Here is a 115,343-nt window from a genome sequence, read left to right on the forward strand (position 1 = left end):
TGAAAAAGGCAAAAATTAAGCACAGCGTTCTAAATGCTAAATTCCACGAAATGGAAGCAGAGATCGTTGCACAAGCTGGTATGCCGAGCGCTGTAACTATCGCAACTAACATGGCTGGTCGTGGTACCGATATCGTGTTAGGTGGTAGCTGGCAGGCACAAGTTGAGAAGCTAGATAATCCAACCAAAGAGCAGATCGAGAAGATCAAAGCTGACTGGAGAGTAATCCACGATAAAGTACTTGAGTCTGGTGGTCTGCACATCATTGGTACTGAGCGTCATGAATCTCGTCGTATCGATAACCAGCTACGTGGCCGTTCTGGTCGTCAAGGTGATGCGGGTTCTTCTCGTTTCTACTTATCAATGGAAGACTCTCTGCTACGTATCTTCACATCGGATCGTATGGCTGGTCTTATCCAAAGTGGTATGGACGAAGGCGAAGCGATTGAATCTAAGATGCTTTCTCGCTCAATTGAAAAAGCACAACGTAAAGTGGAAGGTCGTAACTTCGATATTCGTAAGCAGCTTCTTGAGTACGATGATGTAGCTAATGACCAACGTAAAGTGGTTTATGAGCTTCGTGACGAACTGATGAGTTCTGACGACATCAGCGAGATGATCGAACACAACCGTGAAGATGTACTGGCATCAGTGATTGATGAATACATCGCACCTCAGTCTCTTGAAGATATGTGGGATATCGCGGGTCTGCAAGATCGTCTGAAGAATGACTTCGATCTAGACTTTGATATTCAAGGTTGGTTAGACGAAGACGACAAGCTTTATGAAGAAGCATTGCGTGAGCGTATTCTTGCTATGGCGGTTGATTCGTACAAACAGAAAGAAGAAGTGGTTGGTGCTCAAGTACTGCGTAACTTCGAGAAATCTGTGATGCTACAAACGCTAGACGGTCTTTGGAAAGAGCACCTGGCTGCGATGGATCACCTTCGTCAAGGTATCCACTTACGTGGTTATGCTCAGAAGAACCCGAAACAAGAGTACAAGCGCGAGTCGTTTGAACTGTTTGAAGGCCTACTAGATGTACTAAAAACAGACGTTGTTACCATCCTTTCTAAAGTTCGCGTTCAGCAACAAGAAGAAGTTGAAAAGATGGAAGCTCAACGTCAAGCTCAAGCTGAAGAAGCGGCGCGTCGTGCACAAGCACAACATGCAACGGCTGAAAACCAGCTAGCTGACGATGAAGCTGAAGCGGCATCTCCACAAACGGTAGTACGTGATGAGCGTAAAGTGGGTCGTAACGAACCATGCCCATGTGGAAGCGGCAAAAAATACAAACAGTGTCACGGTAAAATTGACTAATGCTTTGCTGTAGTGGCTGATAACTACGTCGGCGATGCTCATTTACACTTGTAAACTCCGCGTCGCCTCCTCGTTCTCAACCAATACAGCTTTGCCTTAATATAGTTTTGATAAAAAGAGTCGCTTAGGCGGCTCTTTTTGTATGTAAATTTCATGGCTTACTTTGTTACGCAAGGAAGTCGTCATTCCCTATAGCGAGGAACGAGTGTAATAGGGAATCTCGTTTAGTTAGGCTCATATTGTTTTAGATACCCAACTCAGTCGTTCCTCCTTCTTGAGGATGACGTATTCAGGGACTGTGTGAGCGAAGTGCTTTATTAAGGAACACCAACACATGAAAAGAATCCACATAGTAGCGGGCATTATCTTCAACCAAGATAAGTCGCAGGTATTTATCACTAAACGTCCGGACGACAAACACAAAGGCGGTTTCTGGGAGTTTCCTGGTGGCAAGGTTGAAGTGGGCGAAACCATTGAACAAGCAATGACTCGTGAACTTGATGAAGAGATTGGCATCAAGGTGACAGAACAGTCTCTGTTTGAGCACCTTGAATTTGATTACACCGATAAGTCGCTTAAGTTCGACTTCATCCTTGTGACCGACTTTGAAGAGCAGCCTTATGGTAAAGAAGGTCAACAAGGTGAATGGGTAAGCCTAGAATCATTGAATCAATACGCCTTCCCTGAGGCAAATGTGCCAATTTTAGAGCGAGTAATAAAAGAGTTTTCGTAATTGCTAGCCTGAGTTTGAGATTGTTGTTAGTTTAAAGAGATTAATCGATTGAACGTTGCTGCAAGAGATAAGTGGCAACGGTAACCAAAACAATGGAGATATTCGCAGTGGTAAGAATTGCAATTGCAGGAGCAGCGGGCCGTATGGGTCGCAACTTGGTGAAAGCCGCTCATCATAATTCAGAAGCAAGTGTTGGAGCTGGTTCAGAGCGTCCAGAGTCATCTTTGGTCGGCGTAGATGTCGGCGAGTTATGCGGTGAAGGTCGTTTTGATGTTGCTTTAGTCGATGATTTGTCTAAAGCCATCGAAGAGTTTGATGTGATTGTCGATTTTACAGCCCCTGTTAGCACATTAGCGAATATTGAACTTTGTAAACGTCACGGTAAAAAACTGATCATCGGTACGACGGGTTTCTCTGAAGAAGAGAAGCAGGTGATTGATGCGGCTTCAAAAGAGATGGCGATCGTAATGGCACCTAACTACAGCGTTGGTGTAAACCTGGTCTTTAAGCTGCTAGAGAAGGCCGCTAAAGTGATGGGCGACTATTGTGATGTCGAGATCGTTGAGGCTCATCACCGTCATAAAGTCGATGCACCGTCAGGTACTGCGATTGGTATGGGCGAAGCTATTGCGGGTGCGATGGGTAACGAACTGAACGATGTAGCTGTATGGTCACGCGAAGGTATTACTGGCGAGCGTACTAAAGATGAGATTGGTTTCGCGACGATTCGTGCCGGTGACATTATTGGTGAACACACCGCTATGTTTGCTGATATCGGTGAACGAGTGGAAATTACCCATAAAGCCACTGATCGAATGACCTTTGCTAATGGCGCAATCAAGGCCGCGGTTTGGTTAAATGATAAACCAGCAGGCTTTTATACCATGACGGATGTGCTTGGTTTGAATGACCTGTAAATAGATATTTATGCGCTGGCAATTGCCGGCGCTTTCTTTATTTGGTGCCTTTTCCTTAGTAATCTCTCTTCTACTACCTTCCTTCTACTTTCTTATTATCGTCATTTTTCCTCTATTTCTATGTTGTTTATGTGGTCTTTGGTGTGTTTTTTGTTTTAGATCTTTAAATTGCCATGTTTTCTCTTGGTATTTATCGATTGCGTTTTGTTGCTGATATTTTTGTCACTCTATGGTTGGTTAAAATGAGGGGTGAAAATTAGAAAATCGTAATATTCGAGCTAAATGCGTATGAAAGTTGAACTTTTGGGGCTTTGAGGGGGTAAATTGAATTAGTCCTTACAAATGTTTAATTTCTTTTGAGTTAAATGTTGACACGTATCACGCAGATCACTAAAATACCGCCAATTTGTCTAATTTCCATAAACACGCAGTTTTTGGTGTTGCAGGAAGGTAGATTTGCAAATTAAATCAATTTTAATGCATTTTTATTTCTGGAGGTTGTCTTGAAGAAGTCAGCACTACTCGTCCTAGAAGATGGGACAGTATTTCACGGTGAAGCCATTGGCGCTGTAGGTTCTGCAGTTGGTGAAGTCGTTTTTAATACCTCGATGACGGGGTACCAAGAAATCCTCACTGATCCTTCCTATTCTCAACAAATCGTTACCCTTACTTACCCTCACATTGGCAATACCGGAACCAATTCCGAAGACGAAGAATCTTCTTCAATCCACGCTCAAGGCCTTGTGATTCGCGATCTCCCTCTAATCGCTTCTAACTTCCGTAATGAACAATCCCTTTCTGATTACCTTAAGTCGCAAAACGTTGTTGGTATCGCTGATATCGATACTCGTAAGCTGACGCGTATTCTTCGTGAAAAAGGCGCACAGAACGGTTGTATCGTAGCGGGTAACAACCTAGACGAAGCTTTGGCTCTAGCTAAAGCAAAAGAATTCCCTGGCCTGAAAGGTATGGACCTTGCGAAAGAAGTTACAACAAAAGAAGCGTATCAATGGAAACAGGGTTCGTGGACGCTTACGGGTGGACTTCCTGAAGCGAAAGCAGACTCAGAATTGCCATACCACGTTGTTGCTTATGACTTCGGTGCAAAACGAAACATCCTACGAATGCTTGTTGACCGCGGCTGCCGCCTAACGGTTGTTCCTGCTGAGACTTCAGCTGAAGAAGTACTTGCTCTGAACCCAGACGGTGTTTTCCTTTCAAATGGCCCTGGTGACCCAGAACCATGTACTTACGCAATTGAAGCGACAAAAGTGTTCCTAGAAAAAGGTTTACCGATCTTCGGTATCTGTCTAGGCCACCAGATTCTTGCTCTTGCGTCAGGCGCTAAGACAGTGAAGATGAAGTTTGGTCACCACGGTGCAAACCACCCGGTTAAAGATTTAGATCGTGATGTTGTGATGATTACTTCGCAAAACCACGGCTTTGCTGCTGACGAAGAAACCCTTCCAGAGACACTACGTGCAACGCACAAATCACTATTTGATGGTTCTCTACAAGGTATTCACCGTACAGACAAACCAGCATTCAGCTTCCAAGGTCACCCTGAAGCAAGCCCAGGTCCAGAAGACGCAGCGCCGTTATTCGACCACTTTATTGAACTAATCAAACAGCACACAGCGTAATTCGGAGTAGTAGACAATGCCAAAACGTACTGACATTAAAAGTATTCTTATTCTAGGTGCTGGCCCGATCGTTATCGGCCAAGCATGTGAGTTCGATTACTCTGGTGCTCAAGCTTGTAAAGCGCTTCGCGAAGAAGGTTACCGAGTTATTCTTGTAAACTCGAACCCAGCGACAATCATGACTGACCCAGATATGGCAGATGCAACTTACATCGAGCCTATCCAATGGGAAGTTGTGCGTAACATCATCGCTAAAGAGAAGCCTGATGCAGTTCTACCGACTATGGGTGGCCAAACTGCATTGAACTGTGCTCTAGACCTAGAAAAGCACGGCGTTCTTGAAGAGTTCGGTGTTGAAATGATTGGTGCAACGGCTGACGCTATCGATAAAGCAGAAGACCGTTCACGCTTCGATAAAGCAATGAAAGCAATTGGCCTTGAGTGTCCAACTGCTGATACAGCGAAAACGATGGAAGAAGCTTACAAAGTTTTAGACATGGTTGGCTTCCCTTGTATCATTCGTCCATCGTTCACAATGGGTGGTACGGGTGGCGGTATCGCTTACAACAAAGAAGAATTTGAAGAAATCTGTCGTCGTGGTTTGGACTTATCTCCAACAAACGAACTTCTTATCGATGAATCACTTATCGGTTGGAAAGAGTACGAGATGGAAGTGGTTCGTGACAAAAACGACAACTGCATCATCGTATGTGCGATTGAAAACTTCGACCCAATGGGTATTCACACGGGTGACTCAATCACCGTGGCTCCAGCTCAAACGCTGACAGACAAAGAATACCAACTAATGCGTAACGCATCTCTAGCAGTACTACGCGAGATTGGTGTTGAAACAGGTGGTTCAAACGTACAGTTTGGTATCAACCCGAAAGATGGCCGTATGGTTATCATCGAGATGAACCCACGTGTATCTCGCTCTTCTGCACTAGCATCTAAAGCAACAGGTTTCCCAATCGCTAAGATTGCAGCGAAACTGGCTGTTGGTTTCACGCTAGACGAGCTAATGAATGACATCACAGGCGGCGCAACTCCAGCATCATTCGAACCAACAATCGACTACGTAGTAACTAAGATTCCTCGTTTTAACTTCGAGAAATTTGCAGGTGCTAACGACCGTCTAACGACGCAAATGAAGTCGGTTGGTGAAGTTATGGCTATCGGCCGTAACCAACAAGAATCTCTACAAAAAGCACTTCGCGGCCTAGAAGTTGGCGCGACTGGTTTTGACGAAATGGTAGACCTAGACGCACCAGATGCTCTAACGACTATCCGTCACGAACTGAAAGAAGCTGGCGCAGAGCGTATTTGGTACATCGCTGACGCATTCCGTGCTGGTATGTCGGTAGACGGTGTATTCAACCTAACGCAAATCGACCGTTGGTTCCTAGTTCAAATCGAAGACATCGTTAAGCTAGAGCAAGAACTTAAAGCGAAAGGCTTTGCTGGTCTAAATAAAGACGAGCTAAACAAGCTTAAGCGTAAAGGTTTTGCTGATGCGCGCCTATCTAAGATTCTAGGTGTAGCAGAAAGCGAAATCCGTCGTCTACGTGACCAGTACGATATCCACCCGGTGTACAAGCGTGTAGATACGTGTGCGGCTGAATTCTCTTCAGATACGGCTTACATGTACTCATCTTACGATGACGAGTGTGAAGCAAACCCAACAGACAAAGAAAAAATCATGATTCTAGGCGGCGGTCCAAACCGTATCGGCCAAGGTATTGAATTTGACTACTGTTGTGTACATGCATCACTAGCGCTACGTGAAGATGGCTATGAAACTATCATGGTTAACTGTAACCCTGAGACTGTTTCTACAGACTACGATACGTCTGACCGTCTGTACTTCGAACCAGTAACTCTGGAAGACGTACTGGCAATCGCTCGTGTTGAGAAGCCAAAAGGCGTTATCGTTCAGTACGGTGGTCAAACACCACTTAAACTGGCTCGTGCTCTTGAAGCAGCTGGTGTACCAATCATCGGTACTAGCCCTGACGCAATCGACCGTGCAGAAGACCGTGAGCGTTTCCAAGTTGCTGTAGACCGTCTAGGCCTACTTCAGCCAGAAAACGCAACAGTAACAACAATGGAGCAAGCGGTAGAGAAATCTCGTGAAATCGGCTTCCCACTGGTTGTACGTCCTTCTTACGTACTTGGTGGTCGTGCGATGGAAATCGTATACGACGAGCAAGACCTACGTCGCTACTTCAACGAAGCAGTTAGCGTATCAAACGAATCTCCAGTACTACTTGATAGCTTCCTAGATGACGCTGTTGAAGTTGACGTAGATGCGATTTGTGACGGCGAGCGCGTTGTAATCGGCGGTATCATGGAGCACATCGAGCAAGCGGGTGTTCACTCAGGTGACTCAGCATGTTCTCTTCCTGCATACACGCTAAGCCAAGAAATCCAAGACGTAATGCGCGAGCAAGTTGAAAAGCTAGCGTTCGAGTTGGGTGTTCGTGGTCTGATGAACACGCAGTTTGCTGTTAAGAACAATGAAGTGTACCTAATCGAGGTTAACCCTCGTGCAGCACGTACGGTTCCATTTGTATCTAAAGCAACTGGCGCGCCAATCGCTAAGATTGCTGCTCGTGTAATGGCGGGTCAATCTCTAGAGTCTCAAGGCTTTACGAAAGAAATCATCCCTCCTTACTACTCAGTGAAAGAAGTTGTACTTCCATTCAACAAGTTCCCTGGTGTTGACCCACTGTTAGGCCCTGAAATGCGCTCTACTGGTGAAGTTATGGGTGTTGGTGCGACGTTTGCTGAAGCATACTCTAAAGCTGAATTGGGTTGTGGCAACATCTACCCAGAAGGCGGTCGTGCACTTCTTTCTGTTCGCGAAGGCGACAAAGAGCGTGTTGTTGACCTAGCATCTAAGCTATCTAAGCTTGGTTACCAGCTAGACGCAACGCACGGTACTGCGGTTATCCTTGGCGAAGCGGGCATCAACCCACGTCTAGTAAACAAGGTACATGAAGGTCGTCCTCACATTCTTGACCGTATCAAGAACAACGAGTACACGTACATCGTGAACACTGCAGCTGGCCGTCAAGCGATTGAAGATTCTAAAGTTCTTCGTCGTGGTGCACTTGCTGAGAAAGTTAACTACACGACTACGCTAAACGCTGCATTCGCGACTTGTATGGCGCACACTGCAGACGCGAAAACGTCAGTAACTTCAGTTCAAGAGCTACACGCTCAGGTTAAAGCTTCTCAAGCTTAATCGCCTAAAGTGTATCGCTGATAAGCGGATATAAATGCTCAAAGCCCACTCTTCGGAGTGGGCTTTTTTATGTCTGTTATTCCGCGGTAACTTAATGATGAATATTTGGAATAGGTTAGAATCTTGTGTTTCGTTATTGCTCGTCTGCCGTGAGTGGTAACTTGTCGCTACACAGGACATTAAGGCGTTGGGTATATGGAAATCACTCTAGAAATATTGGCTATCTTGTTTGTTGTTGCAACGGCAGCAGGCTTTATTGATGCAATGGCTGGCGGCGGTGGGTTACTGACTCTACCTGCATTGCTAGCGGCTGGAGTTCCACCGACGCAGGCATTGGCAACTAACAAACTCCAAAGCTCATTTGGCAGCTTCTCTGCGAGTTGGTATTTCGTGCGCAACGGTATCGTCAGCATCAAAGAGATGCGCCTTGCTATCTTTTGTACCTTTATTGGCTCTGCAATTGGCGCTGAGTTAGTCCAGCACATTGATGCGAGCCTACTGACCAGTGTTATCCCACTGCTGCTTATCGCTATCTCTCTCTATTTCCTGTTGGCACCCCAAACTAGAGCGTCTGAAGGAAAACAGAAGATCTCTGAGGCCATGTTTGCTCTGTGTATTGGTGGCGGCGTGGGTTTCTATGATGGCTTTTTTGGCCCAGGAACAGGTTCTATCTTCACCGTCTGCTTTGTTGCTATTGGTCACTTCTCGTTAGTCGATGCTACGGCGCGTACTAAAGTACTTAACTTTACCTCGAATATCGCTGCCTTAATTTTCTTTATTTTGGCTGGTTTGCCTATTTGGGAGTTGGGATTAGTGATGGCGGTCGGTGGATTTATGGGCGCTCAGCTTGGCGCTAAAGTGGTGGTGACAAAAGGGCAGAAATGGATTCGCCCCCTTGTGATCGTGATGTCGATGCTAATGGCGTCTAAACTGCTTTGGGAACAGCATCAACAATGGATTCTATCAGTGTTTTAACTCGTGGAGACTGGTAACTATTTGGTCTGACACAGATATGAATCGGCCGAATCAAGCCTGCTAATTCGGTGAAGCTATACAGATATTGAGGCTCAATATTGAGTGTTTTTACGATAGAGAGCGGTATTAACGCTGGCCCAGTCCCGCCCAATGCAAGTTGAGCCGCTGCGGTGTAGGCATCCATCTCCATCAAGGGTTTGATACCAAACTTCTCTAATACAGAAAGTTGATAAGAATTGGCAGGGTTGGTCATGTCGTTAGTGATGACCATTGGAGGAAGCTCCGTTAGCGGTGACTTACTCACTATGTAAAACGGCTCATCAAATAGATGGAAGGTCATCAACCCATGATGCGGTGGCAGTAAGCCAGCACACAACCCCAAGGTCGCCTTGCCAGATTGCACTCGCTCTATGATTCTCGGCGTGTGGTTGGTGGTAATGGTGATGTACTTATCTTGCTGGATAAATTGGCCCATCATCTCACCTAAATAACCGGCTATCAGAGATTTAGAGCTGTCTAGGGTGATGAGAGTGGTATCTTCCAACTCTTGCTGTTCATAAATAAGCCCGCGAAGTTCATTGAATGTAGGGCCAATACTCTCTATTAATGCTATCGCATCTGGCGTGAGTTTTATCTGTCGGCCACTCGGTTCAATGAGCTTTTTACCTAGCTTCTTTTCTAAATTCGCAATCCGTTTGCTGACCGCTGATTGGCTGATATAAAGCAAACTGCCTGTGCGGCTCATGGTCTTGGCTTTACTCAATACCAGTAGAGTTTCGATTCCTTCGAGTAGCATTGGGTTATATTCATGAAAGTTGGGAATGATTGTTTCAACTTACCTCAAACAACATTCATTCTCTAGTCTTGGGCTCATAGATATTAATCAAGCTAGGAGTTTTGAAGCTAGCCCGTCAGCTAACTAGTTAGTTTAGGTTCTCTTAACTAGACTCGCGATGCGCTGACCAAAATAGAAAGCGGTCTGAAGATCGTTACTGTTGATGTGACTATTGGTGCTATCTGCCGTCTCATCTTCACTGGCGACCAAACCAATGCTTGACCCTGTGCGATTTAAACCTAAGTCATCAATGTGCTTTGAGATATCAAGCCCAGCCCAAATCATGCCATGCTGACAAGCCAGAGTGAAAAAACTCAACAAGGTTTGTTGTTGTTCACCGTTAAGGCTGCCACCAGTGGTAAAACCGGCTGCGAGTTTATTTCGCCATGCTTTCTTACAATAGCTATCACTACTTGCATCCATAAAGCTCTTAAACTGCGCGGCTGGTGAACCCATATAAGTCGGGGAGCCAAAGATAATGGCGTCACAACTGTCTAATGACTTGAGCTTATCATCATTGTCATATCTTCCTTCGACCACTTCAGAAGATAGCACTTCGACAAGGAGTACTGAGTTAGGTTGTTGAGTGTTAATGCCTTCAGCGATTGTCTCAGCAACTTGCTTAGTTGCTCCATTCTTAGAGAAGAAAACAATGCCCACTTTACCAATACTCATCTTGAACTCCCTTTTGCCAATGTTAGTAAATAAATTTATTTATAAAGCTATTTGTTTATTAATATAGCCTGCGAATTATATAAGTAAACAAAAAACCTTACTAAGGTGTTGACTAACGACCTAACTAAATTGAATGTTAGGAAAAGAAGGGATCTTTGAAGAGTAGAAATAGAGGGTATAAGTGATTTGAAACCGGATTAAAAAAGGCTCCTTTGCGGAGCCTTTCTCTTTGCAAAGATAGCTTATTTGATGGCGAAGGTCGGCAATGATAAATGCCAACGAATAGCGCCAAGTCTGATCAATAGTGTTGAGAATACGCCGGCCAGAAATGCAGTTTCTGAGTCGTGCCCCATGCTGATCGCCATGGTATGGAAAGCGCCACCAATAATACAAGCGGTCGCGTAGACTTCACTTCTTAGAATCATTGGCACTTCACGGGCAAGTACGTCACGGATAATACCGCCACCGCAACCGGTGATAACACCCATGATGATGGCCACTAATGCTGAATCTTGATAGATAAGCGCCTTTTCTACACCAATGCCTACAAACACCGCTAAGCCAATCGCATCACATACCGGCAATATCCACCAAGCCAGACGTTTCGGGCGTCTGACAATAATCATGGTCAGTAAACAGGTTATGATGATGACCCAAAGGTAGGTGGTATCGGTGATCCAAAACACGGGGGTTGCACCCAATGCCATGTCTCGAATTGTACCGCCACCAATTGCGGTAACACTGCCTAGAACGGCGACACCAAAGGGATCCATCTTAAGACGGCCAGCGACAAATACGCCTGAGACGGCAAAGATGGCAGTGCCAAATAAATCGATAATATAAAGCAGCATGGAGTCCATGATACTGGTGCTCTTATAGTTAAAATTGTAGGGACAGGTCGGTGGCGAATTGTACGAAAAAACGCAGCAAATAGTTAGTGATTTTGCCTAGCTCTATCGAAGAAATCGCACACTTGTTGGATCGCTTTCAAAGTTCTTGTTGTCGGGCGATTAATCCAGTCTGAATTGAGGGACCAAATCTGATTTTGAGCGACTGCTGGGATCTCATCTTCCCATGTTTGCCACATGGTTCCATTCTCAATCGCGTGCTGAGAAGTGAAGATCACTTGCGGCTTTCTTAATACAACTTGTTCAATACCAACTTGCGGATATGGTGAGGCGCTGTCTTCAAAAATATTGTGGCCACCACAAAACTCAAACACCTCACTTGGCCAGTGTCCTTGAGCAACAGTGATGATCGGCTTCTCACTGAGCTGGTAGAAGTAGTTTACTGGCTCGGCATCTTTGTATTTTAGTCTCAACGCGCTGAGCTGCTCTCGGTATTGCTGAGCGTTATTTTCGCCAATACTTGGATCGCTAGCGTATTGGCTCAGTTGTTCAATATTGGTTGCGATACTGTCTAGGCTTTTGGTTTTGGAGTAGTAAATATTAAAACCAAATTGCTCTAGTTTCGCGAGCTCTCTGGGCGGGTTTCCGGCTGGCCACGCAAGAATCAAATCAGGCTGAAGTGCGATGATCTTCTCAACCTTGATGCCTTGATAGTTTGCCACTTTTTCAAGCTTGTCGGCTTGTGGTGGGTAATCACTTCGTTCACTTACGGCGACAAGGTTGTTACCTAAACCTGCGCTGTACGCGATCTCAGTGGCATGAGGAGCAAGGCTGACCACGCGTTGAGCCGGCTGTACTTTTTCTTGAGTCAGTGGTGCTTCTTTTGCAAATGATAAAGGCAGCCATAAGCTGGAAGACAAAAAAGTAAGGCTTGTAACAAGTGCTGAAGGTTTCACTCTAAATCCCTTGGTGAATAAATAGTAAGGCTAGGCTTTGTAAAAAAATCCAGATAGCGATGCGACCAAAGAGTAGTTTCTGAACCTGAGATAGATGCAGAGCTGACGGTGCGATTCTTCCGCCTAATTTTGCGCGAATGGCTTTGGTGTTGTCGTAAATCGCAGGGCCACCCAATGATAACTCCAGCTTGTTGCCAACAGCCGTGATTAACCAGGCTGGGCCGGGTAGGGGCCAAGAGCGACTTTGGACTAGCATCATTTTAAATGTGTGCGTTGCTTTATCACCACATACGATCATCAAAGCAAACAAACGCATCGGTATAAATTCGAGAATCGCGACTATCTTGATCGCCGTTGAGCCGAATGGCGAAAATTGCTTACGACTTGGCGACCAAGCTCGAGCTAACTCGACCAAAAGACGATACATTAACGCGGTGATTCCACCACCAATGGCGTACCAGAACAACACACAAACTACGTTACGAGCGTAACCCATGATGATGGTTTCTGTGGCGGCTTTGCCGAGGCCAAGTGACGAAAGTGATTCGGTTTGACGATTGACAATCGGAGCCAGTAACTGACGAGCGGCCGCTTTATCTTCTCGGCCAAGTGCTTTGATCAGTTGGTTAGCCAGCTTTTCATTATTGCGCCAATCAATCGCGAGTAATAACAGTGCCAATTCAAACAGTTGAGATTGCCAAACCAATGGTTGCAGTGCCAAGAGAATAACCAGAGTTGGCAGTACCATTAACCCCCAGGCTAATGTGCCTGAGATTAAGCTTTGGGAATAGTTGTGGTTGTTATTAACCTTGCTTGCTAAAAGCTCAGCAAACTTATGCCATAAGGTTGTGGGGTGTGCGGCATGGGGGATAGGTAAAACCAAATGAAAAAGCAGTGCTCCCCACATCACAAGGAGCACGCCATTTGCAAATACCTGATCAAACAGTGTTTGCATGTCTAGTCGCTTACTTTAGTAGGGCAACCATCTTGATAACCATTTCAGAAGAGCTTTGCGCTGCTAGTGGCAGGAACTCTTCGAAGCTCATTGGTGATTCTTTGTCTGCAACATCAGAGATTGCACGAACAACCACGAATGGTACTTGGAATTGGTGACAAGCTTGAGCGATAGCCGATGCTTCCATCTCTACAGCAACAACAGATGGGAAGTGCTTGCGGATGAACTCTTGGCGTTCTGCCGTGCAAACAAATGCGTCGCCAGTACAGATAAGACCGCGAACGGCATGCTTGTCTTCCATTTGTGCTAGTGCTTGTTCAGCAACAGCCATCAGTTTGTCGTCAGCTTTGAACGCTGCAGGTTGACCTGCCATTTGGCCGATTTCGTAACCGAAAGCTGTAACGTCTGCATCGTGGTGTCGAACTTCAGTTGAGATAACCACATCGCCAAGGTTCAGTGTTGAATCAAAACCGCCAGCAGAGCCCGTGTTGAGAACGACATCTGGTTGGTATTCGCTTAGTAGGATTGAAGTACCAACAGCCGCTGCTACTTTACCAATGCCAGATTGAAGCAAAACAACGTCAACACCATTTAGCTGACCAGAGAAAAAGGTACAACCGCCTTTATTAACTTCAGTAATGTCTGAAATTGCTGCTTTTAGGATCGCAACTTCTTGCTCCATTGCGCCAATGATGCCGATTTTCATGTGTAGTCTCTTAATAAATAATATTTAAACAGTAGAGCGAAATTGTAGCATGGATAAGAAGTGTCGAGCGACTGCCCAGAGGCACTTCTCATCCGAATAGCAGCGATTTATCTGCGTATTCTTTTATCTATTTGATTAGGCCTTCGCTTTTTAAGCTAGCACGAAGTTGTTCAGCTCGTTTTCGGTTTACGCCAAAATCAGAATGGCCAGTACGAGACTCTGAACGCACGATCAATTTGCCATCGGTGATTTTAAGTTCTAAGTCATCGACAAAACGCATGATGCGGGAGGTGCATTCAACACGCAGATAATCTTCTGTTTTACTCGCGGTTTTCGATCCCGGTAAGGTTAGCGCAACCTGCTCAATCGCATCTAAGCTCGCTGAATCTGATAACTCAAACGCGGCCAATGCGTGCTGCTCACGGTCATCTTGAGTTGATACGCAGTTTGGTTTGTCTCCACAAGGTGATGAAGTTCTGTCTTTCATGTCCGTGATTCCTTGGCTGCAAGCGGTTAAAGTCAAAAGAGATAGAGAGAGGAGAGCGGCTTTTTTCATAGTGTTTCCTATGGCGTTGTTTTAGTTTTAATTGTAGTTATAGGTATTGGCTTGTTTGCGATTGTTTTACGTATTTTCGTTATGCTTGTGATAAACGTATCTAATTCAAAAAAGGATCCATCATTGGATCCTTTTTTTATAGTAACGAACTGAGTAATAAAGGAAACCTTAGATTAATCACACTTCTAGGTAATCCAATATCCCTTCTGCGGCTTTACGGCCTTCATCGATAGCGGTCACCACTAAGTCAGATCCTCGAACCGCATCACCACCTGCAAAGATCTTGCTGTTGGTGGTTTGGTATTGAAACTCTTGTTTGTTAGGAGCCTTGATGCGACCCCACTGATCGAGCTCCACACCGAAAGGTTCTAGCCATTCCATCGCATGAGGTTGGAAACCAAATGCCATGATAACGGCATCTGCTTCAAGAACATGCTCACTACCTTCTACAGGTTCCGGGCGACGGCGACCTGCTTCATCAGGTTCACCCAAAGCGGTTTTCACGAATTTAACGCCAACCACATGACCAGCGTTGTTAAGCTCTAAGCCAATAGGTTGGAGGTTGAACTTGAACTTCACACCCTCTTCACGCGCATTCTTCACCTCACGGCGAGAGCCCGGCATATTGGCTTCATCTCGGCGGTAAGCACAGACAACATTAGCTGCATGTTGGCGAATCGAGGTTCGGACACAGTCCATCGCGGTATCACCACCACCGAGCACAACCACTTTTTTGCCTTTCATGTCGATGAATGGTGTTGGGTTATCCAGTTCCATGACCTTGTAGGTATTGGAAACAAGGAATGGCAGTGCATCATAAACGCCCGGTGCGTCTTCGTTATCTAACCCAGCACGCATGTTTTTATAGGTGCCGACACCCAAGAAAACAGCATCATAGTCATCGACCAGTTGTTGTAGTTGAACGTCTTTACCGACTTCGGTATTCATCTTAAATTCGACCCCCATACCGCTAAAGATACGGCGACGGTTTTCCATGATGCCTTTCTCTAGTTTGAACGATGGGATACCAAATGTGAGCAGGCCACCGATCTCCGGGTAGCGATCAAATACTACGGCCTTCACACCGTTTCGAACTAAGATGTCAGCAGCAGCAAGACCGGCAGGGCCTGCGCCAATGATTGCGACCTTTTTGTCGGTCCACTCGACATGCGACATGTCTGGTTTCCAACCCATCTCGAACGCTTTGTCATTGATGTATTTTTCAATGTTGCCGATGGTTACTGCGCCGAAATCGTCGTTGAGGGTACAAGAGCCTTCACACAAACGGTCTTGAGGACAAACTCGTCCGCAAACCTCAGGCAAGCTGTTGGTCTGGTGAGACAGTTCAGCCGCTTCGATAATGCGCCCTTCATTGGCAAGCTTGAGCCACTGAGGGATGTAGTTGTGGACTGGACACTTCCATTCACAGTAAGGGTTACCACAGTCTAAACAGCGATCAGCTTGCGCCTTGGCTTGCTGTTTAGTGAAAGGTTCGTAGATCTCTACAAACTCAATCTTACGTATCTTGATTGGTTTCTTCGCTGGGTCTACGCGATTCACATCAATAAATTGGTATACATTCTGGCTCATTATTGGCTCCTTCCAATTATTGCGCTTGAACACGAAGTTCAGCAGAGCTACGGCTTTGGTGACCGAGCAAGGTGTTAAGATCCGCCGTCTTTGGCTTCACTAGGTAGAACTTCGGAATCCATTCATCAAAGTTCGCCAGAATAGCTTCAGCGTGTACTGAGCCAGTCTCTTCTAAGTGCTCTGCAATCAGGCCGCGTAGATGTTCTTGGTGGATAAATAGATCAGACAGAGAAAGAGCTTCGACCGATTCGTTGTTCACTCGGCCTTGGAAGTCCTCGTTCTTATCCATCACATAAGCAAAACCACCCGTCATACCGGCACCGAAGTTCACTCCGGTTGCGCCAAGAATGGCAACAATACCGCCCGTCATGTATTCACAGGCGTTGTCACCCGCACCCTCAATCACCGCAACCGTACCTGAGTTACGTACACCAAATCGTTCGCCTGCAGTACCGGCAGCAAATAGCTTGCCTCCGGTTGCGCCATACAGACAAGTGTTGCCTATGATGGTCGCTTCGTTACAAGTAAAGGCGGTGCCTTGGTGAGGCTTGATAACCACCTTGCCGCCAGCCATGCCTTTGCCTACATAGTCATTGGCATCACCCGTTAGGTAAAGCTCAACGCCGCCTGCGTTCCAAACCGCAAAAGACTGACCTGCGGTACCGTCGAGATATAACTTGATTGGTGAACCTGCCATCCCTTGGTTGCCGTATCGCTTAGCAATTTCACCAGAGATACGAGCGCCAATCGAGCGGTCTGTGTTGATCACGTTGTAGTAAAGGCTGGTGGATTGACGTTTCTCAATTGCATCGAGTGCATCATCAAGGATCTGTTGGTTGAGTTGCGCCTTATCAAATGGTGCGTTTGGCTCGGTCCAAAATAGTGGGTGACCCTCTGGAGAAACTGGAGCTTCGAGTATTGAAGATAGATCGAGTTTGCTCTGTTTCGCAGTGAGGCCTTGAACGGCTTCAAGCAAATCAGTACGACCAATCAGGTCTGTAAGTTTTTCTACACCAAGCTCTGCAAGGTATTGGCGAACTTCATCGGCTAGGCCAGTAAAGTAGTTCACCACCATATCTGGCAGACCTTTGAAGTATTCGCGGCGCAGCGTTTCATCTTGAGTCGCCACACCCGTTGCACAGTTGTTGAGGTGACAAATGCGTAGGAACTTACAACCCATTGCGACCATTGGTGCGGTACCAAAGCCAAAGCTTTCAGCACCTAAAATCGCCCCTTTAATCACATCAAGACCGGTTTTCAGACCACCGTCGACTTGTAGACGGATCTTATGACGAAGGCCGTTAGCAACCAGTGCTTGTTGAGTTTCGGCTAAGCCTAGTTCCCAAGGGCAACCTGCGTATTTCACCGAAGTTAGTGGGCTTGCCGCGGTACCACCATCGTAGCCAGAAATGGTAATCAGATCGGCATAAGCTTTTGCTACACCTGTCGCGATAGTACCGACACCCGGTTCAGATACTAACTTCACTGAAACCAAGGCGTTAGGATTCACTTGCTTAAGGTCGAAAATCAGCTGAGCCAAATCTTCGATTGAGTAGATATCGTGGTGCGGAGGAGGGGAGATCAGAGTGACGCCTTGAACTGAGTATCTCAGCTTAGCGATTTCTGCCGTCACCTTATGACCTGGCAGTTGACCACCTTCTCCGGGCTTCGCACCTTGCGCGACCTTGATTTGTAGAACATCTGCATTGGTTAAGTAATGCGGTGTCACACCAAAACGGCCCGAGGCTATTTGCTTAATGCGAGAGTTACGGTCAGTCCCAAAACGTCGTGGGTCTTCACCACCTTCACCAGAGTTGGAGTAACCACCCAAGCGGTTCATCGCCATTGCTAATGCTTCGTGCGCTTCTGGACTCAACGCGCCAATCGACATCGCCGCAGAGTCGAAGCGTTTAAACAGATCGCTGTTAGGCTCGACTTGCTCGAGTGGTAGAGGTTGGTCGGCTTTTCTGAGGCTCATTAAGTCGCGTAACACTGCGGCAGGACGAGCATTTACTTGCTTAGCAAAAGAGAGATAATCCGATGTTTCACCTGTTTTTACTGCGGTTTGCAGAGTGCCAACCACATCAGGGTTATAGGCATGATATTCGCCGCCGTGTACGTATTTGAGTAAACCACCGTGTTCGATCGGCTTGCGCTTAGTCCATGCTTTACGAGATAGGTTATAGATATCTTGCTGGAAATCGCTAAAGCTAGCACCTTGGATTCGAGTGGTAACTCCGCGGAAACAGAGCTCAACTATATCCGAATGTAGGCCAACAGCTTCGAACAGCTGTGAACAGCGGTAAGAGGCAATAGTTGAAATACCCATCTTCGACATGATCTTGTACAGACCTTTGTTGATGCCGTTTTGGTAATTTTGCATTGCGGTACGATAGTCTTTGTCTAAAGAGCCATCATCCAGCATTTTACCTAACGCTTCATAAGCGAGGTATGGGTAAACTGCGGTAGCACCGAAGCCAAGCAGCACGGCAAATTGGTGTGGGTCGCGCGCAGTTGCGGTTTCGACCACGATGTTGGCATCACATCTTAGGTTGTTGTCAGCAAGTCTGGTTTGCACCGCACCGACAGCCATCGCTGCTGGAACTGGCAGTTTACCTTTTTCTAAACCTTTGTCTGAAAGCACAATCAGCACAGCACCATCACGCACTTGTTGAACCGCACGATCACACAAGTCATTGATGGCTTGTTCGAGATCTTGCTGAGTCGGATCGTAGTGTAGGCTTAGAATTGCGTGACCATAGTTTTTTTGATTTAACTGCAGAAGTTGCTGCATGTCAGAGTAGAGAAGAACGGGCGAGCTAAATGTCACACGGTAGGCGTGACCATCTGTTTCGCAGAACACATTCATCTCTTTACCGATACTCGTCGCTAAAGACATCACGTGTTTTTCACGCAATGGATCGATCGGCGGGTTGGTGACCTGTGCAAATTTTTGACGGAAATAATCAGTGATGAGACGCTCTTTAGAAGAGAGCACGGCCATTGGCGTATCATCGCCCATCGAGCCTACCGCTTCTTGTCCCATATCACCAAGCACACGCAGTACTTGGTCTGATTCTTCGTTGCTCATCGCAAACTGTTTTTGGTAGGTCTTGAGCGTGTCATCATCAAAGCTGCGCTTACCGACTTGCTCATCGGGCAGATCGGAAAACGGTGTGAGTTTGTGAACGTTCTTTTCCATCCACTCTTTATAAGGGTGGCGACCTTTAAGGTCATTGTCGATCTCGTTAGATTGCCACAATTTACCGCGGCGCGTATCTATGACGAGCAATTCACCTGGGCCGACACGACCTTTTTCTGCTACTTCATCCGGTGCGTAATTCCAGATACCGACCTCAGATGCTAGCGTGATTAGGTTGTCTTTGGTGATGACATAACGTGCTGGACGCAGGCCATTTCTATCGAGGTTACACGCGGCGTAACGACCATCTGAAAGTACGATACCAGCTGGGCCATCCCACGGTTCCATGTGCTTGGAGTTGAAGTCGTAAAAGGCACGCAGATCTGGGTCCATATCTGGGTGATTTTGCCAAGCGGGCGGCACAAGCATGCGCATCGCTCGGAACACATCCATACCACCGGCAAGGAACAAGTCGAGCATGTTATCTAGGCTTGAAGAGTCTGAGCCTGTCTCATTCACAAAGGGTGCTGCGGTTTGTAAATCTGGCAGCAACGGCGAAGAGAATTTATAGGCACGAGCCTTAGCCCACTGACGGTTACCTTCGATGGTATTGATTTCACCATTATGTGCCAAATAGCGGAATGGTTGAGCCAGTGGCCAGCGTGGCTGAGTATTGGTTGAAAAGCGCTGATGGAATAGACATATCGCCGATTCCATACGTAAGTCAGCAAGATCGAGGTAAAATCGCGGAAGATCGGCTGGCATACACAAGCCTTTGTAAACCATGACTTGTGTCGAAAGGCTACAAATATAGAAATCTTTGTCTTCGGTGATCTGCTTTTCAATTCTGCGACGAGCGATATAAAGGCGTCGTTCAATATCGCGTTCACGCCAGCCAGCGGGAGCTGAGATAAAGACTTGCTGAATATTGGGAACGGAATCTTTGGCGATTGGACCTAATACGTCGGTGTTGATCGGCACTACGCGCCAACCTGCAACCGTTAAGGTCTCTTGAGCTAGCTCTTTATTGACGATGTCTTGCGCGGATTGCGCTTTGATTGGATCTTGGCTGAAGAAAATCATGCCGACAGCGTATTGCTTGCCGAGCTTGAAGTTATTCTCTTCTGCAATAATTCTGAGATAAGAATCTGGTTTCTGTAGCAATAAGCCACAGCCATCCCCGGTTTTACCATCCGCAGCGATACCACCACGGTGTGTCATGCGATCTAGGGCTGAAATAGCAGTTCTTACCAACTTATGACTAGGTTGGCCTTCCATTTGCGCTATTAAACCAAATCCACAGTTGTCTTTTTCAAGACTAGGATCATATAGAGCCATTGCAATTCTCCCTTTTGCTTCTCTGTCATCCAGACAGTAAATGACTAACTATTCATATACTTGTTGTTTTTTATAAACTGATAGTTTGCTATAGCCAGTTAAAACGTTATTGGTTGTGTTAACAAAACCTATTGGTTTTATTTTCACCAGCTTTACAACGTATAGCTAATTGTGTTTAAGGTCAAGTTCATGGTTAATTATCATGCATAAACGCGATTAGCCACTTAATAATCTAAAATAGTCGATGGATATCAATGAGATATATAAGGCAGATGTTAACGAGATTTAACATATACAACAGGATGATTTTGAAAACGACAAATGCCAGATAGAAAAAAGGCTAGCATCGAGTGCTAGCCAAATATAAAAGTTAGGAAGGGTGTTGCTTTTCCTCTAGGCTAACGTCATCGACGTTAGCCCGAGAAATATTATGCGGAAAGCATGAGTGAATCAGCTTTCGCTTCTAAGTTTGAGTTACCCATTAAGAAGTCATCAATGGCAATTGCACATTCACGACCTTCATTAATACAACGTACAACTAGAGATTGACCAGTACGCATATCACCAGCAGCGAAAACGCCTTTCTGGTTCGTTGCAAAACCTTCAGAAGCAACGTTACCGCGCTCGTCCAGTTTAATGTCTAGTTGAGCAAGCACACCGGTTGGCTCTGGGTGTAAGAAGCCCATTGCAAGGAATGCCATGTCACAAGGAATAACACGTTCAGAGTTCGCTACTTCATCAAAGCCTGGACGCTCACCTGGTTTCGCATCTTGCCAAACGATGTCAGCAATACGTAGACCCGTCACTTGACCTTGCTCGTTACCGATGAACTCTTTGGTTAAGATGTTCCAATGACGCTCACAACCTTCTTCGTGAGAAGTGGTGGTTTTCATGATCATTGGGTATTGAGGCCAAGGCATGTTTGCAGGGCGCTTCTCTGGCGGGATCGGCATGATCTCAACCTGAGTAATGCTTGCTGCCTTATGACGGTTTGATGTGCCCACACAGTCAGAACCAGTATCACCACCACCGATAACCACAATGTGCTTATCTTTAGCGTGAATCTCTTCTGTCTTAAGGTCTAAGTCGTTAGCACGGCGGTTGTTTTGACCAAGGAATTCCATGGCAAAGTGAACGCCTTCCAGCTCACGACCTGGGATTGGTAAGTCGCGTGGAACCGTAGAGCCACCCGTTAGCAATACCACATCAAACTCTTGGCGTAACTGTTGAGCATTAACATCAACACCGATGTGTTGGTTAACTTTAAACACAACGCCAGCTTCAGCCATTAGGTTGATCTTACGATCAATCACGTCCATACCCAGTTTGAAATCTGGGATACCGAAGCGAAGTAGACCACCGACTTTCTCGTCACGTTCAAATACCGTTACCGAGTGACCAGCGCTGTTTAGCTGCTCAGCTGCAGCTAGGCCAGCAGGGCCTGAACCGATAACTGCGACAGTTTTACCTGTGCGAGAGCGTGGTGTCTTAGGTTTTGCGTACCCTTCACGGTACGCAGTTTCTACAATCGTTTTCTCGATATTACAGATAGTGATTGGGTCTTGGTTGATACCAAGAACACAGGCACTTTCACAAGGAGCAGGACAAACACGACCTGTAAATTCAGGGAAGTTGTTGGTAGAGCTTAGGATGTTCCAAGCCTCTTCCCAGCTGTCACGGTAAACCGCATCATTGAATTCTGGGATGATGTTACCAATCGGACAGCCGTTGTGACAGAAAGGTACGCCACAGTCCATACAACGAGAGGCTTGAGTATTGATCTTTTTACCAAACTCTTCGTTAAGTACGAACTCTTTGTTGTCTTCAATTCGAACTGACGGGTCGAGCTTCTTTGGAAGCTCACGACCGTGTTCTAAAAATCCAGTAGGCTTACCCATTATACTGCCTCCACTTCTTCCGTTTGTGCCTGTTGTGCTTCAGCTTTACGCTTTTCAAGAACTGCTTTGTAGTCGCGTGGCATTACTTTAACTAGCGATGCAACACTTGCTTCAAAGTTGTCTAGGAAAGACTGAGCAACTTCACTTCCTGTGAATTCAACATGCTTCGTTAGCATATCTAGTAGAAGATCTTTATCTTCTTGTTCAATTGGATCTAGGTCGACAAGTTCAGAGTTAAGTCTGGTTTCGAAATCACCCGCTTTATCCCAAACATAAGCCACACCGCCACTCATACCAGCAGCAAAGTTACGACCTGTTGAGCCAAGGATAATCGCGACACCGCCAGTCATGTATTCACAACCGTGGTCACCAACGCCTTCAACAACAACCTTCGCACCAGAGTTACGAACACAGAAACGTTCGCCAGCCATACCGCGAATGAAAGATTCACCTGAAGTCGCACCGTAGAAACATACGTTACCTACCACGATGTTGTCTTCAGCAACGATAGTCGATTTCGCATCTGGGTACAGTACCAAAGTACCGCCAGACAGACCTTTACCCCAGTAATCGTTCGCGTCGCCTTCTACTTCGAACTTAACGCCTTTCGCAAGGAACGCACCGAAAGATTGGCCAGCACTACCGTGGAACTTAACGTTCATTGGTTGTGGTAAACCTTGGTCTTTGTAAACCTTCGAGATTTCGTTCGACAGCATGGTACCTGCAGAGCGGTCCGTGTTGATGATAGGGAAGCTCGCATTCACGGCTTCGCCTTTCTCAAGCGCTGGAATCGCAGCTTGAATCAACTTGCGGTCTAGAACGTCTTCTAGATTGTGGTTTTGTTGTGTCTGGTTGTAGATACCATCTTCTGCACGCGCCTGCTCGATGTGCAGTACAGGTGTTAGATCTAGGTTCTTGTACTTCCAGTGACCGATGTCATCACGAACTTTAAGTTTGTGCGATTGACCCACCATCTCATCGATAGAGCGGAAGCCAAGTTCAGCCATTACTTCACGCAGACCTTCAGCCATGTATTGGAAGAAAGTGACTACGTCTTCTACGCGGCCGTCGAAACGTTCACGCAGAGTCTTGTTCTGTGTAGCGATACCAACAGGACATGTATTCTTGTGACACTTACGCATCATGATACAGCCTTCAACCACTAGAGCTGCTGTTGCTACGCCCCATTCTTCAGCGCCAAGTAACGTTGCTACTGCAAGGTCACGTGGTGTTTTCATCTGACCATCAGACTGAACAACGATACGGTTACGTAGGCCGTTTTTCAGTAGCGTTTGGTGAGTTTCCGCTAGACCCAGCTCCCAAGGCAGACCTGTGTGACGGATAGAAGACATCGGAGATGCACCCGTACCACCATCAAAACCTGCGATAAGTACTACGTCAGCTTTCGCTTTCGCTACACCAGATGCAATCGTACCTACGCCAGCTTCCGATACTAGCTTCACGTTGACACGGCCGTTACGGTTCGCGTTTTTCAGATCGTAGATCAGCTGAGCCAAATCTTCGATTGAGTAGATATCGTGGTGTGGCGGTGGAGAGATAAGACCTACGCCCGGAGTCGAGTGACGCGTTGCGCCGATCCAGTCATCAACCTTATCACCAGGTAGTTGACCACCTTCGCCCGGTTTCGCACCTTGAGCCATCTTGATTTGTAGCTCATCAGCGTTAGATAGGTAGTAAGACGTTACACCAAAGCGACCAGAAGCCACCTGTTTGATTGCTGAACGTTCCCAGTCGCCGTTTTCTTTACGTTCGAAACGTGCTGGATCTTCACCACCTTCACCTGAGTTTGATTTCGCGCCAATGCGGTTCATCGCAACAGCCAGTGTTGAGTGAGCCTCATGCGAGATTGAACCAAAGCTCATTGCGCCGGTTGCGAAACGCTTAAGGATGTTCTCGATTGGTTCTACTTCTGCTAGAGGAATAGAGCCTGCAGGGTTCTTGATGAAGTCCAGTTGGCTACGTAGCGTTGCTGCGTTGTCGCCTTGGTCATCAACTGCTTTTGCGTACTTCTTGAACTGACCGTAATCTTTGTTACGCGTCGATTCTTGAAGTAGAGAAATCGTTTCAGGGTTGAATAGGTGCTTCTCGCCACGTTGTTTCCACTGGTAAACACCACCAACATCAAGGATCTGAGCTGGGATTTCACGAGCTGGGTAGCCAACACGGTGACGAACCAGTACTTCTCGCGCGATATCGTCGATCGTTAGACCTTGAATACGAGAAACAGTACCTGTGAAGTATTTTTCAACCACTGATTTGCTAACACCAAGTGCTTCAAAGATTTGTGCACCGTGGTAAGACTGCAGTGTAGAGATCCCCATCTTAGAGAAGATCTTAAGTAGACCGCCGTTAACACCTTTACGGTAGTTATCGAATAACTCACGTGGGTGTACGTTTGGATCTAGCTTCTTCGTACGTTGCAGTTCAACAATCGTTTCAATAACTAGGTATGGGTTAACTGCGTTTGCACCGTAACCGATAAGCGTTGCAAAGTGGTGTGTCTCACGAGCGTCGCCCGTTTCAACCACGATGTCACACTTAGCACGTAGACCTTTACGGATTAGGTGGTGGTGAACCGCACCAACAGCCAGCATTGCTGGAATAGCAGCGTGGTTAGAGTTAACCGCACGGTCTGTCAGTAGGATGATAGAGTAGCCATCAATCACGGCGTCTTCTGCGTATTGGCAGATACGCTTAAGTGCGCGCTCTAACTTACCTTGGTCGCCATTTGCTTGGAATACGATATCCAGCGTCTTCGCTTGAAGGTGCTCGTTATCAATTGCACGTAGCTTTTCTAGCTCAGAGTTAGACAGTACTGGAGACTCAAGTTCTACTTTTTGACAGTGCTCAGGTGTTTCAGCAAGTAGGTTCTGATCCTTACCTAGGTAAGTGTTCAGAGACATAACCATGCGCTCACGAATCGGGTCGATCGGCGGGTTGGTTACTTGTGCAAACAACTGTTTGAAGTAGTTTGAAAGGTGCTGCGATTGGTGAGAAAGAATCGCTAGCGGCCAGTCAGCACCCATTGCAGAAAGTGGCTCGTAGCCTGTTTTCGCAAGAGGTAGAATGATTTCGTTTACTTCTTCAGAGCTCACGCCAAACGATTGTTGTTTGTGAAGTAGTTTCTCTGGAGAAGGTTGGCTAAATTCGTTGCTCGCATCTGGTAGCTTTTTCAAGCTCAGAAGGTTCTCTTCAACCCACTTTTCGTAAGGTTGTGCTTTAGCAATGCTGTCTTTCACTTCTTCATCAGAAATGATGCGGCCTTGCTCAAGGTCAGCAACAAAGATACGACCTGGTTGTAGACGACCACGGTACTCAACGTTTTCAGGTGCAATCTCAACAACACCAGACTCAGACGCCATTACTAGGAAGTCGTCTTTAGTTACTGTGTAGCGAGAAGGACGCAGACCGTTACGGTCAAGTGTTGCACCTACTTGAACACCATCGGTGAAACATACTGATGCTGGGCCATCCCATGGTTCCATTACGTTCGCGTGGTACTGGTAGAACGCACGACGAGTTGGATCCATGTTTTTGTTTTCTTGCCATGCTTCTGGGATCATCATCATCAACGCGTGTGGCAGAGTACGACCTGAAAGAACAAGTAGCTCAAGCGCCATATCGAAGTTTGATGAATCCGAGCTACCTTCCTGACAGATAGGAAGCAGCATGTCGATTTCAGCTTGTGTAAACAGATCCGATTCTAGGATTGCTTCACGTGCTTTCATCCAGTTCAGGTTGCCGCGAACCGTATTGATTTCGCCATTATGCGCGATGTAACGGAAAGGCTGAGCTAGACGCCAACGTGGGAATGTATTGGTAGAGAAGCGAGAGTGTACCAGTGCTAGAGCTGTCACCATGGTTGGGTTTTGCAGGTCTAGGAAGTACTGAGGAACTTGTTCAGTTGTTAGCTGACCTTTGTACACCAATGTCTTGTAAGACATAGAGTTGATGTAGAAGTCATCACCGATATTTGAAACGCTTTCTAGGCATACACGAACCGTGTAGTTACGAAGAACATACAGTTTACGCTCAAGCTCTTCTGGTGTGATACCAGGGCCGCCAGAAATAAATACGTGTTCAAATTGAGGTTCAGTGCTTAGTGGGTCAGCACCAATCATTGAATTGTCAGTTGGAAGCTCACGGTAACCGATTACTTCTAACTCAAGGCGTTGTGCATTGCGTTCTAGAATGTCACGACACTGTGCACGTTTGTGTTCATCTTTAGGGAAAAGTACAACACCAACACCATATTTTTCAAAAGATGGCAGCTTAATTCCAAGCTTTACGGCTTCTTCTAGTAAGAATTCGTGCGGCTTCTGTAGCAGGATACCTGCACCATCACCAGAACACGGATCACAGCCTTGGCCGCCACGGTGTTCCATACGTGCAAGCATATCGAGTGCTTGAGTTACTACATCATGAGATTTGCGATTCTTTAGATGCGCAACAAAACCGATACCACAAGCGTCATGCTCCAATTCAGGAGTATACAGACCCTGTGAGTTCTGCTCTTGATCTACCATAGATACATCCTTCCAGTTAAATCTAGGCGCAACTTATTTGTATAAAGTCAGCCTTGTCCTTTTATATTTATGGGTCTAAACCTGCCTATGCTGGCGGTTTGAATCCTTTCCGTATCTCGCAGGAAAAGTATTGCGAGAAAAACAATCCTTAGTGATACCTGTTTATTTTTAACCACAAACTAGTGGTTTATATAGGTGGGAGTTAGATATCACCGACTTATTAGCAAGTTTTCGTTGTAAGTAAATACTCAAAAATAGCCAATATGTGTAAGTATCCTACAATTTTGTCTAGGCGAATTGCAATGAAAGTTGACCCATGTAGACCATTTTTTTCGTTTTATTTTGAATTTAATGCCTAACAAATGTGCAACATTAGGCAAATAGAGCCGATTTTTTGCATGTTTATTGATATTTGTTAGGTTGCTCGCAAAAAGCCTTGAGTAAACTAATTGGTCGAATTTTGCAGGGATGTAATTTTTTTTCAAAAAAAGACTGATATTCATTCTTATTTACTTGAGTGCTTTGAAAATATGCAATTACACGAGTTGGTCAATACTATCGGCCAAGACCTTCAACGACGTTATGGCGAGAAGGTTCACAAGCTGACGCTTCATGGTGGTTTCAGCTGCCCAAATCGAGACGGGACAATTGGCCGTGGAGGTTGCACGTTTTGTAACGTGGCTTCCTTTGCCGATGAACAAACTCAAATTCAAAGTATTGCTGACCAGCTAAAAGATCGTGCGGGTGAGATTGCTCGTGCCAAGAAGTATCTGGCTTACTTTCAGGCGTACACCAGCACTTATGCTGAGGTGCAGGTGCTCAAGAATATGTATGAAGAGGCGCTAAAAGCACCCGGTGCAGAGATCGTTGGTCTGTGTGTTGGTACGCGACCAGACTGTGTGCCTGATGCGGTGTTGGATCTGTTAGCGGGCTACGTTAAACAAGGCTATGAGATTTGGCTCGAGCTTGGCCTGCAAACCGCCAAAGATAAAACCCTCAAGCGAATTAACCGCGGCCACGATTTTGCAGTGTATGAAACGATCACCCAACGCGCACGCGCTTTAGGTATCAAGGTGTGTACTCACCTGATTGTTGGCCTACCAAAAGAAACTAAAGCGGATAACCTTGAAACCTTAAATAAGGTATTAGCCGTTGGCACCGATGGTATTAAGCTGCACGGCCTTCATATAGTAGAGGGCAGTACCATGGCTAAGGCGTGGAAGGCAGGAAAGCTAGAAGCCCCAAGCCTTGAAGAGTACATTGATATCGCGAGTGAGATCATTCAACGCACGCCTGCGGACGTGGTTTATCACCGTGTTTCTTCAGCGGCGAGACGCCCAACGTTACTCTCTCCTTTATGGTGTGAGAACCGCTGGTTAGCGATGACTGAAATAGGTCGTTCGCTCGATAAAACCGGTGCTCAAGGCATCAAAACTGGCTCTGCATTCGAGTACACGTTGCCTGTTTTAAACGCAGCCAATTAATAGAAATGGGTGACCGTAGGTAACAGCAGATAAAACCAACAAATAGTGGTAACATTTCCCTCACAGATTTTATGGTATAGATTGAGAGTAAATGGAACTGGTAATGACTTGGTTGTGGGACAGGGCGTATGGCTACGGTATTTATATCGTTGTTGTATTGCTGATTGCTCTCATCTGCTGGCATCTCTATTCTCGTTATCAGTCGCATATCGAAACGCTTCTACTTGCTACCCCGTCGCCCCTCTACTTTGTTGATGTTCGAAGTGGCGAAATACTCTATGCCAATCGCCAAGCCATGCAGTTGCTTGGTATCCGCCAAATCGGTGTTAATTTTCGCTTTCCGACTGTGGAAAGTGAGAACAGCTTTCGTCACTACTTAACCAATCACATTAACTCTCGAGCCTTCGAGCAGGTCTCCCTGTGGGCGCTTTCTGAATTTGAGTCGTTCAAGATCAACTTGGTCGGTCGTAAGATCCATTTTAGAAATAAGCAGGCTTGGATGATTCACGCCGCACCTTATAAAAACACCAACGAAGAACTGTCCCAAGAAGTTCGAGAACTGAATGTTGCTCGAACCGCTTTGGATTCTTTGTCTGAGCTGATCTACGTGAAAGATCAAAAGGGTGAGTTGGTCGCGAGCAATCGTTCGTTTAAAAAGTTTTGGCACGGTCGCCCAGAAGAGGGCACCTTGAGTGTTTCTGGTGGCGCATTGAAAGGCCGTGTTAGTGAACGCTCTTGGACAACCGATCAGGACGGCAAAGGGTGTTTGCTCGAAACCTATCAAAGTGTATTACTCTCGCAAGATGGAGAAACCATCGGCACGCTCTCTATTAGTCATGATGTGACCGATTGGCATGACATGCAGCAGAAACTGCGTGGCGAAATGGAGAAGCGTAAAGATACCGAAGTGGCACTTGCGCAGCGTGACACCATCTTACAAAACATCTTGGAAGCGAGCCCAGACTCGATTGGTATCTTCAACGAAAACATGGTTTATCAAGCGTGCAATAAACCGTTTGTGGCGGCGCTTGGTATCTCTGAGGTCAGTGACCTAGTGGGTAAGCGCCTGCAAGATGTCGTGCCGAATAGTATGTATATGCGTATCTCAGACACCGATCATCAAGTGCTTCATCACGGTAAATCGTTACGCTATATCGATAAGGTCGTCTCTAGTGATGGCGAATACACTTGGTACGATGTCGTGAAATCACCGTTTAGGGATCCTGCATCCAGTACTAATGGTGTGTTGATCATGGCGCGTGATATCACCGAGCGTTATCTTGCAGAGCAGAAACTTGAAGAAGCCAACCTTGAGCTTGAACGTCTCAGCTTTATGGATAGCCTGACTCAAGTGTCTAACCGACGCCGTTTCGATGAACAGCTCTCTACACTGTGGCATTATCATGTGCGTGAGAAGTTGCCGCTGACGATCATGTTGTGTGATATCGACTTCTTTAAAGGCTACAACGATTTTTACGGACACCAACAAGGTGATGATGCTTTGATTCAGGTTTCGCAGGCATTTAAGCAGGTGTTGAATCGTTCATCTGATTGTGTGGCTCGTTATGGTGGTGAAGAGTTCGGCTTTATTCTGCCAAATACAACGACCGAAGGTGCTCAGCTGGTGGCGCAGCGTATCCATGATGAAGTCCTTAAATTGGAGTTGGACCATGAGAAGTCGACGGTCTCTGAATTCATCACGGTGAGTATTGGTATTATCTCTTACATTCCTACACCTGATGATGAAATGGAATCGGCTGTTGCCTTGGCTGATAGTGCGCTGTATCAAGCGAAATCAGACGGTCGCAACCGTTCAATGGTGCATCCATACTCAATTCGCTAACTCTATAAAATTGGCAATTTGATTATCCCCGGCTATTTTTGCTTAGTTAGTATTTGTATTGGTTAATTAACCTTCGAAATTACCGCTGAACACTTGCTGCGTGTGATGTAGCTAGCTTACCTCCTATCTTCAAACAGGGTAGAATGTTGCTAGTCTTATCGCATGGAGCGCTAAATGAAACCCATGAAAAATCTTGCCCAGTATTACGTGGATCTACTCGTAAAACTGGGGATTGTCCGCTTTTCTATCTTACTCGCCCTAGCGCTTGTTGCCCTCGCTGTTGTTGTGCAAGTCGGTATCACCCTCGCACTCAAAGGCAATGTTGATGATATCGACATTGTCCGTTCAGTTTTCTTCGGTTTAGTGATCACGCCTTGGGCGGTTTATTTCCTGTCAGTGGTCGTGGACCAGTTGGAAGAGTCTCGTCAAAGGTTGGCGAAATTGGTCTCTAAGCTTGGCGACATGCGTGAGCGAGACCAAGAACTCAACAATAAAATGCAGCTCAATATCGAGAAGCTTAATCAAGAAATTGAAGAGCGTGAAAAAGCGGAAGAAGCGCGCGCAGAAGCAATGCAAGATCTCGAAAACGAGGTGTTCCAGCGCGAGCGTACTCAGCTTGAACTCGCAGAACGCACTGCACTGTTACGCTCGTTTATTGATGCTTCACCTGACCTTATTTACTACCGTAATGAAGATGGTGTGTTCTCTGGTTGTAACCGTGCGGTTGAAGAGCTCACCGGCAAGACAGAAAAAGAGCTAGTCGGTTTGACGCCTTGGGATGTTTACAGCAAAGAGGTTGCTCAACAAGTTGTGGAAACCGATAAGAAAGTATTTGCTGACAACCAAGCGCTAACTTATGACCAATGGCTTGAATATCCGGATGGCCGTAAGAGTTACTTCGAACTGCGTAAAGTCCCTTTCTATAGTAAAGATGGCCGTCACTTGGGCTTAGTTGGTTTTGGCCGCGATATCACTGAGCGTAAAGAGCATCAAGAGTCGCTAGAAAAAGCCAGTCGCGATAAGACCACCTTTATCTCAACCATTAGCCACGAGTTGAGAACGCCGCTCAACGGTATTATTGGCTTGAGTCGCATGTTGCTCGATAGCCAGCTGACCACCGAACAGCGCAAGCAGATGCAAACCATCAAGGTGAGCGCGGTGACACTGGGTAATATTTTCAACGATATTATCGATATGGATAAGTTCGACCGCCGTAAGCTTGAACTCTTCCCGACGCCTATTAACTTTGAAGATTTCGTTGTCGAGATCGAAAGTATCTCTGCATTGATGGCCGAGCAGAAAGGATTGAGATTCGATCTAGAAAGGTTGTCTGATCTTCCGGCTGCTGTTGAGGTGGATGGTACTCGTCTTAGACAGGTATTGTGGAACCTTGTTAGTAACGCGATGAAGTTCACCAAAGATGGTGGAGTGGTGATGACAGTCAGCGCCGACATTGATGGTGACTTTGCCAACATTACGATGGAAGTGGAAGATACTGGTATTGGTATCCCTGAAAGTGAAATCGAGAAGATCTTCGCGATGTACTATCAGGTGAAATCGGGCACGGACAACTTGCACGCTGTCGGCACAGGTATTGGTCTTGCGGTCTCTCAACAGCTAATCAATATGATGGATGGCCACATTGAAGTCACCAGTGAAGAGGGTTTTGGTAGTACCTTTACAGTTTCGATTCGAGTTCCAGTGAATCACGATACTCAGGCTCTGATCAAAACACCAAGAAAGCAGTCGAATCTTAAGATCTTTATGGTCGAAGACATTGAACTCAATATCACAGTGGCTCGCTCTCTACTTGAAAGCCTTGGCCATGAAGTGACAGTCGTGATGACGGGTAAAGAGGCGCAAATTGCTTTCAATCCTGAAGACTATGATTTGGTGTTGTTGGATATCCAACTGCCAGATATGACGGGTTTCGATATTGCTCAATACTACCGCGAGAAATACAGCCAGCTACCGCCTTTGGTGGCATTAACTGCGAACGTGCTAAACAACAAGCAAGAGTACTTCCAGAAAGGCATGGACGAAGCTATCAGTAAACCTTTGTCGGTCCGAGCTATCCAAGATGTCATCAGTGAACTTATCGAAGATGCACCAGAGGTAATTGAGAAGGTCGCGGGCACGGATAAGGTTGAGATCATTGATAAAGTCGACGCGAGTAAGCCTGTTCTTTCAGCAATTGATACCACTTTGCTTGATATTGATATGCTAGAGTCTTATGTTGATATTGTTGGACCGAAACCGGTTTTGGATAGCATCGCGATGTTCGAAGATATGATGCCGGAGTATATGGAAATATTGAACTCCAACATGGTCGCGAAAGATAAAGCCAGTATCGTTTCTGAGGCACATAAGATTAAAGGTGCTGCAGGTTCTATTGGCCTGAAACGCATCCAACAAGTTGCTCAGAAAGCCCAATCTCCAGATTTGCCTGCGTGGTGGGAGAACATTTCAGATTGGGTTGATGAGATAAATAACGAATACCAGAATGACATTGAAGTCTTAAAGAGTTGGTTAAATCAAAGGTAGAAGAATAATGAAAAAATTAGCATTCGCCGCATGTGTAGTGGCATTAGCGGGTTGTTCTGCGCCACAAGTAGAATGGCAGCAAGATAATCAAGTCGAAGTATCTGCAGCAACAGTTACCATGAAAAGCAACCTTTGGCACAACAAGATGCCAACGATTGGCGAGACTCAAGATAAGACTCTACATGGTGCTATCTACCTAGAGTCAGACTCACAACTGCCAGCAACGCTTGCGGTTGAGAGTGTTACGGTTAAACAGGGGGCAGACACCTTGTTAGTAACGGCTGACGATCTTGATTTAAGAACACACAGTGAAACTCAATGGGAAGTCGCGTTTGTATGGCAGCTAGAAATCGACAGTGACAAGCCTATTGATGTGGCGGTTGAACTTAAAGATGGCGAAACCGTGAAGTGGCTAGTAGAGAAAGACGTTAAGGTGGATACGGTTTACTAAAATCTTATCCAATTAAGAACAATAAAAAAGGGAGAATGCGTTGGCATTCTCCCTTTTTAATAACTATTGATGACGCTTCAAATATTCAAAACACTTACTGGTGAGCAGTGCTAAATGGTCAGAAGCGCGAATCGAATTAGTCTTCTAGGTCACCACAAAAGCGGTAGCCTTCACCGTGAATCGTTGCAATGATTTCTGGCGTACCAGAAACAGATTCGAAGTGCTTACGAATACGACGGATTGTTACGTCTACAGTACGATCGTGTGGCTTAAGCTCACGGCCAGTCATCTTCTTAAGAAGGTCTGCACGTGTTTGGATCTTACCTGGGTTCTCACAGAAGTGAAGTAGAGCACGGAACTCTGAACGAGGTAGCTTGTAGCCTTCGCCATCTGGGCTAACCAGAGAACGACTGTTGATATCTAGTACCCAACCGTTGAACTCGTACTTCTCAACGCTACGCTTTTCTTCTTGAACAGAGCTTGTGCTCATTGAACGGTTCAGAAGGTTGCGTGCACGGATAGTCAGTTCACGAGGGTTGAAAGGCTTAGTGATGTAGTCATCAGCGCCGATCTCTAGGCCAAGGATCTTATCAACTTCATTATCACGACCAGTTAAGAACATAAGCGCTACGTTTGCTTGCTCACGTAGTTCACGCGCAAGTAGTAGGCCATTCTTACCTGGAAGGTTGATGTCCATAATTACAAGGTTAACTTGGTTGTCAGATAGCACTTGGTGCATCTCTTCACCGTCGCTAGCCTCAAAAACAGCATATCCCTCTGCTTCAAAAATACTCTTTAGAGTGTTACGAGTTACTTGCTCATCTTCAACGATAAGAATCTGCGGGGTTTGCATTTGGCGGTACCTAAATTTGTGACGAAACTGTGCTAATAGAATAAATTCTAGGCAAAAACATAACATACAGGTAATGTATTTTTGATGATAACTTAAAGTTTTCAAAAAAACACTTACTTCCAGCTATCTGCCTTCCTTGAAGTATTGCCCAATAACGTAGATCCAGTACGCCTTTCAATCATTCTTTTAGTGATTGGAGTGGATTCTATAATGTTAACAGCATGCTAACAACGCGAGAATGTTAATTCCATTCACTTTGTTGATTTACATCAATTGCCGTATCGCAACAAACTTTAATAGTATGGCTACAACTTAACCAATGTTATGGTGACTATTTAGCACCAAAACAAGAATGATTATTCGAGATGCTTCGCACATCTTGCCTGCTAAAGACCGGATTATGAACCAAGGAAGCTGAAAGCTGTCTTAAGAGTCTAGTAGATAAATATGCTCAATCAACTTTTATTGAGTAATAAATTGAGCATAGAACAATGAAAACAAAGGATTAATTTTAATAACATATAAAAGCATAGAGGCTAGCCTGACATAATCGGTAACGCCTTACTCACGGAGGATATATGCACGATATAACACCCGACTTGTGTGATGAGTTTGAAAGCGAAGTCACCCTACTGAACATGCCATTGCAGAACTTCGGCCAACGTGGCGCGTTCTTTGGAAAAATTGTAACAGTTCGTTGTTATCACGATAATTCCAAGGTTCGCGAGGTTTTAGAGACCGATGGTTGCGGCAAAGTGCTTGTCGTTGACGGGAATGGCTCATGCCAGAAGGCGCTGCTTGGCGACCAACTCGCTATTCTCGCGATAGAAAACGGTTGGGAAGGCGTGATTGTAAACGGTGCAGTGCGTGATGTAGGCATGATGTCGCAAATGGACCTTGGCGTTCAGGCGTTAGGTGCATCGCCATTCAAAACAGAGAAACGCGGTGTCGGCCAAGTGAATGTGACGCTCTCTATACATAATCAACTGATTCAGCCTGGTGACTATATTTATGCCGATTGGAATGGTGTGTTAATTTCATCTGAGTTGTTAATTGAATCGTAACTGACTCAAATTTAATGCCGTTGATAGATTGGAGCGGGGAATGGTTTGTGATGTGCTGAAAGCTTGTAGTTCAATCCGAGCTAGTTAGTAAATAAAGAACAAGCCAAAGAGATTAAAAGCGAAACCCTAACCCTACTTCAACACCTTGCTGCCACTCTTCATAATCAAGGGTGGCATGCAAATCTAGGTTATCTGTCAGTTGCACTCGGCTGGAAACCTCTGCGGCTACCGATTTCTCATTGTCTTCGGTTTCGTCTTTATAGGTGTGCAGAGAACTGTTGAAAGAGACTCTTTCTGAGAACTGATAACTGACACCGCTTAAGAATCCACTTTCCTGTTTCAGTGCCGCACTATTGATACGTGTACCGACGTAAAGATCCACATCTGAAAACAAGCTGTAAGAGTAGCCACTGTCTATCTTCCAAGTATCGAAGCTTTCACTCGACGCGTTTTGTGTGGAGATAAAGAATTTATGAGAAGAACTATCGATCTGGCTGGGTAGTAGAGGCAAGCTATTCGCTGAACAAACAACAGGCATAGCAAAAGCCAAAAGAATAAGTAATCTCTTCATTTCCCACTCCTGATGTCATTATTATTGTTCTTCGAACGTTATCGTTCAATTAAAGCACAGAACTTGTACGTTCGCTGCACAATCGATATAGCATTTTGTTATGACTATATATGCAATTGATCACTCTTACCTGTTCAATGAGTAAATCCAGTATCTTAAGTGAAGGTTTATACAGGGTGTTTTATCCCTTAAATGACGGTTTGCTCTGAAAAACGGTGCGAATGTAAAAAAAACGCAACTTTTCATTGACGTCCAGTGGTAAAAATTGATACACGTAGAGTAAAGCACAAGCAGAGAATTTGATATGCAGCACGTAAGCCACCTAGTAATGACCACAACCATTATTATTACCGACATTAACATTGTTGGGGCAGGCTGCTAAGTAACGGATTTTAAAAAAAAGGCCTGTATCCAACAAGATACAGGCCTTTTTTTGTACCATTTTTATGACTTATGGAGAAAGGGATGCGCGTTTTAAAGTTTGGAGGTTCATCATTAGCTGATGCAGATCGTTTTTTACGAGCGGCTGATATCATCGCTAATAATGCCCAGCAAGAAGAGCTAGCCGTTGTACTATCGGCTCCAGGAAAAACAACCAATAAGTTGGTCGCTGTAATTGAAGCTGCACTTAAAAATGGTGAAGCAGACGCACAGATTACAGAGATCGAATCCTCATTCGCTGCACTGTTTGCAGATATTCAAGCCGTTGTTCCTTCTATTGATGGTTCTGCGTTCCAAGAGCAGGTTGATACTTCTCTTGCTCAGCTAAAACAGTTCGTAAACGGTATTAACCTACTGGGTATGTGCCCGAACCATGTTAATGCTCGCATCATCAGTAAAGGTGAGCGAATCTCAATCCAGTTGATGAAAGCGGTACTTGAAGCGAAAGGCCAACCAGCAAGCCTGATTGACCCAGTTCAATACCTATACGCCAAAGGTGATCACCTTGAAGCTATGGTCGATGTGGATGTTTCAACTCAGAACTTCCGTCAATCGCCACTGCCTAAAGGTCACGTAAATATCATGCCGGGCTTTACAGCTGGTAACGATAAAGGTGAGTTAGTCACACTTGGCCGTAACGGCTCTGATTATTCAGCTGCAGTTCTAGCGGCGTGTCTACGTGCTGATTGCTGTGAGATCTGGACAGATGTAGACGGCGTTTACAACTGTGACCCGCGTTTAGTCGATGATGCTCGTCTTCTTAAGTCATTAAGCTACCAAGAAGCGATGGAGCTTTCTTACTTTGGCGCTTCGGTTCTACACCCGAAAACTATCGCGCCTATCGCACAATTCCATATTCCTTGTCTGATCAAAAACAGCTTTAACCCACAGGGTGCGGGTACTTTGATTGGCCAAGACACTGGCGAAGATAACCTAGCAATCAAAGGTATTACGACGCTAAGCGACCTAACCATGGTTAACGTATCAGGCCCAGGCATGAAAGGTATGGTAGGCATGGCGAGTCGTGTATTCGGCGCGATGTCTTCTGCTGGCGTTTCTATTGTTCTTATTACTCAATCTTCTTCTGAGTACAGCATCAGCTTCTGTATTGAATCAGCTGACAAAGTGAAAGCGAAACAAGTGTTGTCAGACGCGTTTGAACTTGAACTTAAAGATGGCCTGTTAGAGCCAGTTGAGTTCATGGATGACGTTGCGATTGTAACGCTGGTGGGTGACGGTATGCGCACTTCACGTGGCGTAGCTTCTCAGTTCTTCTCTTCTTTAGCAGAAGTGAACGTCAACATTGTTGCTATCGCGCAAGGTTCTTCAGAGCGTGCTATTTCAGCGGTTATCCCTGAAGACAAAATCTCTGAAGCCATCAAAGCGTGTCACGAGAATCTATTCAACTCGAAGCACTTCCTAGACGTATTCGTTGTTGGTGTCGGCGGTGTTGGTGGCGAGCTTGTTGACCAAATCCAACGTCAGCAAGGCAAACTGGCTGAAAAAGGCATCGTGATTCGCGTATGTGGTTTAGCAAACAGTAAAGGCTTGTTGCTAGACAGCGATGGTCTACCGCTAGAGCAGTGGCGTGACCGTATGTCGAGTGCGACTGAAGAGTTCAGCTTAGCTCGTTTAGCGGCTTTGGTTCAACGTAACCACATCATCAACCCTGTATTGGTTGATTGTACGTCTAGCGAAGGTATTGCGGCGCAGTACGCTGATTTCCTAGCGGCTGGTTTCCACGTGGTAACACCAAACAAGAAAGCAAACACAGCAAGCATGGCTTACTACCATCAGCTTCGTGAAGTTGCACGCAACTCACGTCGTAAGTTGATGTACGAAACAACCGTAGGTGCTGGTCTACCGGTAATCGAAAACCTACAGAACCTAATCTCTGCAGGTGATGAGCTGGAGAAGTTCAACGGCATTCTTTCAGGTTCACTGTCTTACATCTTCGGCAAGCTTGATGAAGGTATGACACTAAGCCAAGCAACCAATATTGCAAAAGATAACGGCTTCACTGAACCGGATCCTCGTGACGATCTATCTGGTATGGATGTGGCGCGTAAGCTGCTTATTCTTGCTCGTGAAGCAGGCATGGCGCTTGAACTTGAAGATGTTGAAGTAGACCAAGCTCTGCCACCGGGTTTTGATGATTCAGGTACGGTTGAGGAGTTCATGGCTCGCTTGCCAGAAGCGGATGCTTACTTCAAAGAGCAGTCAGCTATCGCAGCTGAAGAAGGCAAAGTACTTCGTTATGTGGGTGAAATCGCTGAAGGTAAGTGTAAGGTTCGTATCGCAGCTGTTGATGGCGACGACCCAATGTTCAAGATTAAAGATGGAGAGAATGCATTAGCATTCTACAGCCGTTACTACCAACCAATCCCTCTAGTACTGCGTGGCTACGGCGCGGGTACTGAAGTAACAGCAGCTGGCGTATTCTCTGATGTGATGCGTACTCTTGGTTGGAAATTAGGAGTTTAGGAATGAGTTCAAGTGATATGGATGTTGTCGTTTATGCTCCTGCATCAATCGGTAATGTCAGTGTAGGGTTTGATGTGCTGGGGGCCGCTGTGTCTCCAGTGGATGGCACACTGCTGGGTGACCGAGTTATGGTTAAAGCTGGTGATGAACCATTCTCACTTAAAACAGCAGGCAGCTTTGTTTCTAAGCTGCCAACTGAAGCAAAAGAAAACATCGTCTACGACTGCTGGGTGGTGTTCTCGAGAGAGCTTGATAAAAAAGGCGTTACGCTAAAGCCTTTGGAAATGACGCTAGAAAAGAACATGCCTATCGGTTCAGGTTTGGGTTCTAGTGCATGTTCAATCGTCGCGGCACTGGATGCGCTAAACCGTTTTCACGGTCAGCCACTGAATGAAACTGAACTGCTTGCTCTGATGGGCGAAATGGAAGGTAAGATTTCAGGCGGTATCCACTACGATAACGTTGCGCCATGTTACCTTGGTGGTGTGCAGCTCATGCTTGAAGAGCTAGGCATCATTAGCCAAGAAGTGCCGTGTTTTGACGACTGGTACTGGGTAATGGCTTATCCGGGTATTAAGGTTTCAACGGCTGAAGCGAGAGAGATCCTACCATCTCAATATCGTCGTCAGGATATCATTGCTCATGGCCGTCACTTAGCGGGCTTTATCCACGCGTGTCATTCAGGTCAACCTGAACTGGCTGCGAAGATGATCAAAGACGTGATCGCTGAACCATATCGTGAGAAACTGCTTCCAGGGTTTGCTGATGCTCGTAAATACGCGTTGTCGGCTGGGGCACTGGCTACTGGTATTTCTGGTAGTGGCCCAACTCTATTTAGCATTTGCAAAGAACAAGATGTCGCCGAGCGTGTTGCACGCTGGTTAGAACAAAATTACGTACAAAATGAAGAAGGATTCGTTCACGTTTGTCGCCTAGATAAGCAAGGTTCGATCGTTACAGGAAGTGAGTTATGAAACTGTACAACATCAAAGAAAATGATGAACAAGTCTCTTTTGGCCAAGCCGTTCGTCAAGGCTTAGGCCGTAATCAAGGTCTATTTTTCCCATCTGAACTGCCAAAGTTTGATGATATCGATGCGCTGCTAGCAGAGGACTTTGTCCCTCGTAGCTCAAAGATTCTGTCAGCATTGATTGGTGATGAACTACCAAAAGAACAGATCGACCAAATGGTGGATGCAGCGTTCCAATTCCCTGCACCAATTAACCAAGTAAAAGATGGCGTTTACGCGCTTGAGCTTTTCCACGGTCCAACACTGGCGTTTAAAGATTTCGGTGGCCGCTTTATGGCTCAATCTTTGGCAGCTGTTTCTGATGGTGGTCAAATCACTATCTTAACGGCAACATCAGGTGATACTGGTGCGGCGGTTGCGCATGCTTTCTACGGCATGGAAGACATCAATGTTGTGATTCTTTACCCGAAAGGCAAGATCAGCCCGCTGCAAGAGAAGCTGTTCTGTACGCTTGGTAAGAACATCCACACAGTGGCGATTGATGGCGACTTTGATGCGTGTCAGGCTCTAGTTAAAGACTCATTTGATGACGCTGAACTGCGTAAAGAGATTGGCTTGAACTCAGCAAACTCGATCAACATCAGCCGTTTAATGGCTCAGATCTGTTACTACTTTGAGGCGGCTTCTCAGCTGACTAAAGAGCAACGTGAAAACCTCGTTATCTCTGTACCAAGTGGTAACTTTGGTAACCTAACGGCGGGTCTATTAGCTAAAGCGCTAGGTCTACCTGTTAAGCGTTTCATCGCAGCAACCAATGAAAATGACACGGTTCCTCGTTACCTAGAAACAGGCCAATGGGCTCCAAAACCGACCGTTGCGACAACATCGAACGCGATGGATGTAAGCCAACCAAATAACTGGCCTCGTATCGAAGAGCTTTGCCAACTGAAAGGCTGGGGCTTAGATACACTAGGCAAAGGTAAAGTATCTGACGAGCAGAGCGCTGAGTCAGTTCGCGACCTAAAAGCGCAAGGTTACCTGTGTGAACCACATGGTGCGATTGCTTACCGTCTACTGGAAGAGCAACTGCAAGAGAACGAAACTGGCTTGTTCCTGTGTACAGCACACCCAGCGAAATTCAAAGAAGTGGTTGATGACATCCTAGGTTCTGATATCGAACTGCCTGGCCCTCTGGCAAAACACGCGGCGATGGAGTTGTTGTCTGAAGATCTTGATAACGATTTTGAAGCGCTAAAAGCAGTGCTTCGTCGAGTTCAACCTGCGTAATTTTTCAAAACGTAGAGTGTAGAACTTAGATCGATAAGAAAAGGTGAATGAGCAATCATTCACCTTTTTTATTGTCTGAGTGTTTTTAAAGTAAGCTTTATTTAAGGGTTTTCTTACGCTTAAATGGCGTTAAGTAAGTGTATTGCTTTAACCTGATCAAAACGGAAAGGGATAGTATGAATTTTTTGATTTTTCTTGGCTCTGTACGTGAGAGTACACCACCAAGACCTGCTCGATTAGGGATGAGAGTCAGCAAGGCGTGTGAAAAGCTGCTTGCGAATCAGCACTCAGAGCATACGGTCGAGATTATCGACCCATTGAATTATGACTTTGGCGATGTGTTTAAGCCTGAGTTTTCGTATCATCGCTCAAAAGTACCCGCGCACTTAGCAGAGTTAGCCGACAAGATTGCTAAAGCTGATGGTTATGTGATGGTTAGCCCGGAATACAATCATTCGATGAGCCCAGCGCTAGCTAATATTCTCAATCACTTTGGTAGCTCGCTATTTTCATATAAACCGAGTGCGATTGTGACCTATTCTGCCGGTCAGTGGGGCGGGGCAAGAGCATCCGTTTCAATGAGAACCTTCTTGTCAGAGCTAGGTTGCTTGCCTGTTTCTGCGATGATTCACTTGCCGAAAGCGCAAGAAGTGTTTGATGAAGAGGGCTGTATTGTTCAAGAGTCTGAGCAAGCACAATGGGATGAATATATGAATCGAACATTCCATCAGTTGATGTGGTGGGCACAAGGTGCTGCGTTGCAAAGAGACAAGGTGGATCCAACGGCTCTGGCGAAAGCCTTTACTAAAGATCCTTCTCAACGAAATGCGCCATAACCAAATTTGATTGGTGACAGTGCTTGTTTGATTTTAGGTGAGTGGGTTCGAGTTGGAACAATAAACGATAAGAAGTTGCTAGGACAAAAACTAAAAAAGCTTGGCCATTTCTGACCAAGCTTTTTAAATCTTTAACACTCTAGTTTACTGAGATTATAGAGACTCAGTGAACGTACGTGCGATAACGTCACGTTGCTGTTCAGTTGTTAGAGAGTTGAAACGTACAGCGTAACCCGATACACGGATAGTTAGCTGTGGGTAGTTCTCTGGGTGAGCAACTGCGTCTTCTAGCGTTTCGCGCTTAAGAACGTTAACGTTTAGGTGTTGGCCACCTTCGATGCGTGGTGCTGCTTCGATTGCAACTTCACGGCTTTCGTACTCGCCTAGGTCTGCAGCTGAGATAACTTGGTCAGCTTCGAAACCTGCAGTAGCAACAACACAACGAGCTTCATTCTTCTCGCTATCTAGTAGCCAGATTGAGTTTAGTAGGTCATCGTTTGCTGCTTTAGTAATTTGAATACCTTGGATCATAACTATCTCCTAGTCCACTGAATGTGGTTTGATTATGGTGTTAACTTTCGATTTTTATTGAGCTGGGTAATATATACCTAATATTAGTAAGGTTAACATTGATTTAAGTCAAAAAACAACCAAAAACCATATTTTTACAAAGGTGATTATATTGAGGTAAATCAATAAAACCTTTGAAAACAAAGTAATTACAAAATATTTTAAAGTATAAAAAATATTTAACAGTCATATTTGTTGTAAGTTTACTACATTTGTTGTGTTTTTATTGAACTACAACCGATACGACCCTTTATTTATTAAGCATTCTGAAAGTGTAAAGTGATTTAATGACAAACAATAATTCATCCTCAAAACCGGAAACAAATATTAAGTTTCTTGGCGCTCATGTGTCGGCTGCTGGTGGTGTTGATCAGGCGCCTATGCGTGCACGTGAAATTGGCGCCAATGCGTTTGCACTGTTTACCAAGAACCAGAGACAGTGGGCGGCAAAACCGCTAGAAGCGAAAACCATTAGTGCCTTTAAAGCCAATTGCAAAATGTTGGGCTTCAGTGCTGAGCACATTCTTCCTCATGACTCCTACCTGATTAACCTAGGAGCACCAGAAGAAGAGAAGCTAGAGAAATCACGCGCGGCTTTTATTGATGAAATGGAGCGTTGTAATCAACTTGGATTAACGCTTTTGAATTTTCATCCTGGGAGTCATTTAAAGAAAATCTCAGAAAGCGAATGTTTGGCGAAGATCGCTGAATCCATCAACCTAGCTCATCAAGCGGTACCTGACGTAATCGCAGTGATCGAGAATACGTCTGGGCAGGGCACTAACCTTGGTTGGAAGTTTGAACATCTAGCCGAGATTATCGAGCAGGTAGAAGATAAGTCACGTGTTGGTGTGTGCTTGGACACCTGCCATACGTTTACTGCTGGCTATGACTTACGTACAAAAGAGGCGTGTGAGCATACTTTTGCTGAGTTCGACCGCATCGTGGGTATGCACTATCTAAGAGCAATGCACATCAATGATTCAAAAGCTGAGTTTGCGAGCCGAGTCGATCGACACCATTCTTTAGGAAAAGGCGAAATTGGCTGGGATTGTTTTGAGTATATTGCCTCTGATTCTCGCTTTAATGGTATCCCTCTTATCTTGGAAACCATTGATTCGACGATCTGGAAAGAGGAAATTCAACAACTTAGAATGTTTCATCTATCAGCAACGCTAGCGAGCGAACAAGCGTAATAATAGAGGGGAAAATTTATTTCCGTCTATTTCTAAAAATTGGCACCTTTCTTTCATAGTATTAAAGTGAATATGTAGTTCACGATGTCTTAGAGGAGGTGCCTTTATGTATTCAATCACCCAAACTTCAACTATTGCTGTCGCACGCCGTTTACCTACACCAAACCGTCACGTGCATAACCACGGCCACCATCGTACACAGCAGAAAAGTGGTTAATCGAGATAAACACAACTTGAACTGATTATTATGATTCATCAACAAGTGAACCCTACACATCATGTTTATTGATAGCTGTATGAGGTATAACTAGAGCCTTATTTAGGACAGTTAGCCGATACAGCTATTTTTTTGTCTGGCGAAAGCCGCTAGAAACCTTGATGATTGGGAAGTAAAACGATGAGCGCACCAAAGACTTGGGAATCCATTATTAATGATGAACGTGATAAAGAGTACTTTCAGAGTGTCCTCGCGTTTGTTGAACAGCAACGTGATAGTGGCAAAACCGTCTACCCGCCACAAGATAAGGTGTTTAGTGCCTTTGATATGACGCCTTTCGAATCCGTGCGAGTGGTTATCTTAGGGCAAGATCCTTATCACGGTGCTAACCAAGCTCACGGCTTAGCATTCTCAGTGCTTCCTGGCGTGAAAATTCCCCCTTCTCTACGCAATATGTACAAAGAGCTTGCACAAGATATAGAGGGCTTTGAGATTCCTAGTCATGGTTATCTCGATTCTTGGGCATCACAAGGGGTGTTGATGTTGAACACTGTCCTTACCGTAGAAGAGGCAAAAGCACACTCACATGCTAAGTGTGGCTGGGAAACCTTTACCGATGCCATTATTGCTGAGCTCAATCAGCGTTCTGAACCGATCATCTTTTTGCTATGGGGCGCACACGCCCAGAAGAAAGGTCAAGCGATTGATGACGACAAGCATCATGTGTTGGTTGCACCTCACCCATCGCCATTATCGGCACGCCGTGGCTTCTTCGGTTGTCAGCACTTCTCTACAACCAATAAGCTGCTTTCTTCTATGGATCAACAACCTATTGACTGGCGTTTACCAACAGAAGTGTAGGTTGGTGGTTTTCTGAGCAGGGTCAAATCATAAATCAGCATATTCGTATACACTTATAAATAGTAGGTGTAATGGAGTGCAATACTATGATGATTGAAAGGATAAGACGAGAGCATGGCTATATGGCTCGTTTACTCGCGATACTTAACAGTAAGTTAGAGTTTCTGAAACAGGAGCGAGAAATAAACTATAGCCTGATCGCAGAGGTGGTTCATTACCTTATGAACCATTCAGACAAAGTGCATCACCCTAAAGAAGACGTCATTTATCGCTACTATCTTAAGCAATATGGCAGCGAGCAAGCGATTGAAGACTTGGAGTTAGAGCATCAATTGCTTTCTGAGAAAACGGCGGACTTTTTAGGTTTGGTCGATATGATCCTTCAAGATGCGGTGGTCCCTCAGCAAGTCTTTATTGAGCAGCTTGAAGCGTTTGTTAAGGCTCAGCGAAAACACATGGAATATGAAGAGAAGCATGTGCTACCCATGATTGTTGAGGCGTTCACGATTAAAGATTGGCAAGAAGTGGAGTCTCAATGGCTTCAACCTGAAGATGACCCTGTCTTTGGAGAGACCATCGCCGATCAATATCGCCAACTCGCGGCTCGGGTTCGACAAAATGAACAAGAGTGCGTTTAGCCTGTTTTAATGTTGAAACGCCCCTATATTTAGGTGTCCTCTATATTAGAGGGTTGGTTTCTAAATGGCGCTTTGGGCGGATTAACTACCTCAAACAATAAAAAAGGCACCTATATAGGTGCCTTTTACTATCTGATTTCTTATCGTGCTGATTAAAGCTTTATATCGTCAAGGCTAAAATCAAGACCTAGGTTCATCTCTCTCAGCTCTTTCTCAAGCTGCCTACGATCGTTGATGGCTTCGATTTCACGCCACTTACGCTTGAGTGGTTTCGAGCGTGATTTTTGAGTTACACGAGGCAATTCTAGTTCTGATACTTCATCGAATTGAAAGCTATCCATAAGCCATATCTCCTTCCGTGGGACTAGTTCTTACGAACCAATAAATATCATATTTAGGTTCACAATAACTTTGATTTGTTTCTCATTTGTTTCAAATCCATGAAGCTTTTGTTCTATTTTCTTATGCATGCTCACACATTATGAGAATTTTTATGTACAAAAAACAGGCAAACAAACCTAAGTAAACGATTAAATTGGGGGTTATTGAATGTTAATTCATTGTGCGAATGGAATAGCGTTTTGACTACAATGCATTGAAGTGCACATGGTGCCGTGCGGTATAGGGATCTCATTGGCCTAGAAAAAAACGAAGATCTTCACTATACCTTGTAAAACCTAGGCTGACGTCATTTTTATAGGATGATGTTCTTGTTGGGGTAGTGCCGTGGCTGTTGTTGATATTATGTCCCGATAATGTGACTTTTATTGGGCTGCATTGTTGAAAGTTGTGTTAACAAAAGGTGTGTTATTAGTGAAATGTCATTTTAATATAAGTGCATTTGCATATTGATTTTTAGGCCGTCTCGCTGCATTATCCGCCCGTCAAAAAATACACTGATACGTAAAATGGATGCATGAAGCGACATTTACAGTCTCAATCGCCGCAAGAATATAACAAGAGTGCCGACACAACATTGACAGAGGCATAGGCGATTAAGAGGAAGGCTAGGAAGCATGATCGGTGCTTAAACTCAATTACGAGGTTCACGTGACAGACTTAATCAATTTGATGAACGATCTCCTTTGGGGATCTATCTTAGTTTACTTACTGGTTGGTGTGGGTATCTACTTCACTGTACGACTAGGCTTCATTCAATTCCGCCATTTCGGCCACATGTTCTCTGTTCTTAGAAACAGCCGTAAAGCAGACAGTGCTGGTATCTCTTCTTTCCAAGCTCTTTGTACTAGTCTCGCTGCTCGTGTTGGTACGGGTAACATGGCAGGTGTTGCTGTAGCACTAACCGCTGGTGGCCCTGGCGCTATCTTCTGGATGTGGCTAATCGCAATGCTAGGTATGGCAACATCTTTTGCAGAAAGCACACTGGCACAACTATACAAAACGCGTGATAACGACGGTAACTACCGCGGCGGCCCTGCATACTACATGGAGAAAGGCCTAGGCATGCGTTGGATGGGGGTTCTATTCTCTATCTTCCTAATCATTGCATTTGGTCTTGTATTCAACGCGGTTCAAGCGAACGCGATTGCAAGCGCAATGAACACTGCATTTGACCTTGAGCGTAGCTACGTTGGTGTTGGTATCGTAATCATCTCTGCATTCGTTATCTTCGGTGGTATCCGTAAGATTGCACGTACAGCAGAAATCATCGTTCCAATCATGGCATTGGCTTACCTAGCGATCGCTATGTACGTAATGTTCGCGAACATCGAGAAAGTGCCTGAAGTACTGGCTCTTATCTTCAAGAGTGCATTCGGTCTGCAAGAAGCAGCAGCGGGTGGCCTAGGTTACGCAATCGCACAAGCGATGATTAACGGCATCAAACGTGGTTTGTTCTCGAACGAAGCGGGTATGGGTTCTGCGCCAAACGCAGCAGCTTCTGCTACGCCTTACCCACCGCACCCAGCATCACAAGGTTACGTGCAAATGCTAGGCGTGTTCATGGATACCATTGTTATCTGTTCAGCAACAGTCGCAATCATCCTGATGTCTGGTGAGTATGTACCACACGGTGAAGTAACGGGTATCGAACTAACGCAACGTGCACTAACAGCACAAGTGGGCGAATGGGGCGGCATCTTTGTAGCGGTAGCGATTTTCTTCTTCGCTTTCACTTCAATCATTGCAAACTACTCGTACGCTGAAACGAACCTTATCTTCCTTGAGCACAACAACAAGAAAGGCCTAGTGCTGTTCCGTATTGTTGTTCTGGGTATGGTTATGTTCGGTTCTCTAGCAACTCTACCAACGGTATGGGCACTGGCTGACGTATCGATGGGCCTAATGGCGATTGTTAACTTGGTGGCGATTATCCTGCTATCAGGTATCGTGATTAAGCTAGCGAAAGACTACAACCGTCAACTAGACGCGGGTAAAGTACCAACATTCGATTCGAATGACTTCCCAGAGCTTAAGTCTCAGCTGGAAGACGGTATTTGGGACAACAACAAGAAGTAATCTTGTTGGAGCGATAAACGGCTCATCCTAAAGTGATTAGAAAGGCTAAGGTTTCGACCTTAGCCTTTTTCTTTGCCTGTCATTTGTCTCATTCTGTCTATTGAAGCTCATTCTCCCTATCGAAGTAATAGGAAGAGTCATAAAGACAAGTTGATGTTTTTTCTATACTCTAGCAGCATCCAGTTAGATAACCGATTAGGGTAAAGTTATGTTAGTTGTCGTTTCTCCAGCCAAAACACTTGATTACGAATCACCATTAGCGACGGAACGCTTTAGTCAGCCTGAGTTTGTTGAACACTCTGCTGAGCTGATTGAAGAGTGCCGCAAACTGACGCCAGTAGATATTTCTGCACTGATGAAAGTCAGCGATAAGATCGCAGGGTTGAACGTAGCGCGATTTGAGCAGTGGAGCGAGACCTTTACCCAAGACAACGCACGCCAAGCAATCCTAGCCTTTAAGGGCGATGTATACACTGGCCTAGACGCTGAAACGCTATCGGATGAAGATTTTGATTACGCACAAAACCACCTACGTATGCTTTCTGGGTTATATGGCTTGCTTAAGCCGTTAGATTTGATGCAGCCGTACCGCCTAGAGATGGGTACACGCTTGGCGAATGCTCGTGGTACTAACTTGTACCAATTCTGGGGCAACATCATCACAGACAAGCTGAATGAAGCGTTAAATGCTCAAGGCGACAATGTGTTGATCAACCTAGCATCGAACGAATACTTTAAAGCCGTGAAGCCGAAGAACTTGGATGGCCAAGTGATTACCCCTGTATTCAAAGACTGCAAGAACGGTCAGTACAAGGTGATCAGTTTCTACGCGAAGAAAGCACGTGGCATGATGGCTCGCTACATTATCGAGAACAAGATCGACTCGGTTGAGGCGCTGACCCAGTTTGATACGGCGGGTTACTACTTCGTTGAAGAAGAGTCGAACGCGAAAGAGCTTGTCTTCAAGCGTGAAGAGCAAAACTAGTAGCCCTTGGCTAACGAGTTACTCTCGGTTTTAGCCTGATAACAGGCCAAATAGAGAAAAGCCCCATGCAGCGAACTGCATGGGGCTTTTTTATTGAATCGTTAAAGCTGGTAGATTACTTCTTCTTTGCTGCTTTCTTTTTCTTCGCGATTTTTTTCTTCTTCGCGATTTTTTGTTTCTCTACCGCTTTCTTATCTTCTTTCTTTGGCTTCTTCTTCTTAGTCACGGCCGCTTTCTTATGCGTAGGGCGCATGCCTTCGATGAAGCGTTCTTTGATTGGTTCTTCAGTGTAACGAGCCACACGCTCAATCATCAGTTGATCGTGCGCTTCAATGATAGAAACCGCGTTACCTTTTTTACCAGCACGTGCAGTACGGCCAATACGGTGTAGGTATACGTCAGCAGTACGTGGCATGTCGTAGTTGATTACGTGGCTTACGTCTGGAAGGTCGATACCACGAGCAGCAACGTCAGTCGCTAGCAGTACGTTTACAGAGCCGTCACGGAAACGAGCAATCGCGTTGTTACGACGATCTTGAGGCATTTCACCTTGGATCCATGCACATGGGATTTGCGCGCTTTCAAGTTGAGCTCGTAGATCACCTAGACGATCACGCGTCTTCAAGAACACGATGCTGCGCTCAGCTTGCTCTGTGATAACGTGCTTTAGGATGTTCAGCTTGTGCTCTGCTGTGTCTGCACGGTGGTACCACTGAGTGATCTTCTTACGCTCACGAAGTGATGATTTCGCATCGATCTCCGCTGGGTTTTTAAGTAGATCTTCAGTGAAGCCTTCAATGCCTTTACCTTCTAGCGTTGCTGAGAACAGTAAAGTTTGTTTACGCCAGCGACACTCTGCAGACAGACGGTCAACAACAGGACCAAAGCCCATGTCTAGCATGCGGTCGGCTTCATCTAGAACCAGCCATTCAATCGCACGACAGTCAAAACGCTCGCCTTCAATGTATTCCATCAAACGGCCAGGTGTTGCTACTACGATATCTTGAGTTGTACTTAAGATATCTGCGTGCTCTTGGTACATCACACCGCCCGTAATCGTGAAGATATTTAGGCTGGTGTATTTAGCAAGCTCACGTGCTTGTTCGGTGATCTGCATTGCTAGCTCACGCGTTGGCGTCAGGATAAGCATACGTGCAGGGCCAGATTTCTTACGTGGGAAATCCAGTAGGTATTGCAGTGCTGGCAATACAAATGATGCTGTTTTACCAGTACCTGTTGGCGCAGAAGCCAAAACGTCTCTTCCATCTAACGCTTGTGGGATTGCTTCAGCTTGTATCTGTGTTGGACGTTCGTAGCCCATTTCGTCAATTGCTTTAAGCAGCTCTTGGTTTAGATCGAGTTCTGCAAAGGTTCTGATCACTGTTGTTTCTCCACAAGCAATAAATGTTTCTGCCTCAAAAAGCAGACGATAAAAAAGAGTAGTCGGACATTATAGAAGCATTAGTGATTAGGATCACATGGTATTTGCTACATCTTGAGATAAAAATCTTTAGTGAGCGCAATAAATGCTTCGCTATAACCACCTTGGTGGTGAATTGTAAGCGATTCGCGCTGCAAATCTTGCTCGCAAACAGGATCTTTAGATAACTCAAATAGAATTCGGCTAGCCGGTTTCTTGTCTGTTGTTTTCACATCAAGGCGTTTTGCTAGATACCAACCACATTGCTCGGCAAGCTTGATAAAACCTTCCCCCTCAGGCGTCGGTAGGATGAAACTGGCAGTCGCGGCTTCGGTTGTTATCTCGAAACAACGCTGGGCAAGCGCTAAATGATCCAAGCTGTCGGTGTGCCTGGCGGTGGCTCTTTGGCTTTGCTGAGCCTGTTCTCCAGAGTTGAAGTAGGGCGGGTTACAAATGATCGCATCAAACCTTTGTGGAAAGTCGGCTGTTAACACGCTGCCGTGATGAAGGGAGATACGATCTTGCCAAGGCGACTGCTCAATATTGACTGTGGCAGCATCAATGGCGTGTTGATCAATATCTATTGCAGAGATTGAAGCATCCTCAAAACGCTGCGCAGCCATCAAAGCCAGTAGACCTGTCCCTGTTCCAATATCGAGTACACATGATCTTTGTGGCAGGCTTACCCACGCGCCAAGTAATACGCCATCGGTACTGACTGGCATACCGCTTTTCCCGCCGTAAATTGAGAATTGCTTAAAATTGAAGCTTTTAGTTTGCACTGTTTTGTCTTTCATTAATGTTCTGAGTATCGAGATATTTTAAGTGATTAGCTCTAATGTTAACCGCTTGTATGAATCAATGTTCTGCTTGAGAAACTATTGTTGTGAATTATGGTTAGTTTATAATTGTGGCTATTTTTCTATAGCTAGTGGAATCCACTGCTTTTTGTTCTCATATGCAAATTTATATGGTGTTTTTGTGTGGTGACTTGCAGCTAGCCAGTTGTTTCGTCATTATGCGCGACTATTTTATAGATTGATTGGCAGCTTTGAGCTGTAACATTCATGTAAGCACAACATAAATTCATAAATATAATTAAGGATTATCTGTGAAACAGAGTCTAAAACTAACAGATATAATGGCATTGGGCTTTATGCTTTTTGCGTTTTTCTTGGGTGCGGGTAACATCATCTTCCCACCTCTAGCTGGCCAATTAGCCGGTGATCACTTCCTTCCAGCGATGTCTGGTTTTCTGCTGACTGCCGTTGGTCTGCCGTTAATCACTATCGTCGCGGTTGCAGTGGCTGGTGGCTCTTGGGGTCATTTAACTAAAGATCTTCCTAAGAAAGCTGCAACCATCATGGCTGTGCTGATTTTTATCATTATCGGTCCTGCATTTGCTGCACCGCGTACTGGCCTTGTTGCCTATGAGATGGCGGTGAAACCGTTCTTCATCGATGCCTCTCAAGCTCACCTAACTCTCTTTTCAATTGCATTTTTTGTAGTAGCGATGTTCTTCTCATGGTCGCAAGGTAAGCTTATTGACGTCATTGGTAAGGTGCTAACACCTGCACTGTTCGTTGGTTTGGTTGTACTGGCGATTGCTGTATTTGTTAACCCTCAAGGCGATATTCTTGCAGCTCACGGTGAGTACATCACTCAGCCACTGACCAAAGGTTTCCTTGAAGGCTACAACACCATGGATACTTTTGCTTCTTTGATGTTTGGTATGCTGATTGTTGATGCGATTCGTAGCAAGGGCATTACTGACCGTGCAGCGACGACTAAGTACCTAATTAGCGCGGGTTGTATTGCCGCAGCGGGTCTAGCGTTTGTTTACATCTCTTTGTTCTTCCTAGGTGCAACAAGTGCAACAGTCGCAGCCGGTGCCGACAATGGTGGCGCTATCTTAAGCCTATACGTTCAATCGTTGTTTGGTCCTTCTGGTCAGCTAGTGCTTTCTGTGATCGTACTATTAGCGTGTCTAACTACGGCGATTGGTCTTGTGTCAGCATGTTCTGATTACTTCAGCTCGCTAACGCCTCTGTCTTACAAGACTTGGGTAATCATCAACGGTGTCGCTTGTGCAACCGTTGCGAACGTTGGTCTTTCTCAACTGATTTCTCTGTCTGTTCCAGTACTGTTTGCACTGTACCCAGTCGCTATCGCGTTGGTTGCTCTGACATTCTTGCGTAGCCGTTTCCCTAATCCAAAAGCGGCTTACCGCGTAGTGGTATTAGTGTCACTGCTGTTTGCTCTTATTGATGGCGCTAAAGTAGCAGGTGTAGACGTATCTGCACTTAAGATGCTGCCACTGTTTGAGATCGGTATGGGTTGGTTGCTTCCAACAACGGCTGCAATCATCTGTATGTTCTTCGTTGGCAAGTCAACAGAACAAGAGATGGCGGAAGAGACTGTTTAATCTTCTGTTGAGATTAGATTGTCCTTCGAGATGAAATAGAAAAGGCCTCATTACTTCGCAGTAATGAGGCCTTTTTGTATTCTGTGGTCTTTTTATATTCAGCTACTTAGCCGGGAGCACTTCTGATTGGTTATAGCTTTTCGCTGTACTCAACTAGTACTTGCTCAACCCAGCTTGCGATACGGTCGTCGCTAAGCTCGTATTGTGAATCTTCATCAAGCGCTAAACCAACGAATTGAGATTTGTCTTCGGTTAACGCTTTAGACGCTTCGAACTCGTAGCTGTCATCGTTTGGCCAGAAACCAACAAACTCTGCACCCGCGGTTTTCAGTTCATCATGCAATAGACCCATCGCATCTAGGAACCATTCGCCGTAGCCTTCTTGGTCACCTAAACCAAATAGAGCCACAACCTTGCCTTTCATTGGCGTAGTTGCGATGTCTTCCCACAGTTCATTCCAGTCTTCTTGGATTTCACCGAAGTCCCAAGTTGAGATGCCCAGCAATAAAAGGTCGTAGTCCGCCATCAATGAAAGAGGGGTTTCTTTCACGTTATGGATATCAACTAGGTCTTCACCAATAATGCCGCGAATTTTCTCTGCTGCCATTTCTGTGTAGCAGGTGGTTGAGCCGTAAAATAATCCAATTTTCATAGCAAACGTTCGATTTTAATTTCAGATGGCGAATTCTAACCATAAATCGACTTCGATTGCAGCGATTATCCGCTCAAGTCGTAATTTTTATGGCATTCATATTTGCTCTGGCATACTCTCAAAACAGTTTCCAATATTGTGAGTAACACTATGCAGTCGCCTCAAGGGCAGAGCGCAGACCACGGTCTCGTTGAGCAGTTTTTAGATGCTATGTGGATGGAGCGAGGATTATCGGAGAATACGCTTGTCTCGTACCGTACCGATTTATCCAAGTTATTAGCGTGGATGGAAAAGAACAATTACCGCCTCGACTTCATTAGCCTTTCAGGTTTACAGGATTATCAAGGCTGGTTAGCCGACGCCGATTTTAAGCAGACTTCTCGTGCTCGTATGTTGTCGGCAATTCGTCGCTTGTTCCAATACTTACACCGCGAGAAAATCAGAGGTGATGATCCAAGCGCCTTGTTGATCAGCCCGAAGCTGCCGCAACGCTTGCCGAAAGATTTGAGCGAAGAACAGGTTGATGCTTTGCTCGATGCGCCAGATCCGAACGATCCGATTGAGCTTCGCGATAAGGCGATGCTTGAGTTACTCTATGCAACCGGTTTGCGTGTGACAGAACTGGTTAGCTTGACGATGGAAAACATCAGCCTAAGACAAGGTGTGGTGCGTGTTATTGGTAAGGGTGGCAAAGAGCGATTAGTACCCATGGGTGAAAATGCGGTGGATTGGATAGAGACTTTTATTGAACAAGGTCGTCCACATCTACTCGGCGAAAACAGTTCCGATGTGGTTTTTCCGAGTAAACGCGCCAAGCAAATGACCCGTCAGACGTTCTGGTATCGTATCAAGCACTACTCGGTCGTCGCTGGGATCGACACAGAGCTGTTGTCACCACACGTATTGAGACACGCTTTTGCGACGCATTTACTGAACTATGGCGCAGATCTCAGGGTCGTACAGATGTTACTTGGGCATAGTGACTTATCAACAACCCAAATTTATACTCACGTGGCGACTGAAAGGCTGAAGCAAATTCACGCGCAGCATCACCCACGTGCTTAAATCCATTTATTTTTAAGGTGAACTTAATGAGCGTATTACGCCGTCTTCCTCTACTAGCGCTTCCTCTTATGATTACTGCATGTAATGCATCAGAAGCGAAAGTAGAAACAACATCAACAGCCCTAGAAGCTGCTCCAGCTCAAGCTATTGATACAGCTGCGTTAACTAAGCGTTTTGAAAAAATCGGTATTAAGGTCGATAAGATTGTTCCTTCGGATATCGATGGTCTGTTAGAAGTTCAAACCAACAGTGGCATTATCTTTTCTTCTCCAGAGGGCGATCACTTTCTAGCCGGTACACTTTACTCTTTGGATGAAAACGGTAAGTTCAGTGATGTTTTGGCTGAGCGTCAAGCTCCGTTGAATGCTGAAAAAGTCGCGGCGATGTCGGATACGGTTATTGAATACAAAGCCGATAACGAAAAGTATGTTGTGACGGTATTTACTGACATTACGTGTGGCTACTGTGTTCGTCTGCACAGCCAAATGCAGGGTTACAACGATCTGGGTATCACCGTTCGTTACATGGCTTACCCACGCCAAGGTGCGACAGGGCAAGTTGCCGATCAAATGGCAGCAATCTGGGCTTCAGATGATCCAAAAACAGCGATGCATGACGCTAAAGTAAACCGTCAAATGCCAGCGTCTGGTAAAGACCTAGCAGAGCAAAAGCAGATCATTGCTAAACAGTACCAATTGGGTCGTGAGCTTGGCATCAATGGCACACCGGCTATCGTGCTAGCAAGTGGTGAGTTGGTGAGTGGTTACTTACCGCCAGCACAACTTCTTCAACGTTTAGAGCAATAATCTCGTTTTCTGTATTGCCAATTTATCCCCCATGTTTTTGATTTAAGGAGTGGCCTGATTGATATCGGGCCCATTTTTATATGATAGAGATCCAACGCCGTCCTGAGGTCGACATTTCAGTCTTACCTGCTCACTTACCTGACTTGTTAAAGCGCATTTATGTGAGTCGCGGAATCGACAGTGCCGACCAACTAGAGACAGCAGCGAAAGGCTTGCACTCTTATCAAAAACTGGGCGGCATTGATGCTGCGGTTGAGCTGTTGTTCAAAGCGATTCAACAGCAAAAACGCATCATCATTGTTGGTGATTTTGATGCCGATGGTGCGACCAGTTCGGCGCTGTCTGTTTTAGCGTTACGTATGCTCGGCAGCTCTAACGTCGACTATCTGGTACCAAACCGTTTTGAAGATGGCTATGGCTTGAGCCCTGAGGTTGTCGAACAGGCAATCGAGCTTGGTGCTGAAGTGATCATGACGGTTGACAACGGTGTCTCTTCAATTGAAGGTGTTCGCTTTGCTAAAGAGAAGGGGCTAGAGGTTCTGGTTACCGATCATCACTTGCCGGGCAATGAACTGCCAATGGTCGATGCGATGGTTAACCCAAACCTTGAGAGTTGCGCTTTTCCTTCGAAAGCCTTAGCGGGTGTAGGTGTGGCTTTCTATCTGATGATGGCACTGTGTGTTCACATGCGTAAACTGAATTGGTTTGCAGAACGCGGCATGACAGAACCTAAGTTGATGGAACTGATTGACCTTGTGGCGCTGGGTACGGTTGCCGACGTGGTTCCACTCGATGAAAACAATCGAATCTTGGTCCATCAAGGTTTGCAACGTATTCGTGCGGGTAAAGCTCGTCCGGGTATTCAAGCCTTGATCGAAATTGCTAAGCGAGACGCTAAGCGTTTGGTGGCGTCTGACTTTGGCTTTGCTCTTGGCCCTCGTATCAATGCAGCCGGCCGACTGGACGACATGTCTTTTGGTGTTGAGCTGCTCATGAGCAACAATATCCATGCGGCTCGTCGAATGGCGAGTGAGTTAGATGGTTTGAACCAAACACGTAAAGAGATCGAAGAGGGCATGAAGCAAGAAGCGATGGCTTTTTGTGAGCGCCTTGAGTTTGGTAAAGACGATCTGCCTTCTGGTTTAGCCTTGTTCCAACGTGATTGGCACCAAGGTGTGATTGGTATCTTGGCTTCGCGTATTAAAGACAAATACCACCGCCCAGTGATTGCGTTTGCAGATGGCGGCGAAGGCAGTATCAAAGGATCTTGTCGTTCGATTCCGGGTCTGCACATGCGTGATGCTTTAGACCGTATCGACACTCAAAACCCAGGCTTGATTCTTAAGTTTGGTGGCCACGCAATGGCGGCTGGCTTAACCATCATGGAAAAGGACTTTGAACGCTTCAGCAAGTTGTTCAATGATGTTGTGAAGAATGAACTTGGAGAAACAGCACTGAAGGGCATTATCTTGTCTGATGGTGAGCTGTTACCAGAAGAGTTCTCTATGCACACCGCTGAAACGCTGCGTTCAGGTGGCCCGTGGGGACAAGCTTTCCCTGAGCCAATCTTCGATGGTGAGTTTAAAGTGCTGCACCAAAAGTTGGTGGGTGAAAAACACCTTAAGCTGATGCTCGAGCCGCTCTACAAAGGTCATCCTACCAATGTGATGATTGACGGTATTGCCTTTAACGTCGACCTACGTCGCTGGCCAGATGCCTCGGTGAAAACCGTTCATCTTGCATTTAAGCTCGATATCAACGAATTTCGCGGCAACCAATCGTTGCAGCTGATGATTGATCATATCGAAGCCAAATAGTTATTTTGGGCTCAAAAATGCTCATCATATAGCGCTAAATTCAACAAGCTCTGTTCAAAAACAGGGCTTGTTTTCCTTTCTGCCCTTACAAATTTTACGTGTTTTTTCTGCCTGTCAATTTTATATCCCATTAAGTTGTTGAATCTTGGTTCACCACTCTAAAAAATTCTGTATCTCCGTCACACTTTTGAGTACAATTCTTCGGTTAAATTCTACTCATAAATGATGAGCTAAAATGTTTGAAATCAATCCTATAAAAAACCGTCTGCAGGATGTGTCTGAGCGCACAAATATCCTGAGGGGGTATCTTTGACTATGACGCTAAGAAAGAGCGTCTAGAAGAAGTAAACGCAGAATTAGAACAACCGGATGTATGGAACGAACCTGAGCGTGCTCAAGCGCTAGGTAAAGAACGTTCTGCATTGGAAGCGGTAGTAGAAACGATCGACCAACTTGACCAAGGTGTTGAGGATGTTGATGGCCTATTAGAGCTTGCGGTTGAAGAAGAAGATCAAGAAACGTTCGATGAAATTGAACCAGAACTGGCCGAGCTTGAAGCTAAGCTAGAGAAGCTGGAATTCCGTCGTATGTTCTCTGGTGATCACGATGCATCAGATTGCTACATCGATTTACAGTCAGGTTCGGGCGGTACAGAAGCTCAAGACTGGACTTCAATGATGTTGCGTATGTACTTACGTTGGGCAGATTCGAAAGGCTTCAAGACTGAAGTTATCGAAGTGTCGGATGGCGATGTTGCTGGCCTTAAAGGCGCAACGGTACGTATTTCTGGTGAGTATGCTTATGGTTGGTTACGCACAGAGACTGGTGTTCACCGTCTAGTTCGTAAATCACCATTTGATTCAAGTGGTCGTCGTCATACTTCATTTGCATCTGCGTTTATCTATCCTGAGATTGATGACAACATTACGATCGACATTAATCCTTCTGACCTACGTATTGACGTATACCGTGCCTCTGGCGCTGGTGGTCAGCACGTAAACACCACGGAATCAGCAGTACGTATTACTCACGTTCCGACTAACACTGTGGTTCAGTGTCAGAATGACCGTTCGCAGCATAAGAACAAAGATCAAGCGATGAAGCAGCTACGTGCTAAGCTTTTTGAACTTGAGATTCAAAAACAAAATGCTGAAAAACAAGCGAGCGAAGAAACGAAATCAGACATCGGTTGGGGCAGTCAAATCCGCTCTTACGTACTGGATGATTCTCGTATCAAAGATTTACGCACCGGCATCGAAAACCGTAATACTCAAGCGGTTCTTGACGGTGACTTAGACAAGTTTATTGAAGCTAGCCTGAAATCAGGTCTGTAAGCTTTATCAACTATTAAGCTTTACCAATAATATTAGTAAAAATGCCTATATTTGCAAAAATATAGCGGTCCAAATTTTAAAAGCAGGGTACATCTCTAATGACTGATGCTGTTCAAAACGAAAACGCACAAGAAGCTTCTTCACCTGAAGAGAACAAACTAATCGCTGAGCGCCGCAGCAAGCTGGATCACATCCGCCAAAACTGCAAAGCTAACGGTCACCCAAATGACTTCCGTCGTGAGCACCTAGCTGGCGATCTTCAAGCGGAGTTCGGTGAGAAGACTAAGGAAGAGCTAGAAGAGCTTAACCACATCGTTGCGATCGCTGGTCGTGTTATGGCTAAGCGTGGTCCATTCCTTGCGATTCAAGAAACTTCTGGTCGTATCCAAGCATACGCAGCGAAAGACGTGCAAAAAGTACTGAAAGAGAAGTACCAAGGCCTAGATATCGGTGACATCATCGGTGTTAAAGGTGCGCTTCACAAATCAGGTAAAGGTGACCTTTACGTGAACATGGAAGAGTTTGAATTGCTAACGAAAGCACTTCGCCCTCTACCAGAGAAGTTCCACGGTCTAACTGACCAAGAGATGCGTTACCGTCAGCGTTACGTTGACCTAATCGTGAACGAAGATTCTCGCAATGCATTCATCGTGCGTTCTAAGCTTGTATCTTCAATCCGTAACTTCATGAGCGCGAAAGGCTACCTAGAAGTTGAAACGCCAATGATGCATGTGATCCCGGGTGGCGCAACTGCACGTCCATTCATCACTCATCACAATGCACTAGACATCGACATGTACCTACGTGTTGCACCTGAGCTTTACCTTAAGCGTCTAGTGGTTGGTGGTTTTGACCGTGTATTCGAGATCAACCGTAACTTCCGTAACGAAGGTCTATCTCCACGTCACAACCCAGAATTCACAATGATGGAATTCTACCAAGCGTACTCTGACTACAAAGACCTTATGGATCTGACAGAAGAGATGCTAAGCACGGCAGCAATGGACGTTCTTGGTTCTACTTCTATGCCTTACGGTGACGAAACGGTTGAGTTCGGTGGCACTTACGCTCGCATGAGCATGTTCGATGCAATCAAACACTACAACCCTGAGCACGCTGAGATTCAAGCGCTAACAGAAGCAGATCTACAAGATCGTGAGAAGATGGTTGCTATCGCAAAATCTGTACACGTAGACGTAGAAACGTTCTGGACATGTGGTCAGCTTCTAGAAGAGATCTTTGGTGAAACGGCTGAGCCTCAGCTAATTCAACCAACGTTCATCACTGGCTACCCAGCGGACATCTCTCCTCTAGCACGTCGTAGCGATGACAACCCATTCTTCACAGACCGTTTTGAGTTCTTCATCGGTGGCCGTGAAGTAGCGAATGGTTTCTCTGAGCTTAACGATGCACAAGACCAAGACGAGCGTTTCAAAGCGCAAGTTAACGCGAAAGACGCGGGTGATGACGAAGCGATGTACTACGATGCAGACTACATCACTGCGCTTGAGCACGGCCTACCGCCAACAGCGGGTCAAGGTATCGGTATCGACCGTCTAGCAATGCTATTTACAAACACGCACACAATCCGTGACGTGATCTTGTTCCCGGCAATGCGTCCACAAGCGTAATTCTCGCTTTTAGGGCGTAACAGCCTATGTAATTAAAAAGCCACCTTCGGGTGGCTTTTTCTGTTTTTGGGCTTCAAAACCTAGTCTGTACCGCACTCTTGATTCGAAAAATCGTTATTTCTGACATAGTCTTACTATTGAGACATAAAATCTAAGATAGTCTCACTACTATACGTCTCTGCGATGAATACGATCTCGCGGCATTTTGTCGAACGATGAAGCAGTGACTCGTATTAGTCTGATTTAAATAAAAATAGAATAAGGAAGAAGGATGGGAACTCAATTTAAGATGGATTCCTTACCAGGTTCTCTTATCGTCGTTGGTGGTGCGTACGAACCCTGGTTATCAGTGTTAGAACAAGTGGGTTGGCAGTGTACCCAGTGTGCAGATTTACGAAAAGCCGATGCCTTGATTGCTGATATTGGCCCATGTATTGGTATTGTCGATCTTAGTCATGATGAGTTCAGTCTCAACGGTATTGCTAACCTTGTGAGCAATAACAAGCAGGTAAGATGGCTCGCCTTTATCCGTGAGTCTCAATTAAGCTCTGATACTATCTGCCAGTTTATCGTTAACTTCTGTATCGACTTTTTCACGGCGCCAATCCCAGATGCTCAGTTGCTGAGTACCATTGGTCACCAACTGGGTATGCTTAAGCTTGAGCAGAAAGTATGGCCAAACTACGGCATTAACAACAATATGGGCCTGCTGGGCGACTCTGTGGCTGTGAAGCGCTTGAGAGACCAAGTGAAGCGTATTGGGCCGACTGATGTCAGTATCTTGATTTATGGCGAGAGTGGGGCTGGTAAAGAGACGATCGCACGCTCGATTCATCAAAACTCGTCACGAGCTCAGAAACCATTTTTAACGGTTAACTGCCGTGCCTTGTCTGAAATGAGAATAGAGGCCGAGGTCTTTGGTATTTCAGCACAGCCAGCGACAGCGCCTTGTATGTTGGAAGAAGCCGATGGCGGAACCATCTTGCTTAATGATGTTTTAGCGATGCCACGCAATCAACAACTGAATCTGTTGCGCTTTTTACAAGAGGGTAAGATTGAAACCGCTAATGGACCTAAATCCGTTGATGTGCGTATTCTGGCCGCGAACTCCTCTGATATCGAGAAGGCGTTGATCGAGGGCGATTTTAATGAAGAGCTCTATCACTACATCAATGTTCTGCGTATTCATGTTCCGAGCTTAAAAGAACGTGTGAGCGATATTTCAGTACTGGCGAATCATTTTCTACGTGAGTACTCGAAAGAGTTTAATGCTCAAGCGAAGAGCTTCTCAGACGATGCTATCCGTTCGATGAATCGATACCATTGGCCTGGAAATGTGCGTGAGCTGATGAATCAGATTAAGCGTGTTGTGTTGATGTCTGATGCTGTGATCATTGAGGATCACCAACTGGATTTACCAAAACAGAATGATGAACGCCGAAGCTTGAAGAGTATTCGAGAGCGCTCAGAGCGCGATGCGTTGTTAATTGTTTTGGAATCTTACGGTGGTCAGGTTTCGTTGGCAGCTAAGGAGCTCGGTGTATCACGAGCGACGATGTACCGCTTGCTGAATAAACACAGCCTAATCTCTGAAGGGGTTGTTTAGACTCTTTTCTACATGACTTTATTCAGTCACCGTAAATTAAAGGCCACGTATCTACGTGGTTTTTTTGTTTCTGAAGGGTAGTCCGTTGTTTTCTAGCTCATCCCTAAGAGAGATATGCTGCGATTTTATATAATCATAGTGAATATGTTATATGTAAATGAATATGCAACTGATATTTCAGGCGAATGCATTGTTTTAAAAATGTTAACCAATTATCGGTTGAATAATATACTCACTTGGTTAGACTTTAACCGTGAAAGCAACGATTTAACAAAGACTTGTCTGCTTTTACTACCCCATTTCTTTTTGGATTTTTTAGTTAGCTTGGAGGCGCAAATGAAACATTTCGATTTTATACAGCATATTTGCGCGTCGTTTGATCCGTGTACTGACATGGTGACTGAAATGTCACATACATCAGCCATGGCCGATCGAAACACCCAAGATAAACCTAACTAATAGATCCGTACCCTTATTTGGCTGCGGAAAAATAGCAGCTAAGTGAGAAGCCCTCATACTATCTAACACGCTATTTTTCCTCAGTTGATTCAACAACTGGAGAGTTATTATGCGTCACTCAGTATATTTAAAATTAGCAACAGTCCTTATCCGTGCCGATCTTCGTCGTGAAGAGCGTGAATGGCAACGAAAAGTTCGTCGTAGTTCATATGAGTTACCATGGAACAATACTCACTTATTAAGAGATATTGGTCTTGAAGCTGACGGTCGACCGATTGGTTTTTCTGAACCAGAAGTCGTGACTATTGAACGTCGAGTACGTCACCTTCGTCGTGTCTTAAGTGCGCGAATACCGACGTAATCTTAGGGGTTGATAGCACCTTTCAACCCCTAAGATAATTAACAGTGATAGTTATGGCGTCGAAAGTGCAAACTTTTGAACTAGAACTGGCCAAAAAAGAGAAGCGCTTGCTTCTCTTTTTTGCTTTTTTAAGCAGTTATCTGTGCTTTTTTAAGTCGTTATCTAGTAAAGGAAAAGAGTTCTACTAAGCTTTATAGAGCAAGGGAGGTCGGCTATGCAAAAGCATCAATTAGACATGTGGTTACATGGAGAGCACAAAGACTCATATCAAACACCGAAAGTGTACGTTATTGGCTGTTCTGATATCTCAGAATATCTACTCGCGGTGGAGTACAAACACAAGCTAGAACCGGTAAAGCAAGACGGCGAGCCGCTTCACTTTGGATCCTTGGATCAAGTGAAAGAGGAGTTACTCCGGCTAGGCTTTGAAAAGGCGTATCTTCGTTTACACAACGCCTATGATGAGTTTGGTAATGAGCCAAGCCAAAGCTACTGTGATATTGAACTGGCGCTCAAACCTCATTAAGAGGCGTTTGTAGCGAGATATTGATCCTAATTCCAGACTGTTTTGTAACGCACTGATAGTTTTGTCTATCGAGGCTAGATTAAACGATCTATGCGTAATGTGTTGTCAGTAATTTATGGGTGAATTGAGTTCGCAGATAGAAACCACGTGGTTTAGTTTTGATAGGTTTTCCGCTTGCACCGTAAGCTTCCGTTAACACACGGCTGTTGGCAGCCTTTGGACGCAAATGCAGTGCTTCACCGTGTCTTGCTGTTATCTGTTCAACATTGCCTAAAACGATCAACTCCATCAGTTCTTCCCAATCTCTTTTCAAGAGTTCGTCTTCAGCTTGGCTAGGTGTCCATAATAATGGGGATCCTACATGCCTCTCCGCTAGCGGGATCTCTCTTTCTCCCTCGACAGGGATCCACAAAACCTTAGACAGCTTGTTTCGAACGTGGCTGGTTTCCCAAGTTATGCCTTGCACGCCCATCAAAGGCGCAACACACACAAAGGTGGTTTCGAGTGGCTTGCCAGAGTAGCCAATCGGAATGCTTTTTAGTTCTATCCCGAGTTTGGCAAAATCTTGTTCTGGCTTACTGCCTGCAGGCGCACCCAAGTGCCATTCCAATAGCTGCCCAACCCAGCCTTTATCACGCTTAAGGTCGTTTGGCATCACCATCTCGGCTTCGTCGGCGAGCTCTTTAAAGGTCATTCCTGCGATGGCATACGCGCGCTCTAACAGCTCTTGTTGTGTTTGTGGTTCTGGTTTCATAATAAAAGGCATGATCAAAAAAACGATTTTATCAGAAGTTATCACCAAATGCCGACTGGTTAAGAAATGATCTCCTTGCGATAAAAGGGATCAAACTCAGGGTTATCCACAGGACATAAAGGTAATTAATTGAAATATTAATTTAGTGGATAAATAAACAGGGGTTTATGGTGGATAAAATGCTTGCCAAATGGGGTTCAAAATGAATCTTTCACTTGGTAGTGTGGATAAACATCGGAGTGGTTGATCTTTAACCATGTCAGATTTCTGAAAGATCTTTTACATTTCTAATGTTATTTAAAACCAAAATATTATTTTAATCATTTGATTTATATGAAAATAAATAAGATTTTATTGATTTGTAGTTTTTGGTGTTGATGAATCTATGGATTAAAAAAAACGATTGCGGGTAATTCTTCACATAGTTATTCACAGAAAAGGTGAATAAATGTGGTCTATGTCTCACTATTGTGTGGGTAACTAGAATTTGAGCAAAACTTATCCATATTCCTAGTTATTATTCATAAATATAGCGCTTATCACGTCACTAAGTTTGCTCCGATTGGGGATATGTGGAAAAATCAGAGTAATTAAAAATTTAGATAGAGGTTGGCCAGTGATAGATGGCGATGGTTACCGATTAAATGTTGGTATTGTAATCTGTAACAACCATGGTCAGGTCTTCTGGGCTAAACGATACGGGCAACATTCATGGCAATTCCCTCAAGGGGGAATAGATGAAGGTGAGACTCCGGAACAGGCAATGTACCGCGAGTTGTATGAAGAGGTTGGCCTTACTAAAAAGGATGTAAAGATCGTCGCGACAAGTCGTCATTGGTTACGCTACAAGCTACCCAAACGACTGGTTCGGTGGGATTCTAAACCTGTCTGTATTGGACAAAAACAGAAGTGGTTCCTTTTGCGCTTAGATTGCGATGAATCGCATATCAATATGCAGCGTGGAAGTACACCTGAGTTTGATGGTTGGCGTTGGGTGAGTTACTGGTACCCAGTTCGACAAGTTGTTTCTTTCAAGCGAGATGTTTACCGTCGAGCGATGAAAGAGTTCGCATCTTTAGCAATGCCGTTTAAAGAGCGAAAAATAAAAGGAAAGCGCAAATTGCGTAGAGGTTAAGCATGCTCAGTCAACTAAGGGAAATAGTTGAACACGTATCAAGAGTTGAAGATGTGTCGACGGCTCTTGATATTTTGGTTAAAGAGACATGCAGTGCGATGCAGACGGAATGTTGCACCGTGTATTTGGCAAATAATGATATGCAGCGCCTTGAGTTGATGGCAACTCAAGGCCTGATCTTCAAAGGCAATAGCATTCACATTGGTTTTGACGAAGGTCTGGTTGGCCTTGTTAAAAGAAGTGCTGAACCTATCAACCTTGCACAAGCGTCTGCTCACCCTGCTTATAAGTTTTTTCCAGAGCTTGGAGAAAATGTCTATCACTCTTTTCTCGGTACTCCGATTATCCACCGCAAGCAAGTGCTCGGTGTATTGGTCATTCAACAGAAGACCCCGCGTTTATTCAGTGAGATGGAAGAATCCTTCCTTGTCACGCTCTCTGCACAACTTGCCGTTATTGTGGCGCACGCCCAAACTCAAGGCCATTGGCTGTTAGAGCAACAGAAGCTACCTGCGACTAAAGGTATTGCAGCTTCATCGGGCGTGGCGATTGGTGACTTATGGTGGGACAACACTCAGCCTGAACTCACCGATGTTTATCCTGCTTCGACGCTCAATGTAGAGAGAGAGCATGAGTTGTTGGCGGTAGCGGTTGAAAACGCCCTCAATGACTTTAAGCGCATGCGAAAGCGCTTAGATAGCGAAATCAATAAAGACGCGTTGGCGATCTTTGACCTGTTTACTCACTTACTCAACGATCCAATGTTGCGTAAGGATCTAAAAAGCCAAATCCAGAAAGGCGATAAAGCCGATTGGGCATTAAGACAAGTGGTTGAGAGCTATTCGAATCGCTTTGCTCGTATGTCCGATGTATATCTTCGTGAGAGAGCACAAGACATCCGAGAGCTCGGACAAAGGCTGCTCTATTTTCTCCACAACTCTGAACATGAACTTCGCACATTAGATAAGCCGATTATCCTAGTGGTTCGTGAGTTAACCGCTTCGGTATTAGCGTCTATTCCAAAAGAAAAGCTGTTGGCGGTTATTTCCTTGGAAGGGGCGGCGAACTCGCATGCAGCGATTTTATCTCGAGCGCTTGGCATACCTTCCGTCATGGGGGTAAATCTTAACTTAGCTCAAGCTAATGGTAAGCGAGCGATTGTTGATGGGTATAGCGGTGAGATCTTTATTGAGCCGACTAAAAGCCTGCTCAAAGAGTATCGAGGGCTGATTCTAGAAGAGAGTGAGCTCTCATCTATGGTCAATCGCGAGCTGTACCTTCCGGCAAAAACCCAAGACGACAAGCAAGTCGAGATCCTGCTTAATGCGGGCTTGAGTGCAGACACTAACATCGCTATCAACCAAGGCGTTGATGGAGTAGGGCTGTATAGAACTGAAATCTCTTTCTTGTTGCAGCAAAGGTTCCCGTCAGAGGACGAACAATTCAAGCAGTATCGCTCTGTGCTGGCAAGCTACCCTGAAAAGCAAGTGGTGATGCGTACACTCGATATCGGTGGTGATAAGGCCTTACCGTATTTTCCTATCGAAGAGGACAATCCATTCCTTGGTTGGCGTGGTATTCGTTTTACGCTCGATCATCCTGATATCTTTATTATTCAGTTACGTGCCATGCTACGTGCGAGTTGTGAAAGCCATAACTTGAGTATTTTGCTGCCGATGATCTCTGGTGCTCAGGAATTGGATGACGCGCTACAGCTGATTGAACAAGCGTATGACGAAGTGCATGAGCTTGATAACCGAGTGCGCATGCCTCGCGTTGGTATCATGATTGAAGTGCCGTCCATGCTGTACATATTGCCGTTGATTGCGGATAAGGTCGACTTCGTTTCAGTTGGTACCAACGATTTAACCCAATATTTATTAGCGGTTGATCGGAACAATTCACGAGTATCCGATGTCTATGAATCAATGCACCCTGCGGTGATCATGGCATTAAAACAAATTCATGATACTTGTAAGCAATATCAATTACCTGTGTGTATTTGTGGCGAGTTAGCCGGTGACCCGATGGGCGCGCTGCTATTGATTGGATTGGGATATGAGACGTTAAGTATGAATACCTCGAATGTCGCAAGAACCAAATATTTGATTCGTCAATCGAACTTGGCAGAATTACAGGATTTGGCAAATAAGGCACTTTCAAAACCGTATGGTAGTGACATCTATAGTATGATGCTGAACTATTTCGAAGAGCGTGAATTTACAGGCTTCATTCGAGCAGGTAAAAAATAGGATTTAACGTGTCATATGAACTGATAGGCTTGTTAGCAGGCCTTGGTGCTATTGTTGGTGTTTTAGCTGGCTTGCTAGGCATTGGTGGTGGTTTGCTGGTGGTTCCTGCCTTACTGTTTTTGCTTCCTAAAGCGGGTATCCCCCAAGAGTTTGCGATGCAAATGGCATTGGCTACTTCGCTATCAACCATCATAGTTACGTCAGGATCGTCTGCGATTAACCATCTAAAGTTGGGTAACGTAGAGATGTTTGTCGTTAAGTGGTTGATGCCTGGTGTGGTGATAGGTGGCTTCCTCGGATCTTTCGTGGCCGATGTAACCCCAGCTCAATACTTACCAAAAGTCTTTGGTGTGATTGTCTTGGTATTGGCGTTGCAAATGCTGTTGTCGATTCGCTCTAAGAGCCAAAAATCGATGCCGGGTTCAGCTAAAACCGTGTTGTGTGGCGGCGGGATTGGTTTGGTATCAAGCTTAGCGGGCATTGGCGGTGGGTCTTTATCGGTACCTTTCCTTAACCATCACGGTGTGGAAATGCGTAAAGCCGTCGGCTCATCTTCGGTATGCGGTTGTGTTATCGCGATTTCGGGAATGCTAGGTTTCATTTGGCATGGATCTTCTGTCGATGATCTTCCTGCATATAGCTTAGGTTATGTTTATCTGCCGGCTTTGATCGCGATATCTTGTACCTCAGTTTTGACCACTCGAGTGGGTGCGAAACTGGCCACTCAATTGTCAACCCCAGTGCTGAAGAAATTCTTTGCGGTATTTTTAATGTTTATAGCAGCCACAATGCTGCTGTAGTGTCTTTTCTGTTAGCCATTGAGCTAACCGTTAATCAATTTAGATAGAGAGCCAAGTATGTCTCAGGGTTTTATCGAATTCCCAAATATCGATCCTGTTCTTATTGAACTAGGACCAATCTCAGTTCGTTGGTACGGCCTAATGTACCTTGTCGGTTTTATGTTTGCTCTTTGGTTAGCAAATCGCCGAGCTGATCAACCGGGTAGCGGTTGGACTCGAGAGCAAGTATCAGACTTACTGTTTGCTGGTTTTCTAGGTGTGGTGTTGGGTGGTCGTATTGGCTACGTACTTTTCTACAACTTTGACCTTTTCCTAGCAGACCCATTGTACCTATTTAAGGTATGGACTGGCGGTATGTCTTTCCACGGTGGCTTGCTTGGTGTTATTACTGCCATGTTTTGGTATGCCAAAAAGAACGGTCGAACCTTCTTTGGTGTGGCAGACATGATTGCACCATTGGTGCCATTTGGTTTAGGCATGGGACGCTTAGGTAACTTCATGAACAGCGAGCTTTGGGGCCGTGTGACTGATGTGCCATGGGCGATTGTGTTCCCTAACGGTGGTCCACTTCCTCGTCACCCATCTCAACTTTACGAGATGGCGCTTGAAGGTATTGTACTGTTCTTCATCTTGAACTGGTTTATCAAAAAGCCGCGTCCTCTTGGTTCTGTATCAGGGTTATTCCTAGCTGGATATGGTACATTCCGCTTCTTAGTAGAATACGTACGTGAACCTGATGCTCACCTAGGTTTGTTCGGTGGATTTATCTCTATGGGACAAATTTTGTCACTGCCAATGGTTATTATCGGTGTGCTGATGATGGTGTGGGCATACAAGCGTGGTCACTACAAAGACGAATTACCACAACAAACGAAGTAAGGAATTGGTGTGAAACAGTATTTAGATCTCTGTCAGCGTATCGTTGATGACGGTACTTGGATTGAAAATGAACGCACGGGCAAGCGCTGCCTAACCGTGATCAATGCTGACCTTGAATATGATGTTGGTAATAACCAATTCCCACTGGTAACAACGCGTAAGAGCTTTTGGAAAGCCGCAGTTGCTGAACTGCTTGGCTATATCCGTGGTTACGACAATGCTGAAGATTTTCGTAAGCTAGGGACTAAAACTTGGGATGCGAACTCGAACCTGAACGAAGCATGGCTGAATAATCCTTACCGCAAGGGTGAAGATGATATGGGCCGTGTTTATGGCGTTCAAGGACGTGCATGGGCAAAACCTGACGGCGGTCATATCGACCAACTGAAGAAGATTGTTGATGATCTTACGAACGGTATTGATGACCGTGGCGAGATCTTAAACTTCTATAACCCAGGTGAGTTCCACATGGGTTGTTTGCGTCCGTGTATGTACAGCCATCACTTCTCTCTACTTGGTGATACTCTGTACCTAAACAGCACTCAGCGCTCTTGTGATGTACCACTAGGCCTGAACTTCAACATGGTTCAAGTGTATGTCTTCCTAGCAATCATGGCGCAAATCACGGGTAAGAAAGCTGGCGTGGCTTACCATAAGCTTGTGAATGCTCATATCTACGAAGATCAACTTGCACCCATGCGTGATATTCAGTTAAAGCGTGAGCCGTTAGCTGGCCCAACATTCCACATCAATCCTGAGATTAAGTCTCTAGAAGATTTGGAAACGTGGGTAACGATGGATGACTTCTGGGTTGAAGATTACGAATGCCACGAAGCGATTAAGTACCCATTCTCGGTTTAATCTCACTCGCTTTGTTTGATTGAAAGGCTGCCTCTGTGCAGCCTTTTTTATTTGTTATGCTTGGCTTGCTTACTATTTGTAAAACCAATAATCTTGAGTGGTCTTTTCTAACTACAGAACTACTATGACTCGCTCGCATTGCTTTGTATTGCAACACGATTTTCCGATTGCTTTCTACCCTGAGAAAAATCAGTTGGTGGTGGATAGCGAAGCGATTCATTTAGAGCCATTGCAAGCAAAGTTGCTCAGCTATTTCATCGAAAATCGCGGGCAAGTGGTTAGCACTCAGCAGATAGCCGCGGATGTGTGGCAAAGAACTCAAGTGTCTGACAACTTGGTCAGACAGGTCATCAGCTTGCTGCGCAGTCAGCTTCAGGATAAATCACGTCCGTATCGGATTATTCAGACCATTCCTAAGCAAGGTTACCTGTTCGATGTTGAGGTGACTCAGCCGAGCATCGAACCAATTCCCGTTGAGGACGTCTCTCAACCTAAATCTGAACCTAAACCTTTTGTTGCTAAATCCAAAAAGAAAACCATCGCCCTGATTACAAGCGCAGTATTCTTTGTTGGCTTAATAGCAACTTGGGTGTGGCAACCCGATGTCCCAACCAATGACACAGCTGTTATTTCTGCTCATCAAAGTGATGTGATTCCTGTTTATATCCATGACATAACACTCGATTCTGCGAACGATTATGAGATGTCAGAAAGTGTTTACAACTATCTTTTCTATGGGCTGAACTCGGCAAAAAACTTATCGGGTTACCACTTTTCTCAGCTATCGAAACAGGGCAAGCAATCACTGGCCAACAATGGTGTCGAGCTCAAAGGTTGGCTTAAGCAAAAGGATGGTGACTATGTGTTGAGCGTGCTTGTACAAAATAATCGCCAACCCAATCAAAGTCAGAAAGTGGAAAAGACCTTTAGCCAAGATAATTTCTTCGATGCCATTGGGGATGTGATTCTCGAGATCAAAGCCATTATTGCTCCAATAAGCTCAGAATACGGCGTGGCAAGTCATCGAGTGACCTCTATTGATAACTACGATGATTGGAGTGTTATCTCTGAGGGGATATCGTTGTTCTACCAAGGAAAAGGTGGTCAGCCATTTGAGGAAATAGCACTTCAGTTGGATTCGATTCAACAACAAGGGCGAGATAATTATCTGGTCAATGCGTTGCTATCATATTCGGAATCTTTGGCTTATTTGCAAAGCCATGAGCAAGAAGATCGCGAACATGCACTGCAACTGGCAAAGCAAGCCTTCGAGATGAACCCACGTTGTGACATCGCCAATCTTACCTTGGGTCTTGCACTGTTAATCAACCAACACGCCAATCAAGCTTTCCCTTACCTTTTTTATGCGGCCGAAAGTACACCGAGCCCAATCAGTTTTTATCTGCTCAGTGTGGCGGACAAGCTGTCGGACAACCCAAAAGGTTCGCAATACAACTATCAACGCTATACCGAAGTGCAAAAAGAGCATGATGGTCAACTCTTTGATCTTATTGAGTATTTATAAAAAATAAACCTTTCCTAAACCTCGAAATACGTTTTTAAGCGAGGGTGTTTCGTGAGGGCTGATGGCAACGGCACTTCCGCAAGGTGTTCTTGCGCCAACAGGCTTCTCAACATGTTTGATTATTGTTTGGACTCAGGCTCGATTGCCTTGCATCAAGCGTAAAAACACCGACTTCTACATACTGGTCCCCAAATCATTCATTATTTGGGGTACACACATGTTGAAGAAGTTTGCTTTTCAGATCATTCCAATTCAGATCTTCTTATTCGTCTTTTGGTTCAAAAATGGCTTTATCGATAAAGTGATGGGCGTGCTACTTGGCTTCATTACGCCTGAGACCGCTTATGCAGGAGACACATGGTCTGGCTGGAAAGGCTACATTGTTGGCACTTGGGATAAGAGCCAAATCGGTCATGCTCTGCTGAGCCCAACGTTCGATTTTATGTTCCCTATTCTGATTGCTTTGCAATGTGTGCCGTTTTTATTGGTTCTTCGTTCGGTACTTGCAGGTGAGTTCATGGTGGGTAAAGAGCGTCCGTGGTTGCTCTATGCCGCATTCGCTTCTCTGTTTGTGACGGCTTGTATGGCTTTCACTCAAACCATCACTGGCGCAAGCGACGGGCAGTATCTATGGCAATTTATCGGCTTTGGCATGGTTGCCATTATGTACTTGCGTAATGAGCAAGGTAAGTAAGCACTTTTAGAACCGAGTAAATGGGATGCGGGATACGAAGATCAAAAGCGCCCGTCATTCCCTAGACTGACGAAGGAAGGAGTAGGGAATCTCTGGATGTTATGTGTTAGGCAGATTCCCTATCACGCTAGTGCCTCGCAGTAGGGGATGACGGGTGTTTAGATACGAGTAAACGAGATGCGGGATACGAAGAGCGTGTTTAGATTTGAGTCAGTGAGATACTGAATATCAATCGCAGATAATGAGAGGCAGTCGCTTTTCGTTACTCGCTACCCGAATCCCGTATCTGCTTTTAGCTCTTCGTTACTCGTTCACTCGCATCCCGTATCTGCTCTTAAAAAGAAAAAGCCCGCAACCTAGGAGGTTGCGGGCTTTGCTATAAGCGATGTTTATTTTGCTATTAAGCGGTAAGAGCTAACACGCTACCAGGCAGTACAAGGAATACCGCAACAAGGTAACCAGCCACTACAGCCTTGTTCTTCACAGCCATGTCTGAAATCAAGTCAGCGGCTTTAACAGGTAGTTCACGTAGGAACGGAATACCGAAGATGAATACCGTTGCCATGATGTTGAACACCAAGTGTACTAGAGCAATTTGTAGTGCAAATACTGCGAACTCACCAGATACTGCTGTCGCTGCAAGTAGAGCCGTAATACATGTACCGATGTTTGCACCCAGAGTGAATGGGTAAACGTCACGTACTTTAAGAACACCTGAACCTACTAGTGGAACCATCAAGCTTGTTGTCGTAGAAGAAGACTGAACAAGGATAGTCACGATAGAGCCAGAAGCGATACCGTGGATTGGACCACGACCGATTGCGTTCTTTAGAATTTCACGAGCACGACCAACCATTAGGCTCTTCATCAGCTTACCCATTACAGTGATAGCTACGAAGATAGTTGCGATACCTAGAGCGATAAGCATGATGCCGCCAACAGTGTCGCCAAATGTTGATAGAGGCTCTTTAATCGCACTTACTACTGGTTTAGTGATTGGCTTGATGAAGTTAAGACCACCCATGCTCATATCACCTGTTGCTAGCATCGGAGATACCAACCAGTGAGAAATCTTCTCTAGAATACCAAACGCCATCTCTAGTGGTAGGAAGATAGCAACGGCTAATAGGTTAAAGAAGTCGTGGATTGTCGCACTTGCGAATGCACGTTTGAACTCTTCTTTACAACGAACGTGACCAAGGCTAACTAGCGTATTGGTTACCGTAGTACCAATGTTAGCACCCATGATCATAGGAATTGCTAGCTCAACAGGTAAACCACCTGCCACAAGGCCAACGATAATTGAAGTAACTGTACTTGATGATTGAATAAGCGCTGTTGCTACTAAACCAATCATTAAGCCTGCAACTGGGTGTGAAGCAAATTCGAAAAGAACCTTTGCTTGCTCGCCTGTTGCCCATTTGAAGCCTGTACCAACCATTGAAACTGAAAGTAATAGTAGGTAAAGCATGAATGCCAAGTTAGCCCAGCGTAGCCAACGAGTAGTGCTCGAGATAGGCGCTGCTGCAGTAGTAGCTTGGTTCATAATGTTTTCTCCATTGGACCGTTTAAGTCTGTGTTTGGTCTGTTTGTTTAATCTGAGCGTGATGTTAGAGGGGAAATATTTCAGTAATATTACATTTTGGTTTAGGTCGGACTTTTTTGTGATGATTTACTCTTTAAATATTCCTATAGCTAATGTGGTTATTTTAAGTTGTTGTTTTAAATTGATTTTTGGTGGTGATTCTATAGGTGATATAGATCTTAAAAGTTAGAAAAAAATTGAAAATAATCGCTGAAATATTACATTATGAAATCATACACTTCGAAAAAATAAGTGGTAAATGCGTGTTTGCTTAGGTTTTTCCGAGTTTGTTGAGTGGCGGTGTCATATTTGATATAAAAGGGTATCTACTCTTTTATTACGGCACATCTATGTCGCATCTCAACTACAACCATCTTTATTACTTTTGGATGGTTTGCAAGCAAGGCTCTGTTACTAAAGCTGCAGAAGCCCTATTTCTAACACCACAAACGGTAACGGGGCAGATAAAAGCCTTGGAAGAGCGCATGGATGGCAAGTTGACCAAGCGTAATGGCCGCAGTGTTGAGCCTACAGAGCTTGGGCAGCTGGTCTTTAAATATGCCGATCGTATGTTTGGCCTGAGTTACGAGATGCTGGATATCGTGAATTACAGCCAGCATTCCAATATTCTGTTTGATGTTGGCGTCGCGGATGCGCTCTCTAAAAGACTCGTCAGTAAGATACTGATGTCGACCATTCCTCCAGATAACAGCATTCATTTACGCTGTTTTGAATCGACCCATGAAATGCTACTTGAGCAGCTCTCTCAACATAAGCTCGATATGATTTTGTCTGACTGTCCGGTGGACTCTAGTCAAAGCCCGGGCCTGTTCAGTAAAAAGTTGGGTGAGAGTGGAATGAGCTTTTTCAGTTCAGGTCAGGTTGAAGGTGTTAATTTCCCTGCTGTATTGGAGCAAAGAAAGCTTTTGATCCCTGGTAGCCGAACCTCAATGGGGCGTAAAGTGCTGCAATGGTTTGATAGACAAGGGCTTAAGCCTGATATTTTAGGTGAGTTTGATGATGCCGCATTGATGAAGGCTTTTGCTCGTTACCATCATGACGCAATATTTTTAGCACCGACGCTTTATATGTCTGAAGTGGAAGACGACACATCACTGCAACTATTAGGCGGTATTGAAGAGTTAAAAGAGGAGTACTACGTCATATTTGCTGAGAGGATGATCCAACATCCAGCAGTAAAAAACGTATGTGACGCAGATTTTAGCAAATTGTTCGAATGAGTTAGTTTGTTAATGAATTGATATCGATTATCATAGCTCTACCATATGCCGGAAATACTGATAGCCCGTAGTTGGCGTAAAGGTTGTAGGGAGCCAAACTATGAACTTAAAAGAGATGGAGAAGAACTCAGCACAAGCTGTGATTCTACTCAAAGCCATGGCTAACGAGCGTCGCTTACAGATTTTGTGCCTACTACATGGTACTGAACTGTCGGTTGGGGAGTTGTGTGGCAAGTTGGAACTGAGTCAGTCTGCTTTATCTCAACATCTTGCTTGGTTGAGAAGAGATGGTTTGGTCGAAACTCGCAAAGAAGCTCAAACTGTGTATTACACATTGAGTAGTGAAGAAGTAAAAGCGATGATTAACCTACTGCATGGTATTTACTGCAAGTAGCTTATTGCTGGTGGGAGGGGGATTTCTTACCAGCGATAGAATGACACAAGGAAGTGTTAGCATTTCACATTGAACGTTAATGTTTACCTATCTACCTATCTACCTATCTACCTACTAATTTGCTTCTCTATTTATTTTTCTGATTGTTTGTTTTATCTATTGCTTAACAGTCTATCGGTAAGCAAAACGGCTGTTAGCACGTAAAATAAAAGCGTTACTCAAAATTTAGATATAAAAAAACCGGCCTAGGCCGGTTTTTTTCGTTTTGCGTTGTAATCAAATTTCTATTAAAGAGCTTTGATTGCAGCAGCGAAACGAGACTTATGACGTGCAGCTTTATTCTTATGAATAAGGCCTTTAGTCGCCATACGGTCAAGAAGTGGTGTAACTTCTACAAGAGCAGCAGTTGCAGCTTCTTTATCACCAGCTGCGATAGCTGCGATAGTCTTTTTCATGTAAGTGCGCATCATAGAACGACGGCTAGCATTGTGCTGGCGACGTTTCTCAGCTTGGATAGCGCGCTTCTTAGCAGATTTACTGTTTGCCAAGGGTCTAACTCCCAAAAACTTAGTTCGGTGACAATTTAAGGGCGAGGACTATCCCTCATTAGCGCTTAATTGTCAAATGATTTGTGCAAAAACCAATCGTAGCCAAACAAACTTTGGTATGGAAAGGTCATCGCGGTTAAGATGGCGGGGATTCTAACAGCATTTTTAGACCAATGCTAATAAATATGCTTCTTAGGACAGGATAGTATTTATCCTCGCTTGAAAGTAATCAACCAGTGTCAGAGGTTTCTGTGAGTAAACGACTATTAAAGTCAGGCCTGATTGTCAGCGCAATGACTTTTGTTTCCCGTGTATTGGGGCTAGTACGTGATGTAGTAGTAGCAAATTTGATGGGGGCAGGAGCGAGTGCCGATGTATTTTTCTTCGCTAATAAAATTCCTAATTTCTTACGTCGACTTTTTGCAGAAGGTGCGTTTTCTCAAGCGTTTGTTCCTGTATTAACGGAATATCACGCCGCAGGTGATAAAGATAAGACACGAGATTTAATTGCTAAGGTGTCGGGTACGCTCGGGGTTTTAGTTTCTATTGTCACCGTTATCGGGGTATTGGGCTCTGGCGTGATCACCGCGATGTTTGGTGCGGGTTGGTTTATCGACTGGCTAAATGATGGTCCATCAGCGCCAAAGTTTGAGTTGGCGAGCTTTATGCTCAAGATTACCTTTCCTTATTTATGGTTTATTACCTTCGTTGCTTTATCTGGTGCCATTCTTAATACATTAGGTAAATTTGCGGTCTCTTCTTTTACCCCTGTGTTCTTGAACGTGATGATCATAGGCGCTGCGTGGTTTATCTCTCCTAATTTAGAACAACCAGAAATTGGTTTAGCCATTGGTGTGTTTCTTGGTGGCTTAGTCCAATTCCTTTTCCAAATGCCTTTCTTGATCAAAGCGGGTGTGTTGGTTAAGCCGAAGTGGGGCTGGAGAGATCCGGGTGTGGTTAAGATCCGCACATTAATGATCCCTGCTTTGTTCGGGGTATCGGTCAGTCAAATCAACTTATTGTTTGATACCTTTATTGCCAGCTTCCTCGCAACAGGTTCTATCAGTTGGTTGTACTACTCAGACCGACTGCTTGAATTTCCTCTCGGTTTATTCGGTATCGCGATTGCGACTGTGATTCTTCCTGCTTTATCTCGTAAACACGTAGATGCTCAAGGGGAAGGGTTCGCGCATACCATGGATTGGGGCGTGCGCATGGTTTTGCTGCTTGGTATTCCTGCGATGTTAGGTCTTATCGTTTTAGCTAAACCAATGCTGATGGTGCTTTTTATGCGTGGTGAGTTCTCTCCACACGATGTACAGCAGGCATCGATGTCATTGGTAGCTTACGCATCAGGCTTGCTTAACTTCATGTTGATTAAAGTTTTAGCTCCGGGTTACTACTCTCGCCAAGATACCAAAACACCGGTTAAGTACGGCATTATCGCTATGGTGACTAATATGGTGTTTAACGCGATCTTTGCTTATTTCTATGGTTATGTGGGTTTAGCGATTGCGACGGCACTGTCTGCTTTTGTGAATATGGCATTGTTATATCGTGGATTACACCTTGCGGGTGTGTATCAATTAACTAAGACAACCTTGTTGTTTAGTGCCAAATTGATTATCTCAGGTGTGGTGATGGTAGCGGCTATTTTATGGCAGCTGGATAATATGCAACATTGGCTTGAATGGAGCTTCAGCCAGAGAGCGCTGACATTAACAGGCTTGATTGGACTTGGTGGCTTTGTTTATATTGTTTCGGTACTGATTTTAGGTATCCGAGTAAAACATTTAAAAGCAGCGACAGATTAATACTGATTAGTATATAATCCGTCGGTTTCACACAATAAATGATGCAAATAATAGGTTTTAGCTGATCATAATGGAACTGATCCGAGGTATACACAATATTAAAGCGCAGCATCATGGCTGTGTATTAACCATAGGTAACTTCGATGGTGTTCATTTAGGACATCAAGAGGTTCTGAGTCAGGTTTCTAAACAAGCTGCAGCATTAGGGCTACCTTCTGTTGTTATGACGTTTGAGCCGCAGCCTATGGAGCTGTTTGCCCGAGATAAAGCGCCAGCACGTTTAACTCGCTTACGAGATAAATACGTGCAACTGAGCAAGCTAGATATCAGTCGCCTATTGTGTGTTAATTTTAATCAGTATTTTGCAAGTTTATCCGCGGAAGCGTTCATTAAGGATCTTTTGGTTGATAAGCTTGGTGTGAAGTTCTTGGTGGTTGGTGACGATTTTTGCTTTGGTAAAGGTCGCACTGGCAATTTCGCTATGCTCAAAGAGGCGGGCGAGAAGTACGGTTTTGAGGTGGTAAGCACCCAAAGCTATTGCTTAAACCAATTACGAGTAAGCAGTACTGAGATACGAAATGCATTAGCGGTCGATGACTTGGCTGCAAGTGCTACCATGTTAGGACGTGATTACAGTATTAGTGGTCGAGTGTCCCATGGTCGAAAACTAGGGAGAACTATCGGTTTCCCTACCGCTAATATTCCATTAAAGCGTTGTGTTTCTCCTGTATCGGGAGTGTATGTTGTTGAAGCTTTGGATATCGACGGTGTTCCTGTCGGTGGCGTTGCTAATATTGGACAACGACCAACAGTTAATGGGGTAAGGCAGCAATTAGAAGTGCATTTTTTTGACTTTAAAGCCAATTTATATGGTAAACAGTTAGAAGTACGACTTTTGCACAAACTGCGCGACGAGATAAAATTTGAATCGTTCGACGCACTAAAGAATCAAATAGAATTGGATGCTGAAGCCGCAAGGGTGTGGCTGCTTCAGCTAAAGAATTAATCGGATGATTCCACCGATTAACATAATGTCTAACTTCGCCCAATATAACGGAATTAAGAATCGATGAGTGATTATAAAGATACCCTGAACTTACCAGAAACAGGGTTCCCAATGCGCGGCAATCTGGCAAATCGTGAGCCAGAAATGCTGAAGCGTTGGTACAAAGAAGATCTTTACGGCGAAATCCGTAAGGCAAAGAAAGGTAAAAAATCTTTCGTACTGCATGATGGCCCTCCATACGCGAACGGCGACATTCACATTGGCCACGCGCTGAATAAGATTCTTAAAGACATTATTATCAAATCTAAGACCCTTTCTGGTTTTGATGCACCGTACATCCCTGGTTGGGACTGTCACGGTCTTCCAATCGAGCTAATGGTTGAGAAGAAGAAAGGTAAGCCTGGTCAGAAGATTTCGGCTGCTGAATTCCGCGAAGAGTGTCGTAAGTACGCTGCGGGTCAAGTTGAAGGTCAGAAAGAGAGCTTCAAACGTCTTGGCATCATGGGCGAGTGGGACAAACCTTACCGCACTATGGATTTCGGCACTGAAGCGAACATCATTCGTTCTCTTGGCAAAATCGCAGATAAAGGTCACCTTCTTAAAGGTTTCAAGCCTGTTCACTGGTGTACTGACTGTGGTTCTGCTCTGGCTGAAGCTGAAGTTGAATACAAAGATAAAGTTTCTCCATCTATCGATGTGAAATTTACAGCAGCTGACGAAGCGGCGCTTCTAGAGAAATTTACTCTAGCTGAAGGCCACGCGGGTCAGGGCGAAATCTCTATCGTTATCTGGACAACAACACCATGGACTCTGCCAGCTAACCGCGCAGTATGTCTACGTGATGATCTTGAATACGTGCTTATCCAAGTTGAAGCGAATGGCGACCAGCCTGCTCAACGTATCGTTGTTGCTTCTGAACTAGCAAAAGACGTAATGGACCGTGCAGGTATCGAGCACTTCCATAACCTTGGTTTTGCTACTGGTGCTGATCTTGAGCTTTCTCAGTTCAACCACCCGTTCTACGACTTTACTGTTCCTGCTGTTCTTGGTGACCACGTTACAACGGATTCAGGTACTGGTGTGGTTCACACTGCGCCTGGCCACGGTCAAGAAGATTTCGTGGTTGGTAAGAAGTACAACCTAGAAATCGCTAACCCAGTTGGTTCAAACGGCGTTTACCTGCCAGATACTGAGCTATTTGCTGGTCAGCACGTATTCAAAGCGAACGACTCTGTTTTAGAAGTTTTAAAAGAGAAAGGTGCACTTCTGCATCACCACGCTTACGAGCACAGCTACCCACATTGTTGGAGACACAAAACTCCAATCATCTTCCGCGCAACACCACAATGGTTCATCTCTATGGATCAAGCTGGCCTACGAGCTAAAGCACTAGAGTCAATCAAGAGTGTTGAGTGGTTGCCTGAATGGGGTCAAAGCCGTATCGAAGGTATGGTTGAAGGTCGCCCTGAGTGGTGTATCTCTCGTCAACGTACTTGGGGTGTGCCAATTGCTCTGTTCGTTCATAAAGAAACAGCAGAACTTCACCCAGAAAGCCCAGCGCTTATTGAAAAAGTAGCGAAGCTAGTTGAAGAGAAAGGCATTCAAGCTTGGTGGGATGTAGACGCTGCTGAACTTATGGGCGCAGAAGACGCTGATAAGTACGAAAAAGTAATGGATACGCTAGACGTATGGTTCGACTCAGGTGTTACGCACTTCTCTGTTGTTGATTCTCGTGAAGAGTACAACTTCCCGAACGAAGAGCGCACTCACAGTGCTGATCTTTACCTTGAAGGTTCAGACCAACACCGTGGCTGGTTCCAGTCTTCTCTAATTTCATCTATCGCGATGAAAGACGAAGCACCGTACAAGCAAGTACTAACTCACGGTTTCGTGGTTGATGGTAACGGCCGTAAGATGTCTAAATCTATCGGTAACGTTGTTGCTCCTAAAGACGTAACCAACAAGCTAGGTGCAGATATCCTGCGTCTATGGGTTGCTTCTACAGACTACACAGGTGAAGTTGCGGTTTCTGATGAAATCCTGAAGCGTTCAGCGGATGCTTACCGTCGTATTCGTAACACAGCTCGTTTCTTCCTAGCGAACTTGAACGGTTTCAACCCTGAAACTGACCTCGTACCTGCTGAAGAGATGGTTGCACTTGATCGCTGGGCTGTTGGCCGTGCTCAAGCTGCACAAGAAGAGATTGTTAAAGCATACGGCGAGTACAACACTCACGGTGTGACTCAACGTCTAATGCAGTTCTGTTCTATCGAAATGGGTTCTTTCTACCTAGACGTAATCAAAGACCGTCAGTACACGGCGAAGCAGGGCAGCCATGCTCAACGTAGCTGTCAAACGGCGCTTTACTACATCGTAGAAGCTCTAGTTCGTTGGATGGCGCCTATCATGTCGTTCACTGCAGATGAAATCTGGAATGAAATGCCAGGTGAGCGCGACACGTTCGTATTCACAGGTGAATGGTTCGAAGGTCTATTTGGTCTTGCTGAAGGCGAAGAGCTAAGCAACGAATTCTGGACTGAAATCCAGTCTGTTCGTGGCGCAGTGAACAAGCTTCTTGAAGATGCTCGTAAAGAGAAAACGATCGGTGGCGCACTGCAAGCTGAAGTTACTCTATACGCTGATGATGCACTAGCGGCTAAAATCAACAAGCTAGAAGATGAGCTACGTTTCGTACTTATCACTTCTGCAGCTGTTGTTAAGCCACTGAGCGAGAAGTCTGATGCAGCGCAAGCGACAGACGTTGCTGGTCTATTCGTTGAAGTTGCGGCTACTGAAGCTGAGAAGTGTGACCGTTGCTGGCACCACACTCCAGATGTAGGCACTATCGAAGGTCACGAGAAAGTTTGTGGTCGTTGTGTGTCGAACATCGACGGTGAAGGCGAAGTGCGTAAGTTCGCATAACGACTCAGAGAAAGACTGAACTTTTTGTAAAAATCATAGCCCCAGTATCAACTGGGGTTATTTTTAGTTATAGGAAATGTGTTTAACCAAGTTGGTAATCAAGGTCACTTAAAGTGACTAACAATGAATACCAACTTCGTAAATACTAGGAATAGAAATGAGTGAAGTTTCGTTAAAACAATCTGGTGTACGTTGGTTATGGCTGGCTCTATTGGTCTTCTTGGCTGATATTGGCATTAAACTCTTTGTCATGGACAACATGGGTTATGGCTGGGCAAACCGTATTGAGGTGCTGCCATTCTTTAACTTTCTGTACGTGCATAACTACGGTGCAGCGTTTAGCTTCTTGAGTGATCAAAGTGGTTGGCAGCGTTGGTTATTTACGGGTATCGCATTTGCGGTAACAGGTATGCTGACGTACTGGATGAGCAAACTACCAGCAACAGAGAAGTGGAATAACATTGCTTATGCGATCATCATTGGTGGCGCGGTAGGTAATGTGTTTGACCGAGTTGTACACGGCTTTGTTGTCGATTACTTAGACTTCTACTGGGGCACTTACCACTGGCCTGCATTTAACTTAGCAGATATGGGAATCTGTATCGGTGCTGCGATGATCATCTTAGATGGTTTCCGTAAGAAAGAAGAAAGCAAATAGCTTGCCTCAAAGTCAGTCTATGACTCACAGAATAGAATAGCCCTAAGCGCTGTCGGTTGATTCCGACGGCGCTTTTTTTTATGCTGCAATTAATATCAATCGTAGTAAATAACTACTCTCCCTAGTTTGCTAAAAGCCTCGATAACTTCGTTAGAATTTTTGATTGTAGAATAACTACTTATCGAAAAATTCTGCCTTGTTCTCAAGCCTTTTCCCTGAACTATGTCTGAGTACTTACTTACTGTGATTGATATGATATGAGAGCGAAGCAAATTGCGTTCTCAAATAATAAAGAAATCTAAGGAAAGTAACGTGGCAGCAATTAAAAATGATTCAGCAGTAACTCTACATTTTACGATTAAAATGAAGGATGGTTCAGTTGCCGATAGTACGGAAAACATGGGCAAACCAGCGAAGTTCGTCATGGGCGATGGTAGCCTAAGTGAGAACTTTGAAGCGTGCTTACTTGGACTTGAAGCTGGAACTGAAAAGTCTATCGAACTGAAGGCGGAAGACGCGTTTGGTATGCCAAACCCAGATCATATTCACTATATGGATCGTGCTAAGTTTGTTGGTGACTCTGAAGTTGAAGTGGGCACTATCATGGCATTCTCAGGTCCTGACGGTATGGAAATTCCAGGTATTATTACTGAGATCGCAGGTGATTCAGTGACGGTTGATTTTAATCACCCGCTCGCTGGTCAAGACGTTACCTTTGACGTCAATATCTTAGCGGTGGACTAACTATCTTAGCTGTTAATCACTACCTTAACAGTAGAATAACATCGCCTTACAGCTGTGATGTCACCCAGAGCTTCACTGTCTAGGCGCTTCACTGTAGAATGCGAACCTCGCTGACGGCGAACTCTATAGAAACAACCTTAGTACCGCGGTAAATGATGAGCAATGAAATGAAAATAATGTTAGCTAACCCTCGTGGCTTTTGTGCTGGTGTCGATCGTGCGATCAGCATCGTAGAGCGTGCACTCGAAATGTATCAGCCACCGATCTATGTTCGCCATGAAGTGGTACACAACCGCTTTGTTGTTGAGGGGCTCAAGCAGCGTGGTGCTATTTTTGTCGAAGAACTGAGTGAAGTGCCAGACGACAACATCGTGATCTTCTCGGCTCACGGTGTTTCTCAAGCGGTTCGTAAAGAAGCGAAAGAGCGCGAACTGACTGTATTTGATGCAACGTGTCCTTTGGTGACTAAAGTTCATATGGAGGTTGCTCGTGCGAGCCGCAAACATATGGAAGTAGTACTGATTGGTCACGCAGGTCACCCAGAAGTGGAAGGCACCATGGGTCAGTACGCTAGCCAAACTGGTGGTATGTACTTGGTTGAGAAGCCAGAGGACGTACAGAACCTAGTAGTGAATGACCCGAGTAACCTGCACTACGTTAGCCAAACGACGCTATCAGTTGATGAAACAGCTGATGTAATTGAAGAGCTGCGTCGAGTGTTCCCTGAGATCCAAGGCCCACGTAAAGACGACATTTGCTACGCAACACAAAACCGTCAAGACGCGATTCGTGAGATGGCTGGTGATGTTGATGTCGTGATTGTTGTTGGTTCTAAGAACTCATCTAACTCAACACGTTTGAAAGAGCTGGCTGAGAAACTAGGCACGCCAGGTTACCTAACCGATTGCCCTGAAGACATTCAAACTGAATGGGTTGAAGGGAAAAATAAAATTGGTGTGACAGCGGGTGCTTCAGCGCCTGAAGAGCTAGTAAACCAAATCTTAGATCGTATTCGTGAGCTAGGTGCGACTGATGTTGAAGAGATTCAAGGTCGTGAAGAGAACATGTTCTTTGAAGTACCAAAAGAGCTACAGATTAAGCAAGTCGACTAATCTCTATTGATTGATGACAAGATCGATGCGTAACACTATCGATTTGCAAACACTATTGATTTGTAAACAGCAGGAAGCCAACGTTGATACGTTGGCTTTTTTGATCGTGCTTTGGAACAAGGCGTCTAACTTCTAACGCGTTATTGGAGACCGAGTTGCTCTTTTAAAGTCTTTAAATAACGACGACTGACAGGCACTTCAAAGCCAGTTAGGGTAATGATCTCGGCTAATCCATTTTCTAGCAGTTTGATCTCTTGGATCGATTTTATGTTGATCAAATATTGGCGATGACAGCGGATCAAATCGGTTTTTTCTTCCAAGATCTTTAGCGTTAACTGTGAGGTCGCGGTTTGCGATGAGCTACGAACATGCACACCACTGATATCGGAATAGGCGCACTCGACCGTTTGGCTTGCCATGATCACAATGCGGTTATGACCGATACACGGGATCTGCTCTAAGTGACAGGGAGCAATCGCTGAGATGTTCTGTTCTGGTGCTTTCTGGTTTTGTTTGATGACCTTATTCAGGCGACAAACGCTCTTGTTTAATCGACAAGGCTCGACTGGCTTAAGCAGGTAATCAAAAGCGTTATCTTCAAAGGCTTGAATCGCATATTGGTCGTAGGCGGTGACGAATACCACGTAAGGCATGGTATCTGGGTCAAGCATGCTTAACAGCTCAATCCCGGTAACCTGCGGCATTTGGATATCCAAATACACCACATCAGGCTTGAGTAGGTTGATCTGTTTCAGTCCTTCGATCGCGTTACTCGCTTGGCCTATGATTTCCACTTCTCCGGTTTCGGTCAGCAGCTCAATCAGCTCTTCGCGAGCAAAAAGCTCATCATCGACAACTAATGCTTTTAACATCCTACAATCTTCATCTTGGTTCTATCCCTGCTTGGTTCACGCTTATCTTTTAAATGTCTGTTTCTAAATGTTTCAACTCGGAGCGATCCGTCCCCGAAAATACCATTATTTGAGTATAGGTATGATAAAGCTCATTCGAGTAAATTGCTGTGGTTGAGATTCTATTTTTAGTGCTGAATCTTGTCCAAAGAAATTAGTGAGTCGTTTATCAACAATTTCCATCCCTAAACCTACATGATCTTGAGATGGCTTCTGATAATTACCTGCATTGTCTTCAACGGTTAACTTGAACCCACCCTCGAAAGCCTCGCTAGAGATCTTCACTTTACCGCCTTCCAACATATTAGATATCCCATGTTTGATGGCGTTTTCTACCAGCGGTTGCAGGGTAAAGCTCGGCAATTGAGATTCATATAACTGCGGGTCAATATCCCATTCCACTTCTAGTCGATCGGTAAAGCGTGCTTTCTCTATGGTCAGGTAAGCGTTGACGTGTGCCAGTTCGTCTTTGAGCTTCACGGTGTTGATGTTCTGCTTTAGGTTGCTTCTAAAGAAGTGAGACAGGTGCTGAATCAACTCTCGAGCTTTATCTGGGTCACGACGTGTTACTGCGCTGATGGTGTTAAGCGCATTGAACAAGAAATGCGGATTCACTTGAGCGTGCAGCAGTTTGATTTCTGCTTGTGTCAGTAGCGTTTGCTGCTGCTGATAGTTGCTGAATAGGATCTGGCTCGACAATAGCTGAGCGATACCTTCACCCATCGACATGTTGATGGTCGAGAAAAGTTTTAGTTTTGGCTCATACAGTTTGATGGTACCGACCACTTCGTTACCCGCACGGAGTGGAATAATCAGAGCCGAGCCCAATTTACAATCCTGTGACAAGGAGCATTGGTATGGGTTCTCTTTGCCATCAAGATAGATGATGTCGTTCTGTTCCATAGAAGTGAGCGTGCTTTGCGATGAAATCGGAGTATTTGGAATATGGTGTTCATCACCAATGCCAACGAACGCGAGGATTTTTTCTCGGTCGGTAATCGCTACCGCCCCTACGTTGGTCTCTTCATAAACAATACGTACGATTTTTTGTGCGTTATCGGAATTGAAGCCGCCATGCAGAATACCTACTGAACGCTCGGCGATGGTTAATGCGCGGCGTGAGAAGGTAGCCGAGTACTTTTCGAAGATGGTTTTCCTGTCTTGGATGATGCTCATGAACAGCGCAGCCCCGACCGAGTTAGCGATGATCATTGGCGCCGCAATATCGGAGACCAGAGCATAGGACTGCTCAAATGGTTTTGCGACCGCTAGCAGAATCAGCATCTGAATGATCTCTGCAAACAGGGTTACCGAGAAAACCACTAACGGATTAAACAGTTGGCTGGCTTTGTTCTTTCTAACTAAGTAAACGTGCAATAGGCCACCAATCAAGCCTTCTGCTGTGGTGGAAATAGCACAAGCCAAGTCTGTGAAGCCGCCTAATGAGTAACGGTGAATCCCGCCAGTAAAACCGACCGCAAAGCCGACAACCGGACCACCAAACAAGCCACCCATGACCGCTCCCATCGCGCGCGTGTTGGCGATAGCATCATTGATCTGTAAGCCAAAATAGGTGCCCATAATACAGAACAGGGAAAACAGAACGTAGCAGCTGATTTTATGACTTAAGCGTGAAGAGATGCTCAACAAAGGGAGAATCAGTGGCGTTTTACTTAGCATGTAAGCAATCACTAAGTAGACACAGGTTTGTTGCAGCAGAGAGAGAATGAGTTCCATATTTTCACCTATTGAGACGCTTGTTAAGTGTAAAGCTCATTGCGTGGTAACGGTAGCTTTGCTTGTGTTTTCGTTGGTTATATCGAGCGGTGATTGCTTGTCAATGCTGAGATACAGTAAAGCCCATCTCAAAGGACGGGCTTTAGTCTTAATTTCCACGAATCACTGGATGACTACGTGAGCAAGCGAAGTGTGTCTGGCTGTTCTTTTGTCTCTCTATGAAGACGTGTCTCTTTATATTAAGAGTCTGAAAGAACTAGGCAGTTTTGGTGACGCCTTTTGCTTCTTTCTCTTCTTTTTCATCAGCAAGGTCGATATCGCCTTTGCCTTTTGAAATCTTGATAACGTAAGCCGCAACACCTAGTGCACTCACCACACCAATGATGGTCGAGATTTGCATTGGTAGACCGAAGCCTAGTTGGCTGTTGTTCAGGATGAATGTGATACACACAGACGTCATGAACACAGCTGGAACCGTAGTTACCCAGTGCAGTTTGTTGTGACGAAGTAGGTAAGCCGAAGCTGTCCATAACATCATCACTGCTGTTGATTGGTTAGCAAAACCGAAGTAGCGCCAGATGATACCGAAATCAACTTGAGTCAAGATGCCGCCGATAACGAACAGTGGTAAAGCCATCAGTAGGCGGTTACGCAGTGTTTTCTGTTCCATGTTGAAGTATTCAGCAAGGATAAGACGGCTTGAACGGAATGCTGTGTCACCAGAAGTGATTGGCAGGATAACTACGCCAAGGAAAGCAAGGATACCGCCGAATACACCCAGTAGACCAAATGAAGCGCTGTATACCACGTTACCAGGGCCACCGTTTGCAATTGCATCAGATAGAGACTCAACTGAACCGAAGAATGACAGAGCAAGTGCACACCAGATTAGAGCGATGATGCCTTCACCAATCATTGCACCGTAGAATACGAAGCGACCGTTCTTCTCGTTTTCCATACAACGCGCCATCAAAGGAGACTGAGTTGCGTGGAAGCCAGAGATTGCACCACAAGCAATAGTGATGAATAGAGCTGGCCAAAGTGGTAGGTCATTCGGGTTCATGTTGGTGAACATGTCCTTCATCTCGAAGCCACCCATGATTTGGTGCTCGTCAGATAGACCAATCGCAGTGATTAGGCCGACAGACATGAAGATAAGCAGTGCGCCGAACAGTGGGTAGAAGCGACCAATGATTTTATCGACAGGGACAATCGTTGCGATGATGTAGTAAGCAAAGATGATAACAACCATGGTTGTTGCAGACATCGCGAAATCAGTTTGGTCGTTCACTAGGTTAGTGATCATGCCTGCAGGAGCAGATACGAATACCACACCAACGAGAAGCAGTAGAACAATGGCAAAGATGTTCATAAAGTGTTTTGCGCCATTGCCTAGGTAACGTCCAGTGATAGTTGGAACCGAAGCACCACCATTACGGATAGATAACATACCTGAGAAGTAGTCGTGTACTGCACCTGCGAAGATACAACCTAGCACGATCCAAAGCATCGCTGCTGGGCCGTAAAGGGCACCCATGATAGGGCCGAAGATTGGACCCACACCTGCAATGTTAAGCAGCTGAACTAGGTAAACCTTTGGTGTCGACATTGGAACGTAGTCCACGCCATCTTGCTTGGTGTGAGCGGGTGTTTGACGCTTTTCATTGATACCGAAAATCTTCTCGATAAAGGCACCGTAAATAAAGTAGCCACCAATGAGTGCTGCAACACAGGTAAGAAACCACATCATAATTTGTTATCCCTGAATGTATTAATTAAGTCAGGGTGTATATTAAAGAAGAGCATGAGAAGAAACTTCCGCTATGAGAGTGAGTGGTCGAATAGTCAATTAAGTGGTGTTATAACTGATTGAGTGGTTTGCTACGTTTGTAGAGCGGTTGGTTATGCGTGTTGAGAAGTGTCTTGCTTCTGGCAAGTGGCGGCTTATCAGCTTTAAGCGGTAACCAATAGATATCAGTGGCAGATAACAGACATAAGTGGACATCAGCCAGTGTTCAGCGGAGAATCACCACAAAGGCAACGCTTCGTCAGGAAGTGGCTAGGTAAATATAAAGGACTGAAATGAAAAAAATAATCGCACTATTCGCCGTGGCATTTAGCCTTGCAGGATGCAGCGCCAATGTTCAAGATTTAGCAGCTGAAGGCAATTGGCAAGAGATTGGCTATCGTGATGGTATCAAAGGCCACACTCAACGTTCGTACTCAGAGATGACTGAGCTTGGCGCAGTCGATCAAGCGAGTTACACAGAAGGTTATCACCTAGGTGTGACTGAATATTGTAATCCGAACCATGCTTATCAGATTGGTTTATCTGGTCAGGTGTATGAAGGCGTGTGTTCTGGTACGGAAGACGCTCAACGTTTCCGCATGGAGTGGCAACGCGGCTGGGACGAGTTCTCAAACGACTACTAAGCCCAAGCTAGCGATGAAAAATTAAAACTAAAAAAGACCAGTACCGCGTGTGAACTGGTCTTTTTGTATGCAGCGGGCGTAACACTTAACAACAAAGTCTAGACTATTGATTATTCTCGACAGCTTTTCTCAAGAAGCCATTTTGCTTATCAAGTTGTGCCTTGGCTAACTCTAAATCTAGCCCTGTTAGAATCATCAAAATAGATAACTTCACATCGTAATCAGTCGCTTTAAGTGTTGATACCGCCAGTGCTTTGTCACACTCCGTTGCTTGGATAACGATACGAGCAGCGCGGGCAACCAATTTTTCATTAGTCGCTTTTACGTCGACCATCAGATTTTGGTAGCTTTTGCCGATACGAATCATGCTTGCAGTGGTCAGCATATTAAGCACCAGCTTTTGTGCCGTACCTGATTTGAGTCGTGTTGAACCTGTTAATGCTTCTGGGCCAACCACCGGGCTAATTGCGATTTGAGCGATTTCAGCAATTGGAGAATCAGGGTTACAAGACAGAGCAACCGTTACTGCGCCAAGCTGATTGGCATAGTTGAGTGCACCAATCACGTAAGGTGTGCGACCGCTCGCTGCAATACCCACCACGACATCATTTTCTGAAAACTGAATCGCTTTCAGATCTTCAATACCGAGAGTCAGCGAGTCTTCAGCGCCTTCTTTGGCTTTTAAAATCGCCTCTGGTCCACCTGCAATTAGGCCGATAACCATCTTGTCTGAAACACCGAAAGTCGGTGGGCACTCTGATGCGTCTAACACACCTAATCGACCACTGGTGCCTGCGCCCATATAAATCAGTCGACCACCGTTTTGAAAGGCATGAGCAATTTTATCGACCGCTTTCGCGATCTGTGGCAGTTCCGCTTCAATCGCCAGTGGGACTTGTTTGTCTTGTTGGTTAATCTTTTCAACCACTTCGAGAGAGGTGAGCAGATCAATATCCATAGTGTCAGGGTTTCTCCCCTCCGAAACGAGGTGCGAGAGTGCTGATATGAGAGCGTCGTTACTCATAATGATCCTTAAATGGTGATTCTAAAATGATGGTTCTAAAGTTGTTTAGTCAGCACGGTAGAGAACGCCTAGAGAGGCCGCTCTGCTCGCGCCAGTCACTTCTGGTAAATTGCTTGGCAGTTGATGAATATGACGTTGAGCAAGCCACGCAAAAGCCATCGCTTCCATGTAATCGGCATCCACGCCTTTACTGGTGGTTGAATCAACATCCCAACTTGGAAGCAGTTCAGACAGTCTCTTCATCAACAATGGATTTCGTGTACCACCGCCACACACATACAGTGCAGGCTGGTTACCCAAGCGATAAGTATCCACTTCATTGGCTATCGTCAATGCGGTGTATTCACAAAGCGTGCGCTGAACATCTTCTGCTGCAAGATCTTTAAATTCTGTTAATTGTTGCTCTAGCCAAGGTAGGTTGAATAGTTCTCTACCTGTACTTTTCGGTGGCATTTGAGATAGATAAGATTCATTTAACAACTGTTCGAGTAAAGCTTGATTGAGTTGACCTTTAAGCGCAAATTGCGCATCACGGTCAAACTTCTCACCCGTGTGTTTATCAACCCAAGCGTCCATCAACATATTGCCCGGGCCTGTATCATAACCAAGCGTTGGCTGATTAGGGCGCAGTACTGAAATATTCGAGATACCACCAATATTTAACACCACAACCGAGCTGTCTTGCGGGTGGAAAATCGTGTGGTGGAAGGCTGGGACGAGTGGCGCACCTTGCCCGCCTAATGCCATGTCTTTACGCCTGAAATCGGCAACCGTTTGAATCTGTGTTTTAGCGGTAATGATGTTGGCATCACCCAACTGCATAGTAAATGGAGATTCGCCGCTTGGCTGGTGGAATACCGTTTGACCATGATTACCAATCGCAGTCACAGAAGATGCAGGTGTACCTGACTTTTCGAGAAGTTGCAGAATCGCATCAGCAAATAGATGGCCAAGCTGGTGGTCGAGTTCTCCAATGGCAATCAAATCGGTTTTCTGACCAATACAAACTTCAAGCAGACGTGCTTTGAGGTCGTCAGGCATTGGGAACTCATCATGAGCCAGCAATGTGATGCGCGTATCTTCAATCGAAACTAAGGCCGTATCAACGCCGTCCATACTCGTCCCTGACATCACACCGATATATAACTCTGATTTCATTGTTCACTTCCTAAATTAAGCTGCTGGATCTTTTGGTTAGCGATGACTTCTGCACCATCCAGAGCATTACCTTGAATGTTTAAGGTACGAACTTGGAGTTCTTGGGAAAGCCTAGGGCGATAGAACTGTCCTAAACTGCCTAAGAACATAATCGGTAATGAGTTATAGTCTGAGCATGTTCGTGTGAGCTTCTCTATTTCTTCAATACCTTGTTTTAATATGGTACTTGCCGTTGAGCAGCGCTGTTCCATATCAACGAGCTCTCGTGCAAATTGGGCGTAATCGGTCGCATTAGCTTTGTCAATCCACTGTAGAATTTGGTTGCGTTCGTTGCCTGTCTTTCGCATTACAAGCTGACTCGTTAAAGAAGTGCGCTTGTTATCTAATTCAACGAGAGTTTGTTGAACAGCTCGAAACCCAAGCCAAGCGCCACCACCTTGGTCACCAATTGGGAAACCCCAGCCACCAATTTGATGAGTCTTTTGTTGTGCGTCCAATTGAATCGCAACAGCTCCCGTCCCAATCGCAATACAGTTAACCCCTTGTCCTGAATTAGCACCAAATACTGACGCTTCTGCATCAGTCGTTACATACAGGTGCGGGCAATGGGTTAACGCCGATTGCAGTTTGGCTTTTAAATCTAAGTTTCCTACGCCAGCAACGCCAACCACAATATAGCACTGTTGTGATTTTATCTGATTAACACTCAACATTTCATCAATATAATGAGTCAGTTGAGTGATCGCAGCTTCACCATATAAGGTCAATGACGTCGCAGGTAAAATACAATCTTCGATGTTACTTAGTGTTGGTAATATTCGCTTCAGTCTAATGGCGGTTTTAGTTCCACCGCCATCGACTGCCAAAGTATGGGTAATCATTGGCTAAACCGTTTGTAGTTTATTAACTTCTTGAGTTTGCTTCTTTCCTGAAAGGCACACGATTAACGATACAAATGTGCCAACACAAAGTTGATAAGGGAACGCTAAACGAACTCCTACCCAATCATCGTTAATCACGCCCATCACGCTATCCCAAACATAAGCTTGCATCAGCAGAGTGGTGAAGAAGCCTGCCATTAGAGCTAAAGCGACCGAAGTTTCGTTACCGCGCTCGGTGAATATCGCGGTGAAGTAGACACCCAACAACCCTGTGTAGGCAAAGACCATCACACTCAAAGCAAACGATAACAGTGGCATGTCAGTGTACTGCTGCCAGTAGTAACACAGGATTCCCATACTACCTAAGGCCACAGCTGCCGCCGCCATACCAAACCGGCCAGCTTTCACGTAATGGAAATCATCTTGTACTCCTTTACGAGCTTCTAGCCAAGGTTTGTAGATATCCTGAATAGCCACTGATGACATTGAGTTTAATCCAGAATTTAGTGTTGAAAGTGCCGCCGCAACAACCCCAACAGTAACCAAGCCTCTAAGACCTGCTGGCATTTCATTCAGCACGTAGTACATGAAAATCGTGACGTTCTCTCCATTAAAGTTTTGAACAACTTCTTTATCTTCAACACCCATCAGTTCAGGTCTTTGATAGAAGACATACAAGAGTAGGCCAATTGACATGAACACAAGCACAACTGGAATTGAGAAGATGATTGAGTTAATCATCGCCTTTGAACCTTGCTTAGCATCTTTACAAGTCAAAACACGTTGAGTCATGTCTTGATCAAGGCCAAACGCGCCAATGTTTAACAGCACGAATCCCGTAATACATGCCCAAAAGCTGAAGGTGCCAGCAGGGCTAAAGTCGAGGTTAAAATCTAATAAGGTCAGTTTCGAAGCTTGGCCTTCACCAGGGTTAGCCAGTACCTGCGCAATTTGGTTGAAATCAGCTGGAATTTGTCCCAATAAATAGATGATCACAGCAATGGCTGCACCGACATAAACCACAAGCTGAATTAGGTCGCTCCAGATAACGGAACGAATGCCACCCATGTAAGTATAAGCAAGGCCAACGGCAACTAGAATGACCACTGAAGTCACTACGCTGCTTGGGTCAATGTTGGTAAATAGAATCATGGAGACAGCGATAGCGGCCATGTACAGGCGAGCACCAGAAGCAAATACGCGACCGACCAAGTACATCACGCCTGCGCGCTGTTTTGTTTTCTCGCCAAAACGAACTTTCAGCAGTTCGTAAACGGTAGATACTTTGTTTTTGTAGAAGCGAGGTATCAGTACTAATGCGACAAAGACAGCTCCAATAATTCCACCAATATTGGTCGCTAGATAAGTGAGATCGCCACGGTAGCTAGATTCTGGTCCTCCTAAGAACGTCGCTGCAGATTGCGAGGTCGCCAATACTGAGATGGCAACGACCCACATTGGCATCGAGTTACCGCCTAAGAAATAATCTTTGGTGCTCGTGATCTTGGTTCGGCTGAAGTGCCAGCCTGTAAAAGCGATAACAGCGAAGTAAACCGCAAATACCGCCCAGTCCAGCGAAGTAAATAGTGAATTCATAGCAGCTCCGTAGCATGAATAGGATAAAGGGTGTTTATTATTATTTTTTCAGAATGTCAGTTTGAATAATGAGTTTCAAAATCTATTCCTTGGTGGAATAGTGACCAACGGTTTTCTTTGACAATGATCCCAGAAGGTTGTGTTAGCTATTCCAAACACCAGAATACGAAGGAATAATTATTCCAATGAAAATACAAAACTCGTTATGATAGCGAGGCGCAGGCAGAGGGAAGGGCGTCTAATGAAAGGCATTGCGAAAGTTAAAGCGTTATTACCTAAGCTGTCTCCATCTGATGCTCTGGTGGCGCGATATGTTCTTGACCACCCACAACAGGTGAAGCAGCTTTCCTCTCCTGAGTTGGCTAAAGCGGTGGGTGTGAGCCAATCGACAATCGTCAAGTTTAGTCAGAAGCTCGGTTACAAAGGGTTCTCTGAAATGAAGGTCAAGCTTTATCAAAGCGATATGACTTATCAGCCAGTATCCCAACGTGGAATACACGGCACCATCACAAGAAAAGATCCGCCAGATACGGTGATGGACAAACTTCTTGCAAGTAAAACACAATCGCTTGAGCGTACAGTGTTATTAAATGAAGGTGAACAGTTAAGCAATGCTGCTGACTTGCTGCACCTTGCTAATAAAGTACAGATTTCTGGGGTGGGAGCATCGTCTCTGGTTGCGAAAGATTTCGCTTATAAGCTGATGAAAATAGGTCATGCTGTTAACGCAGAACAGGATGCTCACATTCAGATTGCTAATGCCGCTTCTCTTTCTGAAAATGATGTGTTGGTTGCAATTTCCTATTCAGGAAACACCAGAGAAGTGGTGAAGGTTGCCCAGTTAGCTAGATCGAAAAAAGCCAAGGTGATTGTGGTAAGCCAGTTATCCCCTTCTGCTTTAGATAAATACGCTGATATCAAACTCATCTCGGCGGCAGACGAAAACCATATTCGAAGCTCATCTATTACTGCGCGTGATAGTCAGCTTTTTATTACTGACTTGTTGTTCATTGCGTTAACTCAGCAGGAAGAGCAAGCCGACCAATTAATTGAACAAAGTAAATCTGCAGTAGCGGAATTTAAGCAATAGAAGGAAATTTTATGGGACCGTTGTGGGTTGATGTTGCAGGCTACGAGCTGACAGCTGAAGACAGAGAAATTTTAGAGCATCCAACCGTTGGTGGTCTCATCTTATTTGCTCGAAACTACCATGATAGCAAACAGTTATCGGCGTTAAACAAAGAAATTCGCAAGGTAGCGAGACGTCCTATTTTAATCGGTGTTGACCAAGAAGGTGGCCGAGTGCAGCGCTTCCGCGATGGATTTTCAATTATCCCAGCTGCTCAGGAATTTGCGACCAAGAATAACGGTGAGCATTTAGCAGAACAGGCCGGCTGGCTGATGGCGGCAGAATTGATTGCCCATGATATCGATCTGAGCTTTGCGCCAGTATTAGACAAAGGCCATGACTGTAAAGCGATTGGTAGCCGAGCATTTGGTGAAGATATTGATACCATTGTTCGTCATAGCAGCGCTTTCATCAAAGGCATGAAGTCGGTTGGCATGGCGACGACAGGCAAGCACTTCCCTGGACATGGTGGCGTGATTGCTGACTCACACTTAGAGACGCCATATGACCCTAGAGACGACATCTTTGAAACCGACATGGCAATCTTCAAGGCGCAAATTGAAGCTGGAATATTGGATGCCATGATGCCAGCTCACGTGGTTTTCTCTCACTATGATGATCAACCAGCGAGCGGTTCACAGTATTGGCTACAAAAAGTATTGAAGCAGCAGCTTGGATTCAAAGGCTTGGTGTTCTCCGACGATTTAACGATGGAAGGCGCTGCCATAATGGGCGGACCAGCCGACAGAGCGAAAGCGGCCTTGAATGCAGGTTGTGACATGGTGTTGATGTGTAATAAACGAGATGCACAAATTGAAGCTCTGGATCACTTAGCGATTCAAGAGGTGCCTTTAGCCAACTCATTGCTTAAAAAACACAGCTTTGATTTGTCGACACTTCACTCGGATGCTAGGTGGAAAGAGACCTCGGAGACGATTAAGCGAATGCTAGGCAGTGAGTGATAAATAAACACATAATAATTTTAGATAAGGCGATATGATAAATATCGCCTTTTTTGTATCTGCGATCCGTGGTTTAAACCTATTTATCCCTTAGAGTGAGTTAAAGTTGATGTGTAAATTAAATTTTACGGTGAATGTTTTTTATTGTTTACACTTGCAATCGTTTTTTTAGCTGTTATTGTGTTTTTAAAGATTGTTAGCCCAAATGGAAATGTTGGGTGTAAAAATAAATATACAGGTTGAGTTATGCAGAAAAGTGAATTAAGCAATGTCAATATCATCGACGAACAGGTACTGATTACTCCTGAAGAGTTAAAAGCAAAACTGCCTTTGAGTGATAATGCTCGTCGTTTCATTCAAGAGTCTCGTCAAACTATCGCAAACATCATTCATAAGAAAGATCATCGCATGCTTGTTGTATGTGGCCCATGTTCTATCCATGACATTGAAGCTGCGAAAGAGTACGCGAAACGCCTAAAAGCCTTATCTGAGCAACTTAGCGACCAACTGTATATTGTTATGCGTGTTTACTTTGAGAAACCTCGTACCACTGTGGGTTGGAAAGGTTTGATCAATGACCCGCATCTAGACGGCACTTTCGATATTGAGCATGGTCTGCATGTTGGCCGTGAGCTACTTGTTGAACTCGCTGAGATGGAAATCCCACTAGCGACTGAAGCATTAGATCCAATCAGCCCGCAATACCTAGCAGATACCTTCAGCTGGGCGGCGATTGGCGCTCGTACGACTGAATCTCAAACTCACCGTGAGATGGCAAGTGGTCTTTCAATGCCAATCGGTTTTAAAAACGGTACAGATGGCAACCTAGGCACTGCAATCAATGCAATGCAGGCGGCTTCTTCTAGCCACCGTTTCATGGGTATCAGCCGCGAAGGTCAAGTTGCACTACTAACAACGCAAGGTAACCCAAATGGTCACGTGATTTTACGTGGCGGTAAGCAGACGAACTACGATTCAGTATCGGTACACGAATGTGAGCAAGAGCTGGGTAAATCTGGTTTAGAGGCAGCGCTAATGGTCGACTGTAGCCACGCGAACTCTCGTAAAGATTTCCGTCGCCAACCTTTAGTTGCAGAAGATGTGATTCACCAAATTCGTGAAGGCAACAAGTCGATTATCGGCCTGATGATTGAAAGCCATATTAACGAAGGAAACCAATCTTCGGATATACCTCTCAATGAGATGAAATACGGCGTTTCTATTACCGACGCGTGTATCAATTGGGATTCAACTGAGGCACTATTGAAACATGCACATACGGAATTAGTCCCGTTCTTAGAGAACCGCTTGAAAGGTTAGTCAGAGTTTTAAATTTAAGTGCCTCATCTAATGGGGCATTTTAAGATCTGTTGCTAACGAACCTACGTGATTGTGGGCTGATAGATTGGCACGGGCTTATAGATTAGTAAGGAATAAAATGGCCGTTGAACTGAACGAATTACGCGACCAAATCGATGCTGTCGATAAACAAATGTTGGATTTACTGGCTCAACGCCTTGCTCTAGTAGAGAAAGTAGGTGAAGTAAAAAGTGAACATGGTTTACCTATTTATGTACCAGAGCGTGAAGCTGCGATGCTGGCATCTCGTCGTCAAGAAGCCGAGAAAATAGGGGTTCCACCACAGTTAATCGAAGATATTTTGCGTCGTACTATGCGTGAGTCTTATGCCAGTGAGAAAGATTCTGGCTTTAAGTGTCTTAACCCAGAGTTACGTTCAGTGGTTATCGTTGGTGGTAATGGTCAACTCGGTGGCTTGTTTGGTCGTATGTTCAAACTGTCTGGCTACGAAGTGAAGATCCTCGGCAGCCAAGATTGGGATAAGGCCGACGAAATCTTAGATAATGCTGGCCTTGTGGTTGTTACGGTTCCAATTCACCTAACGGAAGGTGTGATTGCGAAACTAGGTAACCTACCAAGCGATTGTATTCTATGTGATTTGACGTCAATTAAATCTAAACCTCTGCAAGCAATGATGAACATGCATCAAGGCCCCGTAGTTGGATTACACCCAATGTTTGGCCCTGATGTTCCAAGTCTTGCTAAGCAGGTGATTGTTTACAGTGATGGTCGTGGTTCTGAAAGTTACCAATGGCTACTGAATCAATTTGGTATTTGGGGCGCGAGTCTTTGCCAGATGGATGCAGCTGAACACGATCACGGCATGACATTGATTCAAGCACTTCGTCACTTCACCTCTTTTGCTTACGGCTTGCACCTGAGTAAAGAGAACCCGAATATCGATCAGCTTCTGAAGCTAAGCTCACCAATCTACCGACTTGAGATTGCGATGGTTGGTCGTCTATTTGCTCAAGACCCGAACTTGTACGGTGATATCATTCTGTCTTCGGATGAGAATATTGAGATGATTCGACGCTTCCATAGCTGTTTCGGAGAAGCGTTAGAAATTCTAGATGGCAAAGATAAGGCTAAGTTTGTTGAGAGCTTCAACCAAGTGAGTGATTGGTTTGGTGACTACTCACAACAATTCTTGCAAGAGAGCCAAAGTCTTCTAAAACAAGCACATGACTCGATTCATCGTGGTTAATGCTGATTTGAAATCATAAAAAAGAGCGCCCATCTGGTCGCTCTTTTTGTTTGTGCTGAACGCTATGAAAGCATTTGGCCTACAGTAGACTAAAAGCAATTAGATCATCATAGGCCAAACCAACAGTTCTTATTCATTAACAACTAGTTAGTCGTGATAGGTTTTTTGCTCTCTTCACTCGATACCGTGTCGATGGTTGAGCTAATGTAAGGCACGTTAGTCAGGTTGATCTGTAAGCGAACCACATTATCAATCAGTTGAACCAGTGGGCCCCACTTAACCTTTTTCTCTTTCTCGAACACGTAGTTGAAGTTTTCCGGTGTCCAATCCATTAAGTATTGAGGGTTCAGTGAACGACCAAGGAAGCGTACTTCATAATGCAAGTGTGGGCCGGTTGAGTTACCTGAATTACCACAGCTCGCGATGACATCGCCTTTACTCACAAACTGACCGCTACGTACCTTGAATTTCTGTAGGTGTGCATAAGAACTCATGAAACCAAACGAGTGACGCATAGTAATAAAGTTGCCGAAGCCTTTTTTACTTGGGCGTACTGTTTCAATGACTCCATCTGCGGGCGCGACAATATCTTCACCACGCTTACACGTTAAATCGATACCAGTATGTACATGGCGTTTCCCTGAAATAGGGTTAGTGCGGCTACCATAAGAAGAAGAGATACGTTGGTAAGCCATTGGGCTGTCATTTGGAATCAAACGGAACATCGTGGCTCTTACTGCTGAATCGACTGCAGCCGCATCAATGCGATCTTCTAAAGAAATATCATCGGTAAGCAGTTCTTCATCAGCAAGACCCAGTACTGATTCCACATCGAATACACGCTTACCAAGCAGCTGAATCGTGCCTTCTTTCTCGGTCAGTGTTTGCGATAGTGAATGGTTGGTTTCTACCTGCTCAGCATAAAGAAATTCTGTTTGTTCTTTTTCGACAATCAGCGTTTCAATCAACTGTTGGGCATCACCTGCTTGCATTGCGAGTTCTTGTTTACTCTCGAAGTGCATGTACGCCGCTCCGCCAATTAATAGCGGTACTGAAAAAATGGCAGTAGTGCAAATGAGCACGGCCTTACGGCCGAAGTAAAACGTCTGTTCCCCCTGACTAGAGGGAATAGTAATGGATAGTTTTTTAGACATGGTTCTGTATTAACTAAATGCTTCTAATAGAAAAAGGGTAATGGAGATGTCACTCACTACCTAAATCGGTAAGGTGTTCAATCTCTCTATAAAGCAGTTCATCGTCGCCAACATTAAGCTCTACAAGACGCTTAAGGTGGCTGATACTATCAATATCTAAATGCTCTATGCGTAAACGCATTGAGGTATTGATGGTAGAGACTATCCTTGCTTCTAACTGAATATTGATATCACTGTTTTCGAGTTTAAAGCTCACTTGAACAGGGACATCATAGCTAAGTTGTTTTGATTCATTGCATTGAATGAGTAAACCATGGAGTGATAAGTCTTGCACTGAGCCTGATACATTTACGTGTCCTTGTGATATCTCAGTCGGGACTTGATAAATAACTCGTGAAAATTGACGTCTTTCAACCATAAGTAATCTCTCTATATCGATGCATTACACGTAAGCCAGATATATCAAAGGCCGCTATTATCGCGGCCTTTGTTCAAAATACAAGCTTATTTACTTAGCGATACGCTTGTACTTGATACGGTGAGGTTCTGCCGCTTGTGCGCCTAGAGTCTGCTTAAGCCACTCAGTGTACTCAGTATAGTTACCTTCGTAGAAGTTAACTTGACCTTCATCACGGTAGTCTAAGATATGGGTCGCAATACGGTCAAGGAACCAACGGTCATGCGAGATAACCATTGCACAGCCAGGGAATTCAAGCAGTGCTTCTTCAAGAGCACGTAGCGTTTCAACGTCAAGGTCGTTGGTAGGCTCATCGAGTAGCAGTACGTTACCGCCCGCTTTTAGCAGTTTCGCTAAGTGAACACGGTTACGCTCACCACCAGAAAGCTCACCGATGATCTTCTGTTGGTCGTTGCCTTTAAAGTTGAAACGAGAACAGTAAGCACGCGCAGGGATTTCGAAGTTGTTGATCTTAATGATATCAGCGCCTTCAGAGATCTCTTGGAATACTGTCTTAGTGTCGTCCATGCTGTCACGGAACTGATCAACAGAAGCAAGCTTAACGGTTTCACCTAGTACAACCGAACCTGAATCTGGCTGTTCTGCACCACTTAGCATCTTGAATAGTGTTGATTTACCTGCACCGTTGGCACCAACGATACCGACGATTGCACCCTTAGGCATGCTGAACGATAGGTCGTCGATAAGAACGCGATCACCAAACGATTTAGTTAGGTTGTTCACTTCAAGAACTTTATCACCTAGACGCTCACCTGGCGGGATGAACAGTTCGTTGGTTTCGTTACGCTTCTGGTATTGGCCTGTCGTCAGTTCTTCAAAACGAGCCATACGAGCTTTAGACTTAGCTTGACGGCCTTTAGGGTTTTGACGAACCCATTCAAGTTCTTTTTCGATTGTCTTTTGACGTGCGCTTTCGCCCGCTTTTTCTTGCTTAAGACGCTCGTCTTTTTGCTCTAGCCAAGACGTGTAGTTACCTTCCCATGGGATACCTTCACCACGGTCAAGTTCTAGAATCCAGCCAGCTGCGTTGTCTAGGAAGTAACGGTCGTGGGTAATCGCCACAACAGTACCGCTGTAATCAACAAGGAAGTGCTCAAGCCATGCTACTGATTCTGCATCCAAGTGGTTGGTTGGTTCATCAAGAAGCAGCATGTCTGGCTTTTCAAGAAGTAGACGACAGATAGCAACACGACGACGCTCACCACCTGATAGGAATTCAATTTTCGCATCCCATTCAGGAAGACGAAGTGCATCAGCAGCACGCTCTAGAGCTGTCTCTAGGTTGTGACCGTCTTTTGCTTGAATCAGTGCTTCTAGTTCGCCTTGCTCTTTTGCAAGTGCATCGAAGTCTGCGTCTGGTTCTGCGTAAGCTGCGTAAACCGCATCAATACGCTTAAGTGCGTCAGCAACGTCAGAAACCGCTTCTTCTACGATTTCACGAACCGTTTTTGATTCGTCTAGTACTGGTTCTTGCGGTAGGTAACCTACTTTAAGGCCTTGTTGTGCACGTGCTTCACCATCAATATCAGTATCAATACCAGCCATGATACGTAGTAGGGTAGATTTACCTGAACCATTTAGACCCAAAACACCGATTTTAGCGCCAGGAAAAAAGCTAAGAGAAATGTCTTTAAGAATTTGACGCTTAGGTGGAACAGTTTTGCTCACCCGAGACATGGTATATACGTATTCAGCCATTGCCGATCGATCCTAATTATTGTTCAAAATTGTCTGCTATTTTATACCAATATCCTCAAAGATGTTACTCCTAGGACAGAAAAGCCACTCTTGAACCAATCCTTACCTATTATTGTCACATTGGTGATTAAAACTATATTTAATAGGCTTCTGAGGCGAAGTGTTAAATATTAATAATATTTACACTCAAATCCTTTACATTTGATGTGATGTCGGGCGTAAATAGACTTCACGTATTCATACACGCACTAAGGAAAGAGCGAATGTTTTTCCGCATTGGTAATACGAAAATTGCTGTGGCTGCATCGGCAATTTTGTCTTCGGTTTCACTGGCTCCGGTCGCTATGGCTAGCAATGCCTCCGAGCTTGAAATGCAGCGTGACGTTTATGATAGAGCGCAAGAGGTTTTAGATAACCGTGACCTAAAAGCTTACTCCGCGTTACGTAACAAAATTCAAACATACCCTTTAACACCTTACACCGATTATCGTGCCTTCTTATTAGGTTTAGGCGAGCGTACTCCAGCTGAGGTGGATGCTTTCATTGAAAAGAACAAGGCTCTGCCATTTTCAAATCGTATGCGTGCGCCCTATTTAGATCTAATGGCCGCTCAAAAGAAGTGGAAGACTATCCTTGAATTTCAAACCCAAGAGCCAGTTGGTGAAAAATACCAATGTATTTATTATCGAGCGCATTACGAGCAAGGTAACCAAGAGCTTGCCTTTAAAGGAGCTAAACAACTTTGGTTGAGTGGCAGTGGTGTTGATGACGCTTGTGACCCTTTATTTAAAAGCTGGGCTCAAGCTGGGCTAAGAACTGATGAGCTGATTCTGGATAGAATGCTGCTAGCGTTCGAGGGCCGTAACGGTAAGTTAATGAGCTATCTGATTAAGCAATTGGATCATGATGAATCAATTGCTCAAGCGAAGCAGATGAAGACGTTGTACAACAAGCCTGAAAATGTACTCGCGTTTGCTAAAAAACACCCAGCGAATGAATTCTACCAAGCTCAAACCGAGTTTGCTTTCGAGAAGCTAGCAAGGAAATCATCAAGCAGTGCTCAAAAGGTGTTTGATGATGTCATCAAGGCTCAGAAGTTTTCGAAAGAGAAATCTCAAGAGCTCGCTGATTACCTAACGTTTCGTCTGATCAACACCGACTCTGAAGAGTTAATGGTGTGGCGCGACAAAATGCTCGCGAGTTCATCAAAGCAAGTTCTGCTGGAACGACGTGCTCGCTTAGCGATTCAACATGCCGATTGGACGGGTTTGAAAGATTGGATAGCGCGCTTGGATGATAAACATAAGGCTTCGCTTCGTTGGCAATATTGGCAGGGCAGAGCTGAAATCGCGACGGGCGATACTGACAAAGGTAATAAGCGACTGTCAGATATTTTGGGTCAGCGTAATTTTTACAGTGTGGCTGCGGCTAAGCAGTTAGGTAAGCCTGTCGAATACCCAACATCGACACTTAAATACAATGCTGAAACAGTGAAGCCATTCGGCACCTCTTTGGTGCGTATTGGTGAGCTAATTGACCGAGATAAAATTGCGGCAGCGAAGAGTGAGTGGCGTTGGTTATTAACTAATGCAGATAAAGAGCAAAAAGCGATGCTTGCCGCTCATGCTGCGACACAGCGATGGAATCACTTTACCGTAACAGCGAGTATCTCTGCGAAGATGTGGGATAACATTGCGCTGCGCTTCCCTGTTGCTCATAAGTGGTGGTTTAACTTCTACGCTGAAAAGCACGATCTCGACCCGATCACCTTGATGTCTTTAGCAAGACAAGAGAGTGCGATGGACTCAGAAGCTCGCTCTCCTGTTGGCGCGCGAGGCATCATGCAAATTATGCCAAAGACGGCGCAATACACGGCGAACAAACATAAGATTAGGTATCAGGGCAGCGATGACCTTTATGATGTCGGCAAGAACATTGAGATTGGCAGTCACTACTTAGATGGTTTACTCGCTCAATATGATGACAACCGTATCTTTGCGTTTGCGGCTTATAATGCTGGACCTAGCCGTGTCAAACAGTGGCGTTCACGTAGCGATGAAAAACTTGATGCCTTCGCTTTTATTGAGATGATTCCATTCAAAGAGACTCGCGGTTACGTTCAGAATATCTTGATGTTTGAGACCTACTATCGAGATATCTTGGGTGAGAAAGGGACGTTTTTAGCGCCCCATGAGGCAAAAACGAAATACTAAGCCTTCGGCATTTTGCCCGAAACTGAGTAAGAATAAAGGCAGTGAGTGCGAACCATTTCCACTTACTGCCTTTTTACATTGGATCGCATCAAGTGTTTCGGTATAAAGTGTTAAACGCTTTCAATCGTTAAGCGACTCTTTAAAGTCAGAATTTAAAAGTAAGTGTAGAGATATGGCATCACAACCTGAATATGATAATTGGCAACAACTTATGGACTTGGTAAAGACGGCTGTCGAAAAAGATCAGCACGAGCTGTTGTTGACCATGATGATGACACCAGACGAGCGAGATGCTCTGGTTGCTCGAATTAATATCTTCTGTGAGCTGATGAAAGGCGATATGTCTCAACGTCAGGTGAGTCAAATGCTGGGCGTAGGCGTAGCGACGATAACCAGAGGTTCAAATGAGCTAAAGGCCAAATCTGAACAAGAGAAAGCCGTGATCGCCGACCTATTGCTAAAGTAATAATGGAATTAAGCTATCACTGAATAGTGAGAAGACGAATTCGATAAAAAACGCTAACTGGATGTTAGCGTTTTTTGTTTCTGAAGATTATTCTTGGAATCTTTTGAAGTTTAACGAAGCCTCAAATACTAAATAGGAAAGTGCTCAGGATTCACAAATGGGATCAGAGCTAAAATTAAAGCCTGATGATAGACCGAACTGCGCGACAGTTGGTTGTGTGTCAGTAGGCCAATGGCGCCACCTTTCTGTTTGATATTGTCGGTACCAAACACTTCATCCATCACATCCCCTAATTCGTTTGCATGCTCTAGTTTTTCTAGCACGGCTGGTGGCAGCATCAGGCTTGCTGAACGAGACTCGCCACGTTGGCCATTCGCTTCGATCACCATCCAAGCAAAGGTAACGTTTGTTTCGATTCCCGCTTCTAGACCAACATAGAAGTCTGCATCAGGCTGAGCTTGAGTTGCGTTGTGAACACGATTCACAGCACCTTGATAGGTTTCATCATTGCTCATAGGTTGATCGGCGACACCGCTAGGGACGCTGATGCCTTTGAAATCAAATTCAGTATCAGGAAAAGCAGATAAGAACGCACTTTTAACGGCGTTAATTTTAGCTGGGTTCAGCGATGCGATGATTACAGATTTCATGTGTAGGATTCTTTTTGTTGTCGATTAAATTGAGTTGATGTTGTCGGTACCATTCACTCAACTCTTCTAGTGGCATGGGTTTACCAAAGTAATAGCCTTGCAGCATATCGCACTGTGCATCCTGTAACCACTGGTGCATGCCTTGAGTTTCAATCCCTTCGGCGGTGACTTTTTTCCCCTGAGCATGACACAACCCGATAACCGGTTTTACGATGTTCTGGTTATCGGTCTCAATTAAGGTATCCAAAAACGCTTTATCCAATTTAATTTTCTGAGTTGGATACTGCACCAGTTGAGTGATAGACGTGTAACCGGAACCAAAATCATCAATCGCCAGCCGATAGCCCATGCATGACAGTTCGTTCAGCAATGGAAAGCCTTCTGAATTTGAGTAAAAGGTTTCAGTGATTTCAAAATCGATCAGGCTAGGTGGAATTCGATTTAACTCCGCATGTTCTTTAATGAAACCGGCAAGGTGAGTGGTTTCAATGCCAGCAGAAGATAGGTTGATCGACAATTGAATTGAGTGATCAAATTGAGCCTGAAGTCGATGGAATGAAGCAAACGCATTCTGTATTACCCAGCGGTCAACATGTTCAAACAGCCCGGTTTGTTCGGCTATTGGAATGAACTCATCCGGTGGAACCAAACCAAGTTGCTTTGAATTCCAACGTAATAACACCTCAACGCCAATAACATCAGTCCCGGTAGAATCCATGTAGGGCATGTAAACGAGCCTGAATTCATCATCAAAATTCTTACCTCTAAGCGCACGTTCAATATCTGCTTGGCGCTGAATGGCTTTGTCTAAATCCCGTGAATAGTCAGCAAATTGGTTTTTACCGGCACGCTTGGCTTGGTACATCGCAGTATCCGCGTTGGACAGTAGCTTCTCGATTGAGTTGCCATCATTAGGGTAGGTCGCAATACCAATACTGACCGTGATCGGAAAGCTGCCTGATTCGGTGACAAAACCTTTTTGCAGTGGAGTGAGCAAATCAGTCGAGAATCGATGCGCGACATTTCCTCGGTGACTAGGAGCGTTAATGTAGACAACGAACTCGTCTCCAGAAAGTCGGGCTGGCATACAATGAGCGTCGAACTCCGCTTTATAGTGACGACAAATATCTGAAATACGCTGAGCAAAAGAGACCAGAATCGAGTCGCCGATTTGATGCCCGTATTTGTCGTTCACAAACTTGAAGTTATCCAAATCAAAATAGAGAACCCAGGTTTCGGTATTCGAACTCGGTTTTGGCAACGATTGCTGAACGAAGGTTTGAAACTGATGCCTATTGGCTATTTGGGTTAACTGATCATTTTCGGCCAAGAGCTTGGTTTGCTGGTAGGTGTTGTCTAGCTCTTGGTACATGTCATAAAAACGCTGTGATAAGCGGCCAAGTTCATCACGAGTGCCCAAGCGTTCAATGTTCTTACGTTGTTTTTTTTCGACTTGCTGTAACTGTCGATCGAGCCGTGTTATTGGAGTAATCACGGTGCGAGACAGAAGCATGAGTAGCAGAGCGACAGTTACAAACGCAGACAGTGCAAACGACAAACTCAGCTTGTTCCAAATCGAATCGAGCTTGTTTTCTAACAGGAATTGCGCCGGATCGACCGTGGCGTAAAGTTCTGGTGCAAGCTTGACTGAGTGGGTGACATCGTTTTCCAAAGAAACCGCTATGGATGTGAAGAACAAACTGGTTTGGTAGTCGAACTCTATTTGTTTTCTCAGCGCATTAAACTTGTCGAGAGAGACAGAGACAACAACAAAGAACACATCGTCGGGTTGATTGCTTGCGGTTGAGAAAATCGCTTTTCTATCTACCTTGTCGTAGTGAACCAACATCCCTTCGCCTTGGGAGTTTTGAATATAGTTGGTACTCGATGTTGCTAGGGTGTCTTGATAGTGCTGGTCAACATACTCCAATATCTTACTGTCAATCTGAGTGCGTGAGTCGTTGCTATTATCCGCGTAATAACGCAGTTTTCGATCACCATTAAGAAGAGCTAAAGCTGTATAGCTTTCATCGTCATCTTGCAGGAAATGTATGGCTTCTCGAAGGTTACTGACCAGTTCAAGATCGCGAGATAGATTTTGATCAGTGAGGAAATAACGCTTCACCATATCACTCTGGGTCAAGGTGTAAGAGTAGCTATTGAGGAACGAACGAGATTGGCGAAAGTAACCGGCTAGTTTCTCCATATTCAGCTGAAGTGCGTTGTCTTCGCGTTTGATGAAGCTACTTTTCTGTGTCGAATAAATAATATAGCTAGAAGCCGCGGTACTGATCAGTATCACAGGGGCTATCAGTAGTAAGATTTTAGTACTTAGCTTCATAGTTAATGACAACACTATTTATAATTTAAGCGCGTAAGTTTATGTTACTTAATGCTTACTCGCTATTAATTACACGTAGTTCGATGATTTCCTGTGAAGGGGGTAAGGTTTTGTCTTTATTGATAAAAAAGCTACTAATGAGTTTTTTGTTAGAAAGGCGTAAGCAGTGGATCGAGTATGCGTGCCGAATGTGCGAAACAAGAGAATTGTTTCTCAGGCATGCTAGGGGATGTGTTCTTAGCTCGAATAGTATTCGACTAGAGGGTGATTTAAGTATTTGGCCTACTGTAGGCCAAATACTTATGTTAGCTAAAAGCCGATACTCGCTCTCAGCTATGACAACTTAACTTGAGTCGCTTTGATGTTCTCACTTGGGTAGCAACCCAACACTTTCAGGTGGCGAGTAATGGCTGTTAGTTCCGTTATCGCTTGCTGCATGTTATCTGAATCCAGATGCGCCTCTAAATCGACATAGAACATCTCTTCCCAAGGGTTACCCATGATAGGACGAGATTCCAGCTTGGTCATGTTGATGCCTAAGCGTTGCAGGATCAGTAGTGTCTCTACCAAAGAGCCCGCCTCTTGAGATGTCGACATGATGAGCGTCGTTTTCGCTGGTATTTGAGTTGATACTTCAACAGGTTTACGCGCCACAACAATGAAACGAGTGTGGTTTTCTGTTTGGTTTGCAATGTTGCCTTGGATTGGCTGAAGCCCATAAAGCTTACCGCTCGATGCATTACCAATAGCAGCTACGTCATTACCACCCAGTTCTTTAACCTTTTTCATTGCATCAGCGGTGCTTGCGCAAGACTCAAGGCTGACACCTTTAAGGCGGCTCAAGAACTCACTGCATTGTTGATGAGGTTGTGGGTGCGAGTAGAGCGTTTTGATGTCTTCTAATCGGATATCACTCTTAGCAAGGAGGCAGTGCTCAATCGGTTGAGAAAGTTCGCCAACGATGTATAGAGTCGTATGCTGTAGCAGGTCGTAGACCTCGTTAATTGACCCTGAACTGGTGTTCTCAATAGGTAGGACACCGTAGTCGGCATGGCCAGACTCTACTGTTGATGTGACTTCTTTGAAGTGATTACAGTTCAGCTCAATCAACTCCATATTCTTGCGGCTGAAGTATTCGCGGCTCGCAAGGTGAGAATATGATCCCTTAGAACCTAAGAATGCAACGCGAGCCAATGGTTTGCGGCTTTGCGGGTTCGCTAGGTGTTGTAAGTATGACTGCTGTAGTAAAACGGAATCTTCGATGATGGTGTGAAACAGCTTGGTAATGTACTGCGCATCAAGTTCGTATTTATCTTTGCCGTTATTGATCAGCTTAACTAATAGTTGTTGCTCTCGTACTGCATCACGAACTGGTTTTGATGTCTCTACTTTGCTTTTAGCGACTTCGATACTTAGCTTGCGACGCTCTGAAAGTAACTTCAGGAGTTCGTCGTCTAAATCATTAAGACGAAGGCGGATATCATCCAGTGAAATTGAGCGGTCAGTCATAAATGTGTCCTTATAAAAAAGCCTCCCTAGTGTGGGAGGCTTCTTGTTCGTTTTTGACTTGTTTTTCTAAAACGACTTAGCCTCCGATTTACGGAAGAAAAAAGAAGTCAAAAATAAACAAAGATTGAGTGTGCATAAAAAGTGATTGTTTTATGAATGTTTAAACACAATAAGCAAGCGAGCTACGAGCGTCAAGCAAAAAAATAGCGCCCTGAGGCGCTATTTTTTAATCTGTTCTCTTTCCTTATTCTACTTCAGCTTCTAGCTCTTCGATTTCAGGCTTTTCAGCGCGGCGCGCTTCTGGTTTATGGCGTAGCTTGTTGAGTTGACGCTCTAGTTTTTGTTCTACTTCGTTGATCGCTACGTAGAGGTCGTCATGGATTGATGAAGCAACAAGTTGGCCTTTTGGTACGGTTAGAACCGCTTCAAATTTTTTCTTCTTGTTTGGTTCTTCGCTAAAGCTCGCTTGGCAGCCAATGATGTCTACTTGCCATTTATCCAGCTTTTTAAATTTGCTTTCTATGTGATCACGGATTGCAGAGGTAATGTCGATGTTTTTACCAGTGATGTTCATTTTCATAGAAGTTTTCCTCTGTTGTATCCCTCATGGGTTAACTTCAGATTACGACTTTTAGGAATAAAGAATGTGATCTAGATCTTGTTTTGGTTGGGTGGGATAAGCATTAAAATCAAATGTGATCTTACGCAAGTCTTAGTATCTTTTTGGCGAAAAATGCTTGTTATCCTTATGAAAAACGATAACTTGGAGGCAAGGCTTCGCTAAAAATTAAATCAGTTTTTAGGGGCGCCCTACAGCCTATGGAAAGTGCTTGATTGAAATTTACTCAATAGTGTTTTGTGATATAGCTCTCGCGATCTAGATCGCTACGTAAGCTTCTTCAGAATTAGATAAACAAAAGCCGCATAAGTATTCTTACGCGGCTTTTGTGTTTTTTAGCTTTACCTAATACCTTTGGCTCCCCAGCTCTGGGCTTGAGGCGATCCTAATCGTTAGTGTTCAGTAATCTCGCTGTGCCGTCCTCTCGGATAGCATTGATAGCTTGTAATTGTTTATAGATTACGAAGTAACGATTGATGTTGGCAACATAGGTTACGGGTTCTTTACTCACGTATTTGCGAGTGATGATTTCTACGTTTTTAAACCAGATGTTTGGGTTGTAACCTTTCTGCTTGGCAATGCGCCTCATCTTTCTGATCTTAGCGGGGCCTGCGTTGTAAGAAGCCAAAGTGAAGTAGATTTGATTGTCCGGTGATATTGCTGGGTCGTTAAAATATCGGTCTTTGATAAAGCGCATATACTTCACACCCGCATGGATGTTGTTATCCACCTTATGGATGTTCTTGATGTTGACGTTTTTATCTTTGGCGGTACTCGGTAATACCTGCATCACACCAATAGCCCCGCGATGAGAAACCCGGCTCTGATCCAGTCCTGATTCTTGGAAACCTTGAGCTGACATCATCAAAGGATCAAATTCATACTTGCTCGAATACTTTTCAAAGACATCTGAGAGTTTAGCCACTCGATCTACTTTATTGGGGTTGAGTGCTCGGCCTAACCAGCGAGTATTGTCGATGTATTTCTGGTAGATGACGTTTCCAAGCAGGGTGCCTGTTCGTGCGGTCTTGACGTATTTGTTTATCTCTTTCTTCAGTTGAGGGCTGTCTTTTCTTAACGCCCAAGCAATACGACCATTTTCTCGCAAAGGTAAGTCGTTATGGACTTGAATGTTTTCCATTACATCGATCCAGAGCTTGGCTTTATGGTTATCCAGAATTGTGCCTTGTATATAACCTTGGTTAACCAGTTCTATCAGCTCGTAGTCTTGTAGTGACTCCTCGATGAAGTGGACATGCAGTGGCGGTAAACCTAGTTCGTTAAGCTCTTTATTGACTCTTTGTACACTCTCGAAGTAACTCGAGCTTGCTCGTATCCACACCTCTTTGCCGCTCAATTGCTTGATTTCGGTGATAGGTTCGGCTTTTTTCCCTGTGATAATGAGTTCTTTACCATCTTTAATCATCGGATCTGAAAAATCGATGGTTCGTAGTCGTTTGTCGGTGATCGTTAGGTTAGCGACAGCGACATCACCATAGCCAGACTCTAGAGAGGGAAGTAGATCATCTCGTTGCACGGGGATGATTTGAACATTGAGATAGGGATGTTTCTTACGAAGGCTTTTCTCAAAGTGGTAGAGCATTTCTGCCACGATGCCTTTTGGCTTGCCATCCTCGATGTAATAGAAACCAAGATCGGCAGATACGAGCACTCTAACCGTTCCTTTGGTTTTGAGCACATCCAAGTCACCCATGTAAGGCTTATTGCTTAATGGGGACAGTTCTAATGCGTAGGATAAGTGGCTAAATAGCGATATCCAGATAAATAATAACAACCTACTCACATCCACACTCCATGTTGATGTTTTGTTAAAAGTTATCTTTTGAAGATACCGTGTATTATGCGATCCATCAAGTTTGCGATATGTAGATGAAAAAAAGCGCGCTAGTAAATTAGCGCGCTTTTTGGATTGAGATGTAAGAAGTTTGATTAAGGTAGTGGGTTTAACTCAATCAACTTTTCTGTTCTTAACACAGCGTCATCTAGGCCGAGTTGTTGATAAGCTTTTAGCTGGATATCTAAAGACTTACGCGCAGCAATGGTGTCTGGGTAAGTTTTTTGCAGCTCTTGCGTTCTGTTGATCGCAGCAATCCAAGCTTCGCGGCGTAGGTAGAAATCAGCCGTTGCTAAGTCATACTCCGCTAGGCGGTTTTTCAGTGCGAACATGCGTTTTTGTGCATCTTCAGCGTATGGGCTTGCAGGGAAACGTTCTAACAGTCGTTTGAAATCAGCAAACGCTAGCTTCACTGGTTCTGGGTCTCGGTCACTACGGTCGATATTAAAAATATCGTGCATGAAGTTTCGGTCTTGCGCCATGTGCGTTAAGCCGCGCATGTAAAGAACCCAATCTTGTTTCTCATGCGTTGGGTTCAAACGTAGGAAACGTGAGATGGTAGCGAGGCCAAGTGCCAAGTCATCATTTTTGTAGTAAGCGTAAATCAGATCGAGCTGTACTTGCTCAGAATAGGCGCCGAATGGGTAACGTGAGTCTAGGGCTTCTAGCTTTTCTATTGCTGAAAGCCAGCTACCGCTCTGCAGTGATTCTTGAGCTTCAGAGTAGAGAACCGATGGTGGTACATCTGGCACTATCTCTTCACTACTTGAACAACCAACCAAGAGTGATACGGCTAATAGACCCGATAAAGTAAGGTGTTTCATGTCAGGCGTCGATTCCTTGAATTAAATATTTCGTAAGCTTCCGTTACTTTCTAACCAGTAACAGATACAATGATGCAATTATTCTATTTTATCCATACTAATGGGTATTAGTCTCACGGTTTTTAAAAAAGTTCGATATGGCTCAGCAGATCACATTAACAGACACAGTAAAAAGCAGCCAGTTAGGTCAACGTTTAGACCAAGCTGTCGCTGAACTATTTACCGATTTTTCTCGCTCTCGCATTAAAGAGTGGCTTCTTGACGGCAAAATCCAAGTGGATGGCGAAGTTATTACTAAGCCACGCGTTAAGGTTTTGGGCGGTGAAGAGATCATCTTGCAAGCTGAACTTGCAGATGAAGAGCGCTGGGAAGCACAAGATATTCCTCTAGACATTGTCTACGAAGATGATGACTTATTGGTTATCAATAAGCCTCGCGATCTGGTTGTACACCCAGGCGCAGGCACACCGGATGGAACCATACTAAACGCATTGCTTTTCCATTACCCACAGATTGCAGAAGTGCCTCGTGCAGGTATTGTGCACCGTCTTGATAAAGACACAACAGGTCTTATGGTTGTGGCTAAAACGGTTCCAGCTCAAACTCGTCTTGTGCGTGCTCTTGCTAAGCGTCGTATTACTCGTGAATATGAAGCAATTGCAATTGGCAAAATGACCGCTGGTGGTGTGGTAGAGAAAGGCATTAGCCGTCACGCAACTAAGCGTACTCTAATGGACGTAAATGAATTAGGAAAGCCAGCGGTAACTCACTACCGTGTTGCTGAGCACTTCCGCGAACATACTCGTATTCGTCTACGCCTAGAAACGGGTCGTACTCACCAAATCCGTGTTCATATGTCATACCTTCAGCACCCGCTGCTAGGTGACGTTGCATACGGTGGCCGTGCTCGTATTCCAAAAGGTGCATCTGAAGAACTAACAACAATGATTCGTTCTTTTGATCGCCAAGCACTGCACGCCGTTATGCTTAAATTTGTTCACCCAATTACAGGTGAAGAAGTTGAGTTCCACGCTCCTGTGCCAAATGACATGGTTGTGATGGCTGAAGCGTTACGTGTTGATGCGCGCGAAAACTTGGAAGACGACATTTAATCATGTCGATGATCATCCCTAACTGGAATGCACCAAAAAACGTGAAAGCATTTGCTTCGACACGTTTTGATGGTTTTTCTACTGGTGCGTATCAAGGATTAAACCTAGGTACGCATGTTGGGGATGATGCTTCGCTTGTTGAAAACAACAGAGCCTGGCTCAAGCAACACGCTAATATGCCTGCAGCTCCGGTATGGCTAAATCAAACTCACTCAACAGATGTCGTTACGGTTTTACACCCTACGGCAGATATTCTTGATGCTGACGGTGCATTTACCACAGCTAAAGGTGTTGTCTGTTCTGCGATGACAGCCGATTGCTTACCTGTAATCCTTACTGATATCAAAGGCACTCAAGTTGCTGCAGTTCATGCTGGTTGGCGTGGTCTTGCTGGTGGAATTCTTGAAAATGCCGTCGCAAAGTTTTCAAACCTAGATTCAGAGAATAAGCTCATTGCTTGGCTTGGTCCTGCAATAGGCAAACAAGCCTTTGAAGTAGGCGATGATGTGCTGGAAGCTTTTGTTCGTTTTGACCCTCAAGCGAAATTAGCATTTGAAGCCAAAGCTGAACCAGGCAAATGGCTAGCGAATATGTCTCAGCTTGCAACGCAACGACTGAACAAAGTTGGTGTCACTTCTGTTACAGACTCCAATCTATGTACCTTCGCTGATGCGGATGCGTTCTATTCTTATCGTCGTGATGGTATTACTGGGCGCCAAGCTACTTTTATTTGGTTAGAGTAACCTTTAGCTAGTGCAACTAGTCATCCAGTTCATTTATATTTTTATATCAGCTCTATTCTTCATTCTTATCCCTTGAAAATCCGCGTTACCGTATCCATCTTCTAACCATAAGATAAACATATCTAAGAGTAGGAAGGTTGGCATGCGTCTCGATCGATTCACTAGTAAATTCCAAATTGCGATATCTGATGCTCAGTCGCTCGCATTAGGTCGTGATCACCAATATATAGAACCTGTACACCTAATGGTGTCTTTGCTTAATCAAGATGGTAGTGCAATTCGTCCATTGCTCACCATGCTGAATATTGATGTGGTTCAATTGCGTTCTAAATTGAGCGAAATATTAGATCGAGTGCCTAAAGTAAGTGGCATCGGTGGTGACGTTCAGCTATCGAATGCGATGGGAACGTTGTTTAACCTATGTGATAAGGTCGCGCAAAAGCGTCAAGACAGTTATATATCTTCAGAAGTATTCCTACTGGCTGCTATTGAAGACAAAGGTCCTTTAGGAAACCTACTTAAAGAACTAGGTCTTACCGAGCAAAAATTATCTCAAGCTATTGAACAAGTTCGCGGTGGTCAGAAGGTCGATGACCCTAATGCGGAAGATAGACGCCAAGCACTCGAGAAGTTCACCATTGATCTGACTGAAAGAGCAGAGCAAGGCAAGCTGGATCCGGTAATTGGCCGAGACGACGAAATCCGTCGCACGATCCAAGTACTTCAACGCCGTACCAAGAACAACCCTGTCATTATCGGTGAACCAGGTGTCGGTAAAACAGCGATAGTTGAAGGTTTAGCTCAGCGTATTATCAACAATGAAGTTCCTGAAGGTTTGAGAGGCCGACGTGTACTTTCGTTAGATATGGGCTCTTTGATTGCCGGCGCTAAATATCGTGGTGAATTTGAAGAACGTTTAAAATCAGTTCTTAACGAATTGTCGAAAGAAGAGGGCAACATCATTCTCTTCATCGATGAAATTCACACCATGGTAGGTGCGGGCAAAGGCGAAGGTTCTATGGATGCGGGTAATATGCTGAAACCAGCATTGGCTCGTGGTGAACTTCACTGTGTAGGTGCAACCACACTCGATGAATATCGCCAGTATATAGAGAAAGATCCTGCGTTAGAGCGTCGATTCCAAAAAGTGATAGTCGATGAGCCAACTGTGGAAGACACGGTTGCTATTCTTCGTGGTTTGAAAGAGCGCTATGAACTTCACCATCATGTAGAAATTACCGACCCTGCGATTGTCGCGGCGGCAACCTTATCCCATCGATATGTTTCTGATCGCCAATTGCCGGATAAGGCGATTGATCTGATTGATGAAGCGGCTTCGAGTATCCGTATGCAGATCGACTCAAAACCTGAGTCGCTAGATAAGCTCGAGCGTAAGATCATTCAATTGAAGATCGAGCAGCAAGCTCTTACTAATGAGAATGACGAAGCCAGTGAAAAACGCCTTCGAACATTACAAGAAGAGCTTTCTGACAAAGAACGAGATTTCGCAGAGCTTGAAGAAGTATGGAATGCAGAGAAAGCCGCGCTTTCAGGCACGCAACACATCAAGTCAGAGCTAGAACAAGCTCGTATGGATATGGATTT

The 115,343-nt window shown here is 44.9% G+C and carries 91 protein-coding genes, 1 pseudogene and 2 other annotated features (2 of these 94 running past the window's edge); of the genes and pseudogenes, 54 read left to right on the top strand and 38 right to left on the bottom strand.

Features of this window, described 5'->3' with window-relative positions:
• The 6 genes from secA to MSG34_RS17715 all read left to right on the top strand — a co-directional run.
• Positions 1 to 1,319, top strand: the end of a protein-coding gene (gene secA / locus MSG34_RS17690; RefSeq protein ID WP_048618232.1) for a preprotein translocase subunit SecA. Its footprint begins 1,408 nt before the window's first position; the window shows 1,319 of its 2,727 coding nt (coding positions 1,409–2,727); its start codon lies off the left edge, out of view; the stop codon is at positions 1,317 to 1,319.
• A gap of 334 nt (positions 1,320 to 1,653) precedes the next feature.
• Positions 1,654 to 2,052: an 8-oxo-dGTP diphosphatase MutT gene (gene mutT / locus MSG34_RS17695; RefSeq protein WP_017098312.1), complete on the top strand. Its 399-nt coding sequence runs from the start codon at positions 1,654 to 1,656 to the stop codon at positions 2,050 to 2,052.
• Between the two features lie 92 nt (positions 2,053 to 2,144).
• A complete protein-coding gene (dapB, locus tag MSG34_RS17700) occupies positions 2,145 to 2,969 on the top strand; it encodes a 4-hydroxy-tetrahydrodipicolinate reductase (RefSeq protein WP_020628676.1) in 825 nt (274 codons plus the stop codon).
• Positions 2,970 to 3,472: 503 nt separating this feature from the next.
• Positions 3,473 to 4,612 carry a glutamine-hydrolyzing carbamoyl-phosphate synthase small subunit gene (gene carA / locus MSG34_RS17705; protein WP_048609692.1) on the top strand — a complete coding sequence of 380 codons (1,140 nt, stop codon included), beginning with the start codon at positions 3,473 to 3,475 and terminating at the stop codon, positions 4,610 to 4,612.
• 16 nt (positions 4,613 to 4,628) lie between these two features.
• Positions 4,629 to 7,859, top strand: coding sequence for a carbamoyl-phosphate synthase large subunit (carB, locus tag MSG34_RS17710; RefSeq protein WP_017059294.1), 3,231 nt, complete (start codon positions 4,629 to 4,631; stop codon positions 7,857 to 7,859).
• A gap of 195 nt (positions 7,860 to 8,054) precedes the next feature.
• Positions 8,055 to 8,834, top strand: a complete 780-nt coding sequence (locus tag MSG34_RS17715) for a TSUP family transporter (protein ID WP_012603222.1) — start codon at positions 8,055 to 8,057, stop codon at positions 8,832 to 8,834.
• Here the strand turns inward: MSG34_RS17715 and MSG34_RS17720 are convergent.
• The 11 genes from MSG34_RS17720 to gltB (MSG34_RS17770) form a co-directional block, all read right to left on the bottom strand.
• Positions 8,785 to 9,630, bottom strand: coding sequence for a LysR family transcriptional regulator (locus MSG34_RS17720; RefSeq protein WP_017059296.1), 846 nt, complete (start codon positions 9,628 to 9,630; stop codon positions 8,785 to 8,787). The two genes, MSG34_RS17715 and MSG34_RS17720, sit on opposite strands and share 50 nt — an antisense overlap.
• 132 nt (positions 9,631 to 9,762) lie before the next feature.
• Positions 9,763 to 10,344, bottom strand: coding sequence for a flavodoxin family protein (locus MSG34_RS17725; RefSeq protein ID WP_136978391.1), 582 nt, complete (start codon positions 10,342 to 10,344; stop codon positions 9,763 to 9,765).
• A 242-nt stretch (positions 10,345 to 10,586) separates the two neighbouring features.
• Positions 10,587 to 11,204, bottom strand: a complete 618-nt coding sequence (locus MSG34_RS17730; RefSeq protein WP_050649519.1) for a TRIC cation channel family protein — start codon at positions 11,202 to 11,204, stop codon at positions 10,587 to 10,589.
• A gap of 74 nt (positions 11,205 to 11,278) precedes the next feature.
• Positions 11,279 to 12,148 (bottom strand): vitamin B12 ABC transporter substrate-binding protein BtuF, encoded by an 870-nt coding sequence (gene btuF, locus MSG34_RS17735; RefSeq protein WP_248338816.1) that lies wholly within the window; start codon positions 12,146 to 12,148, stop codon positions 11,279 to 11,281.
• 1 nt (position 12,149) lies between these two features.
• A complete protein-coding gene (locus tag MSG34_RS17740; RefSeq protein WP_050654360.1) occupies positions 12,150 to 13,103 on the bottom strand; it encodes a cobalamin biosynthesis family protein in 954 nt (317 codons plus the stop codon).
• Between the two features lie 10 nt (positions 13,104 to 13,113).
• The gene (gene mtnN, locus MSG34_RS17745; RefSeq protein WP_012603226.1) at positions 13,114 to 13,809 is read right to left on the bottom strand and encodes a 5'-methylthioadenosine/S-adenosylhomocysteine nucleosidase; all 696 of its coding nucleotides are present in this window, start codon (positions 13,807 to 13,809) and stop codon (positions 13,114 to 13,116) included.
• A gap of 127 nt (positions 13,810 to 13,936) precedes the next feature.
• The gene (locus MSG34_RS17750; RefSeq protein ID WP_017059301.1) at positions 13,937 to 14,365 is read right to left on the bottom strand and encodes a DUF1499 domain-containing protein; all 429 of its coding nucleotides are present in this window, start codon (positions 14,363 to 14,365) and stop codon (positions 13,937 to 13,939) included.
• 177 nt (positions 14,366 to 14,542) lie between these two features.
• A complete protein-coding gene (locus MSG34_RS17755) occupies positions 14,543 to 15,955 on the bottom strand; it encodes an FAD-dependent oxidoreductase (RefSeq protein ID WP_029405649.1) in 1,413 nt (470 codons plus the stop codon).
• Positions 15,956 to 15,971: 16 nt separating this feature from the next.
• Positions 15,972 to 20,435 carry a glutamate synthase large subunit gene (gene gltB / locus MSG34_RS17760; protein ID WP_248338818.1) on the bottom strand — a complete coding sequence of 1,488 codons (4,464 nt, stop codon included), beginning with the start codon at positions 20,433 to 20,435 and terminating at the stop codon, positions 15,972 to 15,974.
• A 428-nt stretch (positions 20,436 to 20,863) separates the two neighbouring features.
• Positions 20,864 to 22,333, bottom strand: a complete 1,470-nt coding sequence (locus tag MSG34_RS17765) for a glutamate synthase subunit beta (RefSeq protein WP_248338820.1) — start codon at positions 22,331 to 22,333, stop codon at positions 20,864 to 20,866.
• Positions 22,333 to 26,880, bottom strand: coding sequence for a glutamate synthase large subunit (gene gltB, locus MSG34_RS17770; RefSeq protein ID WP_050635050.1), 4,548 nt, complete (start codon positions 26,878 to 26,880; stop codon positions 22,333 to 22,335). The genes MSG34_RS17765 and gltB (MSG34_RS17770) overlap by 1 nt, the downstream gene beginning before the upstream one ends.
• 530 nt (positions 26,881 to 27,410) lie before the next feature.
• Between gltB (MSG34_RS17770) and MSG34_RS17775 the strand changes: the two genes are divergently transcribed.
• From MSG34_RS17775 to MSG34_RS17790, 4 genes are all read left to right on the top strand, one after another.
• Entirely contained in the window at positions 27,411 to 28,364 is a 954-nt protein-coding gene (locus MSG34_RS17775) for a TIGR01212 family radical SAM protein (protein ID WP_248338822.1), read from the top strand.
• A gap of 91 nt (positions 28,365 to 28,455) precedes the next feature.
• Positions 28,456 to 30,207 carry a diguanylate cyclase gene (locus MSG34_RS17780; protein WP_248338823.1) on the top strand — a complete coding sequence of 584 codons (1,752 nt, stop codon included), beginning with the start codon at positions 28,456 to 28,458 and terminating at the stop codon, positions 30,205 to 30,207.
• Between the two features lie 174 nt (positions 30,208 to 30,381).
• The gene (gene arcB, locus MSG34_RS17785) at positions 30,382 to 32,751 is read left to right on the top strand and encodes an aerobic respiration two-component sensor histidine kinase ArcB (RefSeq protein ID WP_248338825.1); all 2,370 of its coding nucleotides are present in this window, start codon (positions 30,382 to 30,384) and stop codon (positions 32,749 to 32,751) included.
• 7 nt (positions 32,752 to 32,758) lie between these two features.
• On the top strand, positions 32,759 to 33,202 hold the full coding sequence (locus MSG34_RS17790; protein WP_248338828.1) for a hypothetical protein: 444 nt from the start codon (positions 32,759 to 32,761) through the stop codon (positions 33,200 to 33,202).
• Between the two features lie 136 nt (positions 33,203 to 33,338).
• Here MSG34_RS17790 and arcA read toward each other — a convergent pair whose 3' ends face one another.
• On the bottom strand, positions 33,339 to 34,055 hold the full coding sequence (arcA, locus tag MSG34_RS17795; RefSeq protein ID WP_004741534.1) for a two-component system response regulator ArcA: 717 nt from the start codon (positions 34,053 to 34,055) through the stop codon (positions 33,339 to 33,341).
• 429 nt (positions 34,056 to 34,484) lie between these two features.
• Positions 34,485 to 34,586 (bottom strand): annotated as a pseudogene (locus MSG34_RS17800) (ribonuclease activity regulator protein RraA); the annotation flags it as partial.
• A gap of 47 nt (positions 34,587 to 34,633) precedes the next feature.
• Here MSG34_RS17800 and MSG34_RS17805 point away from each other — a divergent pair.
• On the top strand, positions 34,634 to 35,119 hold the full coding sequence (locus MSG34_RS17805) for a putative 4-hydroxy-4-methyl-2-oxoglutarate aldolase (RefSeq protein ID WP_017059310.1): 486 nt from the start codon (positions 34,634 to 34,636) through the stop codon (positions 35,117 to 35,119).
• Between the two features lie 112 nt (positions 35,120 to 35,231).
• Here MSG34_RS17805 and MSG34_RS17810 read toward each other — a convergent pair whose 3' ends face one another.
• The gene (locus tag MSG34_RS17810) at positions 35,232 to 35,690 is read right to left on the bottom strand and encodes a hypothetical protein (RefSeq protein WP_017070076.1); all 459 of its coding nucleotides are present in this window, start codon (positions 35,688 to 35,690) and stop codon (positions 35,232 to 35,234) included.
• Positions 35,691 to 36,007: 317 nt separating this feature from the next.
• Positions 36,008 to 36,126 (top strand) — a sequence feature (Thr leader region).
• A 29-nt stretch (positions 36,127 to 36,155) separates the two neighbouring features.
• Between MSG34_RS17810 and thrA the strand changes: the two genes are divergently transcribed.
• From thrA to MSG34_RS17830, 4 genes are all read left to right on the top strand, one after another.
• Positions 36,156 to 38,615, top strand: coding sequence for a bifunctional aspartate kinase/homoserine dehydrogenase I (thrA, locus tag MSG34_RS17815; RefSeq protein WP_048606761.1), 2,460 nt, complete (start codon positions 36,156 to 36,158; stop codon positions 38,613 to 38,615).
• A 17-nt stretch (positions 38,616 to 38,632) separates the two neighbouring features.
• Positions 38,633 to 39,589, top strand: a complete 957-nt coding sequence (gene thrB, locus MSG34_RS17820; RefSeq protein ID WP_032545653.1) for a homoserine kinase — start codon at positions 38,633 to 38,635, stop codon at positions 39,587 to 39,589.
• Complete coding sequence (thrC, locus tag MSG34_RS17825; RefSeq protein ID WP_050644349.1) at positions 39,586 to 40,872, top strand: threonine synthase; 1,287 nt, start codon at positions 39,586 to 39,588, stop codon at positions 40,870 to 40,872. The genes thrB and thrC overlap by 4 nt, the downstream gene beginning before the upstream one ends.
• A gap of 176 nt (positions 40,873 to 41,048) precedes the next feature.
• Complete coding sequence (locus MSG34_RS17830; protein ID WP_248338830.1) at positions 41,049 to 41,708, top strand: NAD(P)H-dependent oxidoreductase; 660 nt, start codon at positions 41,049 to 41,051, stop codon at positions 41,706 to 41,708.
• Between the two features lie 153 nt (positions 41,709 to 41,861).
• Here MSG34_RS17830 and grcA read toward each other — a convergent pair whose 3' ends face one another.
• A complete protein-coding gene (grcA, locus tag MSG34_RS17835; RefSeq protein ID WP_017059315.1) occupies positions 41,862 to 42,239 on the bottom strand; it encodes an autonomous glycyl radical cofactor GrcA in 378 nt (125 codons plus the stop codon).
• 326 nt (positions 42,240 to 42,565) lie between these two features.
• Between grcA and nfo the strand changes: the two genes are divergently transcribed.
• From nfo to MSG34_RS17850, 3 genes are all read left to right on the top strand, one after another.
• Complete coding sequence (nfo, locus tag MSG34_RS17840; RefSeq protein WP_248338832.1) at positions 42,566 to 43,474, top strand: deoxyribonuclease IV; 909 nt, start codon at positions 42,566 to 42,568, stop codon at positions 43,472 to 43,474.
• Between the two features lie 397 nt (positions 43,475 to 43,871).
• Positions 43,872 to 44,552 carry a uracil-DNA glycosylase gene (gene ung / locus MSG34_RS17845; RefSeq protein WP_248338834.1) on the top strand — a complete coding sequence of 227 codons (681 nt, stop codon included), beginning with the start codon at positions 43,872 to 43,874 and terminating at the stop codon, positions 44,550 to 44,552.
• Between the two features lie 86 nt (positions 44,553 to 44,638).
• Positions 44,639 to 45,190, top strand: coding sequence for a hemerythrin domain-containing protein (locus tag MSG34_RS17850; protein ID WP_248338836.1), 552 nt, complete (start codon positions 44,639 to 44,641; stop codon positions 45,188 to 45,190).
• Positions 45,191 to 45,342: 152 nt separating this feature from the next.
• Here the strand turns inward: MSG34_RS17850 and MSG34_RS17855 are convergent, their stop codons facing one another.
• A complete protein-coding gene (locus tag MSG34_RS17855) occupies positions 45,343 to 45,531 on the bottom strand; it encodes a DUF3545 family protein (RefSeq protein WP_248338838.1) in 189 nt (62 codons plus the stop codon).
• Positions 45,532 to 46,240: 709 nt separating this feature from the next.
• Here MSG34_RS17855 and MSG34_RS17860 point away from each other — a divergent pair.
• The gene (locus MSG34_RS17860) at positions 46,241 to 47,668 is read left to right on the top strand and encodes a sodium:alanine symporter family protein (protein ID WP_032545312.1); all 1,428 of its coding nucleotides are present in this window, start codon (positions 46,241 to 46,243) and stop codon (positions 47,666 to 47,668) included.
• A gap of 208 nt (positions 47,669 to 47,876) precedes the next feature.
• Complete coding sequence (yaaA, locus tag MSG34_RS17865; protein WP_048606773.1) at positions 47,877 to 48,653, top strand: peroxide stress protein YaaA; 777 nt, start codon at positions 47,877 to 47,879, stop codon at positions 48,651 to 48,653.
• A 115-nt stretch (positions 48,654 to 48,768) separates the two neighbouring features.
• Here yaaA and srmB read toward each other — a convergent pair whose 3' ends face one another.
• Together srmB and MSG34_RS17875 are read right to left on the bottom strand one after the other, a co-directional pair.
• Entirely contained in the window at positions 48,769 to 50,034 is a 1,266-nt protein-coding gene (gene srmB, locus MSG34_RS17870) for an ATP-dependent RNA helicase SrmB (protein ID WP_050622314.1), read from the bottom strand.
• 107 nt (positions 50,035 to 50,141) lie between these two features.
• On the bottom strand, positions 50,142 to 50,870 hold the full coding sequence (locus tag MSG34_RS17875) for a methyltransferase (protein WP_248338840.1): 729 nt from the start codon (positions 50,868 to 50,870) through the stop codon (positions 50,142 to 50,144).
• A gap of 314 nt (positions 50,871 to 51,184) precedes the next feature.
• Here MSG34_RS17875 and brnQ point away from each other — a divergent pair, with 314 nt between their 5' ends.
• Positions 51,185 to 52,498: a branched-chain amino acid transport system II carrier protein gene (gene brnQ / locus MSG34_RS17880; RefSeq protein ID WP_019820574.1), complete on the top strand. Its 1,314-nt coding sequence runs from the start codon at positions 51,185 to 51,187 to the stop codon at positions 52,496 to 52,498.
• A 130-nt stretch (positions 52,499 to 52,628) separates the two neighbouring features.
• Here the strand turns inward: brnQ and fldB are convergent, their stop codons facing one another.
• Positions 52,629 to 53,150 carry a flavodoxin FldB gene (gene fldB, locus MSG34_RS17885; RefSeq protein ID WP_048606779.1) on the bottom strand — a complete coding sequence of 174 codons (522 nt, stop codon included), beginning with the start codon at positions 53,148 to 53,150 and terminating at the stop codon, positions 52,629 to 52,631.
• A gap of 150 nt (positions 53,151 to 53,300) precedes the next feature.
• Here fldB and xerD point away from each other — a divergent pair, with 150 nt between their 5' ends.
• The 8 genes from xerD to MSG34_RS17925 all read left to right on the top strand — a co-directional run bounded on the left by xerD (position 53,301) and on the right by MSG34_RS17925 (position 62,755).
• Positions 53,301 to 54,215, top strand: a complete 915-nt coding sequence (gene xerD / locus MSG34_RS17890; protein ID WP_017059327.1) for a site-specific tyrosine recombinase XerD — start codon at positions 53,301 to 53,303, stop codon at positions 54,213 to 54,215.
• Between the two features lie 26 nt (positions 54,216 to 54,241).
• Entirely contained in the window at positions 54,242 to 55,021 is a 780-nt protein-coding gene (locus MSG34_RS17895; RefSeq protein ID WP_248338842.1) for a thioredoxin fold domain-containing protein, read from the top strand.
• Between the two features lie 80 nt (positions 55,022 to 55,101).
• Positions 55,102 to 56,838, top strand: coding sequence for a single-stranded-DNA-specific exonuclease RecJ (gene recJ, locus MSG34_RS17900; protein ID WP_050635059.1), 1,737 nt, complete (start codon positions 55,102 to 55,104; stop codon positions 56,836 to 56,838).
• Positions 56,839 to 57,073: 235 nt separating this feature from the next.
• Positions 57,074 to 58,172 (top strand): peptide chain release factor 2 gene (gene prfB, locus MSG34_RS17905; protein WP_100208942.1). Its coding sequence is split into 2 segments (ribosomal slippage): positions 57,074 to 57,148 and positions 57,150 to 58,172, totalling 1,098 coding nucleotides; the frame shifts between segments, so codons are not numbered across the junction.
• 98 nt (positions 58,173 to 58,270) lie between these two features.
• On the top strand, positions 58,271 to 59,803 hold the full coding sequence (gene lysS, locus MSG34_RS17910; RefSeq protein WP_017059330.1) for a lysine--tRNA ligase: 1,533 nt from the start codon (positions 58,271 to 58,273) through the stop codon (positions 59,801 to 59,803).
• A 271-nt stretch (positions 59,804 to 60,074) separates the two neighbouring features.
• A complete protein-coding gene (gene vpsR, locus MSG34_RS17915) occupies positions 60,075 to 61,409 on the top strand; it encodes a cyclic-di-GMP-binding transcriptional regulator VpsR (protein ID WP_050053118.1) in 1,335 nt (444 codons plus the stop codon).
• A 568-nt stretch (positions 61,410 to 61,977) separates the two neighbouring features.
• Entirely contained in the window at positions 61,978 to 62,229 is a 252-nt protein-coding gene (locus MSG34_RS17920; protein ID WP_017059332.1) for a hypothetical protein, read from the top strand.
• A 214-nt stretch (positions 62,230 to 62,443) separates the two neighbouring features.
• Positions 62,444 to 62,755, top strand: a complete 312-nt coding sequence (locus tag MSG34_RS17925; RefSeq protein ID WP_004735016.1) for a DUF6482 family protein — start codon at positions 62,444 to 62,446, stop codon at positions 62,753 to 62,755.
• A gap of 88 nt (positions 62,756 to 62,843) precedes the next feature.
• On the opposite strand, the gene mutH is transcribed toward MSG34_RS17925, so the two are convergent.
• Positions 62,844 to 63,509, bottom strand: a complete 666-nt coding sequence (gene mutH, locus MSG34_RS17930) for a DNA mismatch repair endonuclease MutH (RefSeq protein ID WP_048606845.1) — start codon at positions 63,507 to 63,509, stop codon at positions 62,844 to 62,846.
• 616 nt (positions 63,510 to 64,125) lie between these two features.
• Here mutH and rppH point away from each other — a divergent pair.
• From rppH to MSG34_RS17965, 7 genes are all read left to right on the top strand, one after another.
• On the top strand, positions 64,126 to 64,644 hold the full coding sequence (rppH, locus tag MSG34_RS17935) for an RNA pyrophosphohydrolase (protein ID WP_017059335.1): 519 nt from the start codon (positions 64,126 to 64,128) through the stop codon (positions 64,642 to 64,644).
• Positions 64,645 to 64,646: 2 nt separating this feature from the next.
• Positions 64,647 to 66,896, top strand: coding sequence for a phosphoenolpyruvate--protein phosphotransferase (ptsP, locus tag MSG34_RS17940; protein WP_050644343.1), 2,250 nt, complete (start codon positions 64,647 to 64,649; stop codon positions 66,894 to 66,896).
• Positions 66,897 to 66,904: 8 nt separating this feature from the next.
• On the top strand, positions 66,905 to 67,696 hold the full coding sequence (locus MSG34_RS17945) for a sulfite exporter TauE/SafE family protein (protein WP_248338845.1): 792 nt from the start codon (positions 66,905 to 66,907) through the stop codon (positions 67,694 to 67,696).
• Positions 67,697 to 67,753: 57 nt separating this feature from the next.
• Complete coding sequence (gene lgt, locus MSG34_RS17950; RefSeq protein ID WP_017059338.1) at positions 67,754 to 68,575, top strand: prolipoprotein diacylglyceryl transferase; 822 nt, start codon at positions 67,754 to 67,756, stop codon at positions 68,573 to 68,575.
• Positions 68,576 to 68,584: 9 nt separating this feature from the next.
• On the top strand, positions 68,585 to 69,436 hold the full coding sequence (locus MSG34_RS17955) for a thymidylate synthase (protein WP_248338846.1): 852 nt from the start codon (positions 68,585 to 68,587) through the stop codon (positions 69,434 to 69,436).
• Positions 69,437 to 69,560: 124 nt separating this feature from the next.
• Entirely contained in the window at positions 69,561 to 70,961 is a 1,401-nt protein-coding gene (locus MSG34_RS17960) for a winged helix-turn-helix domain-containing protein (RefSeq protein ID WP_248338848.1), read from the top strand.
• A 217-nt stretch (positions 70,962 to 71,178) separates the two neighbouring features.
• Positions 71,179 to 71,655 (top strand): hypothetical protein, encoded by a 477-nt coding sequence (locus MSG34_RS17965; protein WP_248338875.1) that lies wholly within the window; start codon positions 71,179 to 71,181, stop codon positions 71,653 to 71,655.
• Between the two features lie 400 nt (positions 71,656 to 72,055).
• On the opposite strand, the gene MSG34_RS17970 is transcribed toward MSG34_RS17965, so the two are convergent.
• Positions 72,056 to 73,201 carry a Na/Pi symporter gene (locus MSG34_RS17970; RefSeq protein ID WP_048606795.1) on the bottom strand — a complete coding sequence of 382 codons (1,146 nt, stop codon included), beginning with the start codon at positions 73,199 to 73,201 and terminating at the stop codon, positions 72,056 to 72,058.
• A 389-nt stretch (positions 73,202 to 73,590) separates the two neighbouring features.
• Between MSG34_RS17970 and nhaR the strand changes: the two genes are divergently transcribed.
• The gene (gene nhaR / locus MSG34_RS17975; protein ID WP_017062869.1) at positions 73,591 to 74,481 is read left to right on the top strand and encodes a transcriptional activator NhaR; all 891 of its coding nucleotides are present in this window, start codon (positions 73,591 to 73,593) and stop codon (positions 74,479 to 74,481) included.
• Positions 74,482 to 74,581: 100 nt separating this feature from the next.
• Complete coding sequence (locus MSG34_RS17980; protein ID WP_004735028.1) at positions 74,582 to 74,875, top strand: metalloregulator ArsR/SmtB family transcription factor; 294 nt, start codon at positions 74,582 to 74,584, stop codon at positions 74,873 to 74,875.
• 287 nt (positions 74,876 to 75,162) lie between these two features.
• Here the strand turns inward: MSG34_RS17980 and rpsT are convergent, their stop codons facing one another.
• Entirely contained in the window at positions 75,163 to 75,423 is a 261-nt protein-coding gene (gene rpsT, locus MSG34_RS17985) for a 30S ribosomal protein S20 (RefSeq protein WP_004739529.1), read from the bottom strand.
• 251 nt (positions 75,424 to 75,674) lie between these two features.
• On the opposite strand from rpsT, the gene murJ reads away from it, so the two are divergent.
• From murJ to ispH, 6 genes are all read left to right on the top strand, one after another.
• The gene (gene murJ, locus MSG34_RS17990) at positions 75,675 to 77,237 is read left to right on the top strand and encodes a murein biosynthesis integral membrane protein MurJ (RefSeq protein WP_032545655.1); all 1,563 of its coding nucleotides are present in this window, start codon (positions 75,675 to 75,677) and stop codon (positions 77,235 to 77,237) included.
• Positions 77,238 to 77,307: 70 nt separating this feature from the next.
• Complete coding sequence (ribF, locus tag MSG34_RS17995) at positions 77,308 to 78,243, top strand: bifunctional riboflavin kinase/FAD synthetase (protein WP_017088634.1); 936 nt, start codon at positions 77,308 to 77,310, stop codon at positions 78,241 to 78,243.
• A 63-nt stretch (positions 78,244 to 78,306) separates the two neighbouring features.
• Positions 78,307 to 81,165 (top strand): isoleucine--tRNA ligase, encoded by a 2,859-nt coding sequence (gene ileS / locus MSG34_RS18000; RefSeq protein ID WP_019820547.1) that lies wholly within the window; start codon positions 78,307 to 78,309, stop codon positions 81,163 to 81,165.
• A gap of 157 nt (positions 81,166 to 81,322) precedes the next feature.
• Positions 81,323 to 81,823 (top strand): signal peptidase II, encoded by a 501-nt coding sequence (lspA, locus tag MSG34_RS18005; protein ID WP_248338850.1) that lies wholly within the window; start codon positions 81,323 to 81,325, stop codon positions 81,821 to 81,823.
• 312 nt (positions 81,824 to 82,135) lie between these two features.
• Positions 82,136 to 82,567 carry an FKBP-type peptidyl-prolyl cis-trans isomerase gene (fkpB, locus tag MSG34_RS18010; protein WP_082151324.1) on the top strand — a complete coding sequence of 144 codons (432 nt, stop codon included), beginning with the start codon at positions 82,136 to 82,138 and terminating at the stop codon, positions 82,565 to 82,567.
• A 155-nt stretch (positions 82,568 to 82,722) separates the two neighbouring features.
• Positions 82,723 to 83,679 (top strand): 4-hydroxy-3-methylbut-2-enyl diphosphate reductase, encoded by a 957-nt coding sequence (gene ispH / locus MSG34_RS18015; RefSeq protein ID WP_248338877.1) that lies wholly within the window; start codon positions 82,723 to 82,725, stop codon positions 83,677 to 83,679.
• Positions 83,680 to 83,819: 140 nt separating this feature from the next.
• On the opposite strand, the gene btsR is transcribed toward ispH, so the two are convergent.
• The 3 genes from btsR to MSG34_RS18030 form a co-directional block, all read right to left on the bottom strand.
• The gene (btsR, locus tag MSG34_RS18020; RefSeq protein ID WP_017106772.1) at positions 83,820 to 84,551 is read right to left on the bottom strand and encodes a two-component system response regulator BtsR; all 732 of its coding nucleotides are present in this window, start codon (positions 84,549 to 84,551) and stop codon (positions 83,820 to 83,822) included.
• Between the two features lie 105 nt (positions 84,552 to 84,656).
• Positions 84,657 to 86,327, bottom strand: a complete 1,671-nt coding sequence (locus MSG34_RS18025) for a sensor histidine kinase (RefSeq protein WP_017080271.1) — start codon at positions 86,325 to 86,327, stop codon at positions 84,657 to 84,659.
• Between the two features lie 256 nt (positions 86,328 to 86,583).
• On the bottom strand, positions 86,584 to 88,077 hold the full coding sequence (locus MSG34_RS18030) for a carbon starvation protein A (protein WP_048615024.1): 1,494 nt from the start codon (positions 88,075 to 88,077) through the stop codon (positions 86,584 to 86,586).
• A gap of 332 nt (positions 88,078 to 88,409) precedes the next feature.
• Here MSG34_RS18030 and MSG34_RS18035 point away from each other — a divergent pair, with 332 nt between their 5' ends.
• The gene (locus tag MSG34_RS18035) at positions 88,410 to 88,760 is read left to right on the top strand and encodes a DUF2799 domain-containing protein (protein WP_017098352.1); all 351 of its coding nucleotides are present in this window, start codon (positions 88,410 to 88,412) and stop codon (positions 88,758 to 88,760) included.
• A gap of 103 nt (positions 88,761 to 88,863) precedes the next feature.
• On the opposite strand, the gene murQ is transcribed toward MSG34_RS18035, so the two are convergent.
• From murQ to MSG34_RS18055, 4 genes are read right to left on the bottom strand one after another with little or no spacing between them, the layout of a single operon-like run.
• Positions 88,864 to 89,784 (bottom strand): N-acetylmuramic acid 6-phosphate etherase, encoded by a 921-nt coding sequence (gene murQ / locus MSG34_RS18040; RefSeq protein WP_050651903.1) that lies wholly within the window; start codon positions 89,782 to 89,784, stop codon positions 88,864 to 88,866.
• Between the two features lie 45 nt (positions 89,785 to 89,829).
• Complete coding sequence (locus MSG34_RS18045) at positions 89,830 to 90,942, bottom strand: anhydro-N-acetylmuramic acid kinase (RefSeq protein WP_248338852.1); 1,113 nt, start codon at positions 90,940 to 90,942, stop codon at positions 89,830 to 89,832.
• Entirely contained in the window at positions 90,939 to 91,823 is an 885-nt protein-coding gene (locus MSG34_RS18050; protein WP_248338854.1) for a BadF/BadG/BcrA/BcrD ATPase family protein, read from the bottom strand. The genes MSG34_RS18045 and MSG34_RS18050 overlap by 4 nt, the downstream gene beginning before the upstream one ends.
• A 3-nt stretch (positions 91,824 to 91,826) precedes the next feature.
• Positions 91,827 to 93,419 (bottom strand): sodium:solute symporter, encoded by a 1,593-nt coding sequence (locus MSG34_RS18055; RefSeq protein ID WP_248338856.1) that lies wholly within the window; start codon positions 93,417 to 93,419, stop codon positions 91,827 to 91,829.
• A gap of 241 nt (positions 93,420 to 93,660) precedes the next feature.
• Between MSG34_RS18055 and MSG34_RS18060 the strand changes: the two genes are divergently transcribed.
• The 4 genes from MSG34_RS18060 (at position 93,661) to tyrA (ending at position 98,076) form a co-directional block, all read left to right on the top strand.
• Positions 93,661 to 94,509, top strand: a complete 849-nt coding sequence (locus MSG34_RS18060) for a MurR/RpiR family transcriptional regulator (RefSeq protein ID WP_048618290.1) — start codon at positions 93,661 to 93,663, stop codon at positions 94,507 to 94,509.
• A gap of 11 nt (positions 94,510 to 94,520) precedes the next feature.
• On the top strand, positions 94,521 to 95,510 hold the full coding sequence (gene nagZ, locus MSG34_RS18065) for a beta-N-acetylhexosaminidase (RefSeq protein WP_248338858.1): 990 nt from the start codon (positions 94,521 to 94,523) through the stop codon (positions 95,508 to 95,510).
• Between the two features lie 246 nt (positions 95,511 to 95,756).
• Positions 95,757 to 96,830 carry a 3-deoxy-7-phosphoheptulonate synthase gene (locus tag MSG34_RS18070; protein ID WP_017059354.1) on the top strand — a complete coding sequence of 358 codons (1,074 nt, stop codon included), beginning with the start codon at positions 95,757 to 95,759 and terminating at the stop codon, positions 96,828 to 96,830.
• 118 nt (positions 96,831 to 96,948) lie between these two features.
• A complete protein-coding gene (gene tyrA, locus MSG34_RS18075; RefSeq protein ID WP_017056144.1) occupies positions 96,949 to 98,076 on the top strand; it encodes a bifunctional chorismate mutase/prephenate dehydrogenase in 1,128 nt (375 codons plus the stop codon).
• Positions 98,077 to 98,219: 143 nt separating this feature from the next.
• Here the strand turns inward: tyrA and MSG34_RS18080 are convergent, their stop codons facing one another.
• The 3 genes from MSG34_RS18080 to ettA form a co-directional block, all read right to left on the bottom strand.
• Positions 98,220 to 99,230 carry a M23 family metallopeptidase gene (locus MSG34_RS18080; protein WP_248338860.1) on the bottom strand — a complete coding sequence of 337 codons (1,011 nt, stop codon included), beginning with the start codon at positions 99,228 to 99,230 and terminating at the stop codon, positions 98,220 to 98,222.
• 49 nt (positions 99,231 to 99,279) lie between these two features.
• Positions 99,280 to 99,648 carry a PilZ domain-containing protein gene (locus tag MSG34_RS18085; protein ID WP_248338862.1) on the bottom strand — a complete coding sequence of 123 codons (369 nt, stop codon included), beginning with the start codon at positions 99,646 to 99,648 and terminating at the stop codon, positions 99,280 to 99,282.
• 90 nt (positions 99,649 to 99,738) lie between these two features.
• Positions 99,739 to 101,406, bottom strand: coding sequence for an energy-dependent translational throttle protein EttA (gene ettA, locus MSG34_RS18090; RefSeq protein ID WP_017071393.1), 1,668 nt, complete (start codon positions 101,404 to 101,406; stop codon positions 99,739 to 99,741).
• A 263-nt stretch (positions 101,407 to 101,669) separates the two neighbouring features.
• On the opposite strand from ettA, the gene sltY reads away from it, so the two are divergent.
• Positions 101,670 to 103,619: a murein transglycosylase gene (sltY, locus tag MSG34_RS18095; protein ID WP_248338865.1), complete on the top strand. Its 1,950-nt coding sequence runs from the start codon at positions 101,670 to 101,672 to the stop codon at positions 103,617 to 103,619.
• 172 nt (positions 103,620 to 103,791) lie between these two features.
• Entirely contained in the window at positions 103,792 to 104,085 is a 294-nt protein-coding gene (gene trpR, locus MSG34_RS18100; protein ID WP_048615039.1) for a trp operon repressor, read from the top strand.
• 128 nt (positions 104,086 to 104,213) lie between these two features.
• Here trpR and yjjX read toward each other — a convergent pair whose 3' ends face one another.
• From yjjX to MSG34_RS18130, 6 genes are all read right to left on the bottom strand, one after another.
• Positions 104,214 to 104,735 (bottom strand): inosine/xanthosine triphosphatase, encoded by a 522-nt coding sequence (gene yjjX / locus MSG34_RS18105; RefSeq protein WP_048606829.1) that lies wholly within the window; start codon positions 104,733 to 104,735, stop codon positions 104,214 to 104,216.
• Positions 104,698 to 107,076: an EAL domain-containing protein gene (locus MSG34_RS18110; RefSeq protein ID WP_248338867.1), complete on the bottom strand. Its 2,379-nt coding sequence runs from the start codon at positions 107,074 to 107,076 to the stop codon at positions 104,698 to 104,700. The genes yjjX and MSG34_RS18110 overlap by 38 nt, the downstream gene beginning before the upstream one ends.
• A gap of 333 nt (positions 107,077 to 107,409) precedes the next feature.
• On the bottom strand, positions 107,410 to 108,585 hold the full coding sequence (pheA, locus tag MSG34_RS18115; RefSeq protein ID WP_059021466.1) for a prephenate dehydratase: 1,176 nt from the start codon (positions 108,583 to 108,585) through the stop codon (positions 107,410 to 107,412).
• A gap of 12 nt (positions 108,586 to 108,597) precedes the next feature.
• Positions 108,598 to 108,719, bottom strand: a sequence feature (Phe leader region).
• Between the two features lie 110 nt (positions 108,720 to 108,829).
• Positions 108,830 to 109,165 carry a ribosome-associated translation inhibitor RaiA gene (raiA, locus tag MSG34_RS18120; protein WP_004735034.1) on the bottom strand — a complete coding sequence of 112 codons (336 nt, stop codon included), beginning with the start codon at positions 109,163 to 109,165 and terminating at the stop codon, positions 108,830 to 108,832.
• Positions 109,166 to 109,589: 424 nt separating this feature from the next.
• Positions 109,590 to 111,014 carry a lytic transglycosylase F gene (locus tag MSG34_RS18125; RefSeq protein WP_348983366.1) on the bottom strand — a complete coding sequence of 475 codons (1,425 nt, stop codon included), beginning with the start codon at positions 111,012 to 111,014 and terminating at the stop codon, positions 109,590 to 109,592.
• Between the two features lie 140 nt (positions 111,015 to 111,154).
• Positions 111,155 to 111,883, bottom strand: a complete 729-nt coding sequence (locus tag MSG34_RS18130) for an outer membrane protein assembly factor BamD (protein WP_248338869.1) — start codon at positions 111,881 to 111,883, stop codon at positions 111,155 to 111,157.
• A gap of 137 nt (positions 111,884 to 112,020) precedes the next feature.
• Between MSG34_RS18130 and rluD the strand changes: the two genes are divergently transcribed.
• From rluD to clpB, 3 genes are all read left to right on the top strand, one after another.
• Positions 112,021 to 112,995, top strand: coding sequence for a 23S rRNA pseudouridine(1911/1915/1917) synthase RluD (gene rluD, locus MSG34_RS18135; protein WP_017056156.1), 975 nt, complete (start codon positions 112,021 to 112,023; stop codon positions 112,993 to 112,995).
• 2 nt (positions 112,996 to 112,997) lie between these two features.
• Positions 112,998 to 113,738 (top strand): peptidoglycan editing factor PgeF, encoded by a 741-nt coding sequence (gene pgeF, locus MSG34_RS18140; RefSeq protein ID WP_248338871.1) that lies wholly within the window; start codon positions 112,998 to 113,000, stop codon positions 113,736 to 113,738.
• 142 nt (positions 113,739 to 113,880) lie between these two features.
• Positions 113,881 to 115,343, top strand: the 5' portion of a protein-coding gene (gene clpB, locus MSG34_RS18145) for an ATP-dependent chaperone ClpB (RefSeq protein WP_048615048.1). Its footprint extends 1,111 nt past the window's final position; only the first 1,463 of its 2,574 coding nucleotides appear in the window; the start codon lies at positions 113,881 to 113,883; its stop codon lies off the right edge, out of view.

Origin of the sequence: Vibrio sp. 1CM2L (assembly GCF_023161695.1) — a bacterium.
GTDB lineage: Bacteria > Pseudomonadota > Gammaproteobacteria > Enterobacterales > Vibrionaceae > Vibrio > Vibrio coralliirubri.

Bases quoted from the DNA above. Each gene is read 5' to 3' on its own strand.
- mutT (WP_017098312.1), top strand. From the start codon at position 1,654: ATGAAAAGAATCCACATAGTAGCGGGCATTATCTTCAACCAAGATAAG.
- dapB (WP_020628676.1), top strand. From the start codon at position 2,145: ATGGAGATATTCGCAGTGGTAAGAATTGCAATTGCAGGAGCAGCGGGC.
- carB (WP_017059294.1), top strand. From the start codon at position 4,629: ATGCCAAAACGTACTGACATTAAAAGTATTCTTATTCTAGGTGCTGGC.
- MSG34_RS17715 (WP_012603222.1), top strand. From the start codon at position 8,055: ATGGAAATCACTCTAGAAATATTGGCTATCTTGTTTGTTGTTGCAACG.
- MSG34_RS17720 (WP_017059296.1), bottom strand. From the start codon at position 9,630: ATGCTACTCGAAGGAATCGAAACTCTACTGGTATTGAGTAAAGCCAAG.
- MSG34_RS17725 (WP_136978391.1), bottom strand. From the start codon at position 10,344: ATGAGTATTGGTAAAGTGGGCATTGTTTTCTTCTCTAAGAATGGAGCA.
- MSG34_RS17730 (WP_050649519.1), bottom strand. From the start codon at position 11,204: ATGGACTCCATGCTGCTTTATATTATCGATTTATTTGGCACTGCCATC.
- MSG34_RS17740 (WP_050654360.1), bottom strand. From the start codon at position 13,103: ATGCAAACACTGTTTGATCAGGTATTTGCAAATGGCGTGCTCCTTGTG.
- mtnN (WP_012603226.1), bottom strand. From the start codon at position 13,809: ATGAAAATCGGCATCATTGGCGCAATGGAGCAAGAAGTTGCGATCCTA.
- MSG34_RS17750 (WP_017059301.1), bottom strand. From the start codon at position 14,365: ATGAAAAAAGCCGCTCTCCTCTCTCTATCTCTTTTGACTTTAACCGCT.
- MSG34_RS17755 (WP_029405649.1), bottom strand. From the start codon at position 15,955: ATGAGCCAGAATGTATACCAATTTATTGATGTGAATCGCGTAGACCCA.
- gltB (WP_248338818.1), bottom strand. From the start codon at position 20,435: ATGGCTCTATATGATCCTAGTCTTGAAAAAGACAACTGTGGATTTGGT.
- MSG34_RS17765 (WP_248338820.1), bottom strand. From the start codon at position 22,333: ATGGGTAAGCCTACTGGATTTTTAGAACACGGTCGTGAGCTTCCAAAG.
- gltB (WP_050635050.1), bottom strand. From the start codon at position 26,880: ATGGTAGATCAAGAGCAGAACTCACAGGGTCTGTATACTCCTGAATTG.
- MSG34_RS17775 (WP_248338822.1), top strand. From the start codon at position 27,411: ATGCAATTACACGAGTTGGTCAATACTATCGGCCAAGACCTTCAACGA.
- MSG34_RS17780 (WP_248338823.1), top strand. From the start codon at position 28,456: ATGGAACTGGTAATGACTTGGTTGTGGGACAGGGCGTATGGCTACGGT.
- arcB (WP_248338825.1), top strand. From the start codon at position 30,382: ATGAAACCCATGAAAAATCTTGCCCAGTATTACGTGGATCTACTCGTA.
- MSG34_RS17790 (WP_248338828.1), top strand. From the start codon at position 32,759: ATGAAAAAATTAGCATTCGCCGCATGTGTAGTGGCATTAGCGGGTTGT.
- arcA (WP_004741534.1), bottom strand. From the start codon at position 34,055: ATGCAAACCCCGCAGATTCTTATCGTTGAAGATGAGCAAGTAACTCGT.
- MSG34_RS17805 (WP_017059310.1), top strand. From the start codon at position 34,634: ATGCACGATATAACACCCGACTTGTGTGATGAGTTTGAAAGCGAAGTC.
- MSG34_RS17810 (WP_017070076.1), bottom strand. From the start codon at position 35,690: ATGAAGAGATTACTTATTCTTTTGGCTTTTGCTATGCCTGTTGTTTGT.
- thrA (WP_048606761.1), top strand. From the start codon at position 36,156: ATGCGCGTTTTAAAGTTTGGAGGTTCATCATTAGCTGATGCAGATCGT.
- thrB (WP_032545653.1), top strand. From the start codon at position 38,633: ATGGATGTTGTCGTTTATGCTCCTGCATCAATCGGTAATGTCAGTGTA.
- thrC (WP_050644349.1), top strand. From the start codon at position 39,586: ATGAAACTGTACAACATCAAAGAAAATGATGAACAAGTCTCTTTTGGC.
- MSG34_RS17830 (WP_248338830.1), top strand. From the start codon at position 41,049: ATGAATTTTTTGATTTTTCTTGGCTCTGTACGTGAGAGTACACCACCA.
- grcA (WP_017059315.1), bottom strand. From the start codon at position 42,239: ATGATCCAAGGTATTCAAATTACTAAAGCAGCAAACGATGACCTACTA.
- nfo (WP_248338832.1), top strand. From the start codon at position 42,566: ATGACAAACAATAATTCATCCTCAAAACCGGAAACAAATATTAAGTTT.
- ung (WP_248338834.1), top strand. From the start codon at position 43,872: ATGAGCGCACCAAAGACTTGGGAATCCATTATTAATGATGAACGTGAT.
- MSG34_RS17850 (WP_248338836.1), top strand. From the start codon at position 44,639: ATGATGATTGAAAGGATAAGACGAGAGCATGGCTATATGGCTCGTTTA.
- MSG34_RS17855 (WP_248338838.1), bottom strand. From the start codon at position 45,531: ATGGATAGCTTTCAATTCGATGAAGTATCAGAACTAGAATTGCCTCGT.
- yaaA (WP_048606773.1), top strand. From the start codon at position 47,877: ATGTTAGTTGTCGTTTCTCCAGCCAAAACACTTGATTACGAATCACCA.
- MSG34_RS17875 (WP_248338840.1), bottom strand. From the start codon at position 50,870: ATGAAAGACAAAACAGTGCAAACTAAAAGCTTCAATTTTAAGCAATTC.
- fldB (WP_048606779.1), bottom strand. From the start codon at position 53,150: ATGAAAATTGGATTATTTTACGGCTCAACCACCTGCTACACAGAAATG.
- xerD (WP_017059327.1), top strand. From the start codon at position 53,301: ATGCAGTCGCCTCAAGGGCAGAGCGCAGACCACGGTCTCGTTGAGCAG.
- MSG34_RS17895 (WP_248338842.1), top strand. From the start codon at position 54,242: ATGAGCGTATTACGCCGTCTTCCTCTACTAGCGCTTCCTCTTATGATT.
- recJ (WP_050635059.1), top strand. From the start codon at position 55,102: ATGATAGAGATCCAACGCCGTCCTGAGGTCGACATTTCAGTCTTACCT.
- lysS (WP_017059330.1), top strand. From the start codon at position 58,271: ATGACTGATGCTGTTCAAAACGAAAACGCACAAGAAGCTTCTTCACCT.
- vpsR (WP_050053118.1), top strand. From the start codon at position 60,075: ATGGGAACTCAATTTAAGATGGATTCCTTACCAGGTTCTCTTATCGTC.
- MSG34_RS17920 (WP_017059332.1), top strand. From the start codon at position 61,978: ATGCGTCACTCAGTATATTTAAAATTAGCAACAGTCCTTATCCGTGCC.
- MSG34_RS17925 (WP_004735016.1), top strand. From the start codon at position 62,444: ATGCAAAAGCATCAATTAGACATGTGGTTACATGGAGAGCACAAAGAC.
- mutH (WP_048606845.1), bottom strand. From the start codon at position 63,509: ATGAAACCAGAACCACAAACACAACAAGAGCTGTTAGAGCGCGCGTAT.
- ptsP (WP_050644343.1), top strand. From the start codon at position 64,647: ATGCTCAGTCAACTAAGGGAAATAGTTGAACACGTATCAAGAGTTGAA.
- lgt (WP_017059338.1), top strand. From the start codon at position 67,754: ATGTCTCAGGGTTTTATCGAATTCCCAAATATCGATCCTGTTCTTATT.
- MSG34_RS17960 (WP_248338848.1), top strand. From the start codon at position 69,561: ATGACTCGCTCGCATTGCTTTGTATTGCAACACGATTTTCCGATTGCT.
- MSG34_RS17965 (WP_248338875.1), top strand. From the start codon at position 71,179: ATGTTGAAGAAGTTTGCTTTTCAGATCATTCCAATTCAGATCTTCTTA.
- MSG34_RS17970 (WP_048606795.1), bottom strand. From the start codon at position 73,201: ATGAACCAAGCTACTACTGCAGCAGCGCCTATCTCGAGCACTACTCGT.
- nhaR (WP_017062869.1), top strand. From the start codon at position 73,591: ATGTCGCATCTCAACTACAACCATCTTTATTACTTTTGGATGGTTTGC.
- MSG34_RS17980 (WP_004735028.1), top strand. From the start codon at position 74,582: ATGAACTTAAAAGAGATGGAGAAGAACTCAGCACAAGCTGTGATTCTA.
- ribF (WP_017088634.1), top strand. From the start codon at position 77,308: ATGGAACTGATCCGAGGTATACACAATATTAAAGCGCAGCATCATGGC.
- ileS (WP_019820547.1), top strand. From the start codon at position 78,307: ATGAGTGATTATAAAGATACCCTGAACTTACCAGAAACAGGGTTCCCA.
- lspA (WP_248338850.1), top strand. From the start codon at position 81,323: ATGAGTGAAGTTTCGTTAAAACAATCTGGTGTACGTTGGTTATGGCTG.
- ispH (WP_248338877.1), top strand. From the start codon at position 82,723: ATGAGCAATGAAATGAAAATAATGTTAGCTAACCCTCGTGGCTTTTGT.
- btsR (WP_017106772.1), bottom strand. From the start codon at position 84,551: ATGTTAAAAGCATTAGTTGTCGATGATGAGCTTTTTGCTCGCGAAGAG.
- MSG34_RS18025 (WP_017080271.1), bottom strand. From the start codon at position 86,327: ATGGAACTCATTCTCTCTCTGCTGCAACAAACCTGTGTCTACTTAGTG.
- MSG34_RS18030 (WP_048615024.1), bottom strand. From the start codon at position 88,077: ATGATGTGGTTTCTTACCTGTGTTGCAGCACTCATTGGTGGCTACTTT.
- MSG34_RS18035 (WP_017098352.1), top strand. From the start codon at position 88,410: ATGAAAAAAATAATCGCACTATTCGCCGTGGCATTTAGCCTTGCAGGA.
- murQ (WP_050651903.1), bottom strand. From the start codon at position 89,784: ATGAGTAACGACGCTCTCATATCAGCACTCTCGCACCTCGTTTCGGAG.
- MSG34_RS18045 (WP_248338852.1), bottom strand. From the start codon at position 90,942: ATGAAATCAGAGTTATATATCGGTGTGATGTCAGGGACGAGTATGGAC.
- MSG34_RS18050 (WP_248338854.1), bottom strand. From the start codon at position 91,823: ATGATTACCCATACTTTGGCAGTCGATGGCGGTGGAACTAAAACCGCC.
- MSG34_RS18055 (WP_248338856.1), bottom strand. From the start codon at position 93,419: ATGAATTCACTATTTACTTCGCTGGACTGGGCGGTATTTGCGGTTTAC.
- MSG34_RS18060 (WP_048618290.1), top strand. From the start codon at position 93,661: ATGAAAGGCATTGCGAAAGTTAAAGCGTTATTACCTAAGCTGTCTCCA.
- nagZ (WP_248338858.1), top strand. From the start codon at position 94,521: ATGGGACCGTTGTGGGTTGATGTTGCAGGCTACGAGCTGACAGCTGAA.
- MSG34_RS18070 (WP_017059354.1), top strand. From the start codon at position 95,757: ATGCAGAAAAGTGAATTAAGCAATGTCAATATCATCGACGAACAGGTA.
- tyrA (WP_017056144.1), top strand. From the start codon at position 96,949: ATGGCCGTTGAACTGAACGAATTACGCGACCAAATCGATGCTGTCGAT.
- MSG34_RS18080 (WP_248338860.1), bottom strand. From the start codon at position 99,230: ATGTCTAAAAAACTATCCATTACTATTCCCTCTAGTCAGGGGGAACAG.
- MSG34_RS18085 (WP_248338862.1), bottom strand. From the start codon at position 99,648: ATGGTTGAAAGACGTCAATTTTCACGAGTTATTTATCAAGTCCCGACT.
- ettA (WP_017071393.1), bottom strand. From the start codon at position 101,406: ATGGCTGAATACGTATATACCATGTCTCGGGTGAGCAAAACTGTTCCA.
- sltY (WP_248338865.1), top strand. From the start codon at position 101,670: ATGTTTTTCCGCATTGGTAATACGAAAATTGCTGTGGCTGCATCGGCA.
- trpR (WP_048615039.1), top strand. From the start codon at position 103,792: ATGGCATCACAACCTGAATATGATAATTGGCAACAACTTATGGACTTG.
- yjjX (WP_048606829.1), bottom strand. From the start codon at position 104,735: ATGAAATCTGTAATCATCGCATCGCTGAACCCAGCTAAAATTAACGCC.
- MSG34_RS18110 (WP_248338867.1), bottom strand. From the start codon at position 107,076: ATGAAGCTAAGTACTAAAATCTTACTACTGATAGCCCCTGTGATACTG.
- pheA (WP_059021466.1), bottom strand. From the start codon at position 108,585: ATGACTGACCGCTCAATTTCACTGGATGATATCCGCCTTCGTCTTAAT.
- raiA (WP_004735034.1), bottom strand. From the start codon at position 109,165: ATGAAAATGAACATCACTGGTAAAAACATCGACATTACCTCTGCAATC.
- MSG34_RS18130 (WP_248338869.1), bottom strand. From the start codon at position 111,883: ATGAAACACCTTACTTTATCGGGTCTATTAGCCGTATCACTCTTGGTT.
- rluD (WP_017056156.1), top strand. From the start codon at position 112,021: ATGGCTCAGCAGATCACATTAACAGACACAGTAAAAAGCAGCCAGTTA.
- pgeF (WP_248338871.1), top strand. From the start codon at position 112,998: ATGTCGATGATCATCCCTAACTGGAATGCACCAAAAAACGTGAAAGCA.